We start from the raw sequence: 115,343 nt of genomic DNA, 5'->3' as shown, positions 1-115,343 counted from the left end.
TTGCTACAGGAAGTGAAGGGCGTGGGCGAAGCCGTGGCGCTTGATCTGAAGCTTGTCGCCTCCGTTTCCCAGCGCATGCTGAAAAGCGAAATCCGCAACAAGCAGGTTCTCGGCTCCTGGTCGTCGGTCATCGATTATTGCCATGCCGCCATGGCCCACGAGACGCGGGAACAATTCCGCATCCTCTTCCTCGACAAGCGCAACGTCCTGATCGCCGACGAGGTACAGGGTCAGGGAACCGTGGACCACACGCCGGTCTACCCGCGCGAAATCGTGCGGCGCGCGCTTGAACTATCCTCTACCGCCTTGATTTTAATCCATAATCACCCGAGTGGAGACCCCACCCCTTCGCGAGCGGATATCGAGATGACCAAAACCATCATCGATACGGCAAAGCCACTCGGCATCGCCGTTCACGACCATATCATCATCGGCAAGGATGGCCACGCCAGCTTCAAGGGCCTTCGGCTGATCTGAAGCAAACGCGAAAGTTTAACGCGAGCTGCAACCCATAGAGGCGGCATCAATACAAAATTAACACCTATAAATTAGCATTTCCGAAAATAATAAATCAAGGCATCGAACCTTGATGCCTGAAGGAACGGGGGTGCTTTATGTTTAATGGAGTGCGTTTCTTTCGCGATAGATCCGGCTCGTCTGCTGTCGAGTTCGCCATCGTCGCACCGATATTCTTTCTCGTCCTGCTCACGATGATCGCCTACGGCATTTATCTGATGGCCGCCTATTCGGTGCAGCAGATCGCCGCCGATGCGGCAAGAACGGCCGTTGCCGGACTGAACACCACCGAACGCCAGCAGCTTGCCCGCGATTTCGTCAGCAAAAGCGATCTCAGCTACGCCTTCATGGACAAGACGCGTTTCACCGTCAACGTCGCCACCGATCCCGCCAATGCCAACCAGTTCACGGTCAAGGTCGAATATGACGCCCGTAACCTGCCGATCTGGAGCCTCTACAGCTACACCCTGCCCGAGCCGGTCATCCGGCGTTTTTCCACCATCCGGATCGGAGGAGCATGACATGCGAGATATCCACTCCCTTCTCCCCCGCTTCCTTAGGGATAGAACGGGCAACATCGCCATCTCGGCGGGGCTCACCGCACCGCTCTTCATCGGCATATTGGCGCTCGGTGTCGATTACGGTTACCTGACATTGCAGAAACGGCAATTGCAGCAGACCGCCGACCTCGCAGCCATATCGGCGGCAGCCAAGGCCGCCGATGCCGAAAAAGCGGTTCAGCAATATTTTGCCCTCACCGGCAGGGATCTCGGCGTCAGGACGGCCCAGGGCATTTTGACCGCCAAGGGGCTCCAACCCTTCGATCCCCTGAATGAATTCGCCAGCAGCAAGGGTTATGCCGAAGTCATCAAGGGTCACTACGAGCCGGATGCGACGGTCCCTGTCGGCCAGCGTTTCGTCGATAACGCCCTGCCCACCAATGCGATAAAAGTGAACATCGTCGAACAGGGGCAGATATTCTTCGCCTCCGCCTTCACCAAGCCGCCCAAGGTTTCAGCCGTCGGAACGGCCTCATCCCAGAAGATCGCGGCATTTTCGGTCGGATCGCGGCTTGCCAGCCTCGATGAGGGAATTCTCAACAGCCTGCTCGGCGGCCTGCTTGGCACCACGGTGTCGTTGAAGCTGATGGATTATCAGGCGCTTCTCGCCGCCGATGTCAACGCATTGAAGATCGTCGAGGCGCTGGCCATCGATCTCACCCTCACCGCCGGCACCTACAAGGATGTTCTGAAGACCGAAATCAGCTACGGCAAATTCCTCGACGTGCTGACGAAAACCACGGGATTGCAGCCGGCGGTCGTCAACATTCTGAATACGCTGCAAAAAACCGTCAACAAGAGCAACATCAAGATCAAGCTCGAAGAAATCCTCAATCTCGGCCCGTTCTCGGACAAGCTGATCGGTACGGGTGAAAACCTCAAGGTCACCGCCGGTGTCTTCGATCTCATCAATGCCGCAGCGGTAGCCGGCAATGGCGGCAATCAGCTGGGCCTCAATCTCAACGCCAATCTTCTCGGTCTCGCCTCGGTCAAGGCAACGCTTGCCATCGGTGAACCGCCGGTCGAAACGCCGTCGCTTGCCGTCGGAGGTCAGGGCACCGTGGTGCGCACCGCACAGACCCGGCTTGCGGTCAATGTCGTGGTTGACGGGCTTCAGGCCATAGCAGGCCTCAAGGTCAATCTTCCGCTCTATGTGGAAGTCGCCCATGCCGAAGCGCGGCTTGCCGATATTCGCTGCACGGGCGGCGGACAGGGAACCGTCGATGTCGAGGTCGTTCCCGGCGTTGCGGAAATCGCTCTTGGCAATGTCGATACCACGGCCTTTGCCAATTTCGGCAAGGATCCGCGCGTCACCAAGGCGGCGATCGTGGATTCGGCGCTGCTCGCCATCAATGGCAGCGCCCTCATTAACGCCACCAATATGACCAAGACCAAGCTGACCTTCACGCAGTCCGATATCACCCAGGCCAAGATCAAGAGTGTCTCCACCAAGGACACCGTTACCACTCTCGTCAGTTCACTGCTGAAGAACCTCAATCTGGATATCAGGCTTCTCTTCCTCAACCTTGATCTGGGAGGCCTCGCAGGCATTCAGGCGGCGCTTGCCAACACGCTTGCGGTGGTCACAGCACCCGTCGATCAGCTGCTTTACAACGTGCTGCTGGTTCTCGGCGTCAAGATCGGCGAAGCCGATGTGCGGGTCACGGATGTCCGCTGCCAGCAACCCGCGCTGGTGCAATAGTTCAGCACCGCGCACGAAAAAGCCGCCGGAAGGTCTCCCGGCGGCTTTTTTGTTTATTTCGTTAGGTCAGGCGTTGGCAATCGCCAGACGCTTCTCATCGCGGCCGCTCTTCATGCGCTCGGACAGCAGGAACGCCAGCTCCAGCGCCTGATCGGCGTTGAGGCGCGGGTCGCAATGGGTGTGGTAACGGTCGGACAACGAATCCGCCGTCACGGCGCGCGCACCACCTGTGCATTCCGTCACATCCTTGCCGGTCATCTCGATATGGATGCCACCCGGATGCGTGCCTTCGGCGCGGTGGATCTGGAAGAAGCTTTCGACTTCCGACAGGATCCGCTCGAACGGACGCGTCTTGTAGTGGTTGAGCGTGATCGTGTTGCCATGCATCGGATCGCAGGACCAGACGACCTTGCGGCCTTCTTTTTCCACCGCACGGATGAGCTTCGGCAGGCTGTCCGCCACCTTGTCATGGCCGAAACGGCAAATCAGCGTCAGGCGGCCAGCCTCGTTCGCCGGGTTCAGCGCATCGATCAGCTCGATCAGGTTATCGGGCGTCAGCGACGGTCCGCATTTCAAACCGATCGGGTTCTTGATGCCGCGGAAATATTCCACATGCGCATGGTCGAGCTGACGCGTTCGGTCGCCGATCCAGATCATGTGGCCGGACGTGGCGTACCAGTCGCCGGAGGTGGAATCGACGCGGGTCAACGCCTCTTCGTAACCGAGCAGCAGCGCCTCGTGGCTGGTGAAGAAGTCGGTTTCACGCAGGCTCGGATTGCTGTCTGCCGAGATGCCGATCGCCTTCATGAAATCCATGGTTTCGGAGATGCGGTCGGCCAGCTTGCGGTAACGGTCCGCCTGCGGGCTGTCCTTGATGAAGCCGAGCATCCACTGGTGAACGTTTTCGAGGTTGGCATAACCACCCATCGCGAAAGCGCGCAGCAGGTTCAGCGTCGCGGCCGACTGGCGGTAGGCGTCGAGCTGACGCTCCGGGTTCGGAATACGCGAAGCCTCGTTGAATTCGATGCCGTTGATGATGTCGCCACGGTAGGACGGCAGGGAAACGCCATCCTGCACTTCCACGTTGGAAGAGCGCGGCTTGGCGAACTGGCCAGCAATGCGTCCTACCTTCACGACAGGCAGCTGCGCGCCATAGGTCAGCACGACGGCCATCTGCAGGAAAGCGCGGAAGAAGTCGCGGATATTGTCCGCGCCATGCTCAAGGAAGCTTTCAGCGCAATCGCCGCCCTGCAGCAGGAAGGCGTTGCCTTCAGCCACATTGGCAAGCTGCTTTTTCAGACGACGGGCTTCACCGGCAAAAACGAGCGGCGGATAGGTCGCAAGCGTGGCTTCCGTTGCCGCAAGCGCTGCCGCGTTAGGATATTCGGGAACCTGCTGGATTGGCTTTTGCCGCCAGCTGCCGGGGGTCCAATTCTGTGCCATGTTCTTACCCTTTTCTCGCCCGCGCGACTGCCGCGCGACCGCCTCGAAAAATTGAGCGGCTTATAGCTCCAAGCGCCGAGTTTGCATAGACACCCGCGCCCCCGCACCTCCCTTTCCGACCCTTTTGATGCCGTCCGACGAAGAAAAATCGTTTCAAACGATTAAAATATCACAAGATGGTGTCCGCCTGTTCCCAAGCAATCAAGAAATTCCCCATTTTGTGCGGATGTATTGGCGCAAGGAAAGAGGCAGATGGAAGAGAAAGACCGCCAGTCGGTCCATGGCAGAGGATGGCCAGGTCTCCCACTCATCATCGCCCCCGCCTTGCCTGCACAGTGCTTCAGTGCGTCTCATCTTTTCCATCAGGAACATGGTTTCCGGCAACATTTTTGTCTCCTTGGTGTGGAGAGACGAGTTAAGCGGACCCGGCGGGAGAGCATAGATGCACGTTTGAAAGACCCGTTTCATACAAAAACGGAGAAAGCGGCCCCTGATGCGCATAAGGTGCTGCGGTGATTTGGAGAAGATGCCGTGAAGGAAGTGGACTGGGACGATCTGAAGCTTTTCGACATTGTTGCGACAGAGGGAGGTTTGGCCGGTGCTGCAGGCAGAGCCGGGCTCAGCGCGCCGACGATTGGCCGAAAAATGCTCCTTTTGGAGCGCAAGATCGGACGAACGCTCTTCATTCGAAGCCAGAACGGATACAGGCTCGCCCCGGATGGCGAGGTCCTGCTCGAAAAGGTTCGGGCCATGCGGCAAAGCGCGGCAGAGATCGCGCAATGGCACGGTGAGGCCTTCTCGCTGCCGATTGTTTCGATATCGAGCGACATCTGGATTGCGGGCTTCATAGCGGCCAATACAGCAGCCATCCGGGGCCCATCCGACGCTTTTCGGCTGTGCTGCAAGCAATGCGAGAACGAAGACGAACTGACCTATCGGCGCGGCCTGATTTCGATAAGGCACGACAAGCCAGCCACCGGAAATTTTGCCGTGCGCAAATCGGTCGACGTCGCCTATTGCGCCTATCGCCCGCAGGACAGTTCGGGCGAAGAGTTCACGCAATGGATTTCAATTGGAACCGAGGTGGCGGCGTCCGACGCGGAGAAATGGGTATTCCGTCATCGGGAACCGCTTATCCACACCTGGACGAACGCGCCCTCACTTTTACCGGGCCTTATCCAGGGCGGCGCGGGAAAAGGCGTCCTGCCGTGTTTCGTTGGCGATGCCCTGCCCGGCCTTGTCCGCGATGGCGAGGCGATCGAAGAATTATCCCATCCGCTGTGGATCGTCGTCAACGATGACGACCGGCATGCCGCTGAAATGCGGCTCGCCATAGACCGTCTCGTTGCCCTTTTGAAGAGCAACGAGAGCCTGTTCAGCGGGCGTCGGTGATAATCGGGCGAAAATCAATGATGTGCCGAAGTGGAGGGTGACTAGACCTTTTCGCCGTTCACCACGCGGTAGCTCGGCGAATACATCGTCACCAGTTCCTCGGACGCTGTCGGATGCACCGCCATGGTGCGGTCGAAATCATCCTTGGTGCAGCCGGCTTTCAGCGTGATGCCGAGAAGCTGCGCCATCTCACCCGCCTCATGGCCGAGAATATGGACGCCGACAACCTTGCGGTCGGCAGCATTGACGATCAGCTTCATGATCGTCTTTTCCTGACGGCCGGATAAGGTCGCCTTCATCGGGCGGAACTGTGCGCGATAGACCTCCAGTTCCGGATATTTCCTGCCGGCTTCCTCTTCCGAAAGACCGACCGTGCCGATTTCGGGCTGCGAAAACACCGCCGTCGCGATCAGTTCGTGATCCGGCTTGGTCGGGTTGTTCTTGTATTCGGTTTCGATGAAGCACATGGCCTCGTGGATCGCCACCGGCGTCAGCTGTACCCGGTCGGTGACGTCACCCAGCGCGAAGATGTTCGGCACGTTCGTACGCGAGTAATCATCGACGATGATCGCGCCCCGCGCATCGAGTTTAACCCCGGCATTTTCGAGGCCAAGGCCCTTGGTGTTCGGATCGCGGCCAAGCGCCAGCATCACCAGGCCGACATGCAGCGAGCTGCCCTGCTTCGTGCGCGCCACGAAGCCACCGGCGCCATCCTTGCTGACGTCCTCGATGATGTCTTCCAGAATGATGCGGATGCCCTTGGCCTCCATCGCTTCATGCAGGCCCTTGCGCATGTCGTGATCGAACCGCGAGAGGATTTCCTTGCCGCGATAGATCAGCGTCGTTTCGACACCAAGCCCGTGGAAGATATTGGCAAATTCCACGGCGATGTAACCGCCGCCGGCGATCAGGATCGATTTCGGCAGTTCTTCCAGATCGAAAGCCTCGTTGGACGAAATCGTCAACTCGTGGCCAGGCAGCGCCTTGTGCTCGTTCGGCGTGCCGCCGACGGCGATCACGATACGCTCGGCCGTCAACGTCTGGCCGGTTTTCGTGAGCTTCACGGTGTGGGCGTCAACCAGTTCCGCCCGGCTGTCGAAAATGTCCGCCTTGGCGTTTTCAAGACCCTTGCGGTAGAGCCCTTCGAGACGGGTGATTTCCTTGTCCTTCGCCGCGATCAGCTTCTTCCAGTCGAAGCTGCGTTCGCCGACGCTCCAGCCAAATCCTTCCGAGTCCTCGAAATGTTCCGGGAATTGCGAGGCGTAGACGAACAGCTTCTTCGGCACGCAGCCGCGGATGACGCAGGTGCCGCCATAGCGGTATTCCTCGGCGATTGCCACGCGCTTGCCGAGCGAGGCCGCTACACGGCCGCTGCGCACGCCGCCAGAACCGCCACCGATGACGAAGAGATCGTAGTCATAAGCTGTCATAGTCAAAACCCCTGATCAAAACCGCCGTCCTCAGCCTCGAGACGGGTGGCGGCGCATTCACGGCACATATAGGTGCTGCGACGCACAAATGAAAAGCCCGGTCTTGCGACCGGGCTTTGAATATTTCTGAACCTGAGCTTTTTGGGCCCAATGCTCTATGTCACGCACTCAGGGCTTGTGAGCCGGAGCGCCGCCCGTATTGGTCTGATCTGCCGGAAGCGGCTTCAGATCGGCGCCAGCTACCTTCTGCAACTCAGCCATGCTGGAGGTGTTCAGATCGCGGTTGACGCCAGCGGCCCAGATGTCGGCGGCCTTCATCAGTTCGCGCGTGGCGATCGGGCCGTCCTTCAGGAGCTTCTTGCCCGCTTCGCTGCTGTAGAAGGTGGAAATGGCGTTCAGCTCTTCAACGGTGAAGGCGCGCGCGTAGGTTAGCGCGGCTTCGCGTTCCAGATCGGCGCGGCGCGGCGCAAGCTCGAGCGCCTTCGCGTCAACGGTCTCGGTGATCGCGTCCTGCACATTCGGCGAGGCCTGAATGAGTTCGGCTTTCAGACGCTCCGCCAGTCCAGGCAGGATGTCGTCGAAACGGTCGGTGACGCCAAGAGAGGTGATAGCCTGCCGTGCGGCAGCGATATGCGCTTCCGAAATTTCCTGAGCGCGTGCGGCAGTACCGAACACGATGCCGGAAATGAGGATCGAAGCAGCGGCAGCTTTGCCCAGTCCCGCTAGTTTGACCATGAAAATCTCGCTCCTGTTATACTGCCTGCATCACGCGGGCGCCTTCAGGACCCGCGATGATGGCAAGCGATGCCAAATTTATGAAAAGTCCGTGCTCGACGACACCGGGAATCGTGTTCAGCTCGCGTGCTAGCGCTTCTGCATCAGGAATACGGCCAAAAGATGCGTCAAGGATGAGGTGTCCACCGTCGGTCATGAAGGCGCCATCACCGGACGAGCGCATCGTCAACGCGCCCGAAAGGCCTGATCGCGCCGCCAGCTTCTCGATGGCGATGCGCGTTGCCACCTGGCCGAACGGGTTGATTTCGATGGGAAGCGGAAAGGCGCCAAGCGTCTCGACGACCTTGCTCTGGTCGGCGATGACGATTACGCGGGCGGATGCCGCAGCCACGATCTTTTCGCGCAGAAGCGCGCCGCCGCCGCCCTTGACGAGACGCAGCGCATGATCGACCTCGTCGGCGCCATCGATGGTCAGATCGAGTTCCGGCAATTCATCGAGGGATTTCAGCGGCACGCCAAGCTCGACGCACAGGCGCGCGGTGCGCTCGGATGTCGGCACGCCCTCGACCTTGAGACCGGCTGCGACCTTCTCGGCCAGAAGCCGGACAAATTCCTCGGCCGTCGAACCCGTGCCGATACCAAGCCGCATCCCGTCCTGCACGTGGGACAATGCGGCCTCGGCGGCCTTGATCTTCATCTGGCGGGCATCCATGTGCCTGAAACTCCGGTAGCTTTGTCGTCGCCGTGCTGTTTACACGGGTCGAAAGCCAAACGAAAGCCTTTTTCAAGGCAACGAACAGAACGTTGTGACGCGGTTGCAAAGACAGGCCCGTTTGCCTAGGCTTGGCGCAAATGAAAGCACCCATATCCCAGCATCCGCATTCTCCAAGAGGCCAGTTCCCGTGACAACCCGCACGCTCTCCCCGCTCGCCATTTTCGATCTCGACGGCACGCTGGTCGATACCGCCGCCGATCTCGTCTCGAGCCTTAACCACACCATCGCTGCAGCCGGGCTTGCCCCCGTTACCTATGACGACCTGACGCATCTCGTCGGCCAGGGCGCTCGGGTGATGATCAAGCGCGCCTTCGCACTGCGCGAGACGGAACTGCCGGAAGCCGAGATCGATCCGCTCTATGAGCGCTTCATCACCCATTACCGGGCCGAAATGCCCGGCGAAAGCCTTCCCTATCCGGGCATCGTCGCGGCTCTGGACGCGCTAAAGGCCGCCGGCATCACGCTTGCCGTCTGCACCAACAAGACCGAAATCCTCGCTGTGCCGCTACTCGAAAAACTCGGCCTCACGCCCTATTTCGCCGCCATCACCTGCGGCGATACCTTTGAGTACCGCAAACCCGATGCGCGCCACATCCTCGGCACCATCGAAAAGGCCGGCGGTGACCCGCAACGCACGGTGATGGTCGGCGACAGCATCAACGACATCCTCGCCGCAAAGAACGCTGGCGTGCCATCGATCGGCGTCACCTTCGGTTATACGGATGTGCCGATGGTGAAACTCGAGCCGGATGTCGTGATCGACGATTTCAATGAATTGACGCCGGCGCTGTTCGAAGAACTGGTTGCTAAGGGTGCCGCTGCGGCCTGAGAGGCTGTGGGCTAGGCGGAAAAAGCGAGGGAGCGGCACACTCAACCGCGTTGAGGGTTGCGCGCCCCTTCTTCCGTCATGCCGGACTTGATCCGGCATCCAGCCACGGCGCGTCTGCACCGTGAGAAGAGTCTCTCGCGATCAAAGACTTGATCGCGCTGGACCCCGGATCAAGTCCGGGGTGACAGAGTACGGTGTTGCAGTTAACGCCAAATGTAGCAGGCGGACCCTACCACCAAACAAATCGGGAAGGCCCTTCCTTCAAACAAAAAAGCGCCGTCTCCGGCGCTTTTTCTCTTGATGGTATGCTGATCAGATCGACGCGGCCCGCGCCTTCGTCGTTACGGCGAAGGCCTTCTGCACATAGCTGTCGCGATCATAGACATCGTCGAAGAATTGCACCTTGCCGTCCTTGTCCGGCCACGCGGTGAAATAGGCCACATAGACCGGAACCTTCTCCGGCACCTGCACGGCCCGGTTCTTGCCGGATGCGATCTGCTCGCCAACCTTGTCGACGCTGGTGCCGAGAACGGCCGCGGCCATGCGGCGCGGATCGACCAGGCGGATACAGCCATGGCTCAGCGCCCGCATGTCGCGGTTGAAGAAGCTCTTGGCCGGCGTGTCATGCATGTAGATGGCATGCGCATTGGGGAACAGGATCTTCAGGTCGCCCAGCGCATTGTCGCTGCTCGGCGGCTGACGAACGGAAATCGCGTTGGTCGAGCCGTACCAGTTGACGCTGGTGGAAGAAACGGCACGGCCGCCCACCTGCACTTCGTAACCCAGACGGTCGAGATAGGACGGATCACGACGCAGCTTCGGCAGCATCTCGTTGACGATGATCGACTGCGGCACGCCCCAATAGGGGTTGAACTCGACGGTCTGGATCTCATCCTGGAAGAAATAGGTCTGGTTGGCCTTCGAGCCGACCACCACCTTCATGCCGAACTGCTCGAGGCCGTCATTGTGGTAATAGGCCATGAAAGCGGGTTGGTTGATGAAGACGTAACGCTGGCCGAGATCGGCCGGCAGCCAGCGGACCTGCTCCATGGCCACCTGCACCTTGGCGATCTTGGCGTCATTGCTTTCGCCGACCATGGCGCGCACGGTCGCGCGGCCAATCACGCCATCCGGCTTCAGGCCGTTTTCGCTCTGGAACGCCTTCACCAGATCGACGAGATCAGGCGTATAATCCGGCGTCTGCTGATAGGCGGAAATGATCGCCGCATGCTCGGCCTTGAAGGCGGGCGAAGCACGATGTTCGATGGCCTTGACGACATTGGCCATATCCGCGCTGCTGTTGCCGGGCTTCAGCACCAGATCGGCGGGAACGCGGACGACATGCGCCGCGTCACCCTCGCCGCGCAGGCGGGCAAGGTCGGTCTTCAACGCAAGATATTCGGCGCTAGACGGTTCGCGGCTGCGCAGATAGGCGGCGATATCGGGGCTGAGGCCCGCAAGCTTCAGCACGGGTGCGAGGGTCACCGTCTTGCGCTTGAAATCATGGTAGCCAGAAAGCCGGTTCGGATCGACACGGCCACGGGGCGGATCCTGCACATAGGCAAGAACCTTGGCGGAGAGCGCCAGCTCGAACTGCATCTGCGCCCGCTGATAGGCGTCGGATACGGGTGCCGAGGCCGTTTCGACCGGCGTACCCGTTGCAGTCGTGCCTGCAGCATTGCTGCTGATGCTGGCGGTCACGTCCTTTGCCGGTGCGGAAATGCTGTAATCGGCCGGATCGAGGCCACTTTCGCCCACCGTCTCGAAAAAGGCGATGACGGCATTGGCACGCGCGGTAAGCTCACCTTCCGAAACCCACAGCGTCTTGCCGCCGGCGCCATAATAGGCTTCCAGCGCCTTGGCGATCTCAGGCGTGGCGCTGAACTTCAGATTGGCGAGACCTTCGCCGAAATTCGCGGTGTTTACGACACGGGCCGTATCCGCCTTGTAGTCGTAATAGCGCGGGCCGGAAACGCGCGGCAAAGGCTCGGGGTCGGAAGCGTCCGCACTCTGTCCTGCGCCCGGTCCAGAGGTCGAGGGCGAGGTGACGATGCCGGCCGGCGGCAATTCACCGCGATCACGCGCGATCTTGCCGGGGCCGCCGCGCAGGAGGTCCATCAGCGTTACCGCCCCGGCGCTGCCGGGAAGAGCGGTGGAAACGGAAAGACCGAGAGCCAGCACCAGCGCTGCCGATGATTTTCCAGATGTGACTTGCAATTTGATCCTCGTAGCACCCAGCACCGCCAGCAAAGGGCGGGCATCAGTTTCATGCCTGTCTAGCCGATCGCCGGCCCGTTGAAAAGAAAACGCCCAAAGCCCACAACCGTGCCGAAATGAACCTTATGATACAGCCAAAGCCATAAAAACGTAATTTCCAGAATTGGCGAGAATGGTTAAATTTCTATTTATTTCATTCACTTTACCCTGCCCCAACGGAGCGTCAGCGCACCCGGTAAAGCCCGGTTTTCCGGCCATTTCGCGTCGTAGTAAAAATGACACGCCGACGCCTTTTTCTCCGCGCACCACGCCACACGGTAAAATCGCTTTTGCACGGCGGGAAATATCTGCCTCCGCCCCATTGCAGCGCTTTCATTGCCGGCGCGATGATTCTATATATCGGCCGCGCAAGGCGGGCGAAGGCGCCGTTTTGGCGGAGGAACACGAGTAAAAAGGCAATACTGATGACAGCCACACGCACGGAAACCGATACATTTGGACCCATTGAAGTTCAGGCCGATCGCTATTGGGGCGCGCAGGCGCAGCGCTCGCTCGGCAACTTCAAGATCGGCTGGGAAAAGCAGCCCGCCTCTGTCGTTCGCGCGCTCGGCATCGTCAAGCAGGCAGCGGCCCGCGCCAACATGGCGCTTGCAGGCCTCGACCCCAAGGTCGGCGACGCCATCATCGCGGCCGCACAGGAAGTCATCGACGGCAAGCTGACCGAACATTTCCCGCTCGTCGTCTGGCAGACCGGTTCCGGCACGCAGTCGAACATGAACGCCAACGAGGTGATTTCGAACCGCGCAATCGAAATGCTCGGCGGCGAAATGGGCACCAAGAAGCCGGTTCACCCCAACGACCACGTCAATATGAGCCAGTCCTCGAACGACACCTACCCGACGGCGATGCACATCGCCTGCGTGGAAGAGATCGTTCACCACCTGCTGCCGGCCCTCAAGCACCTGCACAAGGCGCTGGAAGCCAAGGTCAAGCAGTTCGAGCACATCATCAAGATCGGCCGCACCCACACGCAGGATGCGACGCCGCTGACGCTCGGCCAGGAATTTTCCGGCTATGCCGCGCAGGTCGCCTCCGCCATTGCCAATATCGAACTCACCCTGCCCGCACTATCCAAGCTCGCCCAGGGCGGCACGGCTGTAGGCACGGGCCTCAACGCGCCAATCGGCTTCGCCGAGAAGGTCGCGGAAGAAATCTCCAAGATCACCGGCCTGCCCTTCGTCACTGCGCCAAACAAGTTCGAAGCGCTCGCTTCGCACGATTCCATGGTCTTCTCCCATGGCGCGATCAATGCGGCCGCTGCAGCACTGTTCAAGATCGCCAACGACATCCGCTTCCTCGGTTCCGGCCCGCGCGCCGGTCTCGGTGAATTGTCGCTGCCGGAAAACGAGCCCGGCTCATCGATCATGCCGGGCAAGGTGAACCCCACCCAGTCGGAAGCATTGACGCAGGTTTGCGCCCACATCTTCGGCAACAATGCAGCCCTCTCGTTTGCCGGTTCGCAGGGCCACTTCGAACTCAACGTCTATAACCCGATGATGGCCTACAACTTCTTGCAGTCGGTCCAGCTTCTGGGCGATGCAGCCGTCTCCTTCACCGACAATTGCGTCGTCGGCATCGAGGCGCGCGAAGACAACATCCGAAAGGGCGTCGAAAACTCGCTGATGCTGGTGACTGCGCTCAACAGCAAGCTCGGCTACGATATCTGCGCCAAGATCGCCAAGACCGCGCACAAGAACGGCACGACCCTGCGCGAAGAAACGGTCGGTGGCGGATACCTCACCAACGAGGAATTCGACCAGTTTGTACGCCCGGAAAACATGATCGGCCCGAAATAAGCCGGTCGGGATTTATCGCTGGAATTGGAACGGGCCTTCGGGCCCGTTTTTTATTGCGGATGGATAAGGACAGGCTCCAAGCTGGACAGGCTGCGATGGTCCGGTATTGACCTCGCCTGCCGTTTTGAAGATCGTCCTTGTGAGCCGGTCTCCGGCGCAAATGCCGAAACCCCAAGCGCGATGAGGATGACGCCATGATATGCCGCCGCAATCTCCTGCTGGGCGGCGCGCTTTTCGCGGCGGCCTTGAAAATCCCACATGCTTTGGCCCGGGACAGGCGGCTGCAAATACCTCTCTGGCCCGGCCCGCCTCCCGGCGGCGGCGGTCCGGGTGGCGCTCTGGAGATCAGCAGGAAAGGCGCGGTCAGCAATATCAGCCTGCCGAGCCTCGAAATATTCGCGCCCGATGAACCAAACGGTTCCGCCATCATTATCGCGGGTGGCGGGGGATATAAACGCATCGAAGAAGGCAAGGAATCCTATCCTGCAGCACGCTGGCTTGCCGCAAGGGGTATCCACGCCTTCGTCCTCACCTATCGCCTGCCGATCGAAGGCTGGGTCGCCGGTCCGCTTGCCCCGCTTCAGGATGCACAGCGTGCCATCAGGCTCATCCGCGCCCGCGCTTCGCAATGGCAGATAGATATGCACAAGATCGGCGCGCTTGGCTTTTCTGCGGGCGGCCACCTGATGGGCCTGACTGCGGCCCGCTCCGCCTTCTCATCTTACGATGCCCTCGATGATATCGACAGGCAATCAGCCCGGCCGGATATCGCAGCGCTGATCTACCCGGTCATCACGCTATCGGCTCCCTATGACGATACCTCGACCCGCAAATCGCTTGTCGGCAGACATCCGACGGATGCGGCAACGCGGCAATGGGCGGTGGAAAGCCATGTGGGCAAGGATTGCCCGCCGATTTTCCTGACGCAGGCCGATGACGATCGCATTTCCGATCCGGCCAACAGCCGTATCATGCAGCAGGCCTGCGAAAAGGCCGGCGCGGATGTCGAGTTTCATCCAATCGCGTCCGGCGGTCACGGCTTTGGCATGGGCAAGCCCGGAACGCTCACCGAAGCATGGCCGACATGGTACGAAGCGTGGCTTAAGAAACGCAGCTTTCTGACCTGATGCATGTGGCGCATCGCAGCGCACCGCGCGTCCCAAGCCCATTATCACCAAACAAAAAAGGGCCGCAAAAGCGGCCCTCTTCATCTTGTTCAAACCATCAAACCAGCCGGCTCTGCTCCACCGCCGCTTCGACGAAGCTGGCGAAAAGCGGATGCGGGTCAAGCGGACGGCTCTTCAGTTCCGGGTGGTACTGGACGCCGATGAACCACGGGTGGTCAGGATATTCCACCGTTTCCGGCAGGACGCCATCCGGAGACATGCCGGAGAACACGAGGCCGCAATTTTCCAGGCGGTCCTTGTAGTCCACGTTCACCTCGTAGCGGTGGCGGTGGCGCTCGGAAATATCCGTGGTGCCGTAGATTTCGGCGATCTTGGTATCTTTCTTCAGCGCCGCCTTGTAAGCGCCAAGACGCATCGTACCGCCGAGATCGCCCTTGGAGGAGCGCTTCTCCAGCTCGTTGCCCTTCACCCATTCGGTCATCAGGCCGACGACCGGCTCGGAAGTGGGACCGAATTCGGTTGAGGAGGCATTTTCGATGCCGGCCAGATGACGGGCCGCTTCCACGACCGCCATCTGCATGCCGAAGCAGATACCGAAATAGGGCACGTTGCGCTCACGCGCGAACTGCGCCGCCATGATCTTGCCTTCGGAACCACGCTCGCCGAAACCACCAGGCACGAGAATGCCGTTGACCTTTTCGAGATAGGGTGTGGGATCTTCCTTTTCGAAGACCTCGGACTCGATCCATTCCAGCTTGACCTTGACCCGGTTGGCGAAGCCACCGTGATGCAGCGCCTCGATCAGCGATTTATACGCGTCCTTGAGGCCGGTATATTTGCCGACGATCGCAATCGTTACCTCGCCTTCCGGTGTGCGGATGCGGTTGCAGACCTCTTCCCAAGGCTCCAGACGCGGCTTGGGCGCCGGCTCGATGCCGAAGGCGGCCAGCACTTCCGAATCGAGGCCTTCCTTGTGGTAGGCAATCGGAACGTCATAGATATTCGCCACATCCAGCGCCTGGATGACGGCGGAAGGACGCACGTTGCAGAACAGCGAAAGCTTGCGGCGTTCCGCTTCCGGGATTTCCCGGTCGGCGCGCACAAGCAGGATGTCGGGGTGAATGCCGAGCGCCTGCAGTTCCTTCACGGAATGCTGGGTCGGCTTTGTCTTCAACTCGCCGGCTGCCGGAATGTAAGGCATCAGCGTCAGGTGAAGATAGATCGCCGTGCCGCGCGGCAAGTCGTTGCCGAGCTGGCGGATCGCCTCCATGAACGGCATCGCCTCGATATCACCCACCGTGCCGCCGATTTCGCAGATGACGAAGTCGTAGTCGTCATTGCCTTCGATCACGAAATCCTTGATCTCGTTGGTGACATGCGGAATGACCTGAACGGTTGCGCCGAGATAGTCGCCGCGCCGTTCCTTGTCGATGATGTTCTTGTAGATGCGACCGGTCGTGATGTTGTCGGTCTTGGTGGCCGAACGCCCCGTGAAGCGCTCATAGTGGCCAAGGTCGAGGTCCGTCTCGGCACCGTCATCCGTCACGAACACTTCGCCGTGCTGTGTCGGGCTCATGGTGCCGGGATCAACGTTCAGATAGGGGTCGAGTTTGCGAAGCCGCACCCGATAACCACGGGATTGCAACAAAGCTCCGAGTGCTGCCGCGGCGATGCCCTTGCCTAGAGAGGAGACCACGCCGCCTGTGATGAATACATATCGCGCCATGGGATTCACCGGATACCTTTTTACCTCTGATTCCGCCAGCCCAAAATTAATGGTTTCGAAAATTCGCTGTTGACGAATCCGCGATGGGGCGAGCCGGAATGCGAACAAAAGAAAACCGGCAGGCTTTTGGCCTGCCGGAGCGTTAAATCAAAACCGGGCTTATTGACCGGTCGGAACTGCGTTCGGATCGGCGGGCTGCGCCGGTGCCGGAGCGGCCGTGCCGGAAGCGGCAGGGGCCGGTGTCGTCTGCGCCGGAGCGGCCGCACCATTATTTGTCGGAACGCCATTTTCAGCCGGAGCCGGGGCCGGCGTCGTTGCCGGACCGAGCGTGTCGAGAATGCCGTTGCCCTGACCCTGCGTGGCCGGAATACGGTTCAGGATGTCGGTCGGGCGCGATTCGTAGCGGGTCATAAGACCAAGGCCGAGCGACGTCAGGAAGAACAGCGCGGCGAGGATGCCGGTTGTGCGGGTCAACGCATTGGCCGTTCCGCGCGCGGACATGAAGCCCGAACCGCCGCCGATACCGAGGCCGCCGCCTTCGGAACGCTGAATCAGGACCACGCCGACAAGCGCCAGCACGATCATGAGGTGAATAACAATCAAAACGGTCTGCATGACAATCCATTCCATGCCCCGCGCGGAGCACCATAAAGAAGGTTTTGCGGCTCTTTACATGAGGCGACGGCTTATTCCAAGCCCCTTTCCCGCCACTCGTGCAGGAAAGCTTGGATCAAGCCGTCAGTTGCTCGTATGCCGCATAGATGGAAAGGAAGTCGAAAGCTTTCAAGCTCGCACCGCCAATCAGCGCACCATCGACGTTCTCGACGCCCATCAGTTCCAGCGCATTGGCCGGCTTTACCGAACCGCCATAGAGGATGCGCATGGTCTTGCCGGCATCGCCGAAGCGCTTGACGAGTTCGTCGCGCATGAAGGCATGGGCCTCGCGCACGTCTTCGACCGTCGGCGTCAGGCCCGTGCCGATTGCCCAGACAGGCTCATAGGCGATGACGGTATTTTCGGCCGTCGCCTCATCCGGCAGCGAGCCGGCAAGCTGGCGCTTGAGAATATCAAGCGTCTGGCCCGCCTTGCGCTCATCCGCCGTCTCGCCGATGCAGACGATGGCGATGAGGTCGGCCTGATGGGCGGCAGAGGTCTTGGCGCGGACCAGATGATCCGTCTCGGCATGGTCGGTGCGGCGCTCGGAATGGCCGACGATGACATGGGTGCCGAAGCAGTCGGCGATCATCTCGGCGGAAATATCGCCGGTATGAGCGCCGGATGCGTTCTGGTGGCAATCCTGCGCGCCGATCATCAGCGGGCTGTCATCACAGAGCGCTGTTGCGACATAGAGCAGTGTCGAGGGCGGGCAGATCAGCGCATCCACCTTTTCGGACAGCGCGCCCTTGACGCCTTCTGCCATGGCCTTGATCTGATCGAGCGAGGCACGGGTGCCGTTCATCTTCCAGTTTCCGGCAACAAGCGGTCGAACATTCGGCGTCATGCGTATCCATTCCCTTTGTCTCTGGCCCCACCTTTGGCGGCGCCCCATCCCTCAGCCGCAAGCGGCCCTTAATCACGACAGAAATACTGCCGGAAATCCCGGATATTCCTTTAACCGCAGAAGGCCGCAAATGGTACAAAAAAGCGGCCCTTAGGTTCAAAACGACGGCCGATTTCGCAAATTTCGCCGCCGCTGACCCAAATCGAGGCCTCAGCGGCTCAAAATCCAGTTCAAAACCGCCCGCCAGTCGGTCATGCGCACCGGCGTGCCGTGGCTGCCGGTCTCATACCGCGTGAACCGCGCCGGCTCACCGGCCTTCAGCAGGGAGCGGAAGATCGTCGCCTGCTGATCGGCCGAATAGACCTTGTCGGCGCTGCCATGGGTGAACCACACCGGCTTCCTGGCCTTGGCAAAGGCACTTTTCGGAAAATCGGGATCGACCGCGCCACCGAGGATCGCCATGCCATTGAGGTTGGCGACAGCAGCCTTGTCGCGGCTGATGCCATAGCAGATGAAGCTGCCCATCGAGGCACAGGTTAGTACGACCGGCTTGCCGCCCGATTTTTTGGCCGCATCGGCAATCAGCGCCGCGACATCTGCAACGCCGTTCTCATCAAAGGAACGCACGCTCGGCACATAATAGGTGCCGCGATTGGCGACGGCCAGGTTCTTCAGCCGGTTGAAGTTGCCGCCGAAGGTGTAGTCATTCATGCCGAGCCGCCGGTCACCGCCGCGCCCGTGGATGAAGATGACGGTGAAAGCCTGCCCGCTTGCCGGCCCGACGCGGCCGACCTCAAGCGCCCTGCCCTCAACGGATATGGTTTCGAGCGCCTGCGCGCTCTTCGGCGCCATATCCACATATTGTCGCTTCACCCGTCGCTCCGGCACCTCGTCGCGGCCGTTGATGTCGCGCATCTCCTGATAGTCGATGACCTCGGATGCGCCGCCATCACCGGTGGAAAGCACCGTCTGGCTGGAAAACAGCTCATCCTTGAAGGGGCGCAGCGGCCCGTCGGTGGCCGAAGCCGCAACCGGCATGGCCGCAACAGTCAGGCTGAAAAGAGTACAAAACGTGAAATGAGCTGTGGACATGCCTTGGCTAACCGTTCATTCGTGGCTGCGAGACTTGCCATTGCAAGGCCGGCAGCGCAATCCTCCTGTTGCGAAACCCTGACACAATCGTGGCATAGGATGCGCCGCGTTTGCCCGACGGACCCACTTCAATCGGACGGGAACCGCGTTTGGCGTTATGATTGACGCTACTGGCATAATGATTCGCATGGCGAAATTCTGACACACGCTTTTGAACTTTGGACATGATGGACGACAGCAACGATCTCTTCTCCGGTCTTCCGGCAGCACGAAACAGCGATACGGAAACGAACGAGGACGCCGCGAAGACGCCGGCGACCGCGGCCGCCAACGTGCCCGCCAACCTGAATGTGCAGCCGAAACCCGCAGCCGTTGCGGCCGTTACGCCGCCTGCCCCTCCGGCCCCCGTGTCTCCTTCCGGTGACGACTACGGTGCTTCGTCGATCCGCGTGCTCGAAGGGCTGGAACCGGTGCGCATGCGCCCCGGCATGTATATTGGCGGCACCGATGAAAAGGCGCTGCACCACCTCTTTGCCGAAGTCATCGACAACTCCATGGACGAGGCCGTCGCCGGCCACGCCAACTTCATCGAAGTCCATCTCGATACCGAAGGTTTCCTGACAGTCACCGATAACGGCCGTGGTATTCCCGTGGAAAACCCTCCGCAGGTTCCGGGCAAGTCGACGCTCGAAGTCATCATGCCCAAGCTGCATGCCGGCGGCAAGTTCGACGGCAAGGCCTATGAGACATCGGGCGGCCTGCACGGCGTCGGCGTGTCCGTGGTCAATGCGCTGTCCGATCTTCTGGAAGTGGAAGTGGCGCGTAATCGCAAGCTTTACCGCCAGCGTTTTTCGCGCGGCGCGCCGATCGGCGGGCTGGAGGAGCTGGGCGACGTGCACAACCGTCGCGGCACCCGCGTGCGTTTCCATCCGGACCCGCAAATCTTTGGCGATCACGCCAAGTTCGAACCGGCCCGCATCTTCCGCATGGCCCGCTCCAAGGCCTATCTCTTCGGCGGCGTCGAAATCCGCTGGAGTTGCGATCCCGGCATGGTGCCGGCCGGCGGCGAAATCCCTGAGAAGGCCGTGTTCCATTTCCCCGGCGGCCTCAAGGATTATCTTGCCGCCACGCTCGGCAAGGAATTCACCGTCACCCGCGAGATTTTCTCTGGCCGCACCGAAAAGACCGGCGGCCACGGCGCGCTGGAATGGGCCGTCACCTGGTATGGCGGAGATACGCAGATTCATTCCTATTGCAACACCATCCCGACGCCCGAAGGCGGCACGCATGAGGCGGGTTTCCGCATCGCGCTCACCAAGGGCCTCAAAAATTACGCTGATCTGACGCAGAACAAGCGCGCCAAGGACATCACCACCGACGACGTGATGATCTCTGCCGCCGGCATGCTCTCGGTCTTCATCCGCGAGCCTGAATTCGTCGGCCAGACCAAGGACAAGCTCGCCACCGTCGAGGCCCAGCGCATCGTTGAAAACGCGCTGCGCGATCCCTTCGACCACTATCTCGCCGGCAATCCGGGCGAAGCGGCGAAGCTGCTCGACTGGGTGATCGAGCGCGCCGAAGAGCGCCTGCGCCGCCGCAAGGAAAAAGAAGTCAACCGCAAGACCGCGGTGCGCAAGCTGCGCCTGCCCGGCAAGCTGGCGGACTGCGCCCAGAACACGGCGGAAAATGCGGAACTCTTCATCGTCGAGGGTGACTCGGCGGGCGGCTCCGCCAAGCAGGCCCGCAACCGCGCCAATCAGGCCATTCTGCCGCTGCGCGGCAAGATCCTCAACGTCGGCAGCGCCAGCCGCGAAAAGCTCTCCGCCAACCAGCAGATCGCCGATCTCATCCAGGCGCTCGGCTGCGGCACCCGCACCAAATACCGCGAAGAAGACCTCCGGTATGAACGCATCATCATCATGACCGATGCCGATGTTGACGGCGCCCATATCGCCTCGCTGCTCATCACCTTCTTCTATCAGGAAATGCCGGAACTCATTCGCGGCAATCACCTCTATCTGGCGGTGCCGCCGCTCTACGTCATCCGTCAGGGCGCCAAGAGCGCCTATGCCCGCGACGACGCCCACCGCGCCGAGCTGATGGAAACCATCTTCAAGGGCAAGAAAGTCGAAATCGGCCGCTTCAAAGGCCTTGGCGAAATGATGGCCCAGCAGCTGAAGGAAACCACCATGGATCCCGAAAAGCGCACCTTGCTGCGCGTCGAGATCGACGATGTGGATTTCGAAGGCACCCGCGAGGCCGTCGACAATCTGATGGGCACCAAGGCCGATGCCCGCTTCCGTTTCATTCAGGAACGAGCGGCCTTCGCGGATAATCTGGATATCTGATCATCCGGATGCACCCTTGAAAGGCAGCGCATGGCGCTGCCTTTTGTGTTGATGTGGAGGGAACCTCATGCGGATAGTGCTGACGGGCAGTTCCGGTCGGGTCGGCCGCGCGATTTTCAGCGCCCTAGCCGGCAGGCACGATGTTACCGGCATTGATCGCTCCCCCTTTTCCACCACTCACATTGTCGGCGATTTCGCGGACATAAAACTGCTGCATTCCGCTCTGGAGCGAGCGGATGCGGTGATCCATGCGGCAGCGCTCCACGCACCGCATGTCGGCATCGTTCCGGACGCAGAATTTCAGCGCATCAACGTCGACGGGACGCGCATGCTGGCGGAAGCGGCCATGGCGGCAGGCGTGCCACGGCTGGTTTTCACCAGCACCACGGCGCTTTACGGACACGCGGTATCTGCAGGGTCCTGCACATTTATCGATGAAGAGACGCCACCCCGGCCGAAAAGCATCTATCACCGCACCAAGCTCGAAGCCGAGCATGTGCTGGCGGAGATGGCCGGCCCGCATCTCGCCGTGCGCGTGCTGCGCATGTCCAGAAGTTTCCCGGAGCCCGCCGATGTGATGGCGGCCTACCGGCTGCATCGCGGCGTCGATATCCGCGATGTCGCCGATGCCCATGTGCAGGCGCTGAGCAATGCTGGAGACGATTTCCAACGCTACATCATATCGGCCGCCACCCCGTTTTCCGCTGATGACTGCGACATTCTCGCTCGGGATGCAGCCTTCATCCTGCGGCAGCGGACCCCGGCCCTCGCCGCCACTTTCGCGCAGATGGGGTGGGCGCTGCCGGTGACCATTGACCGGATCTATTCACCCGCACGCGCCGCAGAGGGGCTGGGCTGGACATCCCGCTTCGGTTTCGAGGAAGTAGTGGCTGAGCTTGCCCGGTGCAGCCTGGAAGTCCTGCCAGCAGGCGCCAATATCAGCCGGAAATCCGAGTAAGTCCGGCCCTATGCCGCCGCATCCTCGCGGACTTCCAGAATGCGGTCGATCAGGCCCCATTCCAGAGCCTCCTGCACCGTCATGAAGCGGTCGCGATCCATCGCCCTCTCGAAATCCTCGTAGCTGCGCCCGCAATGTTCGGCGTAAAGCCGCGTCATGCGGTGTTTTGTCTGCCTGATTTCCTCGGCGTGGATAAGCATGTCCGACGCCTGCCCCTGAAAACCGCCTGATGGCTGGTGAATGAGGATGCTGGCATTGGGCAGCGCCGCCCGCATGCCGGGTTCGCCCGCCATCAGCAGGAACGAGCCCATGGAACGGGCCGTCCCCATGCACAAGGTATGCACCGGCGCGCGAATGTAGCGCATGGTGTCATACATGGCGAAACCGCTGGTCACCATGCCACCCGGCGAATTGATGTAGAGATGGATCGGCTTCTTCGGGTTTTCCGCTTCAAGAAACAGCAATTGCGCGCAAACCAGCGCGGAAACCGTATCGTTCACCTCTCCGTTGAGGAAGATGATCCTCTCGCGCAACAGGCGGGAGTAGATGTCGAAAGACCTTTCTCCCCTTGACGACTGTTCGACTACCATAGGGACGAGTTGCATCGTTTCTCGCATCGGCGAACTCCTGTCGTTTAAGAATATCGGGAAACGTGCCGGATCAGGCTGCGAGCTTGATCGGCGAACCGTTGTGGTTTGCGGCGGCCTTCGTCATGCGGCCGGTATTTACGGGCAGGTCATGAATGATGCGCAGGCTGGTGCCGCCACGGTCATTCGCTGCGATCTGGAACGTGACGGTGCTTTCCAGAAATGGCGGATGATCCTCCCGCAGCCGGTAGCAGACCTCCTGCCCCGGCGTGGTTCTTATCGCCTTTGGTTCCGCCAGGGCTTGCCTCGGCAACCAGTGTTCGCGAAAAGCGGGAATGCTGATCGCACGCCACACTTTCTGCGGCGACTCGTCCAGATCATATTCAAGCTCCAGACCGTTTTTCGGTGCTTCCGGTATTTGCCTGTTCATTGATCCATATCCTTCAGCAGGAGCTTCAGAGCCTCGATGCGCTGCGGCCAATAGGCGCGATATTTGGCGAGCCATGCCGCAATGCGGGTCAATCCTCCCGGATCGACCTCATAATTGACGAAACGGCCCTGCCGTCTTTCAACCACCAGCCCCGCCCCGCGCAGGACAGAAAGATGCTGCGACATGGCCGGCTGGCTAATCTCGATGCCTTCGCGCAAGGCGGAAGCGTTCATGGCACCGTCCGCCAGTTTTTCGAAAATGGCGCGACGTGTCGGATCGGCCAGCGCACGGAAAATATCATTCTCAGTCATGACAACACATAAGCACACACTTATCTTATTCACAAGTCCCTTCGGCGGGCGGAAGGCAGCGTTTTTCATCCACAGCGTCCAATTCCGTGAACGCTTTCTCCCCTCGCGCGTTTTCACTGCGCCTGATACTCTTCGGGCCGGGAGCGATCAAAACAAGTGACTGCATTTACGGTCTTCATCATCATTCTTCTCCTGGTCATAGGACCGAGCCTGTTCGTCGTCATCGGCAAGCAGCGGGAAAAGGCCATTCCCAAGCGCCCTTCCACCGCCCTGCCCGTTGCAGAGGATGAAACGGCGCTGGACCGGCACTGGCAATCGATCCGAAACGGCTGGAACGAGAAGAACGCGCTCTGCCTCTTACATTCCAATCTCGATGCCTTTGCGGTGCGCGTGGCGGCGGCCCGGGCGGCGGGGCGCAGCCTCGATCTCATGTATTACATGTGGAATGCCGACCTGACCGGACGGCTGATGATGCGCGAAGTCATCGCCGCCGCCGATCGCGGTGTGCGCGTGCGTCTGCTCCTCGACGATCTCGGCGTTTCCATCTCAGACCGTATCTTCCACGCCATCGACAGCCACCCCAATATCGAACTCAGGCTGTTCAATCCCACCCGGGCACGGGAAAACATGCTGCATCGAGGCATCGAACTGGTGCTGCGTTTCCGAAGCGTCAACCGGCGCATGCATAACAAGGCGTGGATTGCCGATGGGCGGGCGGTGATCGTCGGCGGACGCAATATTGGCGACGCCTATTTCGATGCCGCCGAGCGCGCGAATTTCCATGATTTCGATATTCTCGGTTTCGGCAGCATCGTCGCCGACGCCACCGAGATCTTCGACGATTACTGGAACAGCGCCGTTTCCGTTCCCGTGCGTTCCCTGCTTTCACGCAGGCCAAACAAACTCGCCAAATTGCGCCGCGAACTGGATGCCCTGCCGAAAAGCGAGGCGGCCAAACCCTATCTGGAACGCGTCGAAAGCCAGTATGGCCGCGAGCATTTTCTGATGTCGGACCGCCTGCACTGGGTTGAGGCGGCGGATATCCTTGCCGATCCGCCGGAGAAAGCGGCGGGCAAACGCCGCAAGGGTCACAACTTCCTGATGGAAAGCCTGCTGCCGCTGATGCAGGCAGCAGGCGACAGTCTGCACATAACCTCCCCCTATTTCATTCCCGGCAAACAGGGGGTGGGGATATTCCTGCAACTCGCCGAAAACGGCGTGTCAGTCGCCATCCTCACCAATTCGCTGGCGGCGACCGATGTTGCCGCCGTTCACGCCGGTTATGCCCGCTATCGAAAACCGCTCCTCTCCGGCGGGGTGCAGCTGCATGAGCTGCGCGCGCAGGCGGATCAGTCGAACTTCACCCTGCGCGGTTCGGGACAGGCGAGCCTGCACACCAAGGCCTTCACCCGTGATGGCAAGACCGGCTATATCGGCTCGCTCAATTTCGATCCACGCTCCGCCTCGCTCAATACGGAAATGGGCGTCGTGTTCAACTCGGCCCCGCTGGTTGCCCGCATGGATGAGATATTCGCCGACGAAATCCGCCGCACCATGAGCTTCGAGCTGGAAATCGACAAAGGCAGGCATATTGTCTGGATGACGGAAGAACAGGGCCGGACGAAAACCTACCGGCGCGAACCCGACGCCGCCATCAGCCGCCGCATCGTCGCCGGTATCATGCGCTTCCTGCCGTTTGAATCGCAGCTTTGACAGGCCGTCACGCCGCTCCCCGTCAGGCCGCCGGCCTTACCCCCGCTTTCGCCAGCTGTATCTGAACCAGCGTATCGAGGTTCTGGTTGACGCGGCAATAGAACTCCTCGTCAATGAAGGGCCGCAGCATGAAATCATTGCCGCCCGCCTTGAGGAACCGTGCGGAAAGCAGCCGGTTGGTGGAGGACGACACGCCGATGATGCGCAGCTCATGCGACCCGCGCACGGTGCGGATGCGCCGCGTCAGTTCGAAGCCGTCAATATCGGGCATGTTATAGTCGGTCACCACGAGGCCGATATCGGAATTGGCCTTCAGGATTTCGAGCGCCTTGGCGCCGCTATCTGCCAGGCTGACACGGAAATTATAACGCTTGAGGCGGCTCGAAAGCAGCGCCCGCGCCGTCGGGCTGTCATCAACGATCAGCACATGGTGGCGGTGGTTGGTGAGAAAGCGGCAGACGGATTCCGTCAGCATATCCACGGCGAAAATATTGTCCTTCAGGATATAATCGACCACATCCTTGGCGATCAGCGTTTCGCGCGTCCCCTCGTGAAAGGTGCTGGTGAAAACGATGGTCGGGATCGAAAGATCGATCAGATATTCCAGCGCCTCGCCCTTTTCCGCCCCCGGCAGGTTGATGTTGGAAATCGCCAGCGTCACCGGTTCGGGAGAATGTTCGTAACAGGCCTGCAACTCCTCGAAATTGCGGCACACTTCCACGGTAACGCCCAGCAATTCATTCAGGCGCATGCTCACCATCTGGGTGAACACATTTGTATCTTCCGCCAGCAAGATGCGGCTGTTGGTAAAAGGCACGCCAGAATATTGCATGCCCGTAATGCCCAGGAAATTCATTCTGCCCCGATCCCCCATCGTATGTCAGGGAAAGATAGCAGGCTCATTTTTCAGAATGATTAATAACACTTTTGCGTGAAAGCCAGTTGAGCACATGCTTACTTAAAAGGAAATACGGCCCGCGAGGGGCCGTATTCCGACTTTGGGAGGGGATGTGGTCTTATACGCGCAGAAGCGCATTTTCGGTGTCGAACGGGCTCTCTTCAACCACTTCGGCATCATAGGACGTGCCGAGAATGCGGATCTTGAGCTTGGTGCCGACGGCCGCATAATCCGGCTTGAGCATGGCGAGCGCAATTGACTTGCCCATGCGCCAGCCGAAACCACCGCTTGTCACGCGGCCGGCAAGCACGCCGTTTTCGTCGACGATTGCTTCCGAACCGCGCGCATCGACATCCGTATTGCCAGACACGGTCAGCGTCGAGAACACCCATTTCGCGCCGGCTTCCTTGTAAGCCACCAGCGCATCGCGGCCGATGAAGGATTTTTCCGGGCGCACGAAGCGGTCGAGGCCGGATTCATAGGCGTTATATTCAACCGACAGTTCGCGGCCCATATTGCGGTAGGATTTTTCGAGCGACATGGACACCATGGCGCGAATACCGAAAGGCTTGATGCCGAATTCGGCGCCCGCTTCCATCAGCCGGTCGAAGATGTAATTCTGCATCTCGATCGGATGGTGCAGTTCCCAGCCCAGTTCGCCCACGAAGTTGACGCGCAGCGCATGCGCCGTCGCCACGCCGACGGAAATCTGCTTGCCGGTGAGCCAGGGGAAATCCTTGTTATCAAGGCTGGTGCGGGTGAGCTTCTTCAGGAGATCGCGCGACTTCGGACCGGCCAGAACCAGCACGCCGTATTTCTGCGTGATCGGCTGCAGCACCACGGACCCGTCGGTGGGCGCAAGACGGCGCAGCACGTCATGGTCATGCGTCTCGAGACCACCGGCCGAAACCATGTAGAAGCGGCCCGGCGCCCACTCATAGACGGTGAATTCCGCCTTCACGCCGCCAGTCGGCGTCAGAAGATGGGTGAGCGCGATACGGCCGCGCTTCTTCGGCACGATGTTGGCGAGAATGCTGTCGAGCCATGCCCGTGCACCGGGGCCGGAAACCTCCATCTTCGCGAAGGCCGACATATCAAGCACGCCGACATTCTGGTGAACGTTCTTCACCTCGTTGCCGACATGTTCGAAATAATTCGAGCGGCGGAAGGACCATTTTTCAACGATACGGCCATCATCCAGAGCCGGCGCATGATTGTGGCTGGTGATGACATCGGCACCGACGCCGAGATCTTCCTCGCGCAGCGAATAACCTTCCGGCGCATACCAGTTGGCACGTTCCCAGCCATAAACCGAGCCGAACACGCCGCCGAGCTTCTTCAGGCGGTCATAAACCGGCGTGGTCTTCAGCGGACGGGCGGCGGAACGCTCCTCATCCGGATAATGCATGGTGAAGACGTTGGCATAGGCTTCCTCGTTCTTGGCGATGAGGTAACCTTCCGTTGCGTAAGGCCCGAAGCGGCGCGGATCGACACCCATCAGGTCGAGCGTCGGCTCGCCGTCGACGATCCATTCAGCCAGCTGCCAGCCAGCGCCGCCGGCGGCGGTGATGCCGAAGGAATGGCCTTCGTTCAGCCAGAAATTCTTCAGGCCCGGTGCGGGACCGACAATCGGGTTGCCGTCGGGCGTATAGGCGATAGCACCGTTATAGACCTTCTTGATGCCCACTTCGCCGAAGGCCGGAACACGCACCATGGCGGTTTCGATATGCGGCATCAGGCGGTCGAGTTCCTCCTGGAACAGCTCATATTCGCTGTCATCGGAGGGACCGTCGACATAACAGACCGGCGCGCCGACTTCGTAAGGACCGAGGATCAGACCGCCCGCTTCCTCGCGCATATACCAGGCTGAGTCGGATTCGCGCAGGACGCCCATTTCCGGCAGGCCCTGGCGGCGACGTTCCTGAATGGCCGGGTGCGGCTCTGTAACGATATACTGATGTTCGACCGGAATGACCGGAATGTTGATGCCGACCATCTCGCCGGTCTTGCGGGCAAAGGAGCCCGTGCAGGAGATGATATGTTCGGCGATGATCTCGCCCTTGTCGGTTGTCACCTTCCAGTGACCATCTTCCAGCTGCTCGATGGCGGTGACGGTGGTGTTGCGATAGATGGTCGCGCCACGATCACGCGCACCCTTGGCCAGCGCCTGCGTCAGATCGGCAGGCTGGATATAACCGTCATCCGGATGCTGGATGGCGCCCAGCAGGCCGTCCGTCTCGCAGAGCGGCCAGATTTCCTTCACCTGCTCCGGCGTCAGCATGTTGACCCGCACACCGATGGTCTCGGCAATGCCGGCATAATACATATATTCGTCCCAGCGATCCTTGGTGCGGGCGAGACGGATGTTGGAGACCTTGGAGAAGCCGACATTCATGCCGGTCTCTTCCTGAAGCTCCTCATAGAACTTGACGGAATATTTGTGGATCTGGCCGACCGAATAGCTCATGTTGAACAGCGGCAGAAGCCCGGCGGCATGCCAGGTGGAACCCGAGGTGAGCTCCTTGCGCTCGATGAGAACGCTGTCGCTCCAGCCCTTCTTGGCAAGATGATAAAGCGTCGAAACGCCGACGACGCCGCCACCGATCACCACCGCCCGTGCATGTGTCTTCATTTACAGAACCCCTGAAAAGCGCCGGCCTTGCCTTATTCCGCCGACATTGGATGGGAGGAATATGAAGCGCTTGTCGACCGTTCAGCCGCCTGATTGCGACATGGCCATAGGGTGCTGCGACAGGGAAGAAATTGCCTCCACCGGGGTGGGCTTTCTTATTGCCGCCGCCTCTTGCAGAGACGGCAGCAAAGATATCGAGAAATATCCGGCCGAAACAGACCGGGATTGCGACCCGCGACCAAAAGGCAGGCCACGGGCCGGACTTGCCGACTATCGGTTCTGAAGCTGCATTTGCAGCCCCCGCACATCCGGGCCGTCCAGTTTCAAACCCTTGAGGACATCATTGCCCGGAACGATGATCGAGTCCTTGAAGACAGGACCACCTGGCAGATTGTGTATCCCACCGCCCCCACCGGGCGGAGGCGGTGGCGGTGGATAGCCACCGCCGCCACAAGGCGGAATGCGATAGATACAATCAGTGGTGAATTGCTCAAGCGGCCCTGCAGTCACAGACGGGCGAACGACATCCTGCGCACTTGCTAAAACCGGAAAAAACATACCGAAGAGAAAAATGACCCGTCTCAATTCGCAACCTCCTGCGAAGACGCACAAATCCTGGCGCTGTCTTTAACTTCCTTGCCGGCGGCCGCCTTTGCTGCGGCATCCAGCCAGGCAGGCGTGCTGTTGCGCATGCCTATGGAAACACTATTGAAGCCTATGACGAGCGGCCGCGCGAACTGGCGATCGGAAAACAGGCCAGAGCTGTTTGTGCTGTGAATGCTGTTGTCACTATCGGCCATATATTGGGTCCCGGGCTGCTTGCCCTGCGGCGCTGTGGTCGCAGCCACAGCGGCATCGGATATACTCTTTTCGGGGTCTCCCCTGTTACCCCCCGCATCCAGAAAAGCCGAGCGACCCCGTCCGTTGGTAACCTTGACGCCGCGCGTCAGAAACGCCTGGCGCACAACCAGCAGGCGGATATCGTAAATATAACGCGGACCACAATCCTCCGTATCCCCGGTTCTCAAAATGTCGCGGCTGAGAATATAGGACAGTTTCTCGCGAAGATATTCGTCCGCACAATAGACCTTGGTGTCTTTGTCATTGCAAAACGCCATCAGCGCATTTTGCGCATGGAAAGGGTTGATCGCGTAGGTCTGAACATTCTGAAGTTCGATTTCCTCGACATCCGCCCGTGCGCCACCGAAGGCGATATTGCGCAGAAGCCCCGCCATGCCTTCCTTGCGCTCTATCTTGATGACGGGAAAAAGCGCGTCCTTCACCTGCAGGCCCGAGGTGGTTCCGTCCGTTGCAATCTCCGCACGGGGTTGAGCAACCGAGAGCGTCTTCTTGTCCTCCAGCCAGGTGCTGTCGCCGAAATAGGGCGCCTCCGACTTCACGCCGAGATAACCCCGCAAATTTGGTATCTGGGTTATCTTGACGTAACGGCCGATGAAGGACTCACTTTCAAGATCGGGAGGTAAAGACTTGAATTTGTGCCCTGAATCGACAACTTCGACGATAATGTCTCCGACATAAATATCCTCCTGCGGAGGATAGACCGGCTCGATGCCCAACCGGCGGATGGATTCGTTCCAGCGTTTGGGCAGGTAATCGTCGGTCACATCCGCTTCGCCCATCAGGAAAAACAGACCCGCCGAGCCGATAACGACCCCAGCCGTCAGAAGGGACAGCCGGGTGGCATGGGGCTGCATCCACGCCCAAAAACCCTTCAGTCTTTCCCGAAGAGATGTTTTCGCAGAAACCGGGCCCGGAGGCTGGGCAGGCTGGGCAGGCTGGGCAGGCTGGGCAGGCTGGGCAGGCTGGGCAGGCTGGGCATTCTCATCGATTGGATCCGGCATTTGAACCCCGACAGAAAAGAAATAAACTAAATAATAACCACAATATATCAACTTACAGTTTACAAAACAATACAGTCATTACGGGTATTCTGATTATATTTTCATGACGGCGGTCGGGCATATCCGGCCTCCATCAAGTAAAAGCCGCCCCGGCGCGCCCATCATTCACCGCAAGACAGTCGGATGCGAGGCCTGCCCCGCACCCGTCCGGACTGATACCAGCCGCAGCCGCTCACTTGTCCTTTCCGACCGCTTTTGCCGCGGCTGGCTGTTCCGCAACAGTCTTGTCGCCCGCCTTGCCGGCATCCTTTTCCGGCGCATTGCCGGCAACGGGGGATGCCGCACCCGTATGGGCCACCACCGCCTTGTCGCCCTCTTCCGAAAGCAGCGCCGCCAGCATCTGCGGATTGGCGTCGCCTTCGACGTGGATATTGAGGTTGCGCTGCGGGAACGGGATGTCGATCCCCTCCTCCCGGAAGCGCTGGAGGATCGCGATGCGCAGCGCGTTTTTCACGCCAAGCCCGTTCGAGAGATCGGCGAGATGGAAACGCAGTTCGAAATCCAGCGAGAAATCGCCGAAGCGCAGGAATTCCACATGCGGCTCGGGATTGCGCAGCACCGGCGGCTGGGCGCGCACGAGTTCCAGCAGAATATCCATGACCTTCTGCGGATCGGAATCGTACGACACGGAAACCGGGATTTCGGCGCGCATGATGCGGTTGCGGTGTGTCCAGTTACCAACAGAGGAATTGATGAATTCCGAGTTCGGCACGATGATCGATTGTCCACGGAAAGTTTCGATCTCGGTGGCGCGCACGGAAAGCCGCTTGACGGTGCCCTCCGTCGTGCCTGTCACCACCCAGTCCCCCACCTTGAAGGGGCGCTCGACCAACAGGATGAGGCCGGAGACGAAATTCGAGACGATGTTCTGCAGGCCGAAACCGATACCGACCGAAAGGGCAGAAGCCACCAGCGCCAGGCTTGAAAGGTTGAGACCGGCGGAAGAGACACCGAAGATGGCCGCAACTGCGATACCGAGATAACCGATACCTGTCTTGACCGAGTTGCGCACGCCGGCATCCACCTGCCCGCGCGCCATGACGTTGTTGTCCAGCCACTTCTGGAACCAGCGGGTGATGATATAACCGATGGCGAAGACGAGAACACCGCCAAAGAGGCCGATCAGCGAAATCGAGGCATTGCCGACGGTGATGCCGGTCAGCAGGCGATAGGCCCAGCTTTCAATATCGCCCGGCTGGAAACCCCAGGAAAACAGGATGAGCGGCACGCCGAAGGCAAGTGCTACCGCATAGATGCCGAGCCCGGCGGCAAGACCGGCCTGATCGAGCGCTACCGGGCCGAGGCCGAACCGTCGCCCAAGATAACGGCCGGCAAGGGATTCCGAAAAGGCCCCCTGCCGTGAAATCGCCTTGCCGGAGAGAATGCCGATATACATCGTCGCCAGTACCGCGCCGGTGGCGACGATCTGCGTGGCGAGGAAGCGCGCAAGACCGACATAACCCGTCAGGCAGGCGCCGATGAGAACGAGACCGCCAACCCGCAGCAGAATGACGAGCCAGCGCGGCAGTCGCTGGTTGCCGGTCTCGTAATCCTGCCCTTCGCCGATGACCGGCCGCAGGAACGACACGGTGAGCAGGATAAGGCCGATAATGATCGAGGCGACGAAACTCTTGGCAACGGTGACGATCAGCGGCGAATACAGCGTCTCGCTGATCGTGCCGAACAGATAATCGAGCCCGTTAACGAGCGCCATCAGCAGCACGGCCGACGACAGCGTGTGTGCGCCGCGATTGGAAACCTGCAGCAGACGCCATTCCGACTGCGTCGGCGCAAAGATCGCATAGCTCAGCCGCGACACGAAATAAACGAAGCCCGTGACCGCCATCGCCCCGAACAGGATCGGCGCGATATCAGACCGCAGCAGGTTGAAATTATCGAGGAAAAACGCCGAGGTGACGAGAAACAGGAAAAGCGACAGCGACTGCACCATGGTGGACCAGAAGGCCACCGAAAGCCGTCTCAGGTAGGAAGGCTCGCCCGTAAACGCCCGCCGGTCCATGCGGCTGCCGAAAAAGCGGTAACCACCCACCAGAAACAGGAGCGCCGCCATGATCGACAGCGTCACGGCCCCGAACATCGGCAGGCGCTTGTAATTCCAGACGAAACTCGCCCAACCGCTGAAAGCGTTGTTCAGGTTGGTCAGCTCGGTCAGAAAGGCGGAGGACGCATCGCCCAGCGTCTGTGCCGAAACTTCCGTGCGCTTGAACAGCGTGGCGGCGAAAAGCGCCCGGCGAACGGCGGTGATATTGTTGGAGATCTGCGCGGCATTGGTGGCCGTGCTCTCCACCTCGCCGGCAATCGCATTCACCTCGGCCCGTTCCGCCGTCAGCCGGTTTCGCTCTTCCGTCACCATGCTGGCTTCCGGCGGCTGGTCGTCCGCAGGCGCCGCACCCAGCGCATCCAGCCGGGTCTTGATCTGGTCGAGACGGGTGCGCAGTTTGGTGTTGGCGGCGGCCGCATCGGCGGCAATGGTATCGGCCCGTCCCTTGAGGTCCACAAGCTGCACGTCGTCGCTGCCGCCCGCTTCCACCTGCCGGGCGATTGCCGCGACATCGGCCTTCCATTTCTCCAGCTCCGCCCTCGCCTGTTCGACGGTCGAAGCCTGGATAGCCACTGGGGCGGGCGATGTCGTTCCCTCCTGCGCCGAGGCGGGCATTGCCGACAAAAGACCGCCGACCAGGAACAGCACCATGGCCATTATCGCCGCTATTGCGGTCCTTTGCCGCCGATCCCGCGTCAAGCCGTCGAACACCCGTTTGCCGTCCATCAATCCGCCCAACATCAACCGCACATCCATGCCTTTCGTCTCTTTGCGCCGCATCAGGCTATTTAGCGCCTGCCGTGCGGAAAACCACCCGCATAAAGCGAGGTTTTCAGGAGTTTGCCTTGCTTTTCACCACGGGAATCATCACCTTTGATGATGCAGCAACATGGGAGGAAATCATGGAATCTGCTGGCATTGGCTGGATCGCAGCCATCATCATCGGTGGTGTCGCCGGGTGGCTCGCCGAACAATTCATGAAAAGTAATATGGGTGTTTTCATGAACATCCTTCTTGGAATCGTCGGCGCGATCGTCGCCAACGCCATCCTTTCGCTATTTGGAATCGTTCTGCAAGGTTGGCTCGGTTATCTCATCGCCGGCTTCATCGGCGCCTGCATCCTCATCCTTATCGGCCGGGCTTTCAGACGCGGATGAATAAAAGGAAAAATCCGTAAAACCCCGGATTTCCAGGCTTTTCCAGCGCGACTGAAATTTTTTCGTCACAAAAATCGAAGAAATTTCATTTCCGCGCTGGACAAGCCCAAACTTCCCCTTTATACGCCCCCTCACACCGCCACACGGTGCCGGTCGGGTGATTAGCTCAGTTGGTAGAGCAGCTGACTCTTAATCAGCGGGTCGTAGGTTCGAGCCCTACATCACCCACCATTAACTCCTTGATTTATCATAAAATTAACGGACGCAGCCAGCGTCGGCCATACGGGCCGATGATGCCCCGGGGCAAGTTGCGAGCCTTAGACGCCGTCCGTTAAAAAGGCGGCTTGCGCCGCCTCTGTCAGCATTTCCAAAGCGCATTGTTCACGCGGAGCAAAAAGCCTGTCAGCGGCATTGCCCCGCCAGCTCGATACCTTCCTTGATCAACCCTTCATTGACCGCAAAACCGGTCTCCCGCCGGAATTTGCTTCCGAGAACGGCAACCAGATTGCCGACATTCGGTGAGCCGTCAGCACCAAAAAGCGCAAGATTGTCATTGATCCCGACGTTCACGCTGGCCGCCATGCCCCGCGCAACGCCATCGGGGCAATTGCAGCTTCCGCACTGGCCGGCCGCCGGAGTGCCGTTTGCGGGTTTTGCGCAGAGAGGACCTTTGAAGCCTGTGGGCGGCTGCGGACCACCAGCGCATGATCTGCCCCAGCCGTTTCGAACCCCGACGGTGCCGAGCGTATCGCACCAGGGTGAATAGGTCTCGGCAATCTGCATTGCAGATCGCAATCCCCTGCGGTTCTTCGAGCAATAATCCCGGACAACTGCGCGTACCGACCATTTCGGATGCTGGAAGATGGCATGACCGGCCTTGTCATTGCCGGCTGCCCCTTGCCAGCTTCTCCCCATAACGCATCCGTAATTATTCATTTTAACGCAACGCAAGCGGTTCTGGTGACGCTGCAGGTCTGCCGCGTCGAACGTCAGGGCCTGACCATTATAGGTCAAATATTCGGAACCAAATTTTTTCCAGTCAGGAGCTGTATCCTGAGCAACAGACGGCGATATGGCGAAGAGAAAAAATGCGAGCCTAATAAAAACGACCCTGATCATCTGAAAATCCCCATTTATAACCCCGAAGTAATAAAACCAGAATTCCCGTAAAACGCGAGTCATATTTAAAATTCGACTTAATGTTTTCGTCAATTCGTTGCGGCTGGAAAAGATCTTCATTCCTTCTCAATGCTGCCGAAACGGTGAATATAGGTCTCGCCGTGACGCCGTTTCCCCAAAGCTGTCTCAATCATCCCTATGATCGGGGTCATGAGATTGTTCATCAACATATTGCTTTTCATTCTCGGCGCAGTCGGGAGCGGGATATGTGCGTTTTTATTGTCGGCAGCGCTTGCCGATTCCGGATTTCTCGGCTCCTGTTTTGAGGGAAACTGCGCTTATGCGGCGCTTTTCATGGTGCTGCCCGTCACATGGTTCGTGCTTTTTGCGCTTTACGTGATGGCGCTGCTGATCTGGCGGCGAAAGCCTTTCCGGAGCGGAAGGCTCTGAAAACGAGCATGGCGACATCCCCTGCCACCCCACGCTCGTTGACAGCGATCAAGACTTACCGTTAACGTCCGCCTGCTGGGGGATTCGCTGCCAGTGATATGCGGGCCTCATGACCATACCCGATATCACCGGCCTCTGAATGTGCATGTTCCGATTTGCGTCTTGCGTATGATGGCATGCCGGAAAACAGGGAGACCAAAGGATGCGGGCCGCAATCAATTCCCCGTCGCTTTCGATCGACACCATGGACTATCAGGCAGAGTGCCAGTTCGCGCTGGAGCCTTCCATTCAAGGGCTGATCGAAAAAGCGGAACATGCCGGCTGGAACCGCCAGCAGGCCGCCCTTGCCATCGTCGCGCTCGCCAGCGAGCATCTCACCGATCTCTTGACCGCCGGCGGCCTTCCCGCGCCGGATCAACGTCCCCTCTCCTGATCCCCTCCTGAAACCGGGCGGATCAGCCCCGCGCCTTCGAAACATCATCGTGAAAATCGACGTAGCTGGCCCGGAGTGTCCCTCTAGACACTGCCGGAACAGATCTGTGCCGTGAAGGTCAGCGCGTGGAGCAAAGCCGATCCCATGCGGCGACGCTTCCCACGCGGCCTTTCGCACCGCCGTGCCCAGCGTGGCGGGACGTATCGATTACCTGCCCGCAACCCTGCCATAGTGTTGACACAAGCCACCAATAATGAGAACATAAAGTGAACATTATGGAGGTCAGCGATGAACACAGCAGACGCAACCATAGAAAATGCCCTTTCCGTCGTCGCCCGCTCCCGCGACATGCGCGAGCGCGCGCTCGAACGACGCCGCGAACTGCAACGGCGAACGGAAGTCATCATCACTCGGCCGCTTTACGTGCTGAAAAAGAACGAAGGGCCGAAACAGCTGTCGCTGAAACTCGACAGCTAGTCGCCCTGGAAATGCCGGAGAAGGCTCGCGAAGCAGGCCTTTACCGTTAGCATTCCTGCCTCCTCTCGTCTTCAAAAAGCAAAATCCCGTGCGGATCACCTCACGCACGGGATTTCTGAATGAAGAGGTTATTGTTCTGTCTATTGCATGCGCTGCATTGCGGCTTCGGGCTCACCGGTCGTCGCAACCGCAGCCGGAAGGCGGTCGGTCTTTTTCAGGATGACGACAGGCTTCTCGACCGGGTCCGTCGGCGGAACGATGCTTGCAGTTTTGAATTCACGGTCTACGGCAGGAACGGAAGCGTTGATCTGTTGATGACCTGCGCATTCCGCAAGCGCTGCACTGGCGGAAAAACCAAAGACAGCGGCGATAATGAGAACTGATTTCATGTCATTCTCCCTTCGCTCTTGTGGCGATCTCCAGTCTAAGTGGAGACGGGCCGGATTGAAAATCACACTTTAGAGACATCTAAAGCTCTCGATCATTTCGGCAGTCGTCGTCATCAATGTGCGGGGCCAAGTAACAGGCAGATTCCCCTGCCCTTATTTCTTCCGCACATCCAGCGGATTTCGGCAAAGCGGTCTGCGAAATATCATCGCCACATAGCTTCCCTTGAGGGAAATGAGGCTTGGCGTGTAAGTCGAAACCTTCGCCGTGTTGGCGGCCTTGATCGTTCTTCCTTCAGAGGAATTCTGCTGCATGGCACGCCTCCTTCCATAAGCGATAACGAAAATGCGCCGGTCTTGTTCCGATCACGGTTTCGTTGGTGCGCGCGAGAGAAACGAACGCGTTGCCGCGCGTTTTCTTCTCCCCGCCCGGGAGAGGAAACAGGCGGAACACTCCCAGCCCCCCAAATGCGCAGCGCTTGAAAATTCCGCCCAAAGGTTCTATATGACCCAGCGCGAGGACGACCTCGGCCATATCGGCGACAGCATGCGGGACGGCCCGGTCACATACCGGAGAATGAAATGCGTTCCCTGCAAGATCGTATCCGCCACGCCCTGAGTTTCGAAATCATCGGCCTTCTGCTCGTCATTCCCTTGGGCGCACTGCTCTTTGGCATGCCTATGGAAGATATCGGCATTGTCGGCCTCGTCAGCGCCACGCTGGCGACGGTCTGGAACTATGTCTATAATCTCGGCTTCGACCACGCCATGCAGCGGCTGAAAGGCACGACGCTGAAAACGCCCGCTCTTCGGGTCGCCCACGCCGTGCTGTTCGAACTGGGCCTCCTGATCGTGCTGATGCCCCTCATTGCCTGGTATCTGAATATCAGCCTTGCGCACGCCCTGGTGATGGATATCTCGTTTGCGCTGTTTTACGTGGTCTATGCTTTTGTCTTCAACTGGAGCTACGATCGGGTTTTTCCCCTTCCGGAATGGAAGTCGCAGCAGGACGCCGTCTGATCGACGGCTTCCACTGCCACGCTAGGAAAGCGCCTCAGCGCAGCGATGCCTTGAAGAAGCTGACGACATCGGCGTTGAAGCCGCGATGGAACTCCACCCGGTCGAAGCCCGCGGCATCGCTGCAAATCTGGGGCACGGCCTTTTCCATCTCGGCGGGGCAAGGGGCGATAAACGAAAAGTGCCCCGCCCCTTTCACCATCCGATAGTCCGGTTTCGCCGGCAGATCGCCGCGCAGCCGCAAAACATCCTGCGGCGCGACACCGTCACCACCGCGTTCCGAACTCCAGAGCTGGACCGGGATCGTGATATTCTTCAGGTCACCCGCGCCGGGAAAAGCATTCAACGGGTCGGCAGCAACCACAGCCTTCACACGCGCATCCTGACCGCCGTGCTGCGGTAATGTCGTCTTCTGTCGCATCTGCGCGCAAATCGGCGCCTGCGGATCCGGACAGGGCAGCACGGCATTGGCAAAGTCGGGAGTGCCGCCGGCAAGCACCAGCGCGGTATAACCGCCACGCGAAAATCCGAAAACGCCGATCCGTCCGGCATCGATGGAACCGGCTTCGCTAAAACCTTCAAGCAGATGATCCAGCAAGCGGGCAATCTCCGCCGGCCGGCCCGTCAGCGCGGAAAGTTCACCCGCCTTCTGCATTTCAAGCGCATTGTCTCCGGGGTGATTGATCGCCGCGACAATGAAGCCGGCATCCGCCAGCGCCGCCGCCGTGTCCCGATGGCTGAAATAGGTGCCGCCAAAACCATGAGAGATGACGACGAGCGGATATTTCCCTTCGGGCACAGGGCAATCCCTGACAGCGGGTAAAAGGAAGGGGCCAATCCTGACCTCCACCGGCGCGGCCGCGCAGGGCGACCACACCGCAGCCTTCATGGCAGCTTTGCCATTCGCGGCTGGAACCTCGATCAGCCGGAGACCGGCCGCCATGGCGGCACCGGCTCCAGACAGGGTGGAAAGCACAAGGCAAAGCAGCAGCAGAAATCGCATCACGAACTCACGGATCGGCAATATTGCATATGGACCGATCGGCAACCGGTCTGACGCAAACATAAAGCGATTTCTTCTGACGGCAATGACCGCTGAAACGCCTAGAGCGATTTCAGCGTCCAGGCCACGATCTCCCGCGTGGCGGCAGCGAAAGCCTGATCCAGCGCCTTCACGAAATTGGCGTTGCCGGAGCCGCTGACACGGGCGCTGGCGCGGAACACTTCCTGCGCCTTCACCGTGCCATTGCGGTCATTCAGCAGCTTCACCGAGATTTCGATATTGGCGAGGTTCTTTGCCGTATCGATTTCGAAAGCGCGAATATCGGTCACGACCTGATAGTCGATTGCCAGCCCCTGCCCCGGCCGGCCGACGCCGCCGAGCTTGCCGGTATCCTCGAAGGCTTCCACGAGCTTGGATTGCACCATGCGCGGCAGGCGGTCGCTCCATTGCGAATTGCCGAGATACTGCACCTCCGAGCCGGAAAGGCGCACCACGATGTTTTCGCTGTCCAGCGCCTTTAACGCCGTCGGATCGGCGATCAGCAGCTGCCGGCTCCTGAGCGAAGGCCCCTGCGTCACCGTCGCCGAAGACACGGAGAGATCGAAAGTATCGTTCTTCGGCGCACCCGCACAGCCAGCCATCATCGCGGCAAGCAGCGGAGCCAGAACGAGGGCGCGGCGCTTTTGGCCGTTCATCGATAGTCTCATTGGCCCATACCCCTCTTAGCGCCTTGTTCTGCCGTCATATTGTTTCACGGTTTCGCCGCCGAATATCAACCGCTGCGGATCGCGGTCGATATTGGTGATGGCGTTGTTGAGATTGTCGACCGTCTGCCGTGTGCTGCCGATGAGCGCCTGGAAATCTTTCAGGCCCGAGCTGGAGAAGCGTGTGAGATTGTCGGCAATCGGCCCGATACGGGCATTGAGATTGTCGGCCACCGCCTTGAAGGAAGTGAGCGTCTCGCGGGCCTTGGCAAACAGCGAATTGGCGTCATCCGTGCCGAGCATGCCGTCCACCTTGGCGAGAATGCCATCAACGCGGCTGGAGGCGAGGTTCAGCTTGCGGCCCATTTCGGTGAAATCGGAACCCGCCTGGTCGATATCGGCGCGGCGCGCGCCGACATCGTCGGCGATCCGCTTGAAGTTCGCCACCGCGTCGCGCGCATCGGCCGTGGCAGCCGAGACGTCGTTGACGACGGTGCCCACCTTGGCGGGATCAACCGAGGCGAGAAGCTCATCCGCGCGCTTCACGACCGTCTGCACTTCCGTGCTCGCCGCCTCGAAATTGCGCGCCGTGCTCTGCACCGTCTCCATGATGCCCTGGATATCGCTCGAAGCCGAGGCCACATCCTTCGTCACCTTGTCGACATTCGACAGGATGGAATCGATCTTGCCGGCATCCACAGCCTTCACCAGATCTTCGATCGCGGTCAGCGTGCCATCGAGACGCACCGAGACCGACTGCACGGTGGTCGAAAGCGAGCTGAGGCTTGCAATGAAGTTTTTGATGCCGTCGGAATTGGCCGCCAGCGCATCGGAGAATTTCTCGGCGTTGCGCACCGTCTGCGTCAGCGGGCCGCGCGCATCCTGCACGAAGCCCTGCAGCTCGCCGATCGCTCCGTCCGCACGTTTCAGGATCTTGTCTGCGGTGGCAAGCAGGTTGGTGACACTGGAAAGATCGGCCGTCAGCTCGGCGGGAACGCCGCTTTCGACGGCTTTCTGCAGAATACGCTCGCCATCCTTGTTGCCGCCGGAAAGCTCGATATAGGCAGCGCCCGTCAGGCCCTGGATTTCAAGCACGGCGCGCGTGGACGGGAAAACCGGGGCATCGGCCTGCACTTCAGTAAAGGCTATGGAATAGGCCGGGTCGTCGCGGTCGATGGCAAGGCCGCGCACGGTGCCGACAGGAATACCGTTGAAGCGCACGGGAGAACCGACGGACAAGCCGTTGGCCGAACCGGGAATACGCACGACAAGCTGCGCCGTCGGGCCGCCACGGCCGAATTCCGCCATCCAGTAAACGAAGCCGAATGCGGCGGCGATCACGATCAGCGTGAAAATTCCGACTATGGTGTAGTTCGCCTTGGTTTCCATGCTTCTTGTTACTCCACCGGATTTTCATGTTTGCCGTCCGGAAGAACGACAGAGCGCGCCCGTTTGCCGCGGAAATAGGACTGCACCCAAGGGTCGTCGCAGGCGAACATGTCCTGCAATGTCCCTTCCACCAGCACCTTCTTCTGGCCGAGCACCGCAATGCGGTCGCAGACGGAGAACAGGCTGTCGAGGTCGTGTGTAACCATATAGACGGTCAGGCCGAGCGAATCGCGCAAGCGCGCAATCAGCATATCAAATTCCGCCGCCCCGATGGGATCGAGGCCGGAAGTCGGCTCGTCGAGGAAAACGAGGTCGGGATCGAGCGACAGCGCCCGGGCAAGGGCTGCGCGCTTGATCATGCCGCCTGACAGTTCGGACGGATATTTGTCGCCCGCATCGGGCTTCAGCCCCACCATCTCGATCTTGAGATAGGCAAGCTCGTCCATCAGCTTTTTCGGCAGATCAAGATATTCGCGCATCGGCAGCTGGATGTTTTCCTTCACCGTCAGGCCGGAAAACAGCGCCCCCTGCTGGAACAGCACGCCAAGACGCTGGTCGAGCATCATGCGGTCGTCTTCGCTCGCCTTGTCGTAATCGGTGCCGAGAATGCGGATCGCACCCGCCTGCCGCGGCAGGAGCCGCAAGATCGCGCGCATCAACACGGATTTGCCAGCGCCGGAGGGGCCGATAAAGCCTAGGATTTCACCGCGATAGACATCGAGGTCGAGATTTTCGAGCACGTTCCGGCCGTTGAAACCGACGGTCACGCCCTCGACGGAAAGCACCACCTCGCGGCCGTCTTTTCCGGTTCTGGTCTCGTGCGGTTTCTGGTCCAGTTTCTCCAACGCGCCCTCCCTTAAAAATCGATGGCTGCGTAGAAGATGGCGAAAAGACCATCCACCAGAATGACGACGAAGATCGACTTCACCTCCGAGGAGGTGACGTGCTGGCCAAGCGATTCCGCCGAACCGCCCACCTTCATGCCCTCAACCGCCGCGACAATGCCGATGATGAGCGCCATGAACGGCGCCTTGATCATGCCCGCTGCAATGGTCGATTCCTCGACAGCGCCATGCAGGCGCGACAGGAACACCTCGAACGTGATGCCGGAATAAAGCAGCGCCACGATGGCAGCGCCGAAAAGCGCTGCAAAATTGGCGAGAATGGTCAAAAGCGGCAGTGCGATGGTGAGCGCCACCAGCCGCGGAAACACCAGCACGCCGACGGGATTGAGACCGATCACCTTCAGCGCGTCGATTTCCTCGCGCATCTTCATCGAGCCGATTTCCGCGGTGATGGCGCTGCCTGAACGGCCGGCGATCATGATCGCGGTCAGAAGCACACCGATTTCACGCAATTGCAGAATGCCGACGAGATCGACAACGAAGACTTCCGCACCGAAATATCTGAGCTGGAACGCACCCTGCTGGGCAATGATCGCGCCGATCAGGAACGACATCAACATGATGATCGGCACGGCGCGCACGCCCATATGGTCGATCTGGTTGACGATCGCCGCCGGTGAGACGCCACGCCCGCGCCCGAGCTTCATCTGCGCGCCGCGCACGGCGGAGCCGAGAATATACATGCCCGCCAGAAAATCCGCGCCGTTCTGGATCACGGCCTTGCCGATGGGCGCAAAAATACGCTCGGCAAGCCCCTCCTTCGGACCGGCTTCGCCCTCCATCTCCACCTTTTCGGGCAACTGGCCGATGACCTCTTCAATATGGTCATTACCCGTCACGGTGACGGTGGCGCCGTTGACCTCAAGGTCCTTGCGCAGACGCTGGATGATCCACGCGCCCGTGGTATCGATGGCCTCGACGGCAGAAAGATCGATTTCCACCGCGCCGGCGGATCTGCTTTTTTCGATCTTTTCGAGACTGGGGAAAACACCGGAGAGATTGCTGTTGCGCCAGGAGCCGCTCATGACAAAACGCAAGCCGCCGCCGGAGACGCTATCGTCTTCGGTGATGGCGGCCGGGTTCGCCTGTTGCCGTGTGTCCTGTTCTTGCATAATGCTCCGAGCGAGTGCAGCCGTCACGAGATTCTTAAAGGTTTCATAACGGTTTGGCCTTCGGCAAGCCACAGTGACCGCCGACAATTCGTGATAAATTTGGCGTCATGTGTCTTTTGCCGCCCAATCGGAAGTGAAAAAACATGCCCCGTTACCTGCAAGCCACAACAGAACGTTTTCCCGTTGCCGGCAGCTTCACCATTTCACGCGGCACCCGCACGCATGCGGATGTCGTAACGTGCACCATCCTCGATGGTTCCTTCGCCGGCAGAGGTGAATGTGTGCCCTATCCGCGTTATGGCGAAAGCATCGAAGGCGTCATCGCCGATATCGAGACGATGGCAGAGCGGATCGCCGACGGCCTGACCCGACAGGAATTGCAGCAGGCGATGCAACCCGGCGCCGCCCGCAATGCGGTCGATTGCGCGCTGTGGGATCTCGAAGCCAAGATGAGCGGTAAAAGCGCCGCCGAAAGCATTCTCGGACAGGCGGCAAAACCGCTCGTCACCGCCTATACGATTTCACTCGCCGACCCCGAGACCATGGCCGCGAAAACGGCGAAAAACGCAGGCCGCCCGCTGCTGAAGATCAAGACCGGAACCGCCGATGACGAGGCACGCCTGCGCGCCGTGCGCGCCGCAGCACCGGAGGCGCGCATCATCATCGACGCCAATGAGGGCTGGAACGATTATAATATCGAATATTATCTGAGACTTGCGGCGGAACTGAAGATATCGCTGATCGAGCAGCCGCTGCCCGCCGGCAAGGACGCCATTCTCTCCCGTATCGACCATCCGGTGCTGATCTGCGCCGATGAAAGCGTGCATTCCACCAAGGACCTCGCCGACCTGCGCGACCGCTACGACGCGATCAACATCAAGCTCGACAAGACCGGCGGGTTGACGGAAGCGCTTGTCATGAAGGCGGAAGCGGAGCGGCTCGGTTTCACCATCATGGTCGGCTGCATGCTCGGCACCTCGCTCGGCATGGCCCCCGCCATACTCGCCGCCCAGGGAGCAGCCTTTTCCGATCTCGACGGGCCGCTGCTGCTGGCCGAGGATCGCGAGCCGGGGCTGGTTTATGAGGGTTCACTGGTTTATCCGGCGCGGCCGGAATTGTGGGGGTAAGCCATAGATATTGAAGGCAGAGAAACAAGATAAAGGCACGACCTCACCGCTTGTTTCTTCTCCCCGCCGGGGAGAAGATGGCCCGGAGGATCAGATGAGCGGGCAAGCTCTCCTGATATCTCTAGCCTCGCCCCCTCATCCCGCTGCCGCGACCTTCTCCCCCCTCGGGGAGAAAGACACAAGCGGCACGCGCTCGCCTCACATGAAGGAGCTGGGGCATATCTCTAAAGGGTCGCTGATTTATCCGGCCTGCTGGAAATAGGAGGGCGCCGCTCTCGCGCGGACTAAGAATGACGCGACTGCGTGCCGTAATTCCGTCCGCGCCGGCCTTCACCAAAAGCAAACGGCAATCTAAACCTCTCCACTGTCATCCTCGGGCTTGACCCGAGGATCCATCGCTCCGGTTTGTGGATCCTCGGGTCAAGCCCGAGGATGACATAAGCAAGCTATATCAGAGTATGTCGGCACCACCAGCGAGGTCACACCATCGCCTTCATACACATTAGCCAACCTGCCCCAGCGCATCCCCAACGAAACGCGTCGTCGCGAAAGCTGGCATACCTCAATCAGGCCGCGTGTTTCCCGATCAGCCCCGGAATATCCACCGGCTCCATCTCATCCGATGCCTGTTCGACGATAACGTCGCTCGTCTGCATCCAGGTGATCAGCTCGAAGCTGCCATCGGCATTTTCGGCGATTGCCGTGCAGCTTTCCACCCAGTCGCCGGTGTTGATGTAACGAATGCCGTCCATGTCTTCCATGACAGCATGGTGAATGTGTCCACAGATGACGCCGTCGACATTGTTGCGGCGTGCCTCGTCTGCCACCACGCGCTGGAATTCGCCGATGAAGTTGACGGCGTGCTTGACCTGCAGCTTGGCCCAGGCCGAGAACGACCAGTAAGGCAGGCCGATGCGGCGGCGCACGGCGGCGATGACGATGTTGAGCGCGATCGCAGCGTCATAGGCCCAGTCGCCGAGATAAGCGAGCAGGCGGGCGTTGCGAACCACCACGTCGAACTCGTCGCCATGGATGATGAGATATTTCTTGCCGTCGGCCGCCTCGTGGATCATGCGCTCGGCCACTTCGATGCCGCCGAAATGCATGCCCGGAAATTCCCGCAGGAATTCATCGTGATTGCCGGGAATATAGACGATGCGGGTTCCCTTGCGGGCCTTGCGCAGAAGCTTCTGCACCACGTCGTTGCAGCCCTGCGGCCAGTACCAGCTGCGGCGCAGGCGCCAGCCGTCGACGATGTCGCCGACCAGAATGATCGTCTCGGCCTCGTGATATTTCAGGAAGTCGAGCAGATAATCCGTCTTGGCCGCCTTGGAGCCGAGATGAACATCCGAAATGAAAAGCGTTCTGAACTGTCTGGTTTCGATTTGACCGGCCACGGATTTCATCCCCCTGTTCGGTTGCGTCCCTGCGGCTTTCTTACCTCTCAGAACCAGACTCGTGTTGCAGCAACATGACAAACGCCGGTTTTTATAGGGAATATGACGAAGACCATCACGAAAACGCGAATAAGCCATGGCCGCATTTGCATAAGGGGGCGGTAAATAACGGCTGTACCATGGGAAAGTTTGTTGTATTCAGGGGGCCGGAATTGAACCAGACATGACGGTGGAAGAATGACCTCTCACGATAAGAACAACACGCCCGCCAACACGGCAAAGGCCGACATCGAGGAACAGGCGCTCTTTTTCCACCGCTACCCGCGCCCCGGCAAGCTGGAAATCCAGGCCACCAAGCCGCTCGGCAACCAGCGCGATCTGGCGCTCGCCTATTCGCCCGGCGTCGCCGCCCCCTGCCTCGCCATCCATGAAAATCCGGAAATGGCAGCGGAATATACCGCCCGCGCCAACCTCGTCGCGGTCATTTCCAACGGCACGGCGGTTCTCGGACTTGGCAATATCGGCCCGCTCGCCTCCAAGCCCGTGATGGAAGGCAAGGCCGTTCTCTTCAAGAAATTCGCCGGTATCGACGTCTTCGACATCGAAATCGATGCGCCCGGCATCAACGACATGGTTTCCACCATCGCAGCGCTGGAGCCCACCTTCGGCGGCATCAACCTTGAAGACATCAAGGCGCCGGAATGTTTCGAGGTGGAACGCCAGCTGCGCGAAAAGATGAATATCCCGGTTTTCCATGATGACCAGCATGGCACCGCGATCATCGTCGCCGCCGCTGTCACCAACGCTCTGGAACTGGCCGGAAAGTCACTCTCAAGCGTCAAGATCGTCGCGTCAGGCGCGGGTGCTGCGGCGCTTGCCTGCCTCAACCTGCTGGTCGCCATGGGCGCGAAGAAGGAAAACATCTGGGTCCACGACATCGAAGGCCTCGTTTATGACGGCCGCAACGAGCTGATGGACGAGTGGAAGGAAGTTTACGCCCAGAAGACCGACAAGCGTGTGCTGGCCGAAACCATCGACGGCGCCGACGTCTTCCTCGGCCTTTCGGCCGCCGGTGTTCTGAAGCCGGAACTGCTGGAGCGCATGGCGGAAAACCCGCTGATCCTGGCGCTTGCCAACCCCAATCCGGAAATCATGCCGGAAGCGGCGCGTGCGGCCCGCCCGGATGCGATGATCTGCACCGGCCGTTCGGACTTCCCGAACCAGGTCAACAACGTATTGTGCTTCCCCTATATCTTCCGCGGCGCGCTGGATTGCGGCGCAACCACGATCAACGAGGAAATGAAGATGGCCGCCGTGCAGGCCATCGCCGAGCTAGCGCGTGAGGAAGTCTCGGAAGTCGCGGCAAAAGCCTATAGCGGTGAAACACCGGTCTTCGGCCCGAACTATCTCATTCCCTCGCCTTTCGATCCGCGTCTCATCCTGCGCATCGCGCCGGCTGTCGCCCGTGCAGCGGCCGCAAGCGGCGTCGCCGCCCGGCCGATCACCGATTTCGAAGCCTATTTCGACCAGCTGAACCGTTTCGTCTGGCGCTCCGGCTTCATCATGAAGCCGGTCTTCAATGCCGCGAAAGCCGCCGAAAAGAAGCGCATCATCTTTGCCGAAGGCGAAGATGAGCGCGTGCTGCGCGCCGCCCAGGTGCTCTTGGAAGAAGGCACCGGCATCCCGATCCTCATCGGCCGTCCGCAGATCATCGAAACGCGCCTCAAGCGCTTCGGCCTGCGCATCCGTCCGCATACGGATTTCGCCGTGGTCAACCCGGAAGACGATCCGCGTTACCGCGACTATGTCGATGATTATTTCGCCCTTGTCGGCCGCGCCGGCATCAACCCGGAAGCGGCGCGTACCATCGTGCGTACCAACACGACCGTCATCGGCGCGCTTTCGGTGAAGCGTGGCGAGGCGGATGCGCTGATCTGCGGTCTCGAAGGCCGTTATGACCGGCACCTGCGCGACGTGAACCAGATCATCGGCAAGCAGGAAGGCGTGCGTTCCTTTGCGGGTCTCAGCCTGCTCATCACCCAGCAGGGTGCGCTGTTCCTCACCGACACCTTCGTCAACAACGACCCGACGTCAGAGGAAGTGGCTGAGATGGCCATTCTCGCGGCCAAGGAAATCCGCCGCTTCGGCATCACGCCGAAGATCGCACTCGCCAGCCATTCCAATTTCGGCTCGCGCGATTCCGAAAGCGCCCGCAAGCAGCGCCGCGCCCTGAAGATCGTGCAGGCGGCAGCACCGGAACTGGAAGTGGACGGCGAAATGCAGGGCGGCTCCGCACTTTCGGAAGCGCTGCGCAAGCGCGCGATGCCGAACAGCGTGCTGACGGGCGAGGCGAACCTTCTGGTTTTCCCGAACCTCGATGCCGCCAACATCACGCTCGGTGTCACCCGCACGCTGACGGAAGGTCTGCATGTCGGCCCGATCCTGCTCGGCAGCGCCCTGCCCGCCCATATCCTGTCGCCCAGCGTCACCTCGCGCGGCGTGGTCAACATGGCGGCGTTTGCCGTGGTGCAGGCATCGCATCCTTCGGTGTGATGCGGGCCGCATTAACGCAATTTTGAACATGCTGTTGCCGCATTGCGGCAACAGCTTATGTTATCTTCCTGAAACACGGATTTCGTGAAGTATAACGCCCCTGCCACCGGCCGGGGACATCGAACGGATCGAACAATTGACCCGGCGCCAAAGCCGCATCATCGGCCTCCTGCTTCCCCTCGTCTTCATCGCTCCGGCCGCCGCTTTCGCGGATCAGGTCTGCGATACGCTTTATGCGCAGTTGCGCGAGCCGCCACGCGTCATCGGCAATACGGCCGAGGTGCGGCGTTACGCCAATGCGCTCGCCCGCCAGAACATCGTCATTCGCAAGATCAGGAACGACCTGCGCGGCTATGGCTGCTCGTCTGGCAGCGTCATCGTCTACGGCAATCCCAATGCCGGTGTCTGCGCCGAGATCGGCGATGCGCTGGCGGAAGCGGAAAGCGAACGCGACGCCATCATCCGTGATCGCGACGATGCCATGGCGGCCGCGCGTGACAACGATGGCGATATCAGGCGCCAGCGTATCCTCGCCGCCCTCGATGCCAATGGCTGCAGCACCGCGCCGCAGACGGAAGCACAGTTGCCGCCGCCTTCCGATGTGACGCGTTACCCCGACGCCTTCCGGCAGAATGGCGGTGAGCCGGGACAGGCGGGGCTTTCCCCCTACCCCAACGCCGCCGCTGAAGGCGGGCTTCGCACACTGTGCGTGCGCCCCTGCGACGGCTCGTTCTTCCCCATCGCTTCCAATGCCTCGCCGCTCGATTTCCGCGCCCAGGCCGAGCAATGCCAGAAAATGTGTCCGGGGACGGAGACGGAACTTTATTTCCACTCCATGACGGATCAGGAAACCGCCGACATGGTGTCTGCGGAAACCGGAAAACCCTACAGGGACCTGCCGACCGCCTTCGCCTACAGGAACGCCCCGGCAAAAGCGCCGGGCTGCGTGTGCAACATGGCCGCCTATCACGAAGAAATGCAGAAGCAGGAAGAAGCCGCCCGGCCGGAATCCGAAACACCCTATTCCGGCATCACGAAAATCCCCTCACCGCAAGGTGACAAGGCAGCCCCCAAACCCGCCGAGCAGCAGCAGGCCGCCAAGCCGCCGGAACAGCCCGTTCCCGAACGCGACTATGACCCGAACGATACGAAAGTTCGCGTCATCGGCCCCAAATTTCTGCCGGACCAGACAGGTCGGATCGACCTGAAGAACCCGGCATTGAAAGGTATACAGCCGCAGCAGTGAAGCCGTCGTGGAGCGAGCGGACGCCGCTTGTTTCTTCAGTCCGCGGCAGCGGGATAAGAGGGCTACGGTAGAGATATGCTGAGAGCTTGCCCCCTCATCTGGCCCTTCGGGCCATCTTCTCCCCACCGGGGAGAAGAACAAGCAGCAACGCCCCGCTTCCCTCGCAGAACTTTTATCTGCCTTACACCCCGCCCCAGCGGTTGCGGAACACAAGCTCCTCCAACGGCACGCGCTGCCGCCAGCCTTTCACCGCCAGTTCCGGCTCGGTATAGAGCGCATCGACACGGCCGACGCAGAGCCAGGCGACGATTTCGATGTGGTCGGGAATACCGAGAATGGTGCGAATGTCGCTATCGTGGAAAATGCTGACCCAGCCGACGCCGATGCCTTCGGCGCGGGCTGCGAGCCAGAGATTCTGGATGGCGCAGACGGTGGAATAGACATCCGTGCGCGGATTATGGGTGCGGCCCAGCACCACCTTGCCGCCGCGCGTGGGATCGCAGGTGACGCAGATGCTGAGCGGGGCCTTGCGGATGCCTTCAAGCTTGAGACTGCGGTAGAGAGCCCGCTGCTCGCCCTCGAACATCGCCGCCGCCTCCTCATTGGCGCGGCTGAAGGCCACAAAGGCCGCCTGACGGATCGCGCCATCGGTGATGAGGGTAAAATTCCACGGCTGCATGAAACCGACCGAGGGTGCGGAATGGGCCGCCTTCAGGAGACGCTCCACCAGATCATCCGGCAGCGGATCGGACAGGAACTGATCGCGCACGTCACGACGGGTTTCAATGGCGCGGTAAATCGCCTCGCGCTCCTCACCGGAAAACGGGCGGGCGGGTGACAGCGCATGATCGAAAGAACTGGCGCCGGGCGGATTGCTCACGGACGGATCGGCTGGCATCGTTTATCCCCAACAATGCGAAGGCCGGGCGCAAACATACACCCCACCTCGACAACAACCTGCCGCCGTCCGCGCGGTTCGGTCTATCCCGTCAGGCCGGTCTTCTGACTTGGCTTCATCCGCCCTTTTCGCCTTCCCGAATTGCTTCAGTGGCTTCTAAAAAAGAGCGTCCGCCTCACAGCGCTGGGCACGTTCCGGTCTTTCACCGGATTCCCGATTCTCCCGTCGCAAGGGCGGGCACCTGACAAAGGAAGCTATGGGCAAAAAAGTTTGCGAATGCAAGTATTCTGCCGGTGGTGCGGCAATGTGGCCTGCCTCCCCCATTACGCCGGGAAATACCTGACATAGGCGAACTCGTCCCCCTCAGGTGACCAGTTGGGCGAGTTCATCGTTCCCTGCCCGCCGAAAAGCTCAAACAGCGTCTCGGCATTACCGCCATCCATATCCATCAGCCGCACCCGCACATCAAGATCGCGCGGATGGTCGAAAACGTCGCCGTCATAGGAGACGAACACCACCTTGTCTCCCTTCGGAGACGGGTGCGGAAACCAGTCGCCATAGGGGCTGTCGGTGATGCGCTCGACGGCGGAGCCATCCACCCGTACGCGCCAAATCTGCATCCGCCCGGTGCGGCTGGAATTGAAATAGATCCACGCACCGTCAGGCGAATAATCCGGCCCGTCATTGCGACCTTCGCCATGGGTCAACCGCGTCTCGACGCCGCTTTCTATATCCATGGCGTAGATATCGAAGACCTGATCGCGAATGCCGCAATAGGCGAAGCTCTTCCCGTCCGGCGACCAGCCATGCCAGTAGGAAGGAAGGTTCTTCGTCATCAGCCGTGGCGCGCCGCCCGCGGAGGCCATGAGATAGATGGCGCTCTTGCCGAATTCCACCTTGTCGGAAATGGCGTAGAGCGAACCATCGGGCGAAATGCCGTGATCGTTATTGCAGAGCGTGGCGAAGCCGGTATCGACCTTCTCCGGCGCAACATCACCGGTCAGAGACAGGCGATAAAGCAGGCCTTCGCTGTTCAACAGCAGATATTTCCCATCCGGCGACCAGTTCGGCGCTTCAAAGAGATCAGGCGTCTGCCACACCACACGCATCTGCCGGGTGCGGATGTTGAAGATTTCGATGGAGCTGCGCATTCTGCCTCCCGGGCGTGTCCGTGTTCTCGTTCAAAGCGCTGGGCAATGCAGACATTCCGTTTGCATCCGCCATCGCCGTGATTATGATCCTAGGGCGGCAGGCACCGTCCTGCAAATTCAAACCGGAAAAAACGCCAGCGCTCCGGCACCGTCCGCGCCGCTTCCCGTTTCTCCCAGATCCGAGGTTCCGCGATGAATACCATCGCCGATCACGGCATCCGCTTCGGCCGGATCGCCGCAATGCTTCCTGTCAAAAATATCGAAACGGCCCATGATTTTTACGTTGGCGTGCTGGGCTTTGAAAAGACCTTCGAAAACGGCAACCCCGTCGGCTTCATGATCCTGAAACAGGGCAATGCCGAGCTGCATCTGACATTGCAGCCCACGCACAAGGCAGCGCCCTTCAACGTGGCGCATATGATGGTGAGCGATGTCGATGCGCTGCACGCGCTCTGCAAGAGCCAGGGCTTGCGCATCATCAAGGGCCTGCAGGACAAGGATTACGGCCTGCGCGCCTTCGTCTTTGAAGACCCCGATGGCAACCGTATCGATGTGGGGCAGGTTATTTGAGATGAGCGAGCGGCGCGGGGTGTTCTCCGCGCCGTTTATGCGTTGTCAAAAAGCTCCTCACACGCGACGTCATCCTCGGGCTTGACCCGAGGACCCACAATCTCAACCGCGCATGGATCCTCGCCTCAAGGGCGAGGATGACGGAGAAAGTCAGTAACTCACCCGCCAGAAATCAATGGCGCGCGCCCTCAATCACCGATCCCGGAACCGGTTGGTGATCGGATAACGCCGGTCACGGCCGAAGTTCTTCTTGGTGATCTTAACACCCGGAGCCGATTGCCGGCGCTTGTATTCGGCGAGATAAAGCAGATGCTCCACCCGGTGCACGGTGGCCACATCATGGCCGCGTGCGAGAATCTCCTCGACCGACATTTCCTTCTCGACAAGGCATTCCAGAATATCGTCGAGTACCGGATAGGGCGGCAGCGAATCCTGGTCGGTCTGGTTGGGACGCAATTCGGCCGACGGGGCCTTGGAAATGATATTGGCGGGGATCACCTCGCCGGAAGGGCCGAGAGCACCCGGCGGAACATGGGCGTTGCGCCAGCTGGAAATGGCATAGACCTGCATCTTGTAGAGGTCCTTGATGGGGTTGAAACCGCCATTCATGTCGCCGTAGAGCGTGGCGTAACCCACTGACATCTCAGACTTGTTGCCCGTCGTCACCACCATCGAGCCGAACTTGTTCGAGACGGCCATCAGGATGGTGCCGCGCGTGCGGCTCTGCAGGTTTTCCTCGGTAATGCCCTCTTCCGTGCCCTCGAAGAGATCGGACAGCGCCGAGAGGAACCCTTCCACCGGTTCCACGATCGGCACGATATCGTAGCGGCAGCCCAGCGCCCTGGCGCAATCGGCCGCGTCCTTCAGCGATTCTTCCGAGGTATAACGGTAAGGCAGCATGATGCAGCGCACCCGCTCCTCGCCCAGCGCATCGACGGCAAGGGCGGCACAGATCGCCGAATCGATACCGCCGGAAAGGCCGAGAACCACGCTCTTGAAGCCGTTCTTGTTGACGTAATCACGGAAGCCCAGCATGCAGGCGCGGTAATCCGCTTCCTCACCTTCGGGAATCTTCGAGAAAGGCCCGCTTTCGCAGCGCCAGCCATCTGCCGTGCGTTTCCAGTCGGTGACGGCAAGTGTGGCCTCGAACTGGCTCATCTGGAAGGCAAGCGTCTTGTCGGCATTGAAACCGAAGCTTGCGCCATCGAATACCAGCTCGTCCTGCCCGCCCAGCTGGTTGGCGAAAACGAGCGGCAGGGCGCTTTCGATCACCTGCCTGAGCGCCACCTGATGGCGCACATCCAGCTTGCCGCGATAATAGGGCGAACCGTTCGGCACCAGCAGGATTTCCGCCCCGCTTTCGGAGAGCGTCTCGCAGACACCCATATCGTTCCAGATTTCCTCGCAGATCGGAATACCGATCCTGACCCCACGGAAATTATAGGGACCGGAAATCGAACCCTCGGAGAAAACACGTTTTTCGTCGAATTCACCGTAATTCGGCAGGTCTATCTTGTCGCGCAGCGCGATGATCTTGCCGCCATCCAGAAGCGCCACGGAATTGTGTCGTCCCGTCTCGCCCTGTCGCGGAAAACCGATAACGACGCCCGGTCCGCCATCGGCGGTCTCCGCCGCCAGTTCTTCCACCGCTTTCAGGCATGCTTTCAGGAAAGCCGGCTTCAGCACCAGATCCTCAGGCGGATAGCCTGAAATGAAGAGTTCGGTCAGAAGCAGAAGGTCTGCGCCCTGCGTTGCCGCATCGGCCCTAGCCTCGCGCGCCTTGGCGAGATTGCCCGCCACGTCGCCAACAGTGGGATTGAACTGCCCGACGGCAATCCGGAGATGGTTCTGGATATCGTGTCTGTCGCTCATGGCTTTTCAATACCGCGCCCGTGCCCGCTCCGCAACGCGGCAATTGCATGGCGGCGCCCGTTACGCATCGGGCGCGCGCGTTCACGCTAAGGTTATCGCCGCACCGGCCAGGCTGCGCAAAGTTCATGTCGCGTTCATCGCGCTTATGTGACAGTTACATGACACTTTTGCGACACCCGATTCACCTCCCCGGATCGGCCGTGCCGCCTGAAATACCGGAGTATGGGTTTGAGACATTCGGCGCCAAAAACAACGGCTTCCGAAAAGGCTGGTTTTGTCTTTTCGCCTGCAGGGATTAGGAGCCTTTCGAAGCTTTCGGGCACGGCCTATACGCTTGCCAATCTGACGGTCGCATCCGTTGTGCTCGTTGTGGTGCTGGAGTGGATCGCCCGCGGTTCGCTCACGGATGTCGGTGCTTTCCTCACCTCATCCGCACGCCCCGGCATGACCACCATTGCCGCCGTGCTCGCCCTTCTCGTGGCGCTGGATGCCATCCTTGGCCGGCGTTACCTGTCGCTGATCGCCATTGCACCGCTCTGCGCGATGACCGGGCTGATCTCCGCGCAGAAACAGACCTATCTTTCCGATCCGCTTTACCCCTCCGACCTGCTGTTCGGCCGGCAGATCCTCGAGCTTCTGCCGACCATGCTGAAGGCACAGCCCTTGACGGCCGTGCTGCTCGGGCTTGGCATCTGCGCCGCCATTGCGGCACTTGTGGCGCTATGGCTGCTCGCGCGCCGCCATTCGCCCGTCCTGCGATGGCGTGAGCGCGCGGCTGGTCTCGCGCTGGCGCTGCCGCTTCTTGCCAGTCTTGCCTCGCTGATGGACTATTCGCACTATTCCTGGGCACGTGACCGTCTCAACATCATACCCATGATGTGGGATCAGCAGGAAAACTACCGCCACAACGGCTTCCTGATGGCCTTCGCCTTCAATATTCCGATGGCCAATGTCTCGGCGCCACAGGGTTACGGTGAAAACAGCATCGCCGACCTGACGTCCGAACCCGCCGCCTTCGCCGCCAACAAGGGCGACTACCCTGACGTCATCATGCTGATGAGCGAATCGCTCTGGGACCCGGCTCGGCTCGAAAACGTGAAGCTTTCGGCCGATCCGATGCCGACCATCCGCGCCAAACAGTCGGGCAACGTCTTTTCGCCCGAGTTCGGCGGCATGACGGCGAATGTGGAATTCGAGGCGCTGACCGGCTTTTCCAACGCCTTCCTGCCCTATGGCAGCATTCCCTACCAGCAATATATTCGCCGCCCGGTGCCCTCGCTCGCCAGTTTCTTCCGCGGTGAAGGCTATTCGGCCATCGCCATGCACCCGTTCCAGGAATGGTTCTGGAACCGCAAGCAGGTCTACAGGAATTTCGGCTTCGAGGAATTCCGCTCGGAAGAGACGCTGCCAGCCATGGAAAAACGCGGCAACTTCGCCTCCGACGATGCGCTGATGGACGAGATCATAGCGACGGCGGACCGGACGCAGAACCCGCTTTTCCTCTTCGCCGTCACCCTGCAGGGACACGGTCCTTACGAGGCCACCCGTTACGCCGAAAACACCATCGGCGTCGAAGGTGATCTCTCCGCCTCCGCCTCGCAGGCGCTTGCCACCTATTCGCAAGGGGTGGCGGAAGCCGATGAAGCGCTGCTGAAACTGATGCGCTGGGCAAAAAAACGCGACCGTGAAACCATCATCGTCCTCTTCGGCGATCACCTGCCGCCGCTCGGCCAGACCTTCGTGGAAAGCGGTTACATGCCGGGCATGGTGGCAAGCCGCCGTGCGCAGCTGGAGGTGATGAAGAAGGAACACGAGACACCGCTCGTCGTCTGGTCCTCCAGGAAGGGCGTGCGCAAGAATATCGGCACCATCAGCCCGGCGCTTTTGCCTTACCATGTGCTGAAGACGGCCGGCTTCTCCGATCCCTTCTATACCGGCACACTGGGCGAGGTGCAGAAGGCCTTCTCCGTCATCGACCGGCATATGCTGGTGGCGACCGACGGCAAGGCCCTGCCCGACTGGTCGATTGCGCCCAATGCCATTCCCGACGTGGTGCGCGATTACCGCCTGCTGCAGTTCGACATGATGTTCGGCCAGCAATATGGCCGCGAGCGCTTCTTCCCCGGTTTCAACTGGCTGCATGAGGGCGCGCCGTCGGTCTGATGGTTTTCGGCGGGGACGCCTGAACCCATGGCCGTGGAAATCGTTTGAATTCCACCGCCATGCGGGTTTATCTCGGGAAACATCCTCATCGCCCCATCAGAACCGGAGAAACACCGTGTCAGATATCTCCGACTATATCGTTTCGCACTTCAAGCGCTCCTCCCGCGAAATCGGCGAGGTGGAGCAGCGTATTCTCGAACTCTCGCACCAGAAAAAGCTGGTTTCGAGCGACATCAACGCGGAATTTTCCGCCGGCGCCAGCCTCGGCGACAGGCTGGCCGACAATATCGCCAAGGTCGGCGGCTCCTGGGGTTTCATCCTCAGCTTCTGCTTTTTCCTGGTGGTCTGGGCCATCGTCAACACCATCGTGCTGACGACGCGCGCCTTCGACCCCTATCCCTTCATCTTCCTCAACCTGCTGCTCTCCATGCTGGCCGCCATTCAGGCGCCGATCATCATGATGTCGCAGAACCGTCAGGCCGCCCGTGACCGTTTTGAGGCCGCCAAGGATTATGAGGTGAACCTGAAGGCCGAGCTCGAGGTTCTTTCACTGCATGAAAAGATCGATGTGAAAGTGCTGGCCGAACTGGCGGCGCTCCGCCAGGACCTTGCCGCGCTCCACCGCCACGTTACCCGCAAGGAAGACTGACGCCGGAAAAATTCGTCCCCGCTTTTCCCCGCTCCGCGGCGCGCTGTTAGAGTGAACGCAGTCCTGCCGGGTGGCTGCCAGACGTGGCGGAAACCAAGGGACGGTCCTGTGGTGGGAACGCTGGCAACGTTCGTGGAAAGGACCATTTCGCAACAGGCGGTGCACGGCCCTTTGCGAAATACGGCATGGTGAAAGACCCGGCTGCGCAACGCATCCGACCCACACCAACCCCAACCAAAGCGCGGCCGGGCAATCGCCCGACGCCCAAACCATCCCCGCCCGGTAGCGCCGTGCGGGATGAAGCTGTTGGGTTTTTGGGGCATTTTCAGGAGTGAACGGAGGAGCGTGAACACCACTTCATTCGCAAATATTGAGATGGGCGAAACCTGCCCGCGAGTCGATCTCCCCCCTTGAGGGGGAGATGCCCGGCAGGGCAGAGGGGGGTAAGCTCCACGCACCTCCGCGCCACTAAGAATCGCACAACCTCCTGAAACCTCACCCCCCAGTTACGAATCCGTCAGATTCTTACGCTACAGATTGACGCAGGCGTTTGTTGCATTGCACTCTTGCGGGCAAGGCTGAAGGGGGAATCACTCCCCATCATCAAAATGGCATCACGACCATTTCGCGGCGACGCCATGCCGGATGCGACATCCGGTCATTGCAATAATTCTGTTCCGGGGTTTTTCATGCACCAGTTCGATCTGATTGTTGTCGGCAGCGGTCCGGCGGGAAGACGGGCCGCCATTCAGGCCGCCAAGCTCGAAAAGAAGGTTCTGGTCATCGAGAAGGGCAGCCGCGTCGGCGGCGTTTCGGTGCACACCGGCACCATCCCTTCGAAGACCCTGCGCGAAACGGCGCTCAACCTCACCGGCTGGCGCGAGCGCGGTTTTTACGGGCGCGCCTATCGTGTCAAGCAGGAGATCGACGCCGAAGACCTGCGCCGCCGCCTGCTCATCACGCTGGATCACGAAGTGGAAGTGCTGGAGCACCAGTTCGCCCGCAACCGCGTCCAGCACATTCGCGGCACGGCAAGCTTCATCGACGCGAACACCATGAAGGTGGTGAAAAGCGATGGTGAGATCATGACCGTTACCGCGACCTCGATCCTGCTGACCATTGGCACCCGCCCCTACCGGCCGCCGCACATTCCCTTCGATGGCGAAGCGGTGCTCGATTCGGACGAGATTCTCGAGATCAAGGAGCTGCCGCGCTCGATGATCGTTGTCGGCGCCGGCGTCATCGGCATCGAATACGCCACGATCTTCAGCGCGCTCGACACGCAGGTGACGGTGGTGGAGCCGCGCGAAACGATGCTGGAATTCATCGACAAGGAAATCGTCGAGGATTTCGCCTATCAGCTGCGCGACCGCAACATGAAGCTGATCTTCGGCCAGAAGGCGGAAAAGGTGGAGCGTGACGACGGCGGCAAATGCCTCGTCTCGCTCGGCAATGGTCGCGTCCTCAAGGCCGAGACGGTGCTGTTTGCCGCCGGCCGCGTCGGCGCTACCGATACGCTCAACCTTTCGGCCTGCGGGCTGGAGGCCGACAGCCGCGGCCGCCTGAAGGTCGATCCCGAGACCTTCCAGACCTCGGTGCCGAACATCTATGCCGCCGGCGACATCATCGGTTTCCCGAGCCTTGCATCCACGTCCATGGAACAGGGCCGCATCGCCCCCCGCCAGGCCGTCGGTCCCCCGGCCGGCGACCCGCCGCAATTCTTCCCCTACGGCATCTATGCCGTGCCTGAAATCTCCACCTGCGGCCTGACGGAAGAAGAAGTCATCGAACGCGCCATTCCCTATGAATGCGGCATCGCCCATTTCCGCGAAACCTCCCGCGGCCACATCATGGGTCTCGACAGCGGGCTCTTGAAGATGATCTTCTCGCTGAAAACCCGCCGCCTGCTCGGCGTCCACATCGTCGGCGAAGGCGCAACGGAACTGGTGCATATCGGCCAGGCGGTGCTGAATCTCAAAGGCACGGTGGAGTATTTCGTGGAGAATACGTTCAATTACCCCACGCTCGCGGAAGCCTACAAGATTGCCGGGCTGGATGCGTGGAACCGCATGGGTGAGATCAAGAAGGATTGAGCGGCGGATTTTCAAAGGGGTGCGAAGCTACCGAGAGGCATGGCAAGTTGCCTTGCGCGCTTGTGGCAAGGTCGTAGCATCCCCACTCCGTCACCCCGGACTTGATCCGGGGTCCAGCCAACCCAAGTCCTTGGGCTGAGAGACTCATCCCACAGCCACGATGCCGCCTCCGTCATCCTCGGGCTTGACCCGAGGATCCATGGTACGCGCGGGTTGTGGATCCTCGGGTCAAGCCCGAGGATGACGGAGAGGTTTCAGCAATTCCGCCGCAGACGGAACCACGCTCACCATCTAATGCTATACCGCGCACTCACCCCCGGCCGGAAATGATCCGCAAAACCCTGGTCAAGCGTTCCGCGCACCGTCAGATTATCGCCGATCTTCTGCTCCACCGCCACGCCGCTGCTGAACTCGTTGAAGCTGTTGCGGCTCGCCCCCGTCAACACGAAGGCCGTGCCGGTTTCCGAGCGGGACAGGCGCAACGACTGCGACACATCAAGACCGTTCCATTGCTGCGCCGTGCCGTCGTAACGCACGGTGAAATTGCGGTTCGCCTCGATATCCAGTTCCGGCGTGACGATGCGCTTCTGCTGCGATGTCATGGAGAGGCTGCTCGACCCCGTTAATGCATTGACTATGACACCGACGTCGCGTGCAAGCGAGACACCGGGCAGCTGTTCCGCCAGCAGCGTGACATTACCCCACAGCCGAACCGGCGTATCCACCACCTGCCCCGTCCTCGAGGCATTCATGCCCATTTCCAGCCCCGCCCGGATCGGCGTATCGACCGGCAGCTTGGCGCCGATGCGCGCCGTGTAGGAACGATCGGAATTCTTGACCGGTTTCCAGATCAGCCCGGCCTCATCCGCATGAGCGGCCGTGGCGGCGGTGAAGAGCGACAATGCAAGGGCAGAACCCGTTCGGAGCGACATATTTGTCCCCTGGCAGATTAAGGGCGCGCCGGAAGACCCGGCAGGCACGGTAAAAGCTCAAGGCCAATGGTTTGGCAGCGATGAGGCCGCATAAAAGCGGCGCACAGTACCCGAGCGGCCGCGTTCAGCGACCGGGGCAAATCATGCTGCGCAGGGTGACAGATGAACGGGAGATGAACAAGAGCAGATGCAGCAAAAAATCATGCTGCACTGCATTGTGATCAAAACGAAAAATCCCCGTGCTGCTCATTTCCTGAGGTCGGTCCAACGCAGCGGGTCAGGATGTCATCAATCACCACGTCTAAAGGCCTCGATGAATCAATGACCGTTGCATTGGCGGGAAGGTCTTCTTTCGTCGCATGGAGTTGCAAGACAAATTCGCGTTCGGCCGCCTTTCCGCCGAACTCGTCCTCAGGCCTCTCCATCAACCGTCTTCGCAAGATCGCGACGTCGATATCCAGAACGAAGACCTGATCGAAGCGGTCTATAAAACGCCCAAAGTTCCTTGAGCCGCCGCAGAAGAACGTGATCGCGTGACGTCGATCAGTCACCAGCGCCTGCACTTTTTTGACATCCCAAATATGATGCCGATGACGGTAGATAATATCCCCATCCCCTTGAAACAGCGAGAGATCGACCGGTTCGCCTGTTTCAGGATCACCTTTGTAGGCAAGGTCACGGTCGCCGTGGATGACATGATAGCCACGTCGCTGGAGTTCGGTTGCCACCGAGGTTTTACCGGTGCCGGAAACACCCTCGATCAAATAGTTTCTGACACCCATAACACGACCCTTCAACATTCCCCGGCGTCGTGGCGATGGTGCCTATATTTCCGGTTCGGCGGCCACGGTCTCTAACGATAATGATTCAGAATGACGCAACGATGTCAAAAGCCCGAAACCGGGCGGGCAATACTGCCAGAAAACCGGCGCCCAAACAAAAAGGCCGCAGCTTTCGCCGCGGCCCTTTGTTCAATCAGCTTGCACCGAAGAAGATTATTCGGCGTCGCCTTCGGCGGCCTTTTTCTTGGCCGGAGCCTTCTTCTTCGGAGCGGCTTCTTCGCCTTCAGCGGCGGCGTCAGCCTTGGCAGCAGCCTTTTTCTTGGCCGGAGCCTTCTTCTTGGTTTCCGTTTCTTCTTCGCCGTCGTCAGCCAGCAGCTCTTCCTTGGAAACGGTCTTGTCCGTTACCGAGATTTCGGAGAGCAGCTTGTCAATGACCTTCTCTTCGAAGATCGGAGCGCGCAGCGAAGCGGAAGCGCCGGGGGTGTTGCGGAAGAAATCGAGGATTTCCTTCTGCTGGCCGGGGAACTGCTGCAGCTGCTGGAACAGCGCGCGCTGCATTTCTTCTTCGGTCACTTCAACGCCGGCCTTTTCGCCGATTTCGGAGAGAACGAGGCCGAGACGAACGCGACGCTCAGCAAGCTTGCGATATTCTTCGCGGGCTTCTTCTTCGGTCGTGTCTTCGTCAGCGAAGGTCTTGCCGGACTGGGCGAGATCGGTGTTGATCTGGCGCCAGATGTTGTCGAACTCGGCGTCGACGAGGCCAGCCGGCGTGTCGAACTTGTACATCTCGTCCAGCTGGTCGAGAATCTGACGCTTGACCTTCTGGCGGGTGACGTTGCCGTACTGGCTTTCGATCTGGCCCTTGACGATTTCCTTCAGCTTTTCAGCCGATTCGAGACCGAGCTTGGTGGCCAGTTCGTCGTTGATTTCAACAGCAGCGGCAGCAGCAACTTCCTTGACGGTGATGTCGAAGTTGGCTTCCTTGCCCGCGAGGTTCGCAGCCGGGTAGTCGGCCGGGAAGGTCACGGTGATGGTCTTTTCGTCGCCGGCCTTGACGCCAACGAGCTGGTCTTCGAAGCCGGGGATGAAGCGGCCAGAACCGAGGACCAGTTCAGCGTCTTCAGCAGCGCCGCCGTCGAAGGCAACGCCGTCAACCTTGCCGAGATAGTTCATGGTGACGCGGTCGCCGTCGGCGGCCTTGCCCTTCTTGGCCTCGTAGGTGCGGGCGCTTTCAGCGATCTTGAGGATCTGCTCGTTGATTTCGTCTTCGGAGACTTCAACAACTTCGCGGGTAACCTTGATGCCGTCATTGGCCTTCAGTTCGATGGCCGGAATGATTTCGTAGGCGACGGTGAATTCGAAATCGGATTCAGCCGACAGAATCTTTTCGGCTTCCTGCTCGTCTTCGGTCATGGAGATGGCCGGTTGGGTAGCAGACTTCTCGCCGCGGCTGGAGAGGATTTCGGAAGGCTTTTCACGAACCAGCTCGTTGACGAGGTCGGCCATGATGGACTTGCCATACATCTTCTTCAGGTGACCCATCGGCACCTTGCCGGGACGGAAACCGTTGATGCGAACCTTGTCCTTGGCGTCAACCAGGCGCTCGTCCAGACGGGCCTTCATGTCGGCAGCCGGGATAACGATCTTGAGTTCGCGCTTCAGCCCTTCAGCGAGCGTTTCAATAACCTGCATTTTCTCAAACCTTCACATCATGGCGGCGGTGCTCAGACAGCCGTTGGTTTACTTTCGAGCACTGCGCCGGAAACTTCGTTCCCCGGCCGTGGCTTCCCTTATTTCTTTACACAAGCGCCTGCCGCACACCTTTGCGCCTGCACCGGAGACCAAAGACCAAAGGGGAGAAAAGAACCCCGAAGCTCCCCGCATCTTATAAAGATGCACTCTGGCGCAAGCGTGGCACAGCCATGCCTTGCTTGTGGTGCGGGTAGAGAGACTCGAACTCCCACGCCGAAGCGTTGGTACCTAAAACCAATGCGTCTACCAATTCCGCCATACCCGCACGTTGGGCGGCGGTATGTCACAATGTTCTGAAAGGGTCAAGCACGCCGTTCCCCCGCCTTTCGTTTCCTCCGGACTTTTCTTGTTGCCCGCGCCGGCGGGGAGAGGCAGCCGCCCCCTAAGCTTATTTGCCGCCGCCGCCAGGGGATGAGGCGCAAGGACCGGACTGGGGCGATTCTGGGCTGGAAACGGGAAACCGCGGGGCATCCGCCCCCTCTCCTTGCCGGCCCGCCCCAAGCGGCACATCCGCATGGAAGCAGGCGGGGAAGCCGGCAATATTTATGCGGCTACATTGACATTATATATAGCCTCTCCCGCAACCGACATTGCCGGATTGCCGCCCCCCGCTTCATATCTGCAATTCAAGGCTTCTGCGCCGCGCCCACCCCGTATCCGGCCATGCCTCCCGGATTCGCAACGCCCAACCCCATTCGATCACCAAAAGCACACAAATTGGTCACAAATTATGCACGGATCGCCGCAATCGGGTCGATTTCTCCACTTGCCTTGCGTTTAATGCATAGGTGACATCTTGCTTTGTCTGTTTTTGTTTTGATTAAACCGATTATATTCATGGTCATACAGAGATCGAGTTCAGCCCCGGACCAAAGCCTCCCAAGACTGGCCGTAGAGACTGAACAGCACGAAGAGGAAGATGAAAATGAACATCACACGCTCGCTGACCAACTGGCGCAAGTATCGTCAGACCGTAACCGAACTCGGCCGCATGACCGACCGCGAACTGAATGACCTCGGCATCGGCCGTCAGGACATCCGTCGCGTCGCCCGCACCGCCGTCGGCATCTAATTATACGCCCCGCCGCTCCTTGCGGCGGATGCGAGACGACCTACCCAAAAAGGCCTGAGGCTTCCGCCTCCGGCCTTTTTTCGTTTTGGGCGACTGCACAGCCACTCGCCGTATCGGCAGATGAAAAATGCATCGATCGGCCGACCAATTGCACAGGCCTGGATCGCGCTAGAGCCTCTTCATGGCTGCTTTTCACACCGGAAAGCCTCTCCTACGCCGCCAAAAGCTGCCAAATCAGTCAAAACCGCCTGAAACACAGGCATTTCCGCTCATATTTTGCCCAACCGATACTCAAAGCCGCAAATTTAGCCGACATAGTGCACAAATGCATGGCAGTAGCCTAAATTCTGCACTGCACAACATGGCTCAATGTCTATATATAAACCTCAACAGCCGAGAGCACAGAGAAACACTGAGCCGGCAGACGAAATCAACAGAGATAGATTGAGGAAACGACCATGAACCCCATCCGCATCGCAAAGAACTGGATCTCCTACCGCCGCACGATCAACGAACTTGGCAGCCTGTCCAACCAGGCTCTGAGCGACATCGGCCTGACCCGTTACGACATCCGTAACGTAGCAGCCCGTTCGTTCCGCTAAGGCGTAAACGATCGTCCCGCTGCCCGACCTCCAGGGCGCGACGATCGAGCGACAGGTTAAAAAAAGCGGCGCCTCTGGCGCCGTTTTTGATTCTGGCGGAATATGCGGGAAATTCTCGCCAGTCGGCCGTTGAAGAACATCAGCACCGCACATCACGCCATGCGGTGTCGCCCCCTCCTTGTCGGTTGCTCTTCCGCTACACTCCTCTCCCGCCATGCCGGACTTGATCCGGCATCCAGTAACGGCGCGTCTGCGCCGTGGGAAGAGTCCTTTCAGCCCAAAGACTTGGGCTGGCTGGATTCCGGCTCAAGGCCGGAATGACGGAGGAAGATGGCCCCCTACAAAAAAACGCTGCCAACCATCACAGCAAATTACACATCCAGACGAAGACGAGGTCACCAATCACATTGGGCGACCTGCTAGCATAAAGACCACATCCCCTCCGTCGTAATCCTCACCCCAAAAACATTTGGCTGCCCCGGCCATGCATGCTAGTGCATCCGCAAACAATGCAGCGTCCTTCGGGACCCGCGCGGAACAATCACTCGAAAGACAGCCGCCGGACGGGAGCCTTTGCCCCGCGGCCGCCTATGGACACCGAAATGCAAGACAAGACCACTTCTCCCATTCATGTCGTGGGCGGCGGACTGGCCGGTTCGGAAGCCGCATGGCAGATCGCGCAAAGCGGCGTCCCCGTCATCCTGCACGAAATGCGCGGCGTGCGCGGCACGGATGCGCATAAGGGCGATACGCTGGCGGAACTGGTCTGTTCCAACTCCTTCCGCTCCGACGATGCAACGGCGAACGCAGTCGGCGTCATCCATGCGGAAATGCGGCTCGCCGGCTCACTGATCATGGCCTGCGCCGACAGACACCAGGTGCCGGCCGGCGGTGCACTCGCCGTCGACCGAGACGGGTTTTCTGAAGCCGTGACGAAAGAGCTGGAAAGTCACCCCCTGGTGACGATCGTGCGCGAAGAGGTGAACGGCCTGCCGCCGAGGGAATGGGGCAACTCGATCATCGCCACCGGCCCGCTCACCTCGCCGGATCTCGCCGCCGCCATTCAGGCCGAGACGGGTGAGGATGCGCTCGCCTTTTTCGACGCCATCGCCCCCATCGTGCACCGCGACAGCATCAACATGGATATCTGCTGGTATCAGTCGCGTTACGACAAGGTCGGCCCCGGCGGCACCGGCAAGGATTACATCAACTGCCCGCTGAACGAGGAACAGTATAACGCCTTCATCGATGCGCTGATCGCCGGCGATACCGTCGGTTTCAAGGAATGGGAAGGTACGCCCTATTTCGACGGCTGCCTGCCGATCGAGATCATGGCCGAACGCGGCCGCGAGACACTTCGCCACGGCCCGATGAAACCGATGGGCCTGACCAACGCCCATAACCCCACCGTCAAGGCCTATGCCGTCGTCCAGCTGCGGCAGGACAATGCGCTCGGCACGCTCTACAACATGGTCGGTTTCCAGACCAAGCTGAAATATGGCGTTCAGGCGGATGTGTTCCGCATGATACCGGGCCTCGAAAATGCGGAATTCGCGCGCCTCGGCGGCCTGCACCGCAATACCTATATCGATTCCCCCATCCTGCTCGACCGCTCGCTGAAGCTGAAATCCCGGCCGGACCTGCGTTTCGCCGGCCAGATCACCGGCTGCGAAGGTTACGTGGAAAGCGCCTCCGTCGGCCTTCTCGCCGGCCGCTTCGCCGCCGCCGAGCAGAAGGGCGAGACCCCGAGCCTGCCGCCGGCCACCACCGCGCTCGGCTCGCTTCTCAACCACATCACCGGCGGCCACCTCTCCTCCGATGATGAGCCGGGCAAACGTTCCTTCCAGCCGATGAACATCAATTTCGGCCTCTTCCCGGAACTGACGCCGGGCTCGATCGTCAAGCCTGAAGGCGTGAAGCGTTTTCGCGGCAAGGACAAGACGATCATGAAACGCCAGCTGATTGCAGCGCGGGCGTTGAGGGATTGCGCGGAATGGCTCGACCTTTCAAAGGCTTCCGTCGCCACATCCTGAATTTGAGACCACCCGCGCTCCACGCAATGGCGGGGCGCGGTCATGGCTTACATGACATTCCATTTATTGAAATCGGATTTGCCGGACTGATAGGGGTAGTGCCGCGAAAAGAATGGATTGATCGCCGTTACATATTCGAAGTCTATGGTGGTATCGGCCAGAAAGGCAAATAGCGGTCGATAGCTGTAACGCCCTGAAACCACGATAATCGCTTCATTTGGCCCGAAATTGCCGTCCTTAATCGCCTTGTCCCATTCTACGCCTTCGGCTGAACCGAAGAAATTATACGGCTGAAATTGCAGCTCGGGAACATTGCCCACCAGCTTTGCGCTTCTCAAAGTGAGGTTAAGCTTTTCGGTCTGAAGAAGACCGTTTCCGGACATGAGCACGAACGTTTTGACGCCCGTTCTCACCCGGGTCTCGAACTCCGGAAACCGTGCCGACCAACGGGCCGTATTGTCCACGGCCGTCACAAAGCGATCGTAGCTCAGCCATCCGCGTCCGATTTCAAGAACAACGGCCAGAACAAGGATGAGCAGTGGCGCCAGAAGAGCCATCTCGACGGCAGCGGCGCCGGAGCGGCAAAGCCCCATGGAATACAGACGGGATATAGGTCGCATGATGCTCATTCGGTCACCCGCACAGCCGTTATCGCCAGCGACACATTTTGGAGCTGACGGACAGTCCCTGAGCTTGGAACGAGCAGGTGCGTCGTCGGCATGACGAAGTTCCACCTGTACCCCACCGCCAGAATATATTGTCCTGCCGCGGCGGTCGGCGACTGAAAGCTGTTCTCTATCGGAAATGCGACGGGGGCCGCGGCAATGTCGTCATCAAGTATTGGCGTGAGTGAAATCTTCAAATTATCCGCATTAGTCGCGGTGATGAACCCGGACGAAATCGCCTGCCGCAATGCCCTCTCCGTCACCTGCTGACGATGCATCGCAGCTCGGCGCAAATATTCAACGCCGGCACTCGAAGCGGTTGAGAGATAAAGATGGTAGAGCAGCAGCAGCCCGATTTCGAGGATTCCGAAAATCAAAATCAGAAAAACGGGCAACAGCAGGCCCACTTCAACGGCGGCGGCAGCCTGCCTGTCGGCAAGAATCCTCAGGTAAAGCCGCCTGAAAAGCCGGTGCCGTGAACCGTCATGCGATTGCTTGCCGCCATGAGCCGCAGGTGCGATTTCAGGAACGCTCATCGCCGTACCGTCCGATATATCGCAACTCAAAGCCGGTAATGATGCCGCCGAAGCTATCACTTAACCCCGAAGCCGCAATGGTCAGCCTGTATATGGAATAAGTGTCGACCGTGATCTGCTCCCGGTACTGCCGCCATCTGATGACCTGATCGATGGCGTTTTTCATCCCCGGGCCTTGTTTCATCTGGAAGATGGTTTTCACCGCCCCGGATTGCGGCAGCAGCGGTTGCAGAGATATATCGATACCATTGGTCAGTTCGGCACTTTTCACGTTGTTAAAACTGCTCTTTCGGCCATTGTACCAAACCGAAATCTCGTATTTTCCCGGGTGAAGTTCGACGTCTTTGTAGATCGAGCTGTTTGCATCAGTGCGCTTCTTGCCCTGTATTGATGTCCCCCAGTCACTATCCAGTTCAATAACATAGCGAGTGGGCAGGGACGCAAGACTGCTATTGGCACCCTCCTCAAACAGCGGCCTGTCACTTGACTGCACTGCCTTTTCATTTCCTTTTAACTTGCAAGCCTTGTCATTTGCGGTTTCGTCTCCCTTTTCAGCCTCTTTTTCGAAACCTTCCGGATATCCCTCCCATGCATGGATCTTACGGCAGCAAGGGCTACTCCAGTCCTGCAATTCGATACCGGGTCCCGTTCCGCCGTGCCATTTCAACTCCGTGTAAGGATACACACCCCAGCAGCCGCTGGGCGTCTGGGTCGTTATGCCGTTCTTCAGAATACGCTCCCGGCCGAGAGTATTGTTTTCAAAATTATTATCGACGAGTACTTCACCGTCATATGGATAGGGCGGGATACCCTCGCAGGAATAGGCAAGGCGATATTTCATCTCATCGACATCGAACATATCCGCAAACAAGAGCCGATAGCTGAATTCGGCTTTGATATCAGTCCGCAGCCAGTTGATGGTGACATCACGTTCCAGCACCTTTTGTTTTGTCGACTGGATCATCGCATCGAAGGTTGTCAGCACATTTTCACGGCGTGTCGAATCCGCACCCACATCGGTACGCGTCGGTTTGGTCGAGCGCTCACCGGCAAGCGCCATAACGCGCTTGGACTGAAGAAAATAACTCAGGCCTCTACCGCCCTCAAAAAGCAGTCCCATCAGGATGATAAAAACCGGCAGAAGCAGCGCCGTCATGATCGCAAAGGCGGCCGTGCGGTCGCCTATGAAAAGCGAAAACAGCCCTTCACGAACAGCTTTTTTTCTTGTCCACTCAAACATCCTGAAAACACCGTCTCATGTCGCTCATCGCGGCGGGAAAGGCGCACTGTGAAAAGCGGTGCGCCCGGCTTTCTGCCACGCTAAAAAATATCCGGCCTGCCACCGGGTGCTGAAAATTGCCTGTCGATTGGCGAACGCTTTTTCGGGAGCAGTTCTCGCCGACCTCTTAAAATCCACGGGGTCATTAGCACGGAAACCGTAAACCAAAGGCCAACAAAAACCGGAAAATATTCTGTAAATTCATATGCTTAATTCATTTATTAATAAATTAGAACGTATGAATTGTGGCCATCATGCCGTGCATGACGGGGCCGATTTCGGCAATGCAGTTTTCTTCGGGGCGACAAACCGGGGTTTGCCCCTTGTCCCTCCAGCCAAGCTCGGGCAAAACAGCCCTGTTCAATCACAAGACAATGCCAGGAGATAAGATATGGACGTTCGCGCCGCAGTTGCCATTCAGGCCGGAAAACCGCTTGAGGTCATGACCGTTCAACTCGAAGGCCCCCGCGCCGGCGAAGTGCTGGTTGAGGTCAAGGCGACCGGCATCTGCCATACAGACGATTTCACCCTGTCGGGTGCGGATCCGGAAGGCCTGTTCCCGGCCATTCTCGGCCATGAAGGCGCGGGCATCGTGGTGGATGTCGGACCGGGCGTCACCTCGGTCAAGAAGGGCGACCATGTCATTCCGCTCTACACGCCGGAATGCCGCGAGTGCTATTCCTGCACCTCGCGCAAGACCAATCTCTGCACCTCAATCCGCGCCACCCAGGGCCAGGGCGTGATGCCTGACGGCACCTCGCGCTTCTCGATCGGCAAGGACAAGATCCATCACTACATGGGCTGCTCGACCTTCTCGAACTATACGGTCCTGCCGGAGATCGCGCTGGCCAAGATCAACCCGGACGCGCCCTTCGACAAGGTCTGCTACATCGGCTGCGGCGTCACCACCGGCATCGGTGCGGTCATCAACACCGCCAAGGTCGAGATCGGCTCCACGGCGATCGTCTTCGGTCTCGGCGGCATTGGCCTCAACGTGCTGCAGGGCCTGCGTCTTGCCGGCGCGGACATGATCATCGGCGTCGACATCAACCCCGACCGCAAGGCCTGGGGCGAGAAGTTCGGCATGACCCATTTCGTCAACCCGAAGGAAGTCGGCGAGGACATCGTGCCCTATCTCGTCAACATGACGAAGCGTAATGGCGACCTGATCGGCGGCGCGGATTACACGTTCGACTGCACCGGCAATACCAAGGTCATGCGCCAGGCGCTGGAAGCCTCGCATCGCGGCTGGGGCAAGTCGGTCATCATCGGCGTTGCCGGCGCCGGCCAGGAAATCTCCACGCGTCCGTTCCAGCTCGTCACCGGCCGCAACTGGATGGGCACCGCTTTTGGCGGTGCGCGCGGCCGCACGGATGTGCCGAAGATCGTCGATTGGTACATGGAAGGCAAGATCCAGATCGACCCGATGATCACCCACACCATGCCGCTCGAAGACATCAACAAGGGCTTCGACCTGATGCATAAGGGCGAAAGCATCCGCGGCGTCGTGGTTTATTGATTGGATAAGACAGAGGCGGGCGCGCGTAACCGCGCGCGCCCGCCTTTCATGCAAATGTGATCGCCTCCAACCGCCTGCAGCCATTGCGATTAACTGGACGGTAAATCTATCGTCGTAAGCCGATACTGCGCGGTGGAGTTGAAAATCCCTCCCCGCCCAGAACGGCGCCAGACCAGCGGAGAGCGACCCTGAAAATCGTACCGATCGACAACGGAAACCGCGTCGCCGCCGTCGCTCTTCTGGCGAAAGGCTTCCCGGAAAAAAGCGAGGCCTTCTGGTCGCGCGGGTTGTCGCTCATCAGCGAGCATCACGAGCGGCGCGAACTGGGTCCGATCGGGCAATTACTGATCAAGGGCGACGATGCCGCAGGTGTGCTGCTGACGATCAAAAGCCGCCTGCCCGGTACCGGCACGATCATCGTCAACCTGTCCAGCTGGTATGTGGAGCCTTCCTGCCGCTGGTTCGCACCGCGCATGCTGCAGATGGCCTCATCCAATGAGGACGAAATCTTCACCGATCTCACCCCCTCTCCCGAAGCCTGCAGGCTGAATGAGAGGCTGGGCTTTGCGACGGTGACCGATTGCACGCTTTTTTATCCGCTGCCCTTTGCTGCACTTCGCCCGGCAAGTGCGCGGCTCCGCCCGCTTGCGGACATAAAACCGGAAATACTGTCCGCCGAAACGCGCGGCATGCTGGAAGACCACGCCCGCCTCGGCTGCATCGTGGCCTTGATGGAGGCGGAGAACCGCCACCACCCGCTGGTCTTCCTGAAAACCACAACCAGAAGACTGCCATCCGCGCGCCTCATCCATTGCGACGACCGGCAGGTTGCGCAAAGGCACATATCCGCAATTGCCCGCCACCTTCTTGGCCACGGCCGGGTTGCGCTGACCATGGCGGCGCTTGAGGGAGAGCGAAAGGCCGGCGGCCTTGCCGCACATAAATCTGCACCCATACAAGTAAAAGGCGTATGGAACCCACAATTTATTAACGAAACATACTCAGAGTTGGTGTTATTGCCACCGTAGGTATTTTAGTGATTCTTGCGCGACTCGACGGAATCTTGGCCTTTACAGACAAAGCGCCGTTCCGGGCAGTCTTCTGGGGAACACGAGGGAAATCGGAGAACGAGCATGCTTGCAGCGCAAAAGAGTGAAATCGACGTTGCTGATACCATCTATTCCTACCTCTCCAATCGTTTTCCCGCCTATGCCCCCTTTTCCGCCGACACGCTGCTTCTCGAAGGCGGTGTGATCGATTCGCTCGGGTTTCTTGAGTTGATGATCTTCCTCGGGGAGGGTTTCGGCATCATTCTCGATGACGAGCATTTCACCCCCGACAATCTCGGCACGCCGGCCGATCTCATCGCCTTCGTCCTCAGGGAACGGAGGAGATGACACCCCATTTCCTGCTGCACCATCTTCTTACCGCGCGCGCGGCGAGCGACGATCCGGCCGTCGTCCACAAGGACCGATCGCTGAACTATCGCGAATTCGCCGAGGCAGCAGCCCGTTGTGCAGCGGCATTGCAGGAAGCCGGAACACAACGCGGTGACCGCGTCGTCATCTATCTGCCGCGCGGCATCGAGGAATGCTGGTCGATCTTCGGCGTGAGCATGGCGGCCGGCGTCTTCGTGCCTGTCAACGCATTGCTGAAGGCGCAGCAGATTCGCCATATCATCAGGGATTGCGGCGCAAAGATCGTCATCAGCGACGCTGCGATGATAAATGAGCTGAATGCAGCATTGGCAGACCTTCCCGATGTCACGATCCTGCTGGCGGAGGAGATTGGGACCCGCACCGGCGCACCCGCCCGGCCTTCGGCGGCGATCGGCGAAGACCTGGCCGCAATTCTTTATACCTCCGGCTCCACCGGCTCGCCCAAGGGCGTGATGCTGTCGCACCGCAATCTTCTGGCCGGCGCGCGCATCGTGCGCACCTATCTGGACATCACCGGCAGGGACCGCATTCTTTCCCTCCTGCCTTTCAGCTTCGATTATGGCCTGAACCAGCTGCTGACAGCGGTGGAACAGGGCGCGGCCACTGTCATCTCCACCTTCCGGCTGGGCGATGAGATCGTCCGCGATCTGCGCGACCACGCCATCACGGGTCTGGCCGGCGTGCCGACGATCTGGGCGATCCTGACGAAAGCGGCCCCGTCGCTCACAAAGACACCGCTGCCGCATCTGCGCTACATCACCAATTCCGGCGGACGCGTGCCGCAGGAAACCGTAAAAGCGCTGCGCGAGAAGCTGCCGGACACGAAAATCTACCTGATGTATGGCCTCACCGAGGCCTTCCGCTCCACCTTCCTGCCGCCTGATGAAATCGACCGCCGCCCGACCTCCATCGGCAAGGCCATTCCCGAATGCGAAATCTTCATCGTCACCGCTGAGGGACAGAGGGCAAAACCGGGTGAACCCGGCATTCTCGTGCATCGCGGCCCGACCGTCTCGCTGGGTTACTGGAACCGGCCGGAGGACACGGCCAAGGTGCTGCGTCCTCACCCCTTCATTCCGGCGGCACTGGGCGGCGAAACCGTGTGTTATTCCGGCGATCTCGCGGTGGAAGACGAGGACGGTTTCTTCAGTTTCGTTGCCCGCAACGATGCGATGATCAAATCTTCAGGCTATCGCATCAGCCCGACCGAGGTCGAGGAGAGCCTGATGTCGACAGGGCTTTTCCAGCAGGTCGCCGTTATCGGCCTGCCCGACCCCTTTGCGGGCGAAAAGGTGCATGCCGTGGCAACCGCCGCCAACCAGAATATCGATGTTTCGGCCGCGCTTAAAAAAGCCGCCGAAATGCTCGCCCCCTTCATGATCCCGCGCGCCATCGAACTGGTGGAACGACTGCCGACAACGGCCAATGGCAAGGTGGATTACCGCGCGCTGGTGCGCGAACGGACGGACAATGGCGCCAACGGATAAACCCCAGAGCCACGGCCCGGCCTTTGCAGCCGCGTTATTCGGCATAAGCGAAAACGATCTGATGATCGGTGGACTTCCCGTGCGCGATATTGTCGCCGGAACCGGAACACCATGCTTTCTCTATGACGCCAGCGCCATGCGCCGCGCCTATCGCAATCTCGAAACGGCGCTCAGTGGCTTTGCCGACATCTATTATTCGGTGAAGGCCAATCCCCTGCCCGCCATCATCTCGCTTTTCCGCCAGGAAGGCGCCGGTGCGGAAATTGCCTCCGTCGGCGAATACCGCGCCGCCATCAAGGCCGGTGTCGCACCGGAAAAAATCATCTTCGCCGGCCCCGGCAAAAGCAAAGCCGAATTGCGCGAAGTGATCGAGGGCGGCATCGGCGAAATCCACATCGAAAGCGCCGAGGAAATTGGCCGCATCGAGGCGATCGGCAAGCCGGTCAAAGCCTCGATCCGCATCAATCCGGTGCCGGATGCACAAGCCGGCGCGATGCGCATGGGCGGCAAGGCCACGGCCTTCGGTTTCGATGAGGAAGAGCTGGAAAATGTCCTGCCGCTCTTCAAGGACGCCCGATATATCGATCTCGTCGGCGTTCATATTTACGGCGGCACGCAGATCCTCGATGCCGACATGCTTGTCTCCCAATGGAGACACTCCATTTTGCTTGCCGCGCGCATGGCCGGGATGCTCGGTAAGCCGCTCGAAACCATCGATCTCGGCGGCGGTCTCGGCATCCCCTATTTCGCAGGCGAAACGCCGCTCGATCTTGCAGCGGTCAGTGCCGCCATTCCCGACCTCAAGGCGCTCGTAAAGGCGCATCCGCTGATAACCGACGCCCATGTCATCGTCGAACCCGGCCGTTTCCTCGCCGGTTCCGGCGGCGTCTATGTGGCGGAGGTGAATTCGGTAAAGACCTCGCGCGGCACTACCTTCGTGGTGATGGATGGCGGCATGCACCACCACCTCGCCGCCTCCGGCAATCTCGGCCAGATCGTCAAGCGCAACTACCCCATCGTCGCACCGGCCATGATGCAGGCAGACTATGAGGAAACGGCAACCATCGTCGGCCCGCTCTGCACACCGCTCGACACCCTGGCCCGCAATGCGGCCCTGCCGAAGCTGAAGGCTGGTGATCTCCTGGCAATCCTGCAATCGGGCGCCTATGGCGCCACCGCTAGCCCTTCGGGTTTTCTCAGCCATCCGGCGGCGAAGGAAGTGCTGATCGAGGATGGTGACATCGCCATTGTCACGTCGGCTCGAGATAGGGCTGGAGACAATATTGCTACCCTCACATCCGAAAATCCCCATCAAACACTAAGAATTTATGACATTCGCGAGGGCGTAATTGCAGCCGATCTTTACGATCTCCTTCATCTCCTCGCACCGGCCTCTCAAACGGCAACTTGGGTCGTTTCCACGGTCAAGTCTCTGCAATCCGCCGATGAATGGTTTGAGGTGGTGGGTGAATCGCGAGATGACCTCGAGATGTTGGCCCAGAAAGATGCGCGTATTTCAGGCGCCGTTCTGGCCGACCTCGCGAAGAAGGCGAAACAAGTGATATGGGGGCAGTTTACTGCGTTGTCGCCAGCCTTGGATCAGGAATGGGTGACCATTCGGGCAATCGACAGTAGCTTCTATGAAGTAACGACGCCTGACGCGAATGTGCAGGATAAGATTAAATCGTTCTTTCGGGATGTCCGCCCTACAGATTCGCAATACCGGTAAACTGAGACGCAACGCACGGGATAATCACCCCCGTAACAGTCTGTCCCCAACCGCAAATTTGGATTTCAGCAGACACTCATCATATTCCGCCTCGGCATCGGAATCGAACACAATACCGCCGCCAACATTGAAGACCGCGCGACCGTCATCGAACAGCGTCATCGTGCGGATCGCCACGGAGAACCTCATCTCCCCACCAGGCGATATGGCGCCGATCGCGCCGCAATAGGCGTCGCGCGGCGTCTGTTCCAGTTCGCGCAGGATCTTCATCGCCCACATTTTCGGCGCGCCGGTCACCGAACCGCAGGGAAAAAGCGCCGCGAAAATATCCTCCACCGTCACATCAGGCAAAAGCTTCGCGCGCACATGGCTGACCATCTGGTGCACGGTGGGATAGGTCTCGATATCGAACAGTCGCGGCACATGGAGGCTGCCGACCTCGGTGATGCGGGAAATATCGTTGCGCAGGAGATCGACGATCATGCGGTTTTCGGCAAGCGTCTTTTCATCCTCAAGCATCGCCGCGATGATCGTCCGGTCCTCTTGCGCATTCGCACCGCGCGGCGTCGTTCCCTTCATCGGATGGGTTTCAATGAAACCTTCCCCGTCCACCGAGAAAAACAGTTCCGGTGAGCGCGACAGGATCACCGGTCCACCGAGATCGACCAGCGCGCCATATTTGACCGGCTGGCGCGCGACCAGCGACCAGAAGGCCGTGAGCGGATCGCCGCTCCAGCGAGCATGAACGGGCATCGTCAGATTGCCCTGATAACAGTCGCCGCGACGCAGATGCCCGTGCAACCGCTCGAAGCGCTGGCAATAATCTTCAAGGCTCCATGCGGGCGCGGGATCGGACAGGAACGCATCGGCATCCGGCAGACTTTCGGGCCGCGCAAATCGCCCCTCATCCGGCTGTGGGCCGGAAAAGACGCCGAAGCGAAGGAACGGCACGTTGCGAGGCTCGGCAGCAAAGTCCACAAGTTTCGGCTCGAACAGGAAACCCGCCTCGTAGGACATATAGCCGGCAAGGTATTTCCCGGCGCGGCGCAGCTGCTCCATGCGCGTCAGGGCGGCAAAAAACGCTTCCGGCTCGTCCGCGACGATGATCTCTTCCGGCTCGGTGAAGGCAGTCACCGTGCCGGTCGTATCATCCCGGAAAAGAACGTAAGGCGCATGTGCCAATGAAAGCGTCCGAAACAGGAGAAAGGGTCGGGAAACGTCAGACCGGGTCTATATCGCCCCGCGCCCACATCTCGATGGTTTCCGCATAAAAATCGGCGAAACGGCCTTCCTCGATCGACTTGCGGATACCCTGCATCAGCTCCTGATAATAGGCAAGATTGTGCCAGGAGAGCAGCATGCCGCCCAGCGCCTCGTTGGAGCGCGTAAGATGATGCAGATAGGCGCGGGAGTAATCACGCGAGGCCGGGCAGTTTGACTGCTCATCGAGCGGCCGCATATCCTCCGCATGGCGGGCATTGCGGATATTGACCCTGCCGCGACGGGTGAAGGCAAGCCCGTGACGACCGGAACGGGTCGGCATCACGCAGTCGAACATGTCGATGCCGCGCGCGACGGATTTCAGAATATCGTCAGGCGTACCGACGCCCATCAGATAACGCGGCTTTTCAGTGGGCAGCACCGGCAGCGTGATGTCGAGCATGCCCAGCATCACATCCTGCGGCTCGCCGACGGCAAGGCCGCCGACCGCGTAACCCTTGAGATCAAGCTCCTTCAGCCCTTCGGCGGAACGAATGCGCAGATCCGGCTGGTCGCCACCCTGCACGATGCCGAACATGGCCTTGCCAGGCTGTTCGCCAAAGGCAACGCGGCAGCGTTCCGCCCAGCGCAGCGACATTTCCATGGCGCGCTCGATTTCCTTGCGCTCGGCTGGCAGCGCGATGCATTCATCAAGCTGCATCTGGATGTCCGAATCAAGCATGCCCTGAATTTCGATCGAGCGTTCCGGCGACATATGGTGCAACGAACCGTCCACATGGCTCTTGAAGGTCACACCCTGCTCGTCCAGCTTGCGCAGGCCGGAAAGCGACATAACCTGAAAGCCGCCGCTGTCGGTGAGGATCGGGTGCGGCCAGCGGATCAGCTCATGCAGGCCGCCGAGCCTTGCCACGCGCTCCGGGCCGGGCCGCAGCATCAGGTGATAGGTATTGCCGAGAATGATATCGGCCCCGAGCTCGCGCACCTGGTCGAGATACATGGCCTTGACAGTACCGACAGTGCCAACAGGCATGAAGGCGGGCGTGCGGATGACGCCGCGCGGCATGGCGACTTCGCCGAGGCGTGCGCCGCCACTCGTGGCTTTCAGGGTGAAGGTGAATTTCTCGTGCATCAGTTTTTCCGGAACAACAGGCTGGAATCGCCATAGGAATAGAAGCGGTATCCGGTTTCGATGGCGTGCTTATAAGCGTCACGCATCGTTTCGAGACCGCAGAAAGCCGAAACGAGCATGAACAGCGTCGATTTCGGCAGGTGGAAATTGGTCATCAGAATATCGACCGCGCGGAAGCGATATCCGGGCGTGATGAAGATGCCTGTGGGGCCTGACCATGGGTGAATGACGCCGTCTTCGGAGGCAGCGCTTTCGATCAACCGCAGCGAGGTGGTGCCGACGCAGACGATGCGCCCGCCGCGCGCCTTCACGGCATTCAGTCTGTCGGCGGTTTCCTGCGACACATGGCCGATCTCGAAATGCATCTTGTGATCGTCGGTATCGTCGGACTTCACCGGAAGGAAGGTGCCTGCCCCAACGTGAAGTGTCACGAAATGCCGCTCGATACCCCCCTTATCAAGAGCTTCGAACAGATCGGGCGTGAAATGCAGTCCGGCGGTGGGGGCGGCGACGGCGCCCTTCTCGCGGGCATAGATGGTCTGGTAATCGGTCTGGTCCTGCGCATCTTCCGGCCGCTTGGCGGCAATATAGGGCGGCAAGGGAATATGGCCGACGGAGGCGATCGCCTCATCCAGAACAGGGCCGGAAACGTCGAAAAGCAGCGTGATTTCGCCCTCTTCGCCCTTTTCCTCGACGGTGGCCTCGATATGGGCAAGGCCGCAGGCATTGTCGCGCTCATAACCGAAACGGATGCGGTCACCCTCTTTGATGCGCTTGCCGGGGCGCGCGAAAGCCTTCCAGCGCGACTGGTCGGCGCGCATGTGCAGCGTGGCCGAAACAGCCGTCTCCGGCGCGCCTTCGCGCAGGCGAACGCCCTCAAGCTGGGCGGGAATGACGCGGGTATCGTTGAAGACAAGCGCATCGCCGGGCTTCAGGAAAGACGGCAGGTCAAAGACGCGGTGGTCTTCCATGCGGTTTTCATTCGGATCGACCACCAGCAGGCGCGCGCTGTCGCGCGGGTTCGCCGGGCGAAGGGCGATATTCTCCTCGGGCAAATCGAAATCGAACAGGTCTACACGCATTGCAAGGGTCTTCCAGACATCAAAACTTTACACGGCACGGTGAATTTCGGTCCGCCGCATCCCGCCCACTCCCCTCATTCCTGTGCTTGTCACAGGAATCCAGTCGACACGCGTCTGCCTGGCGAGGGTGGCTTTCCAGCCCAAAGACTTGGGCTGGCTGGATTCCTGTGACAAGCACGGGAATGAGGGAAAAAGGAAACGGCGCAAAGAACAGCAATCGTCAAATCTGCCGCACCGTCCTCCAGATCAAGCACCGTCAATAAACATCAAAACCCGCCCCGCATAAACTGCGGGACGGGTCAAACTGCAACTTCCGAAAATCAGGCCGCCGAAGCGAGCTTGATGGAAACGATCGAATCGGGATCCTTCACCGGCTCGCCGCGCTTGACCTTATCGATGGCTTCCATGCCTTCGATGACCTGGCCCCAGACGGTGTACTGCTTGTTGAGCCACGGAGAATCCGTGAAGCAGATGAAGAACTGCGAATTGGCGGAGTTCGGGCTCTGCGAACGGGCCATGGAGCAGGTGCCGCGCACATGCGGGATGGCGGAGAATTCAGCCTTCAGGTCCGGCTTGTCGGAACCGCCCATGCCGGCGCGGGCCGGGTTGAAGCTGTCGGAACCCTTCTTGCCGAACTGCACGTCGCCGGTCTGGGCCATGAAGTCTTCGATGACGCGGTGGAACACGACGCCGTCATAAGCGCCTTCCGATACGAGTTCCTTGATGCGGGCAACGTGGCCCGGAGCAACTTCCGGCAGCAGCTGGATCACGACCTTGCCGGTCGTCGTTTCCATGATGATGGTGTTTTCCGGATCCTTGATCTCGGCCATGGTTATTCTCCTCTGTTCGGGCTCTATTGCCCTACCTTACTTTTTGCCGACGGTGACCTTGATCATCCGGTCGGGGTTGGAAACTTCGCCGTTGCCGCCGGCGCCGCGCTTGATCTTGTCAACGGCTTCCATGCCGGACACGACCTTGCCGACCACGGTATATTGCCCGTTCAGGAACGGACCATCGGCAAACATGATGAAGAACTGCGAATTGGCGGAATTCGGGTCCTGCGAGCGGGCCATGCCGACCACACCACGCGTGAACGGAACCTTGGAGAATTCGGCCGGAATATCCGGCAGGTCGGAACCGCCGGTGCCGGCGCGCTGGGCGCTGAAGCCCTTCTCCATGTTGCCATACTGCACGTCGCCGGTCTGCGCCATGAAGCCGTCGATGACGCGGTGGAAGGCGACGTTGTCATAAGCGCCCTTCTTGGCCAGCGCCTCGATCTGCGCCACGTGCTTCGGCGCAACATCGGGCATCAGCTCGATGACAACGGGACCATCCTTCAGCTGGACGGTGAGAAGTTCGGCGGCCGAAGCGAGGGTGCTGACGGCAAGCGCACCTGCAAACATGGCGCCAGCAAAGGCAAATCGAACGAGTTTCATCGGATTGGCTCCAGAATGTGAGGCTGAAGTCAGCGCTTCAGCTTGGCGTTGAGGGCTTCAAGCACGGCCTTGGGCACGAAGGCGTCGACATTGCCGCCCATGGCGGCGATCTGCCGGACCAATGTGGCTGTAATGGGTCGCGACGACGTGCCGGCGGGCAGGAACACGGTCTGAATATCAGGCGCCATCTGGCGGTTCATGCCGGCCATCTGCATTTCATAATCGAGATCTGTGCCGTCACGCAGGCCGCGCAGCAGGAGATGCGCGCCGTGCTGGCGCGCGGCGTCGACGACCAGATTATCGAAAGAAACGACTTCCATGCGCGCCGCCTGATCGGGCAGCTGTTCGGCAAGCGCCTGCTTTATCAGCGCCGCCCGCTCTTCGAAGCTGAACAGCGGCGCTTTTCCGGGATGGATGCCGACGGCAACGATGACTTTCGACGCCACATTCAGCGCCTGGATAAGCACATCCAGATGTCCGTTGGTCATCGGATCGAAAGATCCTGGATAAAAGGCAATCGTCATATCGCTCTCAGGTGGTGGGCGCGCTTCGATGCTGGGTATCATGTGCCCGCCTTTTGTCATGGAGAGGCACGCGGCGCAAGACTTTATAACCATCCCTCACAAGCCCGGCTGCGGCGTGAACCCGGGATGAATGGGCCGTTCAGTGCGGTTTCACAGCTATTTTGTTTAAATGCACAACATCGGGAAACCGAAACGCCCCTCACTCGTTAAGCATCCGGAGAATTGAAAATGCTGGCCTTCATGATCGTCCTTTCGATCATCGCATCATTCGCTGCCGAGTATCTTTTTCTCGAATGACGGCCTTAGCCAGTTTCCTGAACGCCAGATGAACGAGCCATTCAAGGAAGTTTCACAGGCGCGATGCTAATCGATTTTTACGGTTGACGCGGAACATGTTGAGACATGGCGCGTTAAGAAAGAACCAAAGGAACGGACAGATGTTTGTAAGAGAAAAACAGTCTACTTCGGCGAAAATCAGCGTCATCAGCACCGCCTGGACAGTACTGGTTATCGCAATGGTAGCAACGACGTTTAGCCTTTATGAGCAGAAGCCTGAAACCCAGGGACCGGACTACCCGCAGCTGACCGCCCGTTACCAGTATATGAATTATTACTGAGGAACGGGGAGAATTTCCCCATAACTCCCGGAGACGATATCAATGTTCACATTTCTGACGATGCTTCTGGCCCTGATCAGCGTAATGTTCGTGACATCGATGATATCAGTCGTCGCCGAGATGCGGCGGGAGGATGAGGAATTCAAGGCGACGATCCGGCGCGACCGCGCCTTCTGAGCGCGGCGAACCGACCCGACGGCCCCTTAGAAATGATTCTTTTTCAACCGCCTGGACCTTCCGGGCGGTTTTGTTTTGCCAAGCCGCCAGCCTCTCCTTCCCTCATTCCTGTGCTTGTCACGGGAAACCGGCCGATGTGGCTCTCATGCAGTGGGAGGAGTCCTTTCAGCCCAAGGACTTGAGCTGGCTTAATTCCTGTGACAAGCACAGGAATGAGGTAAGGAGAGGCAGCCGATATCGGACCATCGCCTCCATTTCGGCGCCTCCAATCACACAACCGTTTTCAAAACCCCGTTTTTCAAAGGCAAATTCCCTTCAATTTCCGTTTGGATTGATTTAAGGAACGCCGATACGTTGCGGGCCGGACAGCCGGCGACCGCGATGACGTTCCTGTGAGGTTTGCATAACGATGCTCGATTCCCTGAGAAATGCTTCTCGAACCATGGCAGCCAAGCTGCTGCTTCTCCTGCTTGTTGTTTCGTTTGGCGTCTGGGGCGTCTCCGCATCGCTTGTCACCGCCAATTCCCACGCCGTCATGACGGTGGGCGACCAGACGGTCAGCCCTGAGGAGTTCCGCCTCGCCTATCAGCGCCAGATTTCCGATCTCAGCCGCCAGTTCGGCACCCGGCTGACGACCGAACAGGCCAAGGCCTTCGGCATCGACCGTCAGGTCTTCAGCCAGCTTGCGGCCGGTGCAGCCCTTGACGAGCTGGCCTCGAAGATGAATCTCGGCCTTTCGGAAAACCGCCTCGCCAACCTCATCGCCGAAGACCCGGCCTTCAAGTCAGTCAACGGCCAGTTCGACCGTAATCTCTTCAGCGAGCGCCTGCGCAATTCCGGCTTCCGCGAGGACGACTATATCAAGGAACGCAGCAAGGTTGCCGTCCGAAGCCAGATCGTTGAAGCCGTCTCCGATGGTTTTGCCGCACCGCAGGTGCTGGTGGATGCGCTGAAGCAATATCGTAATGAACAGCGCTCGGTCGATTACGTCATTCTTTCGAACGCCGTCATTCCGCCGGTCAAGGCGCCGGGCGACGATGTGCTCACACCCTGGTTCGAAACCAACAAGACGAAATACCGCGCGCCCGAGTCCCGCAAGTTCCCCTATGTGAAGCTGGAACCGTCGGACATGGCCGACCAGGCCCCCGTCCCCGACGCCCAGATCGCTGATTATTCCACCAGCCACAAGGCCAGCTTCCGCACCGCCGGCCGCCGCACGGTGGAGCAGCTGACCTTCCCTGAAAAGGAAATGGCCGAAGCAGCCGCCGAACAGATCCGCCTCGGCAATACCACCTATGACCAGGTGGTGAAGGATCAGGGCAAGGCCGCGTCGGACGTCACGCTCGGCGAATTCACCAAGGATACCATCCCCGACCAGTCGATTGCCGATGCCGCTTTCGCCATCCAGAAGGATGGCGGCGTATCGCCGGTGGTCGAAGGTTCCTTCGGCCCGGTGCTCCTGCGCGTCACCGGCATCAAGCCGGAAACCACCCGCACGCTGGAAGAGGCGAAGGAGGATATCCGCAAGGACCTCGCCACCGCCGCCGCTGCGGAAGAAATCACCAATGTTCATGACCGTTACGAGGACCTGCGCGCCGGCGGCTCTTCGCTCGCGGATGCGGCAACGCAGCTGAACCTGAAGGCCGTCACCATCGCCGCCATCGACGCTTCCGGCCTCGATGAGAAGGGCGATGCGATTCAGGGCCTGCCCTCCCCGCAGCTCGCGCAGGAGGTCTTCAAGACCGAACCCGGCACGGAAGCCCTGCCGATCAATCTCGGCCGTGAAGGCTACATCTGGTTCGATGTCGACCAGATCATCGCCGCCCGCGACCGTACGCTTGCCGAAGTCCGCGACGATGTCGTGGCCGACTGGACGGCGGAACAGCAGCGCAACGCGCTTGCCGCCAAGGCCGAGGAACTGAAGGCGCGCGTCGAAAAGGGCGACACGCGGGAGGCCGTGGCCGGTGAGCTGAGCCTTGCCGTCGAGCAGAAATCCGGCCTGCGCCGCCCCAGCGAGGACGCGATTTTCGGCCGGCAGACCATCGCCGCCGTCTTCTCGGGCGCCGAAGGCGTGGTCGGCACTGCCGCCGATGCCGAGGGTTCCAGCCGCATCCTCTTCAAGGTCACCTCCGTCGACACCAATGCGCCTGCAGACGCGCTTGCCAATGACGACCAGCAGTTTGCCGCCATTGCCCGCGCGGCCGGCGACGACATGCTGGACCAGATGGTCAACCGCCTGCAGAATGACTATGGTGTCACCATCAATCAGGCCCTCGCCGATCAGGCGATGGTCGGCTTCTAACCCGGGGGGCGACAAGATGGCCGAACTGAAGCCGCTGATCGCCAAGGTCGCAAATGGAGAGAGCCTGAACCGCGAGGAATCGCGGGCGGCTTTCGACGTTTTGATGTCGGGCGAAGCCACGCCGTCGCAGATTGGCGGCTTCCTGATGGCGCTGCGCGTGCGCGGCGAAACGGTGGACGAAATCGTCGGCGCCGTCTCCTCCATGCGCGCCCGCATGCTGCCGGTTTCGGCTCCCGCCAATGCCATCGATATCGTCGGAACCGGCGGTGACGGCATCGGCACCTATAATATCTCGACACTCGCCTCGATCATCGTCGCCGGAACGGGCCTGCCCGTTGCCAAGCATGGCAACCGGGCGCTGAGCTCCAAATCCGGCACGGCAGACGCACTCTCCGCGCTTGGCGTGAAGCTCGATATCGGTCCTGAGCTCATCGCCCGCTGCATCAGCGAGGCGGGTCTCGGCTTCATGTTCGCGCAGCTGCACCATTCGGCCATGCGCCATGTCGGCCCCAGCCGCGTCGAACTCGGCACGCGGACGATCTTCAACCTGCTTGGCCCCCTTTCCAATCCGGCAGGCGCAAAACGCCAACTGCTCGGCGTCTTCTCGCCGCGCTGGCTGGTGCCGCTTGCCGAAGTGCTGCGCGATCTCGGTTCTGAAAGCATCTGGGTCGTGCATGGCGACGGCATGGACGAGGTGACGACCACGGGCGTTACCCATGTGGCGGCGCTGGAAGGCGGCAAGATCCGCACTTTCGACCTGACGCCGAAGGATTTCGGCGTCGAGCCCGCTTCCATGGAAGACCTGAAGGGCGGCGACGGCATTGCCAATGCAGCAGCACTGCGCGAGGTCCTGTCCGGCAAACGCAACGCCTATCGTGACGTGTCGCTGTGCAACGCGGCCGCAGCGCTGGTCATTGCCGGCAAGGCGGAAACGCTCACTGAGGCGATGGCGATCGTCAGCGAGGCGCTGGACAGCGGCAAGGCCGCAGCCGCGCTCGACCGTCTGGTTGCCGTGTCCAACGAAGAATGAGAGCGAGATCATGAGCGACATTCTCAAAAAGATCGAGACTTACAAGCGCGAGGAAATCGCCGCCGCCAAGGCGAAGGTTTCGCTGGCCGATCTGAAGGCCATGGCCGCAGACCAGAGCGCGCCCCGCGGCTTTTATAAAGCGCTGAGGGCAAAGCAGGCCGAAGGCAAGTTCGGGCTGATCGCCGAAATCAAGAAGGCGAGCCCCTCCAAGGGCCTGATCCGTCCGGATTTCGATCCGCCGGCGCTGGCCGCCGCCTATGAAGCCGGTGGCGCCGCTTGTCTGTCGGTTTTGACGGATACGCCGAGCTTTCAGGGCGCACCGGAATTCCTGACCGCCGCCCGCAATGCCTGCGCTTTGCCGGCGCTGCGCAAGGATTTCATGTTCGATACTTACCAGGTGCATGAAGCCCGTGCCTGGGGCGCGGACTGCATTCTCCTCATCATGGCGTCGCTCTCCGATGACGAGGCGAAACGCCTTGAAGACGAGGCTTTTGCGCTTGGCATGGATGTGCTGGTCGAGGTGCATGACGCCGAAGAAACCGAACGGGCGCTGAAACTCGCCTCGCCGCTTCTCGGCATCAACAACCGCAACCTGCGCACCTTCGAAGTCAGCGTCGAAACCAGCGAGAAGCTGGCGGGCCTCGTGCCGGCTGACCGGCTGCTGGTGGGCGAAAGCGGCATCTTCACCTTCGAGGACTGCCAGCGTCTGGAAAAGAGCGGCATCAGCACCTTCCTCGTCGGCGAAAGCCTGATGCGCAAGGACGATGTGACGGCGGCGACCAAAGCGCTGCTGACAGGCCAATCCGGCATTCTGGCAGCGGAATAAAGCCCCGATGAGCGAGGCAAACAGGCTCACCCATATCGATGCGAGCGGCGAAGCGCATATGGTCGATGTCGGCGACAAGGCCGAGACCATCCGCGTCGCCGTGGCCGAAGGCTTTGTGAAGATGAAGCCGGAAACGCTGGCGCTCATCCGCGACGGCAATGCCAAGAAGGGCGATGTCATCGGCACTGCCCGTCTGGCGGGCATCATGGCCGCCAAGCAGACGGCAAACCTCATTCCGCTCTGCCATCCGCTGATGCTGACCAAGGTTGCGGTCGATATTACCGAAGATACCGCCCTGCCCGGCCTGAGAGTCGAGGCCACGGTGAAACTGTCTGGCAAAACGGGCGTGGAGATGGAAGCGCTGACCGCCGTCTCCATTGCCTGCCTGACGATCTATGACATGGCGAAAGCCGCCGACAAGGCGATGGAAATCGTCAATATCCGCCTTCTCGAAAAGAGCGGCGGCAAATCCGGCGATTTCCGGCGACAGGAGACCTGAATGAAACCGCTGCTGCCCGTGGCTGAGGCCATAACACGCCTTCTGGAGGCAGCGGTTCCGGTGACCGAAAGCGAGACCCTGCCGCTTGCCGAATGTGATGGTCGCGTTCTCTCGGCCGACCTTACGGCGCGTCTCACCCAGCCGCCCTTTGATGCTTCGGCCATGGATGGCTATGCGCTGCGAAGTGCCGATGCGCTCTGTATCGGCTCGGTTCTCACCGTCATCGGCCAGGCCGCCGCCGGCCATGCTTTTACCGGCACTGTTGGTGAAGGCCAGGCCGTACGCATCTTCACCGGCGCGCCGGTGCCGCAGGGTGCGGATACGGTCCTCATTCAGGAAGATGCCGAAGTGCTGGAGAGCGGAAAGATCCGCACCGCCTTCGACGTCACCGCCGGGCGACATATCCGCCCGCGCGGGCAGGATTTTACCGAAGGCGAAACGGCGCTGAAGGCCGGGCGTGAACTTGGCTTCACCGACCTGACACTGGCGGCGGCGATGAACCATGCCGCGCTGACCGTCTATCGCAAGCCGCGCATCGCCATCCTCGCCACCGGCGATGAGTTGCTGCCGCCGGGAAGCGCCCCGCAGCCCGCCCAGATCATCGCCTCCAACACCTTCGGTGTTGCAGCCCTTGCCCGGCAGGCCGGCGCAGAGGTTCTCGACCTCGGCATCATTGCCGATGACGAGGGGTTGATCCGCGCGGCCATCGGCAAGGCCGTCGCGGCGAAGGTCGATGTGCTGGTGACGCTCGGCGGCGCCTCCGTTGGCGACCACGACCTCGTGCAGGCCGCGTTGAAGGCGGAAGGCATGCAGCTCGATTTCTGGCGCATCGCCATGCGTCCGGGGAAACCGCTGATGGTCGGCGCCATTGGCGCCATGCAGGTTCTGGGCCTGCCTGGAAACCCGGTTGCGACCCTCCTCTGCGGCCTGCTGTTCCTCGACCCCCTGGCCCGCAGCACCGCCCGCCGCGCCCCCCTGCAACGCGAAGCTACAGCCCGCACCGCCACACCGCTGAAGGCGAATGACCAACGGCAGGACTATCTGCGCGCCCGTTTCAGCACGGACGAAAACAGCATGCTGGTGGCGGAAGCCTACGCGAAGCAGGATTCATCGATGATGAAGATATTGGCCCATTCCGATGGCCTGATCGTGCGCCCGCCACATGCGCCGGCGGCAACCGCCGGGGCGGAATGCCCGGTCATAAGGCTGAAATCCTGACACGCAGTCGGTGCGGCCGAAGCTGCGGCCGGAAGCATAATTGATCCCTTCGCAAAATTTGCCGAATGGTTGCGGCGCCGTCACAAAATGGCACTGCCGCATCCCGCATGGCATGGAGCCGCAAATAAAACTGTAACGTTACTGTATCCCGACACGGATGACAGAAAACGCCGCCTATAGGCGGTGTCTCTCCCAACTCAAAAAACCTCATCTCTTTTCATCCCGGCAATATCTTTCCTTATTGTTGTGCCAAAATAAATCACACCAACCCCGTTATTGGGATTGACAGAATAAATGCGATGCTGTCACCAAGACGAATAGTAGAGATAAAAAGCTCCGGAATTCTTCAAAATGAAAATTACTTATATTTATCAATTAACTAAAATAAAAATTGGCGAAAAACGAGTTTCTGGAAACAAAAATTAGTTTCCCGTAAATTAAGCTTTCCAAAACTAGCTTCATAATAATAATCATAGTCGATAAGCAGACTCACTGGAGTTTCTTGATGAACACGGCATCCACGCCCAAAACCACGGGGCCCGACATTGCCGGGCAGATTGCCTATGCCATGCGGAGCATGGGTGTTTCGCCGATCCCGCGTAACTACAGCCTGTTTTACGAAGCCTATATCGGTTCGAACCCTGCCCTGACGAAGGATCTGGCCGCGCTCGGCAACCGGGTGACGCAGGAAGATCTGGACGAGCTGTCCTCACGCTACGGCGAAGGTAATCCCGCACGGTCGATCGACGATGCGCATGACAAGCTGCGGCGTGAACTGGAGGGTCTGCTGGGAACGCTGAGGCGCGAACAATCCTCCATCGAAAACTACAACAGGATTCTCGGCGAAACGCGCCAGCGCATCGACGACAAGAACGCCGCCAGCAGCAATATTCTGAGGAATGCAATCTCATTGCTGGCCGAAGCCACCGGCTCGAAAATCATCGACGGCGAAAAGGCGTTCAATGACGTCAATCGCCATGCCGAGGAAATGCATCAGGTGCGCCTCGAACTGGACGAATACAAGCGCATCGCCAATACCGACTCGCTGACGCGCCTCTCCAACCGGCGCGCCTTCGACGACCGGCTGGCATCGGTTTATGACAGCTCCATCGGCCTGCAATATACCACGCTGGTTCTGCTCGATATCGATCACTTCAAGCGGGTCAACGACACATTCGGCCATCCGGTCGGCGACAAGATTCTCGCCACCGTCGCCTCGGTCATCCGCGCCAATGTCCGCAAGGATGGTTTTGTCGCCAGAAGCGGCGGCGAGGAATTCGCCATCATTCTGGATGGCAACACGCCCGAAGAGGTGATGGTGACGTGCGAGCGCATCCGCCTGTCGCTGGAAAGCACGCCGTTCCGCAATTCGAGATCGGGCGCCGACTATGGCACGGTGACAATTTCCATCGGCTTCGCCTCCGCCGCACAGGCCACCAATCCGAGCGAGCTTTACGGCCATGCCGATACGGCGCTCTACCATGCCAAGGAAACCGGCCGGAACCGCTCCGTCTATTATGAGGACGGCATGCAGAAGAACTATGTCGGGAAGAACTGGCTGATTTATCGGACTTGAGGATGTTGGCGTACGCGCCACTATCTCCCCCGTCATGCCGGACTTGATCCGGCATCCAGTCACGGCGCGTCTGCGCCGTGAAAAGAGTCTCTGGCGATCAAGGACTTGATCGCGCTAGACCCCGGACCAGTCCGGGGTGACGGAGTGAGACACTCCGCTTTCGCCAATGGCGTAAGCCTTGCGAGGCTTGCCTCAGCGGCCCGACGGTCGCGTCTTTATTGCGCCTCACCACATGGTCTTCGCCGCCCGCGCCGCCCATTCGCGGTCATAGGTTTCCTGATCGAACTCCGCCTTCGCCGCCTTGAGCAGAAGACCGGGTGTCGGGAGCGCCGCCGGATCGACGAAATTATCGGGGTTCCACAGCTCGGAGCGCATCAGCGCCCGGGCGCACTGGAAATAGACTTCGTCGATCGTCACCACGATAACCGTGCGCGGATGTTTGCCATCCATCTCGAAGCTCTCCAGCAGATCGGGAGCGACGGAGACCACGGCGCGGCCGTTGATGCGCATCGTCGTGTTCGAGCCGGGGATCAGGAACATCAGCGCCACGCGCGGATCGCGCACGATGTTCAAAAGCGAATCCACGCGGTTATTGCCGCGCCAGTCCGGCAGAAGCACCGTCCTGTCATCAGCCACCCTGACCACGCCGCCCTTGTCGCCGCGCGGTGAACAGTCCATGCCCTCCGGCCCGACCGTCGCCAGCGCGAGGAACGGCGAAGTCTCGATCATCAGCCTGTATTCGGCCGTCAGCGTGGCTGTCACCTTGGCGATCGATGCCTCGCTCGTGCCGTCATAGATGGCCCTCAATTCCTCAACCGTGCGAATGATCGTCATATCCGTTCCTATCCATACGAATTCCCTTTGCCGACATCGAAAGATCGGCGCGTCCTATTCCTCTGCTGCTTCCGCCTTTTCCCGCTCGGCCCGCTCGCGCGCCGTGCGGGCGGCAACCAGATCGGCCGGCTGGGCGTTGCCGCGGATCAGCGACCGGCCGGCATAGATGCCGCCGACGACTTCCATGGCGAAACGTTCCTCGTCGCGGTCGCGGAATTCCTCCACCAGACGGGCGGCGTCTTCCCGCTCCTCGCCCATGGCGCCAAGCACTTCCTCGCTGAAATTCAGCGCCGATTCCAGCGTCCCGCGGATCTGGTAATCGACACCCGCCTTGAGCAGATCAATGGCATGGCCACGGTCGTAAGCACGGGCAAGGACCGGCACCAGCGGGAATTCGTGCTTGACGATCTCCGCGATCCTGACCGCGGCCTCCTTGTCGTCGACGCAGATGAGAACCGCGCGCGCCGTGCTGGCGCCGGCCGCATGCAGGATTTCCGCCCGCGAACCATCACCATAATAGACCTTGAAGCCGAATTCCGCCGCATCGCGCACGAACTCGGCATCCTTGTCGATGAGCGACAGCGTATAGCCCCGCGCCAGAAGCGGCTGGCTGACGATCTGGCCGAAACGCCCGAAGCCGATCAGGAGAATGCTGCCCTCGACATTCTCGGGCACGTCGAGATCGTCGGTATTGGGAACCGCCGCCGGCACCAGCCGGTCATGCAGGATGACCATCAGCGGCGTCAGCACCATGGAGATGATGATGGTCGCCGTCAGGATGGCGTTCGCCTCCCGGTCGAGAATACCAGCGCTGACGGCGGCCGAATAAAGCACGAAGGCGAATTCGCCGCCCTGCGCCATCAGTACCGCCCGTTCCAGGCTTTCGCGCCTGGTAGTGCCAAGCGCCCGCGCCACGCCATAGATCAGGAAGGCCTTGAGCAGCATGTAGGCGACGACGCTAACCAGCACGAGCTGCCAGTTGGAGGCAATGACGGCAAGATCGATGGCCATGCCGACGCCGAGGAAGAACAGCCCGAGCAGAATGCCGCGAAACGGCTCGATATCTGCCTCGAGCTGGTGACGGAAAGAGGATTCCGACAGAAGCACGCCGGCAAGGAAAGCGCCCATGGCCATCGAAAGACCGCTGACCTGCATCAGAAGCGCCGAACCGAGCACCACCAGCAGCGCCGCGGCCGTCATCACCTCACGCGCGCCGGAAGCAGCCAGCAGGCGGAAAAACGGGTTGAGAAGATAACGCCCGGCCAGGATGAGCGCGCCGACGGCGGCAAGCGCGATGCCGACGGAGACCCAGCGCTCCGACGCCGTCACATGTTCGCCGCCCGCACCGAGGAAGGCGACAAGCGCAAGCAGCGGCACGATGGCCAGATCCTCGAACAGCAGGATGGCGATGATGCGCTGGCCTTTAAGGCTCGACATGCTGTTGCGTTCCTGCAGCATCTGCATGACGATCGCCGTCGAGGTCAGCACGAAACCGGTGCCGGCGACAAAGGACATGATGACGGGAAAACCGAGGCTGACGCCCACCAGCGTCAGACCCGCCATACAGACCAGCACCTGCAAAGCACCCAGCCCGAAAATATCCTGCCGCATCGACCACAGCCGCGAGGGCTGCATTTCAAGGCCGATGATGAACAGGAACATCACCACGCCGAGTTCCGCTATATGCAGAATGGCCTGCGAATCGGAAAAGAAACCGAGACCATAAGGCCCGATCACAAGGCCGGCGGCCAGATAACCGAGCACCGAGCCGAGGCCGATGCGCTTGAAGATCGGCGCGGCGACAACGCCTGCCGCCAACAATACGACCACCTGGGCCAGATCATTTCCGTTCGCTTCTACAGCCACACGCCACCCCGCTGAAAATCAATAAGACGAGGGTGTTCCCTCCCTCACTTCCTAGCGCATCGACGGGAAAAGCGAAAACGATTTTACTGACGGACGGCGCGCAGATTCAACGGGTTATTTGCTGCCGGAACATGGTGCTTCAGATGTCCTTTGCTCCCACCCTCATTCCTGTGCTTGTCACCGGAATGAGGGAAGTAAGCGCCTACCGGAATCGCGGTTCCCTGCTCAAGCCCTCTTCGGCGAGCTGCCGTTCGTAATCGGCAAACAGCGCATCCCCTGTCTCACCCAATTCCTTCAGATATTTCCAAGTGTAGATGCCGCTATCGTGGCCATCGTCGAAAACGATGCGAACCGCATAATTGCCGGTCGCTACCATGGAACGGATGGCGACATTGCGTTTGCCGGGCACCGTGACCTTTTGTCCCGGCCCGTGGCCCTGCACTTCCGCCGAGGGCGAAAGCACGCGCAGCATCTCGGCGCCAAGCCGGTAAACGCTTCCATCATCAAAGGAAACAGTCAATTCGCGCCGGTCTTTCGACACAAGCAGCTCGGTCGGCCAGGCATCACTCATTTTTCACTTCCGCAAGCTCGTCACATGCGTCAGAATTACGGACTTGCCTCACGATAGGCAAGCCACTACATCACCTAATAGAGCACACATCAGGCGTGTGTGCCCGGCGCAAGGCGCAATGAGGATGGAGACGTGAACAGTTTCCCCGGCTCGCTTGAAAAAGCGAAAACCCTGACGGAAAACAGCACACCGATGGTGGACCCTTTCGGCCGCGCCATCACCTATCTACGCGTTTCCGTGACCGACCGCTGTGATTTCCGCTGCACCTATTGCATGTCCGAGCACATGACCTTCCTGCCGAAGAAGGACCTTCTGACGCTCGAAGAACTCGACCGCCTCTGTTCCGTCTTCATCGCGCGCGGCGTGCGCAAGCTGAGGCTGACTGGCGGCGAGCCGCTGGTGCGCAAGAACATCATGTCGCTGGTGAGGAACCTCGGCCGACATGTGCAAACAGGCGCGCTCGACGAACTGACGCTGACCACCAACGGCTCGCAGCTTGCGAAATTCGCCGCCGAACTCGCCGATTGCGGCGTGCGCCGCATCAATGTCTCGCTCGATACGCTCGACCGCGATAAATTCCGCCATATCACCCGCTGGGGCGATATCGACCGGGTGATGGAAGGGTTGGATGCGGCCCAGGCCGCGGGCATCAAGGTCAAGCTCAACGCCGTGGCGCTTAAGGACTTCAACGACGCCGAGATTCCCGATCTGATGCGTTTCGCCCATGGCCGCGGCATGGACCTGACTGTCATCGAAACCATGCCGATGGGCGAGATCGAGGAAGATCGCACTGACCGCTACCTGCCGCTTTCGCAGCTGCGCGCCGATCTCGAAAAGAGCTTCACGCTCATCGACAGCGATTACCAGACCGGCGGCCCCGCCCGTTACGTGACGGTGAAGGAAACTGGCGGCCGGATGGGCTTCATCACCCCGATGACGCATAATTTCTGCGAAAGCTGCAATCGCGTGCGCCTCACCTGCACCGGCACGCTTTATATGTGTCTCGGCCAGGACGACGCCGCCGATCTGCGCACGGCGCTGCGCGCCTCCGACAGCGACGTCTATCTCTCGAGCGCTATCGATGAAGCCCTGCTGCGCAAGCCGAAGGGGCATGATTTCATCATCGACCGGACCCATAACCGGCCCGCCGTCTCCCGCCACATGAGCGTGACCGGCGGCTGAGCCTCTTTCTCGTCCACCCGCCCATATAAGCGGTTGAAATACCGGCTGTGCCGTGCCACGTCTCTTTGCATGGAGGAATGCGTGGTTGCGCCGGAACGGCGGCTCCAGATCGCCCGCAAGGGCGGACGGAGTAAACCGCGCATGGTCTGGGATATTTGGGAATGGCATTGACGGACAATACGCGCGGCGCACTTTTCATGGCGCTCGCAATGGCAAGCTTCACGGCCAATGATGCGCTGACGAAGTCCGTCACTCCCTATATCAACACCGGCCAGATCATGTTCGTGCGCGGCATCATGACCGTGGTGCTGATCTATATCGCCGCACGCCATTTCGGCGCGCTCCGGCCGCTCAAAACCCTGCTGCGGCCCATCATCATCCTGCGCTGTCTCTGCGAGGTGACAGCCGCCGTGCTTTATCTGACGGCGCTCGGCCTCATCGAATTCTCCAACGCCTCGGCCATATTGCAATCCCTGCCGCTGGTGGTGACGCTGGGGGCTGCCCTTTTCCTGCGCGAACCCGTGGGCTGGCGGCGCTGGGCGGCCATCATCACCGGTTTCATCGGCGTGCTGATCATCATTCGCCCGGGCCCTGAAGGCTTCACGCCGGGGGCGCTGCTCGTCGTCGCATCGCTTGCGGTCACCGCCGCGCGTGACCTGCTGACCCGGAAGATGTATGCGGATGTGCCCTCACTCGCCATCACTGTCATCACCGCTTTCGTCAACATGGCCGTGGGCGGCCTGTTGATCGTGCCCTTCGGCGGCTGGCAGCCGATGAATTTCATGATTCTCTCGCATCTCGCCGGTTCCGCCATCCTGGTGCTGGTGGGCTATCAGGCGATCATTCTCGCGATGAGATCAGGCGAAATCTCCTTTGTCGCGCCATTCCGTTACACCAGCCTGCTCTGGGGTTTCATGATCGGCGTGTTCTTCTTCAACGAGAAAATCGACAGCTACACCATCGCAGGCGCCATGATCGTCATCGGTTCGGGCCTCTATACCTTCTATCGCGAAAGCCTGCGCAAGCGTTCGCAGATGGCCAAGCGCTCGGCTGCGACACCCACCGCCGCAACCACGGTGCGGCCGGCTTCCGTTACGAAAACTACCGTAACGGAAGAAGCGGGAGAATGAGATGAACAGCGGCCGTTTTCTCGACAGGACCACCCCGCCCCACATCATCACGCTAGTCGTCATCGCCGGCGTCGCAGCGCTTTGCATGAACGTGTTCCTGCCCTCGCTTGCGGCCATGGCGCTTTATTTCGAGACCGATTATGCCGTGATGCAATTTGCCGTTTCGGGCTATCTTGCCGCCACCGCCTGCCTGCAGCTCGTCATCGGCCCGCTCTCCGATCTCTTCGGACGCCGGCCGGTGATGCTCGTCAGCATCGCCATCATGATCGTCGCAACGCTCGTCTGCATGCTCGCACCCAACATCACCGTTTTCATGATCGGGCGCGTCGCGCAGGCGGCCGTCGTTTCCGGCTTCGTGCTGGCGCGCGCCATCGTGCGTGACATGGTGCCAATGGAACAGGCGGCCTCGATGATCGGCTACGTGACCATGGGCATGTCCGTGGTGCCGATGGTGGGGCCGACGGTTGGCGGGCTGCTCAACGACATCTCCGGCTGGCAGTCGAGCTTCGCCCTCCTCTGCCTGCTCGGCATCTGCATTCTGGTGCTCGCCTGGTTCGATCTCGGAGAAACCAACCACAACAAATCGGCGAGTTTTTCCCAGCAGTTTCACGCCTGGCCGGAGCTGCTGCGCTCGCCGCTCTTCTGGGGTTATGCGCTGACCTCGACCTTCTCATCGGGCATGTTCTTTTCCTTCCTCGGCGGCGCGCCCTTCGTCGGCAGCGTGCTTTACGGGCTTGCGCCGGCCATGCTCGGCCTGCAATTCTTCTTCATGGCCAGCGGCTATATGCTCGGCAACTTCATTTCCGGCCGTTATGCCAGCGAAATCGGCATCACCCGCATGATGCTGTCGGGCAATGTCATCGCCATTGCGGGCATCGTCACGACCATGGTGCTGATCTCGGCCGGGGCGGAAAGCGCCTATGCGTTTTTCGTGCCGCTTGCCCTGATCGGCGTCGGCAACGGCGTGACGCTGCCGAGCGCCAATGCCGGCATGGTCAGCGTCCAGCCGCATCTGGCAGGCTCCGCCTCCGGTCTCGGCGGCGCCATGACCATCGGCGGCGGCGCGGCATTGTCGGTGCTCGCCTCCTCGGTCCTGTCCAAAGAGGATGGAACCTGGCCGCTTCTTCTCGTGATGCTGGCGACCGGCCTTGTCGCCCTCCTCACCACCTATATCGTAAGGCTGCAGGAAAAGCGGGAATGACGGCCCCTTTTGAAATACCCGGTCTCGTGCTCGCCGGCGGGCTTTCGCGGCGCATGGGCAGCAACAAGGCGATGGTGCAGCTGGGCGATCGCCCCCTCATTTCTCATGTCATCAGCCGCATCACGCCGCAGGTCTCGGATGTCACCATTAATGCCGCCATCAGCGGCAATAACGGCTGGGCGGAGAGTTTAGGCCTGCCGATGCTGCCTGATACGCTGAACGGCCATGCCGGCCCTCTCGCGGGCGTTCTGGCAGGCATGCGCCACTTCCGCAATCGCGAGACCGCCGGCAGTCATTTTCTTACCGCGCCGGCCGACAGCCCATTTTTTCCTGACGACCTTGTGGCGCGCCTTTGCGAGCACGTGTCAGATCATGCGATCGTCATCGCCGCCTCCAGCGGCCAGCTTCACCCGGTTTTTGCGCTGTGGCCGGTGGCCCTCGCCGATGATCTCGAGGCGTGGCTGAAGAACGATGCGAACCGGCGCATCCGCGCCTATCTTGCCCGGCATGTCACCATCGGCGTGGCTTTCCCGCCGCTGGAAACGGCAAAGGGCAGCCTCGATCCGTTCTTCAACATCAACACGCCGGATGAACTGGCGCTGGCGCGAAGCTATCTGGAGAGCATGGAACCATGACGGTACAAAAGGTCTTTGGCATCGCCGGCTGGAAGAACTCGGGAAAAACCGGCCTTGCGGTGCGCATCGTCACCGAACTGACGGCGCGCGGCTACCGCGTCTCCACCATCAAGCACGCCCATCATGATTTCGATATCGACAAGGTCGGCGCGGATAGCTGGCGTCACCGGCAGGCTGGCGCGCACGAGGTTACCATCGTTTCCGGCACCCGTTTCGCCATCATGCATGAACTGCGCGGCGAACCGGAACCCTCCTTCGAGGATATTCTCTCCCGCCTCGCCCCCTGCGATCTGGTGCTGATCGAAGGTTACAAATATGAGCCGGTGCCGAAGATCGAGGCGCGCCGGCTGGAGGCCGCCAAGACCGAACCGCTTGCGCCGCTCGATCCGCATATCGTCGCGATTGCCGCCGATCATGAGGTGGCAGACGCCACCCTTCCCGTCTTCGATCTCGACGATACCGCCACGCTCGCAGACTTCCTCGGGAAGACGGTTGGGCTGGTCAGGGGCTAGACACGTAGCGGATCGACGTGACTTGGGCTGCATCCCCACATCCGTCATACCGGCCTTGAGCCGGTATCCAGCCAGCTCAAGTCCTTGGGCTGAGGAGACTCATTCCACCGCGCAGACGCGCGTCGACTGGATGCCGGATCAGGTCCGGCATGACGGAGGAGAAAACCGCGAGGAAACCAACACCCACTAAACCCGTGGCACCCATTCCAGCACCTTCTCCGCACGCACCACCCCAAAAATGAAAAAGCCGGGTTCTTCACCCGGCTTCATCATTCCTTGAGACGCAATACCTATTCAAGGAAACTGGAGGGGTTCACCGGCGTCGCATCCTTGCGGACTTCGAAGTGAACCTGCGGACGCTTGGCGCTGCCGGTCATGCCTGAGGTGGCGATGGTCTGGCCGCGCTGGACCTTCTGGCCACGCTGTACGTCGAGATTGGCGGCATTGCCGTAAACCGTGACCTTGCCATCGTCGTGACGGACGAGAACCGTGTTGCCGAGCTGCTTCAGGCCGTTGCCCGCATAGATGACCACGCCGTTTTCGGCGGCCTTGATCGGCGTTCCCTCGGGAACGGAGATGTTGATGCCATCGTTGCGGCTGCCTTCGACATTGTCGCCGAAATTGTTGATGACCGCACCGCGGACCGGCCAGCGATATTTGCCGATACCGGTGGATTCCGGTGCGATGGAGGCCATGTCGGCCTTCTTCTCGATATCGCTGACACTTGCCGTGGCTGGTGTAGCAGGCGCAGTCGGAGCGGCGGCGGCAGCGGGAGCCTTGTAGGGCTCAGGCTTGACGGATGCGGTTTCGACCGCCTTCGCCGCTTCCTTGGCAGGAACGGAAGCTGTCTTGATGGCATCCGTCGAAGCGCCCGGCATGTTGAGCGTCTGGCCGACGCGGATGCTTTCGTTGCCGAGACCGTTCGCGGCCTTCAAGGCAGCAACCGACACGCCGTTTTCGCGGGCGATCTTCGCCAGGCTATCGCCCGGCTGAACCTTGTAACCACCGGTCGGCGGCAACGGCTTACCGCCCGGAGGCGTCAGCTTGCCGGCTTCGGAGGAAACCTTGTCACGGACGGCGGTCTGCGACGGCAGCACGGCTACGTTCCCCTCGGGGCCGCGCAGCGGGGTCGGCTGGTCGCCATTGCGGTTGAGAGCGATATTGCCGGCGGCATCCTTGGCGGCATTGCGGGCCTGGCCGAATTTCGGAATGAGGATCGACTGGCCGGCCTGCGCCGAGGATGCGGTCTTCAGACCGTTGACGCGCAGCAGTTCCTTTTCCGGAACGCCGTAACGGTTGGAGAGTGTCGCGATGCTTTCGCCGGGACGCAGGGTCACGGAGGAAGCGCCATCGGTGTGCCAGCCATTCTTGTCGGAACGTACGGTCGCGGTGGTCAGGTTGTCGGCGACGGGGGCGGCAGCCTGCTGGGCGGGCGCTGCAAGAGACGGCGCGGCCTTGGGCTGAGCGGACGGGAAAGGCTGGGCCATGGCTTCGTTGCGGGTCGACGGATCGCGGCTTGCCACGGCGGTCGGCGCCGAAAGCCGGAACCCTGCCCCGGCGAGGCCGACGCGCGGGCCGTGGAAGGCTGAACCCCGCCATACCCACCGGACTGCGGATGGGAGTTGCCGGCCATGTTCTGGTTGGCGTAACCACCCTGCGGCGCGGCAGAGGCGTAACCGCCATTCATGTCGCCCTGCGGGACCGGGACCTGCCCGTAAGCACCGCCGCCCTGACGGGCAGGAATTGACGCCGTTGTCATCCGATCCGGTCCACTGGAAAAGAGGCCACTGAACCGCGTTGCATCCGAGCTACAGCCCGTTGCGACGCTTGCCAGCAATGCCGCTGCGAACATTTTTGCGACTGATTTTCCGATTTTAGACGAATGTCTCATACGCATGACTCGATCTACACTGACGCCAACCCGCCGCATCTAGATGCGATCCGGCACAAATTTCACTTCTTGCAAGGCCCATTTCCCGAGGTGGGGAAAACCATGCGTCGATGTTTATGATTAAAGCGCGTTAGTGTTACCACGCCGTTAAAACGTTAAGCCGCTCAGTGCTTTTTTGACACTTCGATAACCATGACGGAAACCAGATGCGTCATGTTGAGACAATAATGATATTAAAAATCAGATAGTTGCGAAAATTCAGAACATTAGGAGACAAAAATAGAATGTCTCCAAAATTTTCAATTTGTCACAAATGACGCGCAATATGGGTGCTGAGCGGCAGATAAGGCGCCTCGAACAGCTCTTCCTTCTCGAAGCGGCTACCGGTCTTGGAGAAACGCGTCATCACGCAACGGTCGCCTTCAAGAATGATCGGCGCGATCATCATGCCGCCCGAAACGATCTGCTCGGCAAAGAAGCGGGGCATGGTGGTAAAGGCGGCGGGGGAGACGATACGATCGAAGGGTCCCTCGCCCACCAGACCATTGCTGCCATCCGCCTGACGGATGACGACATTGCGGATGGAGAGATCGTCGAGACAGTTCTGCGCCTGCTGCACCAGCGTCTTGTAGCGCTCCAGCGAAAAGACGCGCTCCACCCGGCGCGCAATGATCGCGGTCATGAAACCGCTGCCCGTGCCGATTTCCAGCACGCGCTGGCCGGGTTTCAGCTGCAGGCGGGCAAGGATCTTCACCGCCATGTCAGCGCCTTCCATGAAGGCGCCGCAGTCGATCGGGATGGTGCGGCTGGAATAGGCGTCGGCGGCAAATTGCGGCGGCACGAATTTGGACCGCGGCGTCTGCTCGACCGCCGTCAAAAGGTCAAGATCGGAAATCCCCTCGCCCCTTAAGCGGAGAACGAGAGCGGCAAAACCTTCCTTTTCGACCATTGCGGATTTCAATCGGCGACTCCGAATCCAAGTGCTTGCGCAACCCGATCCTTCACCGTGTAGTCCGTCAGGTCAAGCTTAAGCGGTGTGACCGAAATCTTGCCGTGCTTCAGGGCGTGAATATCCGTGCCCTCGCGGAAGGTGCCGAGGCGCTCGCCGAAGCGCAGCCAATAATAAGGAAGACCGCGACCATCCTGCCGCTCCTCCACCGTCAGGCCGAAATCGAGCTTGCCCTGCCCGGTGACGGACACGCCCTGCACATCCTTTGGCGCACAATTGGGGAAATTGAGGTTGAGGAAGGTGCCGTCAGGCAGATCGACATCAATGAGCTTGCGAATGAGATCGGGCGCATAGGTTTCAGCGACTTCCCACGGCACGACGCGGCCTTCGCCATGGCTGAACGCCTGGCTGAGCGCAAAGGAACGCACGCCCTGCAGCGTGCCTTCGATGGCGCCGGCAATGGTGCCGGAATAGGTGACATCATCGGCCATGTTGGCGCCGGCATTGACGCCTGACAGAACGAGATCGGGTTTTTCCGGCAGAACCTCGCGAATGCCCATGATGACGCAATCGGTGGGCGTGCCGCGCAGCGCGAAATGTTTGTCGGAAACCTTACGCAGACGCAGCGGTTCGGAAAGCGTCAGCGAATGGGCAAGCCCGCTTTGGTCGGTCTCCGGCGCGACGATCCAGACATCGTCGGACAGCGTGCGGGCGATACGCTCCAGCACGGCCAGACCTTCGGCGTGAATACCGTCGTCATTCGTCAGCAAAATCCGCATGTTTTCCTCCGCTGCTGTATCCCGCTATGAGGACACAATGATTTCTCTCACAGAAGCCCCCCTACCCGTCATTCCGGCCTTGAGCCGGAATCCAGTCGACGCGCATCCGCGCGGCGGGAAGCGTCTCTCCAGCCCAAGGACTTGGGCTGGCTGGATACCGGCGCAAGGCGGCATGACAGCCGCTTAACAGACGGACAATCAGGCCGCCTTCTCGATCCGCGTCAGCCCGCCCATATAGGGCAGCAGCACGTCCGGAATTGTGACGGAACCATCGTCGTTCAGATAATTCTCGAGAACGGCGATCAGGCAGCGGCCGACGGCGGTGCCGGAACCGTTCAGCGTGTGCACGAACTTCGTCGCCTTGTCGTCCTTGCCGCGATAACGCGTATTCATACGCCGCGCCTGGAAATCGCCGCAGACCGAGCAGGACGAAATTTCGCGATAGGTATTCTGGCCGGGCAGCCACACTTCCAGATCGTAGGTCTTGCGGGCGCTGAAACCCATGTCGCCCGTGCAGAGCGTCATGGTGCGGAAATGCAGGCCAAGGCGCTTCAGAACTTCTTCGGCGCAGGCCGTCATGCGCTCATGCTCGGCAACGGCGCTTTCCGCATCGGTGATGGAGACGAGCTCACATTTCCAGAACTGATGCTGGCGCAGCATGCCGCGCGTGTCGCGACCGGCCGAGCCCGCTTCCGAACGGAAGGACGGCGTCAGCGCGGTGAAGCGCAGCGGCAGCTTCTCCTGATCGAGAATTTCGCCGGACACGAGGTTGGTCAGCGTCACCTCCGCCGTCGGGATCAGCCAGCGGCCGTCCGTGGTCTTGAACAGGTCCTCGGAGAATTTAGGCAATTGCCCGGTGCCGAACATCGCCTCGTCGCGCACCATCAGCGGCGAGGAGACTTCGGTATAGCCATGTTCGCTGGTGTGCAGGTCGATCATGAACTGGCCGAGCGCTCGCTCCAGACGCGCCAGCTGGCTGGTCAGCACGGTGAAACGTGCGCCGGAAAGCTTGGCGGCACGCTCGAAATCCATATAGCCGAGCGCTTCGCCAATCTCGAAGTGCTCCTTTGCCTCATGGTTCCAGCCGGGCTTCTGGCCGACCACACGGGCGACCACATTGTCATGCTCGTCCTTGCCGTCGGGCACATCGTCGAAAGGCATGTTGGGCAGGCGCGACAGCGCGTCGTTCAGCTCGGCGGTGACCTGACGGTCCTCCTCCTCGGCGCGCGGCATGTTGTCCTTGAGGTCGGCGACTTCGGCCTTGAGCTTGTCAGCAAGCTCCATGTTCTTCTGCGCCATGGCGGCGCCGATCTCCTTGGAGGCGGCATTGCGGCGCGACTGCATGTCCTGCAGGGACTGGATGACGGAACGGCGCTTTTCATCGAGCGCGATCAGGCCGCTGGCGGCAGGCTCCGCGCCGCGGCGCGCAAGCGCCGCATCAAAGGCTTCGGGGTTTTCGCGTATCCATTTAATGTCGTGCATCGTCGTTCCAGACCGTTGTTGCATTGCCCGTGTTTTACAGCAAAACGCCGGGCATGAACCCGGCGCGAGGAGATTTTCAGAGCGGCGAGACCTTCAGGAAAATCAGGTCTCCTCCAGCTCCGTGCTTGCGGATTCCGCAGCGCGCTTCCTCTCCACGAGTCGAGCCATGTAGATGGAAATCTCGTAGAGAATGATCGCAGGCAGTGCAAGACCGATCTGGGACATGGGATCCGGCGGCGTCAGCACGGCGGCAACCACAAAGGCCATGACGATGGCGAACTTGCGCTTTTCCCTGAGCCAGTCGCTGGTCAGAAGACCGACGCGCGCCAGAAGCGTGGTGACGACGGGCAGCTGGAACACCAGACCGAAGGACAGCACCAGCGTCATGATGAGGCTCAGATATTCCGACACCTTCGGCATCAGTGAAATCGCGACTTCGCCATCTTCCGGCAATTGCTGCATGGCGAGGAAGAACCACATGACCATAGGCGTGAAGAAGAAATAGACGAGCGCCGCACCGATAAGGAACAGGATCGGGGAAGCGATGAGGAATGGCAGGAAGGCGGCGCGCTCGTTCTTGTAGAGACCGGGCGCCACGAATTTGTAAAGCTGCGAGGCGATCACCGGGAAGGAGATCACCATGGCGCCGAACATCGCAACCTTGATCTGCGTGAAGAAGAATTCCTGCGGCGCAGTATAGATCAGTGACGATTTCGTCACATCCAGCCCCGCCCAGAGCACTGCCCACTTATAGGGAATGACAAGCAGGTTGAAGAGATGTTTGGCAACGGCGAAGCAGCCGATGAAGGCAATGAAGAACGCGCCGAGCGCCCAGATCAGCCGCGTGCGCAACTCCATGAGATGCTCAATAAGCGGCTGCGGCTTATCCTCGATATCCCCGCTCATGCTTCATCCTTTGTGGGCTTTGCAGCCTTGGTTTTTGCCGTCTTCGCCGGCTTGGCATCGGCCACCGCCGCCTTGTCTGCGGAAGACTTCCGGACGGCCGCCTTTTTGGCGACGGTCTTCACGGCGGGCTTCGAGGCGGCGGGCTCACTGGTTTTCGCGGTGACGGCGGCTTCGGGCGCTGCGGCAACCTTGCTCCGGGCTGCACGTTTCGGCTTGGCGGCAACCGCTTCGGCCTCAACAGTAGCAATAGATTTCGCCCGCGCGCGCTTCGGCTTCTCCTCCGCAGCGACGGCCGCGGCAACCGGCGCAGCGGGTGCGGCTACAACAGGCGGCGCATCCGGCAGCTTCATTTCAGGCTCAGGCACGCTGACCAGCGGCGCGACCGGCTCGCTTGTCGCCGGCGCCGGCGTGGACGAAAGGCCATCCGGCGCAGCCGTCGCCTTCTGGAGATCGGACTTGATCTCGTTGCCGAGCTGGCGAAGCGGGTTCATCGCATCGCGCAGCGAGTTGGTGGGGTTGAGATTGCGGACATCGGAGATCGTCTGGCGCACATCGTCCATGTCGGCCTCTTTGAGCGCCTCATCGAACTGCGTGCGGAAGTCCCCCGCCATCTTGCGAAGGCCGGCCATCGTTTTGCCGAAGGCGCGGATCATGGGCGGCAAGTCTTTCGGTCCGACGACCACGATCAAAACGACCGCAATCACCAGAAGCTCGCTCCAGCCGATATCAAACATCAATATGCTCCCGAGACCCTAACGCCCGTCAGTCTCACACCAAGCGGCAAAGCCGCTTACTTGATCTCGTCAGCCTTGTGGTCGACGGTCTTCGTGTTGGCATCGGCCGGCGGCGGCGTCTGGTCTTCGTCAGCCATGCCCTTCTTGAAGCTCTTGATGCCCTTTGCAACATCACCCATCAATTCCGGGATCTTGCCGCGTCCGAAGAGGACGAGAACGATCACCAGCACGATGAGCCAATGCCACACACTAAAAGAACCCATAACTGAAACTCCTGAATTTCGCTTTCAGACGATGTAAGACGTTTGAAAGGCTTTTTCAAACGACAAATCGTCGCTTCAACAGCGAGTGCGCATAAAGTTTTCGTGGCCGCGCCAACAGGATGGCGATATCAATCGTCGCCATCGCCGCCGCCAGGCGCAAGCAGGCCCAGTTCCTCAAGATCAAGCTGCGTGATCGAGTCTTCGTCCTCACGCAATTCGTCGCTCATCATCGGCAGAGGCACGCCGAAATTGGAGGGGATGCGGCCTGAAAGCAGCCCCGCGCCCTTCAATTCCTCAAGGCCCGGCAGATCGCGCAGTTCCTCAAGGCCGAAATGGTCGAGAAACTCCACCGTGGTGCCGATCGTCACGGGCCGGCCGGGTGTACGCCTGCGGCCACGGAACCTGACCCAGCCCGCCTCCATCAGCACATCAAGCGTGCCGCGCGAGGTCTGAACACCGCGGATTTCCTCGATTTCGGCGCGTGTCACCGGTTGATGATATGCGATAATCGCAAGAACTTCCAGCGCCGCGCGCGACAGCTTCTTCGGCTCCTTCTCCTCGGCGCGGATGACGAAGGAAAGATCGCCGGCGGTGCGAAAAGCCCATTGCCCGCCCACCTGCACGAGATTGACGCCCCGCTCCGCATAGAGAACCTTGAGACGCTGCAGAATGGCGACGACATCCATGCCGCGCGGCAGGCGCTCGGCGATGAAACCGACGGAAACCGGCTCGGACGAGGCGAAGACCAAAGCCTCGGCGATCCGCTCGGCCTCCTTCACCTGCCGTTCGGAAAATACCGTCTGTTCGGGCTCGGCCCCATCTGCCGCGATGGTGGCCTCGGCGGTCTCATCGTCATTCATCATTATCAGTCCTTTCGGCATTCACGGCACGGTCGTCCCTTGCGCCGCGGCGCATATAGATGGGCTGGAAAGCACCGTCCTGCCGGATTTGCAGCGAGCCCTCGCGCACCAGCTCCAGCGAAGCGGCAAAGGCGCTGGCAATCGCCGTCACGCGCATGGCCGGATCGGGCACATATTGCAGCAGATATTGATCGAGCAAGGTCCATTCCCCGACATCGCCAAGGAGGTGGGTCAGAAGCTCGCGCGCCTCGACAAGCGACCAGACCTGCCGTTTTTCAATCGTGACCTGGGTAATCGCCTGACGCTGCCGCAGATTGGCATAGGCGCTGAGCAGATCGTAAAGATTGGCCTCATAGGCCGAGCGGTTGATATGCGGAATATGCTCCGGCGCGCCACGGGCAAAAACATCGCGGCCGAGCTGGGCGCGGTTGACGAGGCGTTCGGCCGCCTCGCGCATCGCCTCCAGACGTTTCAGCCGGAAGGCCAGCGTCGCGGCCATTTCCTCGCCCGAGGGGCCGTCATCTTTGGATTGCTGCGGAATGAGGAGCTTGGATTTAAGGAAGGCGAGCCACGCCGCCATCACGAGATAATCGGCCGCAAGCTCGATGCGCACGCGACGCGCACTTTCCACGAATTGCAGATATTGTTCGGCGAGCGCCAGCACCGAAATGCGCGACAGATCGACCTTCTGCGTGCGCGCAAGATGCAGGAGAAGATCGAGCGGGCCTTCGAAACCCGCGACATCGATGACCAGCCCGGCCTCACCCGTCAACCGCTCCGGCGTCACATCCTGCCAGAGCTTGTCCATCGGCGTTGAATTGCGAGACTTGTCTGCGGCCATTGTTCCATCCGCCGGGCGTCCGGCCTTGATCCCGAGTGAGCGGCCGCCCCCAAGATCGTCAGGAAACGGCCCGCATGGCGTTGAATTCGGCTCTCAGTTCCGCTTCGTCGGACGGGTCCGCAGTCGGGAAACCCGCTTCAACTGCCCGCACCCGCTCCAGCGAGCGGCCGGAAAGAACGGGAACCTCCTTCACGACTTCAAGCATTTCACCCATCACGCCATTGCAATGCAAGACTATATCGCAGCCACCCGCAACAATATTCGCAGCCCGCTCGCCCAGCGTACCCTTCAACGCGTTCATGGAACTGTCGTCGGACATCAGCAGGCCATCAAAGCCGATGCGGCCGCGAATGATCTCCTCGATGACCTTCGGCGAGGTCGTCGCCGGCCGTTCGCGGTCGACGGCATTGAATACCAGATGCGCGCTCATCGCCATCAATTCGTGGTTCAGCGCCCGGAACGGCACAAAATCATGGGCGTCCAGCTCATCGAGCGGTACGTCGACAACAGGCAGTTCATGATGCGAATCCACCATGCCGCGACCGTGACCCGGCATATGTTTCATGACAGGCAGCATGCCGCCCGCCTTCAGGCCATCGGCGGCCGCCTGCCCCATCTCGGCCACCATGGTCGGCGTGTAGCCATAGGCGCGGTTGCCGATGACGTTGCTGGCGCCTTCCACCGGCACGTCAAGCACCGGCAGGCAATCGACATTGATACCGAATTTCATGAGGTCGAAGGCATGCAGGCGCGACATCAGCCAGGCGGCACGCAGACCCGCCCCCCGGTCGCGCTCATAGATTTCACCGAGAATGCGGGCATTCGGATAGGCCTGCAGGATCGGTGGCTTGATGCGCTGAACACGCCCACCCTCCTGATCGATCAGAACCGGCGCGTCTGGCCGCCCGACGGCGTCGCGCATGGCGGCGACGAGATCGGTGATCTGCTGCGGCTCGCCGATATTGCGCCCGAACAGGATGAAGCCCCAGGGCTGTTCATCGCGGTAAAGGGCAATCTCGTCGGCGGTCAGCGAAAGCCCGCTGCATCCGAGGATCATAGCTTTGCAATCAGTCATGATGTCACGCTCTCAGGGAAGATAGGGGTAAGGGTAAGGAGACTGCGCCATCGGGACTGCGAAAATCGTCCGATAACCTCTCCGCCGTCATCCTCGGGCTTGATCCGAGGATTCATCGCTCCGGGTTGTGGTTCCTCGGGACAAGCCCGAGGATGATGCAGAGTGTGATGGAAGGTCCAAATACTCTAAGGGCTGCCTCATGCGGCAGCCCCAATCTTTCTACGCCGGATCAGCCTCTATCAGCGCGCTACCAGGCAGCTGCCGCCGGCTGAGCGGAACTTTTCGCACAGCGCCACGGCTTCGTTCTTGTCACCCGCCGGGATGCGGACGCGGTAGAACGTGCCCTTGCCGGCGATTTCGGCGGCCTTGATGTCGACGCCACGTCCACCGATGACCGAGCCGAACTTGGCCGACATGTTCTGGTAGGACTTCTGGGCTTCCGCCTGGCTCGGCAGCGAGGCGATCTGGATGTAGTAGCCACCGGCAGAAGGCGTGCTGGTCGCTGCCGGGGTCGCGGCTGCCGTCTGCTGCTGCGCGGCCTGCGGCTGTGCCGGAGCGGTCGCGGGGCGCACGTTGCCCTGGTTGGTCACCGTTGCCACTACATTGGCAGGCTGCGAGGACGGACGTGCCGCTGGAAGCGGTGCTGCCGACTGCGCTGCCGGCTTGGCGGCGGCGGCAGGTGTGTTGGCCTGCGGCTGAGCCTGCTCCGGCGCGACCGGAACCCGCGATGCGGCGATGACGGCGGGAGCGCCCTCACCGGGCTTCGCGGTCTGCGGCGCTGCAAGCTCCTCGACCTTGTCGGCCTTCGGCGGCTGGGCTGCAGGTACCTCGACCTCCTGGGCAACCAGCGTGCCATCAGGCTTGACGATCATGGTGCGGACCTTGCGCGGCGAAACGCCGGTTGCAGCCGAACCTTCGTTCTGTGCGGCCTTTTCTTCCGGCGAAAGCAGACGCGGATCCTCGGTCTCGCCAACCGGCGTGCCGGCGGCTTCCATATCCGCGTCGTTTTCGCCTTCGAGCGGCAATTGTTCGGGGATCAGCGTGCGCTGAACCACATCCACCGGCTGCTCGTTGCTGGAAATCAGCGCCGGCTGCTTCGGATCGGCAGCGCTGCCGCCAGCCACGCGGTCATAAACCGCCTTGTCCTGATTTGGCACGACGCGACCGCCCGGATTTTCCGGCACGACCTTCATCGGGTCATTGTCGGCGGAGATGATGACAGGTGCGCCATTGGAGCCCGTGCTGGACGAACCGCCGGAAACCAGCGCGTAAACGCCGCCACCGATCAGCACCAGACCGATTGCGGCTGCAACCGGCATGATCCAGCGGCGACCGCCGCGTTCATCCTCGTCACGATAAGCCGCCGGATGCTCCACATAGGTATTCTCGGCGTCGCGGGACGCGTTGCCACGGGAAGCCGCAGCCTCCTGCATGGAACGACGGAAATCCTCTTCCAGCGCCCGTTCGAATTCATCGGCCTCTTCCGGAGCCTGAACAGGACGCGCCTGGGCGGCGCCGCGATTTTCCGCATGTTTGTGACGGTCGAGACCACCGGCGACAGCAGGCGCAAACAGCGTCGCAAGCTCGGTATCGATATCGAGATCTTCCTCGTGACGGCGCGCGGCCGGCTTGGGTTCAAAAACCCCGACCGGCAGTTCCGGCACATCCATTTCGACGATGGTTTCCGGATGTTCTTCCGTCTCGCCGATCTGCGAAGGATCGAAAGGCAGGCTTTCCAGCGTCTGCGGTGCGGCCGGCTGCGGTGCTGCAGCAGCGGGACGCGGCTGAACAGCAGCAGCAGCGACCGGTGCGGCAACGGCAACGGGAGCCGGGCGCGGCTGCGGCGCGGGCTGTTCTCTCACGGGCTGCGGCGCGACGTCAGCAACGGCAACCGGAGCAACCGGCTGCTGGCGAACGGGTTGCGGCGCGGGCGCAGGTGCAACTTCCGCCTCGGCGATTTCAGACAAATCCAGATCAAGATCGAGATCGTCGAGCGCGAGCTCGAAATCATCATCGTTGAAGCCGGCGAAATCCGTGAAATCCAGCTCTTCGACGGGGGCTGCGGGCGCAGCAGCGACAATCGGCGCTGCCTTCACCGGCGCGGCGGCGACCACGGGCGGCTCCACTTCCGCAGCCTGCGCAGCGGGAACGTCCTGCACGAGCGGTGTTTCACCGCGACCGGGAATGGAATATTTCGCGACGTCGTAAATCAGCGCGTCCATCGGCGAGAGATGTTTCGATGCCGGCTTCTCGGCAACCTCAAACGCCAGAGGCTCTGCGGCAGGCGTGAAGGTCTCGGCAACCGGCGGTGCAAAGGACGGAGCGGTGTCTTCCGCCTGAACGAAGGCAGGTGCGGGAGCGACTTCAACCTGCGGCTCGATACGGGCTGCAGCAGGCTGCTGCTCGGAACGCGGCTCAACCCGCTTCGGATCGACAGCCGAAACATCCCGGCGCGCGCCGAAATTGGCAAGCGGCAGCCGCAGGCTGGAGAATTCCAGCGAAGACCGGCCGCCATGCGACGGCGGACGCACGGAAATCGGTGCGGGCGCTTCCTCGGCGACAGCTATTTCCACCTCATCGGCGAGATCGAAAGCCTGCGGCTCCGGCGCATAGGTCTGAACATTGCTCGAAACATCGGCCGGGAGCTCCGGCATGGCGTGCCATTCGGGTTGCACGGGCTCAGCGGCCTGCGGCTCTTCCCATGCCACCTGCTGGGCGGCCGGCTGATAAACCATCGGCTCGGCGGGACGCGACTGGCGCGAATGCACATCGAAAACTTCGGCCACGGCGCCGGCATCATCACGGAAATCCGCGCGAATATCCTGGGTGGTCGTTTCGACGTAGTTGTGAATATAGGCCTGATCGATTTCCGGAAGCGGCTCTTCCCTCACCTCTGGCGCAGATGCGGCCACGGGCGCTGGTTCAGCCACCGGCGCAAGCTCCGGCTCACGGCGGGCGAAAACGGATTCGACACGCTGCATGAAATCGTTGGGGTGGATGCCCGCACGAACATCGTTTGCCGGATCAAGAACGACCGGATCGGCGTGCGGCGCATCGTAAACCTCGAACTCCCGAAGCAGTTCGTCCTCGAGGTTGAATTCGGGTTCGCGGCGGGTTGCCGGTGAGGCAGCGCGTGGCGCAGCTTCGGAACCCGCATGCGAAGGACGATCTTCGAAGCCGACGATACGTGCCAGCTCTGCCAGAGGATCGTTGTCAGCGAAGCCTTCGGACCGGGTGTCCCGGTTATACGCGACATTTTTTTCGACCATTACGTGTTCCACCATCTACGCATTGCAGCTCTTGCCAGCGTATTGTGAGCAAATAATGGTGATATGTTATCGCATTTCAGCAGGTGCGTCCGCTCCTAAAAGCGTAAGGCCGGACCTCAAAACATTTGCGACAGCATTCACCAGCCCAAGTCTGGCAATGCTCAATTCTCGGTTTTTATCGTTAATAAAACGTAATTCCGACTGGTCTTTACCCTTGTTCCAGTGTCCATGGAAGGAACTGGCGAGATCATAGAGGTAAAAAGCAAGCCGGTGCGGCTCATGCGAAAGGGCCGCCGATTCGATCAGGCGCGGATATTCGGCGAGCTTTGCAACCAACTGCAACTCATTGATATCACTGATCAAAGCAACAGATGCCGCCATCTCTTCCGCAGAGGGAGCAAGCCCCGGAAACGCTTCCTGCGCCTGCCGGAAGATCGACATGGAGCGGGCGTGCGCATATTGCACGTAAAAAACCGGATTATCCTTCGATTGTTCGGTCACTTTAGCGAAATCGAAGTCCAGCGGCTCGGAATTCTTCCGATAAAGCATCATGAATCGCACGGGATCGCGACCCACTTCATCGACAACATCGCGCAGAGTGACGAAGTCGCCGGAGCGTTTCGACATCTTCACCGGCTCGCCGTCACGGAACAGCTTGACGAGCTGGCACAGAAGAACCGTCAGCTTCGACTTGCCCTCGGAGACGGCGCGCGCAACGGCTTCAAGACGCTTGACGTAACCGCCATGGTCAGCGCCGAGCACATAGATCATCTCGGAGAAACCGCGATCGAACTTGTTCTTGAAATAGGCAACGTCGGCGGCAAAATAGGTGTAGGAACCGTCCGACTTCATCAGCGCGCGGTCCATATCGTCGCCCACTTCCGTGGAGCGGAACAGCGTCTGTTCGCGGTCTTCCCAGTCCTCAGGCAATTCGCCCTTCGGCGGCGGCAGGGTGCCCTTGTAGACATGGCCCTTGAAGGTGAGGTCGTTGATGGCCGAGAGGATCGGACCGCCATTGCCCTCATGCAGCGTGCGCTCCGAGAAGAACACATCGTGCCTGACGTTGAGCAGGGCCAGATCCTCGCGGATCATCACCATCATCGCGTCGATCGCCTTGTCCTTTACGATCGGCAGCCATTTTTCCTCGGGCATGGCGCGCAGCTTGATGCCATATTCATCCGCCAGCGCCTGGCCAACGGGAACGAGATAGTCACCGGGGTAGAGACCGGACGGAATGGTGCCGATATCTTCACCAAGCGCCTCGCGGTAACGCAGGAACACCGAACGGGCCAGCACATCGATCTGCGAGCCGGCATCGTTGATGTAATATTCCTTGGTAACGCCGTAACCCGCAAAAGCGAGCAGGTTCGCCAGCGTGTCGCCGACAACGGCGCCACGGCAATGGCCGACATGCATCGGGCCGGTCGGGTTGGCGGAGACATATTCGACGTTGATCTTCTGGCCAGCACCGACGGTGGAGCGGCCGAAATCGATGCCCTGACTGATCATATCGGCCAGAAGACGCTGCCAGTAACCGACCGAAACCTTGAGATTGATGAAGCCCGGACCGGCGACATTGACGCTGTCGACATCGCCATCCGCCTGAAGTGCGGGCACGATGAGTTCGGCAAGCGCGCGCGGATTGGTGCCGAGCGGCTTCGCCAGCACCATGGCGGCATTGGTTGCTACATCGCCGTGGCTCAGATCACGCGGGGATTCGACCGTAACTCGACTGAAATCGACCTTTTCGCGGTTCTCTTTCACGAGATCGAGGGTCTCGAGCGCGTTTTTGATCCTGGTATCGAAATCAGCAAAAATGTTCATCGTTCCAACCTGCGCGAAGGGCTTCTGTTTATGTCCGGCCATCATAACCGGGTCGGCTCCGCGATTGCCCGCTGCCCTATCTCAAATCGGGGGTGTGGTCAAACAGACGCTGGTGGGCGCGCAGTGCATAACTGTCGGTCATCCCGGCCAGATAGTCGCCCACATGCCGGGCTTTTGCGGCCACGCTCATGCCGGAAATGCTGTCCACCCAGTAGTGGCTCTGCATTTCCGCCGGCGTTTCCATATAACGGTGGAAAAGATCGGTAACGATCTGTGTCGCGCCGGCGCGGATGCGCATGATTTCCGGATGCCGGTAGATATGGCCAAACAGCAGCTTCTTGATCTGCCGGTCGGTCTCGGCCATCTCAGGCGAGAAGGTCGCAACGGTGAAATCGGCGGCGCGGATATCGGCGGCGCTTCGCGGTTTCAGGCGGGCAAGATTCTGCTGCGCCACACCGATCACATCCTCGACCATATGGGTGATCTGCCGGCGCATGATCTCATTGGCGAAACGCTCCTTGTCGAGTACGGGATATTTCGCCCGCACCTGCGCCATCAGTCCACTGAGGAAAGGCACCTCCTCCAGCATCTCGAAGGTGAGATAACCGGCGCGCAGGCCGTCATCGATGTCGTGGGTATTATAGGCGATGTCATCGGCAATCGCCGCGACCTGCGCCTCGAGGCTCGCATAGCTGCCGATTTCCAGATCCTGCAGCTCGCAATATTCGAGGATGGGCAGCGGAACCGGTCCCTTGATCCCCTCGCCCTTGGCATTGACCAGCGGGCCATTGTGCTTGACGAGCCCTTCGAGCGTCTCCCATGTGAGGTTGATACCGTCATATTCGGCATAACGGCGTTCCAGCTTGGTGACGATGCGCAGCGATTGCGCATTGTGGTCGAAACCGCCATAGGGCAACAGCACGGCATCCAGCGCGTCTTCGCCGGTATGACCGAAAGGCGTGTGGCCGAAATCATGCACCAGCGCCACGCCCTCAGCCAGATCCTCGTCCAGCTTCAGCGCGCGGGCAAGCGCTCGCGCAATCTGCGCGACTTCGATGGTGTGGGTGAGACGCGTGCGATAATGGTCGCCGTCAGGGCTGATGAAGACCTGCGTCTTGTGCTTCAGGCGGCGAAAAGCTGTCGTGTGGACGATGCGGTCACGGTCGCGCTGGAATTCGGAACGCGTCAGGCTTCCCTCTTCCGGAAAAAGACGTCCGCGCGTGGTCCATGGATCAGAGGCGAAAACCGCCCTCTCGCCACTTCCGAAACCCAATGCGCGCTGGTCTATGATCATGCATCCACCTGTTGTCTTCTCTGGCCGGCACTTCCTTTGGTCTCGGCCATTGACCTTTTCATTCACCCTTCATACCTATCGCAGAGGTCAGCGCAAAGCATCATCGCCGCGCTGACCGCCTTCACAGAGGCTATAGACCGGTAATTTGACCGGTTTATAATGGTGACAACGAGATTATTGCTCTCCGGTTCTTGACCCCGGCAGGAGAAACGACATGGAAAACAGCGACATTACCCTTTCGGAAGCAGCGGCGAAGCGAATCGCCCAGATCGTCGCGGCCGACGCCGGCAAACAGGCGCTGCGCGTTTCGGTGGAAGGCGGCGGCTGCTCGGGCTTCTCCTACAAGTTCGATCTGGCCGAAGACAAAGCCGATGACGACATCGTGATTGCGCGCGGCGACGCCAAGGTGCTGATCGACAGCCTGTCGGTTGTCTATATGGCCGGCTCCGAAATCGACTTTGTGGATAATCTGCTCGGCCAATCCTTCCAGATCAAGAACCCCAATGCCGTGGCAAGCTGCGGCTGTGGCACAAGCTTCTCGATTTGAGTTGGAAATACCGGCGCGCAATCCGCATGCCAGCCACCAAGCTTTGAAGTAACTCGCCTCTCTCCTCCCCTCATTCCTGTGCCTGTCACAGGAATCCAGTCGACGCGCGTCTGCGCGGCGGGAAGGACTCCTTTCAGCCCAAGGACTTGGGCTGGCTGGATTCCTGTGACAAGCACAGCAATGAGGGAGGAGAAACGCAACGATCCCGCCCGCCCGGCGTCTTTCCACCACATCCGCACCACCAATTTCCAAAAACGGTGGCAATCGGTTTTGCATCGGGTAAAAGTACCCTCACAAAAGGGAAACTCCGATGAAGATTGCCACCTGGAACATCAATGGCGTCAAGGCGCGTATCGAAAACCTCTGCCAGTGGCTGAAGGATTCATCGCCTGACATCGTCTGCCTTCAGGAAATCAAATCGGTCGATGAGGGTTTTCCCCGGCTGGAGTTGGAAGCGCTCGGCTATCACGTCGAGACTCACGGCCAGAAGGGCTTCAATGGCGTCGCGCTGCTCTCGAAGGTAAAGCCCGACGAGGTCAATCGCGGCCTGCCGGGTGACGATGCCGATGAACAGGCGCGTTTCATCGAAGGCGTGTTTTCCGTGGAAGGCGGCGCGATCCGCGTCTGCTCGCTTTACCTGCCGAACGGCAATCCGCCTGACGATCCGGTCAAATATCCCTACAAGCTTGCCTGGATGGAGCGGCTGCGGCGTTTTGCCGAAGATCGCCTCGCGCTCGAGGAACCTCTCATTCTGGCCGGCGACTACAACGTCATTCCCGAGCCCTTCGATTGCCACGACCCACGCGTGTGGGAAGGCGACGCATTGTTCCTGCCAAAGACCCGCGCAGCCTTCCGCAAGCTGGAGAATCTGGGCTTCACCGATGCCGCGCGGGCGACGACGGATGAAGCAGGACTTTATTCCTTCTGGGATTATCAGGCCGGCGCATGGCCGAAAAACAACGGCATCCGCATCGATCATCTGATGTTATCGGCCGAAGCTGCCGACAGGCTGCAATCCGTCAACATCGAAAAACACGTGCGGGCCTGGGAAAAACCGTCCGACCATGTGCCGGTCTGCGGTTATTTTGCGTTCAGTCCTGCCGGCTGACGACCGGCCCTCTTCAGGCGGAAGAAGCCGCCCTGATCGCCATTCTCAATCCGGATCGTTGAACTGCATGTTCTGCGCCATGGCGATTGCCGCGCGGCGATCATTCTCGCCGGCGAGCGAAAAAGCCTGCTCCTGCAGGTTCTGTATCCAGGTGCAGTCCGCCGCCGTGCATTTGTCGAGCGCGGCCGTCATGAAGGCCAGCCCCTGCGTCGTCTGGCCTTCCTGGAAGATCAGGTTGCCGAAGATCGACATGGCGCCGGCATGGCCGTGCTTGCGGGCCTGGTTGAGCCACTTCTTGGCCTGCTGCACATCAGCGCGGCCGCCCTCGCCGGCGAGAATCATCTCCGCCAGACGGAACTGCGCTTCAGCAACACCAAAGGTGGAGGCCACCTGGAAATAAAGCTGTCGGGCCTGCGAAAGGTCCATTTTGACAGGGCTGCCGGGAATGCCGTGACGGTAATAATCGGCGAGAGAAAGCAGCGCATTGACGAAGAAGCCGGTATCTTCCGAACCCGGCTCGACGCCCTGATTGGCGATTTCGCTGTAGATCTTGAAAGCTTCGAAGTCGTTCTTGGCGACGCCGTCGCCATAGGCGTACATATTGGCCAGCGCCCAGCGCGAGCCGGTATGACCCTTTTCAGCCGCGTAGCGATAGGCCTCGACGGCTTCACCCTTGTTACCGTTCTTGTAGGCTTTGAAGCCGAACTTGAACAGGTCGAAGGGGCCGGATTCCTTGGTCACGCCCGCATTGATGTCAAAAGCCGCAGCAGGCATTGCGAGCGACGCAAGCAACATGCCCATGAGGAGCGGCTTTAAAACGTTGGCTTCACATTTCAGCATTTCAGCGAACTTCTCTCACTCTTCCCGGCATATAGCCAATACTTGCGGAATACGAACTCCGCCGGGTCGCGATTTTTCGAACACACTGCGTCTTTCCGGCAGCACTTTCCAGCGCACCACCGGTGGTCATCTGCGGCAATTGCCCTCATTTTCCAGTGAGACAGATATAGGCATAATTTCCGGCAATATAACGGCATTTCACCGTCCACCGGTCAGCGCCAAACAAGAAAGCCGGACCAAATTCCCGTATTACTTGCTTAAACCCTGAATCCAAACCCGTTTTCACTTTCCGGCCTTGCGCACCACCACATCAAACGCCTGCATGTTCTTTCATTCCCGCGTCCCTAAACATAAGCCAAGCACCCTGTTTGTGGCGGGAAATGGACAGATATGCTCACATTCCAACGCGACCACACGCTTGCAGAAAAGTGTTGCCAAATCGTCACAAAACTTTCGGGCTAGAAAATTTTATCGAGCAGGAATCATAGTCGCGCATAAAAAAACGTATGGCCCGCCCGTCTGCAAGAGGATTATACGGTGTTCTGATCAGTCTGCGTCAACGTATACGGTCTCATGGGTAACTCCCATGGCCAAGATGGACATCCGCACGTTCAGAGCCCCATAAGTCCGTCGGCACCACGTGCCATTTTTTT

At 60.1% G+C, this 115,343-nt stretch carries 103 protein-coding genes, 2 tRNA genes, 2 pseudogenes and 1 riboswitch (1 of these 108 running past the window's edge); of the genes and pseudogenes, 48 read left to right on the top strand and 59 right to left on the bottom strand.

The window, feature by feature from the left end:
* The 3 genes from radC to ASB65_RS25425 all read left to right on the top strand — a co-directional run.
* Window positions 1-477: the 3' portion of a RadC family protein gene (radC, locus tag ASB65_RS25435; RefSeq protein ID WP_060725781.1), read on the top strand. Its footprint begins 366 nt before the window's first position; only the last 477 of its 843 coding nucleotides appear in the window; the start codon falls outside the window, past its left edge; its stop codon occupies window positions 475-477.
* Window positions 478-614: 137 nt separating this feature from the next.
* The gene (locus tag ASB65_RS25430) at window positions 615-1,037 is read left to right on the top strand and encodes a TadE/TadG family type IV pilus assembly protein (RefSeq protein ID WP_020012601.1); all 423 of its coding nucleotides are present in this window, start codon (window positions 615-617) and stop codon (window positions 1,035-1,037) included.
* Between the two features lies 1 nt (window position 1,038).
* On the top strand, window positions 1,039-2,778 hold the full coding sequence (locus ASB65_RS25425) for a TadG family pilus assembly protein (RefSeq protein ID WP_060725780.1): 1,740 nt from the start codon (window positions 1,039-1,041) through the stop codon (window positions 2,776-2,778).
* Window positions 2,779-2,844: 66 nt separating this feature from the next.
* Here ASB65_RS25425 and ASB65_RS25420 read toward each other — a convergent pair whose 3' ends face one another.
* Window positions 2,845-4,221: a class II 3-deoxy-7-phosphoheptulonate synthase gene (locus tag ASB65_RS25420; RefSeq protein WP_003502915.1), complete on the bottom strand. Its 1,377-nt coding sequence runs from the start codon at window positions 4,219-4,221 to the stop codon at window positions 2,845-2,847.
* 201 nt (window positions 4,222-4,422) lie between these two features.
* Window positions 4,423-4,608: a hypothetical protein gene (locus tag ASB65_RS25415; RefSeq protein WP_060725839.1), complete on the bottom strand. Its 186-nt coding sequence runs from the start codon at window positions 4,606-4,608 to the stop codon at window positions 4,423-4,425.
* A gap of 144 nt (window positions 4,609-4,752) precedes the next feature.
* Between ASB65_RS25415 and ASB65_RS25410 the strand changes: the two genes are divergently transcribed.
* Window positions 4,753-5,613 (top strand): LysR family transcriptional regulator, encoded by an 861-nt coding sequence (locus ASB65_RS25410; protein ID WP_060725779.1) that lies wholly within the window; start codon window positions 4,753-4,755, stop codon window positions 5,611-5,613.
* A 41-nt stretch (window positions 5,614-5,654) separates the two neighbouring features.
* On the opposite strand, the gene gor is transcribed toward ASB65_RS25410, so the two are convergent.
* From gor to rpiA, 3 genes are all read right to left on the bottom strand, one after another.
* Window positions 5,655-7,043, bottom strand: a complete 1,389-nt coding sequence (gor, locus tag ASB65_RS25405) for a glutathione-disulfide reductase (RefSeq protein WP_060725778.1) — start codon at window positions 7,041-7,043, stop codon at window positions 5,655-5,657.
* Between the two features lie 168 nt (window positions 7,044-7,211).
* On the bottom strand, window positions 7,212-7,778 hold the full coding sequence (locus ASB65_RS25400; RefSeq protein WP_003502923.1) for a DUF2059 domain-containing protein: 567 nt from the start codon (window positions 7,776-7,778) through the stop codon (window positions 7,212-7,214).
* Between the two features lie 16 nt (window positions 7,779-7,794).
* A complete protein-coding gene (gene rpiA / locus ASB65_RS25395; protein ID WP_003502924.1) occupies window positions 7,795-8,490 on the bottom strand; it encodes a ribose-5-phosphate isomerase RpiA in 696 nt (231 codons plus the stop codon).
* A 190-nt stretch (window positions 8,491-8,680) separates the two neighbouring features.
* Here rpiA and gph point away from each other — a divergent pair, with 190 nt between their 5' ends.
* Window positions 8,681-9,382 carry a phosphoglycolate phosphatase gene (gene gph / locus ASB65_RS25390; RefSeq protein ID WP_003502925.1) on the top strand — a complete coding sequence of 234 codons (702 nt, stop codon included), beginning with the start codon at window positions 8,681-8,683 and terminating at the stop codon, window positions 9,380-9,382.
* A 312-nt stretch (window positions 9,383-9,694) separates the two neighbouring features.
* Here gph and ASB65_RS25385 read toward each other — a convergent pair whose 3' ends face one another.
* A complete protein-coding gene (locus tag ASB65_RS25385; RefSeq protein ID WP_060725777.1) occupies window positions 9,695-11,563 on the bottom strand; it encodes a L,D-transpeptidase family protein in 1,869 nt (622 codons plus the stop codon).
* Between the two features lie 422 nt (window positions 11,564-11,985).
* On the opposite strand from ASB65_RS25385, the gene fumC reads away from it, so the two are divergent.
* Complete coding sequence (fumC, locus tag ASB65_RS25380) at window positions 11,986-13,455, top strand: class II fumarate hydratase (RefSeq protein ID WP_376904342.1); 1,470 nt, start codon at window positions 11,986-11,988, stop codon at window positions 13,453-13,455.
* 194 nt (window positions 13,456-13,649) lie between these two features.
* On the top strand, window positions 13,650-14,582 hold the full coding sequence (locus ASB65_RS25375; RefSeq protein ID WP_060725775.1) for an alpha/beta hydrolase: 933 nt from the start codon (window positions 13,650-13,652) through the stop codon (window positions 14,580-14,582).
* A gap of 97 nt (window positions 14,583-14,679) precedes the next feature.
* Here ASB65_RS25375 and ASB65_RS25370 read toward each other — a convergent pair whose 3' ends face one another.
* From ASB65_RS25370 to ASB65_RS25355, 4 genes are all read right to left on the bottom strand, one after another.
* Window positions 14,680-16,308, bottom strand: a complete 1,629-nt coding sequence (locus ASB65_RS25370) for a CTP synthase (RefSeq protein ID WP_003502929.1) — start codon at window positions 16,306-16,308, stop codon at window positions 14,680-14,682.
* A gap of 159 nt (window positions 16,309-16,467) precedes the next feature.
* Window positions 16,468-16,923 carry a preprotein translocase subunit SecG gene (secG, locus tag ASB65_RS25365; protein ID WP_003502931.1) on the bottom strand — a complete coding sequence of 152 codons (456 nt, stop codon included), beginning with the start codon at window positions 16,921-16,923 and terminating at the stop codon, window positions 16,468-16,470.
* A 115-nt stretch (window positions 16,924-17,038) separates the two neighbouring features.
* Window positions 17,039-17,809, bottom strand: a complete 771-nt coding sequence (gene tpiA / locus ASB65_RS25360) for a triose-phosphate isomerase (RefSeq protein ID WP_060725774.1) — start codon at window positions 17,807-17,809, stop codon at window positions 17,039-17,041.
* Window positions 17,810-18,019: 210 nt separating this feature from the next.
* Window positions 18,020-18,901 (bottom strand): alpha/beta fold hydrolase, encoded by an 882-nt coding sequence (locus ASB65_RS25355; protein WP_060725773.1) that lies wholly within the window; start codon window positions 18,899-18,901, stop codon window positions 18,020-18,022.
* A 224-nt stretch (window positions 18,902-19,125) separates the two neighbouring features.
* On the opposite strand from ASB65_RS25355, the gene parE reads away from it, so the two are divergent.
* A complete protein-coding gene (gene parE / locus ASB65_RS25350) occupies window positions 19,126-21,249 on the top strand; it encodes a DNA topoisomerase IV subunit B (RefSeq protein ID WP_060725772.1) in 2,124 nt (707 codons plus the stop codon).
* A gap of 67 nt (window positions 21,250-21,316) precedes the next feature.
* Window positions 21,317-22,207 (top strand): NAD-dependent epimerase/dehydratase family protein, encoded by an 891-nt coding sequence (locus ASB65_RS25345; protein WP_060725771.1) that lies wholly within the window; start codon window positions 21,317-21,319, stop codon window positions 22,205-22,207.
* 8 nt (window positions 22,208-22,215) lie between these two features.
* Here the strand turns inward: ASB65_RS25345 and ASB65_RS25340 are convergent, their stop codons facing one another.
* Genes ASB65_RS25340 through ASB65_RS25330 form a run of 3 tightly spaced genes read right to left on the bottom strand, consistent with a single transcriptional unit; the run spans window position 22,216 to window position 23,535 of the window.
* Window positions 22,216-22,824 (bottom strand): ATP-dependent Clp protease proteolytic subunit, encoded by a 609-nt coding sequence (locus ASB65_RS25340; protein ID WP_060725770.1) that lies wholly within the window; start codon window positions 22,822-22,824, stop codon window positions 22,216-22,218.
* Between the two features lie 43 nt (window positions 22,825-22,867).
* Complete coding sequence (locus tag ASB65_RS25335; RefSeq protein WP_060725769.1) at window positions 22,868-23,224, bottom strand: SRPBCC family protein; 357 nt, start codon at window positions 23,222-23,224, stop codon at window positions 22,868-22,870.
* Window positions 23,221-23,535, bottom strand: a complete 315-nt coding sequence (locus ASB65_RS25330; protein ID WP_003502944.1) for an ArsR/SmtB family transcription factor — start codon at window positions 23,533-23,535, stop codon at window positions 23,221-23,223. Before ASB65_RS25330 ends, ASB65_RS25335 begins: the two co-directional genes overlap by 4 nt.
* A gap of 156 nt (window positions 23,536-23,691) precedes the next feature.
* Here ASB65_RS25330 and ASB65_RS25325 point away from each other — a divergent pair, with 156 nt between their 5' ends.
* A complete protein-coding gene (locus ASB65_RS25325; RefSeq protein ID WP_060725768.1) occupies window positions 23,692-25,248 on the top strand; it encodes a phospholipase D family protein in 1,557 nt (518 codons plus the stop codon).
* A gap of 22 nt (window positions 25,249-25,270) precedes the next feature.
* On the opposite strand, the gene ASB65_RS25320 is transcribed toward ASB65_RS25325, so the two are convergent.
* Together ASB65_RS25320 and ASB65_RS25315 are read right to left on the bottom strand one after the other, a co-directional pair.
* Window positions 25,271-26,104, bottom strand: a complete 834-nt coding sequence (locus ASB65_RS25320; protein ID WP_060725838.1) for a response regulator — start codon at window positions 26,102-26,104, stop codon at window positions 25,271-25,273.
* Between the two features lie 160 nt (window positions 26,105-26,264).
* A complete protein-coding gene (locus tag ASB65_RS25315; protein WP_003502951.1) occupies window positions 26,265-28,778 on the bottom strand; it encodes a GcvT family protein in 2,514 nt (837 codons plus the stop codon).
* Between the two features lie 61 nt (window positions 28,779-28,839).
* Between ASB65_RS25315 and ASB65_RS25310 the strand changes: the two genes are divergently transcribed.
* Window positions 28,840-29,061, top strand: a complete 222-nt coding sequence (locus tag ASB65_RS25310) for a hypothetical protein (protein WP_060725767.1) — start codon at window positions 28,840-28,842, stop codon at window positions 29,059-29,061.
* A gap of 298 nt (window positions 29,062-29,359) precedes the next feature.
* On the opposite strand, the gene ASB65_RS25300 is transcribed toward ASB65_RS25310, so the two are convergent.
* Both ASB65_RS25300 and ASB65_RS25295 read right to left on the bottom strand, forming a co-directional pair.
* On the bottom strand, window positions 29,360-30,640 hold the full coding sequence (locus ASB65_RS25300; RefSeq protein WP_236766218.1) for a hypothetical protein: 1,281 nt from the start codon (window positions 30,638-30,640) through the stop codon (window positions 29,360-29,362).
* Between the two features lie 232 nt (window positions 30,641-30,872).
* Window positions 30,873-33,542, bottom strand: a complete 2,670-nt coding sequence (locus tag ASB65_RS25295; protein WP_060725764.1) for a mechanosensitive ion channel family protein — start codon at window positions 33,540-33,542, stop codon at window positions 30,873-30,875.
* Between the two features lie 122 nt (window positions 33,543-33,664).
* Here ASB65_RS25295 and ASB65_RS25290 point away from each other — a divergent pair, with 122 nt between their 5' ends.
* Both ASB65_RS25290 and ASB65_RS25285 read left to right on the top strand, forming a co-directional pair.
* Window positions 33,665-33,919: a GlsB/YeaQ/YmgE family stress response membrane protein gene (locus ASB65_RS25290; protein ID WP_060725837.1), complete on the top strand. Its 255-nt coding sequence runs from the start codon at window positions 33,665-33,667 to the stop codon at window positions 33,917-33,919.
* 155 nt (window positions 33,920-34,074) lie between these two features.
* A tRNA-Lys gene (locus ASB65_RS25285) sits at window positions 34,075-34,150 on the top strand.
* Window positions 34,151-34,321: 171 nt separating this feature from the next.
* On the opposite strand, the gene ASB65_RS29045 is transcribed toward ASB65_RS25285, so the two are convergent.
* Window positions 34,322-35,158 (bottom strand): hypothetical protein, encoded by an 837-nt coding sequence (locus ASB65_RS29045; protein ID WP_233282991.1) that lies wholly within the window; start codon window positions 35,156-35,158, stop codon window positions 34,322-34,324.
* A gap of 78 nt (window positions 35,159-35,236) precedes the next feature.
* Here ASB65_RS29045 and ASB65_RS25270 point away from each other — a divergent pair, with 78 nt between their 5' ends.
* The 3 genes from ASB65_RS25270 to ASB65_RS28625 all read left to right on the top strand — a co-directional run bounded on the left by ASB65_RS25270 (window position 35,237) and on the right by ASB65_RS28625 (window position 36,398).
* Entirely contained in the window at window positions 35,237-35,488 is a 252-nt protein-coding gene (locus ASB65_RS25270; RefSeq protein WP_020812120.1) for a hypothetical protein, read from the top strand.
* A 202-nt stretch (window positions 35,489-35,690) separates the two neighbouring features.
* Window positions 35,691-35,921 carry a hypothetical protein gene (locus ASB65_RS25265; RefSeq protein WP_003502959.1) on the top strand — a complete coding sequence of 77 codons (231 nt, stop codon included), beginning with the start codon at window positions 35,691-35,693 and terminating at the stop codon, window positions 35,919-35,921.
* Between the two features lie 288 nt (window positions 35,922-36,209).
* Window positions 36,210-36,398 (top strand): hypothetical protein, encoded by a 189-nt coding sequence (locus ASB65_RS28625; RefSeq protein ID WP_020012681.1) that lies wholly within the window; start codon window positions 36,210-36,212, stop codon window positions 36,396-36,398.
* A 140-nt stretch (window positions 36,399-36,538) separates the two neighbouring features.
* On the opposite strand, the gene ASB65_RS25255 is transcribed toward ASB65_RS28625, so the two are convergent.
* Entirely contained in the window at window positions 36,539-36,787 is a 249-nt protein-coding gene (locus ASB65_RS25255; protein ID WP_003502962.1) for a hypothetical protein, read from the bottom strand.
* Window positions 36,788-37,079: 292 nt separating this feature from the next.
* Window positions 37,080-37,319, bottom strand: a complete 240-nt coding sequence (locus ASB65_RS27855; RefSeq protein WP_080868429.1) for a hypothetical protein — start codon at window positions 37,317-37,319, stop codon at window positions 37,080-37,082.
* 47 nt (window positions 37,320-37,366) lie between these two features.
* Between ASB65_RS27855 and ASB65_RS25250 the strand changes: the two genes are divergently transcribed.
* Entirely contained in the window at window positions 37,367-37,804 is a 438-nt protein-coding gene (locus ASB65_RS25250; RefSeq protein ID WP_060725761.1) for a PACE efflux transporter, read from the top strand.
* Between the two features lie 34 nt (window positions 37,805-37,838).
* Here ASB65_RS25250 and ASB65_RS25245 read toward each other — a convergent pair whose 3' ends face one another.
* The 5 genes from ASB65_RS25245 to ASB65_RS25225 form a co-directional block, all read right to left on the bottom strand.
* Window positions 37,839-38,804 carry an alpha/beta hydrolase family protein gene (locus ASB65_RS25245; protein ID WP_060725836.1) on the bottom strand — a complete coding sequence of 322 codons (966 nt, stop codon included), beginning with the start codon at window positions 38,802-38,804 and terminating at the stop codon, window positions 37,839-37,841.
* Between the two features lie 101 nt (window positions 38,805-38,905).
* The gene (locus tag ASB65_RS25240) at window positions 38,906-39,511 is read right to left on the bottom strand and encodes an ABC-type transport auxiliary lipoprotein family protein (RefSeq protein WP_060725760.1); all 606 of its coding nucleotides are present in this window, start codon (window positions 39,509-39,511) and stop codon (window positions 38,906-38,908) included.
* A gap of 15 nt (window positions 39,512-39,526) precedes the next feature.
* Window positions 39,527-40,897, bottom strand: coding sequence for an MlaD family protein (locus ASB65_RS25235; protein ID WP_060725759.1), 1,371 nt, complete (start codon window positions 40,895-40,897; stop codon window positions 39,527-39,529).
* Between the two features lie 8 nt (window positions 40,898-40,905).
* The gene (locus tag ASB65_RS25230) at window positions 40,906-41,742 is read right to left on the bottom strand and encodes an ABC transporter ATP-binding protein (protein WP_003502972.1); all 837 of its coding nucleotides are present in this window, start codon (window positions 41,740-41,742) and stop codon (window positions 40,906-40,908) included.
* Window positions 41,743-41,753: 11 nt separating this feature from the next.
* Entirely contained in the window at window positions 41,754-42,914 is a 1,161-nt protein-coding gene (locus ASB65_RS25225) for an ABC transporter permease (protein WP_060725758.1), read from the bottom strand.
* Window positions 42,915-43,057: 143 nt separating this feature from the next.
* Between ASB65_RS25225 and dgcA the strand changes: the two genes are divergently transcribed.
* A complete protein-coding gene (gene dgcA, locus ASB65_RS25220; RefSeq protein WP_060725757.1) occupies window positions 43,058-44,041 on the top strand; it encodes an N-acetyl-D-Glu racemase DgcA in 984 nt (327 codons plus the stop codon).
* 566 nt (window positions 44,042-44,607) lie between these two features.
* Here dgcA and ASB65_RS25215 read toward each other — a convergent pair.
* Window positions 44,608-45,447 (bottom strand): UDP-2,3-diacylglucosamine diphosphatase, encoded by an 840-nt coding sequence (locus tag ASB65_RS25215; RefSeq protein ID WP_060725756.1) that lies wholly within the window; start codon window positions 45,445-45,447, stop codon window positions 44,608-44,610.
* A 228-nt stretch (window positions 45,448-45,675) separates the two neighbouring features.
* Here ASB65_RS25215 and ASB65_RS25210 point away from each other — a divergent pair, with 228 nt between their 5' ends.
* A complete protein-coding gene (locus ASB65_RS25210) occupies window positions 45,676-47,991 on the top strand; it encodes an NADP-dependent malic enzyme (protein WP_060725755.1) in 2,316 nt (771 codons plus the stop codon).
* Between the two features lie 136 nt (window positions 47,992-48,127).
* Window positions 48,128-49,237, top strand: a complete 1,110-nt coding sequence (locus ASB65_RS25205) for a DUF2865 domain-containing protein (protein WP_060725754.1) — start codon at window positions 48,128-48,130, stop codon at window positions 49,235-49,237.
* A gap of 181 nt (window positions 49,238-49,418) precedes the next feature.
* On the opposite strand, the gene bluB is transcribed toward ASB65_RS25205, so the two are convergent.
* Window positions 49,419-50,135: a 5,6-dimethylbenzimidazole synthase gene (gene bluB, locus ASB65_RS25200; protein WP_060725753.1), complete on the bottom strand. Its 717-nt coding sequence runs from the start codon at window positions 50,133-50,135 to the stop codon at window positions 49,419-49,421.
* A gap of 76 nt (window positions 50,136-50,211) precedes the next feature.
* A riboswitch (cobalamin riboswitch) is annotated at window positions 50,212-50,395 on the bottom strand.
* Window positions 50,396-50,458: 63 nt separating this feature from the next.
* Window positions 50,459-51,286 carry a TolB family protein gene (locus tag ASB65_RS25195; protein ID WP_060725752.1) on the bottom strand — a complete coding sequence of 276 codons (828 nt, stop codon included), beginning with the start codon at window positions 51,284-51,286 and terminating at the stop codon, window positions 50,459-50,461.
* A 192-nt stretch (window positions 51,287-51,478) separates the two neighbouring features.
* Here ASB65_RS25195 and ASB65_RS25190 point away from each other — a divergent pair, with 192 nt between their 5' ends.
* Window positions 51,479-51,856, top strand: a complete 378-nt coding sequence (locus ASB65_RS25190; RefSeq protein ID WP_020012695.1) for a glyoxalase superfamily protein — start codon at window positions 51,479-51,481, stop codon at window positions 51,854-51,856.
* A gap of 192 nt (window positions 51,857-52,048) precedes the next feature.
* Here the strand turns inward: ASB65_RS25190 and ASB65_RS25185 are convergent, their stop codons facing one another.
* A complete protein-coding gene (locus ASB65_RS25185; protein WP_060725751.1) occupies window positions 52,049-53,728 on the bottom strand; it encodes an NAD+ synthase in 1,680 nt (559 codons plus the stop codon).
* 222 nt (window positions 53,729-53,950) lie between these two features.
* Between ASB65_RS25185 and ASB65_RS25180 the strand changes: the two genes are divergently transcribed.
* The 3 genes from ASB65_RS25180 (at window position 53,951) to sthA (ending at window position 58,633) form a co-directional block, all read left to right on the top strand.
* The gene (locus tag ASB65_RS25180; RefSeq protein ID WP_060725750.1) at window positions 53,951-55,891 is read left to right on the top strand and encodes an LTA synthase family protein; all 1,941 of its coding nucleotides are present in this window, start codon (window positions 53,951-53,953) and stop codon (window positions 55,889-55,891) included.
* Window positions 55,892-56,006: 115 nt separating this feature from the next.
* On the top strand, window positions 56,007-56,540 hold the full coding sequence (locus ASB65_RS25175; RefSeq protein ID WP_003502984.1) for a DUF1003 domain-containing protein: 534 nt from the start codon (window positions 56,007-56,009) through the stop codon (window positions 56,538-56,540).
* Between the two features lie 689 nt (window positions 56,541-57,229).
* The gene (sthA, locus tag ASB65_RS25170) at window positions 57,230-58,633 is read left to right on the top strand and encodes a Si-specific NAD(P)(+) transhydrogenase (protein ID WP_060725835.1); all 1,404 of its coding nucleotides are present in this window, start codon (window positions 57,230-57,232) and stop codon (window positions 58,631-58,633) included.
* A gap of 284 nt (window positions 58,634-58,917) precedes the next feature.
* On the opposite strand, the gene ASB65_RS25165 is transcribed toward sthA, so the two are convergent.
* The 4 genes from ASB65_RS25165 to ASB65_RS25150 all read right to left on the bottom strand — a co-directional run bounded on the left by ASB65_RS25165 (window position 58,918) and on the right by ASB65_RS25150 (window position 62,364).
* Complete coding sequence (locus ASB65_RS25165; RefSeq protein ID WP_003502986.1) at window positions 58,918-59,565, bottom strand: hypothetical protein; 648 nt, start codon at window positions 59,563-59,565, stop codon at window positions 58,918-58,920.
* Between the two features lie 221 nt (window positions 59,566-59,786).
* Window positions 59,787-60,347 carry an AAA family ATPase gene (locus tag ASB65_RS25160; protein WP_060725749.1) on the bottom strand — a complete coding sequence of 187 codons (561 nt, stop codon included), beginning with the start codon at window positions 60,345-60,347 and terminating at the stop codon, window positions 59,787-59,789.
* Window positions 60,348-60,560: 213 nt separating this feature from the next.
* The gene (gene tig / locus ASB65_RS25155; protein WP_060725748.1) at window positions 60,561-62,039 is read right to left on the bottom strand and encodes a trigger factor; all 1,479 of its coding nucleotides are present in this window, start codon (window positions 62,037-62,039) and stop codon (window positions 60,561-60,563) included.
* A 242-nt stretch (window positions 62,040-62,281) separates the two neighbouring features.
* Window positions 62,282-62,364, bottom strand: a tRNA-Leu gene (locus tag ASB65_RS25150).
* Between the two features lie 660 nt (window positions 62,365-63,024).
* Between ASB65_RS25150 and ASB65_RS27850 the strand changes: the two genes are divergently transcribed.
* From ASB65_RS27850 to trmFO, 3 genes are all read left to right on the top strand, one after another.
* Entirely contained in the window at window positions 63,025-63,171 is a 147-nt protein-coding gene (locus ASB65_RS27850; protein WP_003502992.1) for a DUF1127 domain-containing protein, read from the top strand.
* 458 nt (window positions 63,172-63,629) lie between these two features.
* Window positions 63,630-63,773, top strand: coding sequence for a DUF1127 domain-containing protein (locus ASB65_RS27845; protein ID WP_003495735.1), 144 nt, complete (start codon window positions 63,630-63,632; stop codon window positions 63,771-63,773).
* Between the two features lie 590 nt (window positions 63,774-64,363).
* Entirely contained in the window at window positions 64,364-65,806 is a 1,443-nt protein-coding gene (trmFO, locus tag ASB65_RS25145) for a methylenetetrahydrofolate--tRNA-(uracil(54)-C(5))-methyltransferase (FADH(2)-oxidizing) TrmFO (protein WP_003502995.1), read from the top strand.
* 47 nt (window positions 65,807-65,853) lie between these two features.
* Here trmFO and ASB65_RS25140 read toward each other — a convergent pair whose 3' ends face one another.
* A complete protein-coding gene (locus ASB65_RS25140) occupies window positions 65,854-66,435 on the bottom strand; it encodes a TadE/TadG family type IV pilus assembly protein (protein ID WP_003502998.1) in 582 nt (193 codons plus the stop codon).
* The gene (locus ASB65_RS25135; RefSeq protein ID WP_245301401.1) at window positions 66,432-66,848 is read right to left on the bottom strand and encodes a pilus assembly protein TadE; all 417 of its coding nucleotides are present in this window, start codon (window positions 66,846-66,848) and stop codon (window positions 66,432-66,434) included. Before ASB65_RS25135 ends, ASB65_RS25140 begins: the two co-directional genes overlap by 4 nt.
* Here ASB65_RS25135 and ASB65_RS29040 point away from each other — a divergent pair.
* A complete protein-coding gene (locus ASB65_RS29040) occupies window positions 66,804-66,950 on the top strand; it encodes a hypothetical protein (protein WP_223564881.1) in 147 nt (48 codons plus the stop codon). The two genes, ASB65_RS25135 and ASB65_RS29040, sit on opposite strands and share 45 nt — an antisense overlap.
* A gap of 43 nt (window positions 66,951-66,993) precedes the next feature.
* Here ASB65_RS29040 and ASB65_RS25130 read toward each other — a convergent pair whose 3' ends face one another.
* Window positions 66,994-68,247: a TadE/TadG family type IV pilus assembly protein gene (locus tag ASB65_RS25130; RefSeq protein ID WP_060725747.1), complete on the bottom strand. Its 1,254-nt coding sequence runs from the start codon at window positions 68,245-68,247 to the stop codon at window positions 66,994-66,996.
* 430 nt (window positions 68,248-68,677) lie between these two features.
* Here ASB65_RS25130 and ASB65_RS25125 point away from each other — a divergent pair, with 430 nt between their 5' ends.
* From ASB65_RS25125 to ASB65_RS25105, 5 genes and pseudogenes are all read left to right on the top strand, one after another.
* Window positions 68,678-69,805 (top strand): S-(hydroxymethyl)glutathione dehydrogenase/class III alcohol dehydrogenase, encoded by a 1,128-nt coding sequence (locus tag ASB65_RS25125; protein WP_003503003.1) that lies wholly within the window; start codon window positions 68,678-68,680, stop codon window positions 69,803-69,805.
* Between the two features lie 287 nt (window positions 69,806-70,092).
* Complete coding sequence (locus ASB65_RS25120; protein ID WP_060725746.1) at window positions 70,093-70,833, top strand: hypothetical protein; 741 nt, start codon at window positions 70,093-70,095, stop codon at window positions 70,831-70,833.
* 105 nt (window positions 70,834-70,938) lie between these two features.
* Complete coding sequence (locus tag ASB65_RS25115; protein WP_003503006.1) at window positions 70,939-71,202, top strand: acyl carrier protein; 264 nt, start codon at window positions 70,939-70,941, stop codon at window positions 71,200-71,202.
* Window positions 71,199-72,731, top strand: coding sequence for an AMP-binding protein (locus ASB65_RS25110; protein ID WP_060725745.1), 1,533 nt, complete (start codon window positions 71,199-71,201; stop codon window positions 72,729-72,731). The genes ASB65_RS25115 and ASB65_RS25110 overlap by 4 nt, the downstream gene beginning before the upstream one ends.
* Window positions 72,715-73,983: pseudogene (locus ASB65_RS25105) on the top strand (type III PLP-dependent enzyme); the annotation flags it as partial. The gene ASB65_RS25110 and the pseudogene ASB65_RS25105, both read left to right, overlap by 17 nt.
* Before the next feature lie 501 nt (window positions 73,984-74,484).
* Here the strand turns inward: ASB65_RS25105 and ASB65_RS25100 are convergent.
* The 6 genes from ASB65_RS25100 to coaD form a co-directional block, all read right to left on the bottom strand.
* Window positions 74,485-75,642 (bottom strand): aminodeoxychorismate synthase component I, encoded by a 1,158-nt coding sequence (locus ASB65_RS25100; RefSeq protein WP_060725744.1) that lies wholly within the window; start codon window positions 75,640-75,642, stop codon window positions 74,485-74,487.
* Between the two features lie 37 nt (window positions 75,643-75,679).
* Entirely contained in the window at window positions 75,680-76,810 is a 1,131-nt protein-coding gene (gene tgt, locus ASB65_RS25095) for a tRNA guanosine(34) transglycosylase Tgt (RefSeq protein WP_060725743.1), read from the bottom strand.
* Window positions 76,810-77,892: a tRNA preQ1(34) S-adenosylmethionine ribosyltransferase-isomerase QueA gene (gene queA, locus ASB65_RS25090; RefSeq protein WP_060725742.1), complete on the bottom strand. Its 1,083-nt coding sequence runs from the start codon at window positions 77,890-77,892 to the stop codon at window positions 76,810-76,812. The genes tgt and queA overlap by 1 nt, the downstream gene beginning before the upstream one ends.
* A gap of 320 nt (window positions 77,893-78,212) precedes the next feature.
* A complete protein-coding gene (locus tag ASB65_RS25085) occupies window positions 78,213-78,722 on the bottom strand; it encodes a peptidylprolyl isomerase (protein WP_003503025.1) in 510 nt (169 codons plus the stop codon).
* 36 nt (window positions 78,723-78,758) lie between these two features.
* A complete protein-coding gene (locus ASB65_RS25080) occupies window positions 78,759-79,328 on the bottom strand; it encodes a peptidylprolyl isomerase (protein WP_060725741.1) in 570 nt (189 codons plus the stop codon).
* Between the two features lie 29 nt (window positions 79,329-79,357).
* The gene (coaD, locus tag ASB65_RS25075) at window positions 79,358-79,852 is read right to left on the bottom strand and encodes a pantetheine-phosphate adenylyltransferase (protein ID WP_060725740.1); all 495 of its coding nucleotides are present in this window, start codon (window positions 79,850-79,852) and stop codon (window positions 79,358-79,360) included.
* Between the two features lie 437 nt (window positions 79,853-80,289).
* Here coaD and ASB65_RS25070 point away from each other — a divergent pair, with 437 nt between their 5' ends.
* The 8 genes from ASB65_RS25070 (at window position 80,290) to ASB65_RS25040 (ending at window position 88,097) form a co-directional block, all read left to right on the top strand.
* Window positions 80,290-80,469, top strand: coding sequence for a hypothetical protein (locus ASB65_RS25070; RefSeq protein WP_003503030.1), 180 nt, complete (start codon window positions 80,290-80,292; stop codon window positions 80,467-80,469).
* A gap of 42 nt (window positions 80,470-80,511) precedes the next feature.
* A complete protein-coding gene (locus ASB65_RS29135) occupies window positions 80,512-80,646 on the top strand; it encodes a hypothetical protein (protein ID WP_003503032.1) in 135 nt (44 codons plus the stop codon).
* Window positions 80,647-81,055: 409 nt separating this feature from the next.
* On the top strand, window positions 81,056-82,948 hold the full coding sequence (locus tag ASB65_RS25065) for a peptidylprolyl isomerase (protein ID WP_081088471.1): 1,893 nt from the start codon (window positions 81,056-81,058) through the stop codon (window positions 82,946-82,948).
* A 16-nt stretch (window positions 82,949-82,964) separates the two neighbouring features.
* Entirely contained in the window at window positions 82,965-83,978 is a 1,014-nt protein-coding gene (gene trpD / locus ASB65_RS25060; RefSeq protein ID WP_003503036.1) for an anthranilate phosphoribosyltransferase, read from the top strand.
* 10 nt (window positions 83,979-83,988) lie between these two features.
* Window positions 83,989-84,804 carry an indole-3-glycerol phosphate synthase TrpC gene (gene trpC, locus ASB65_RS25055; RefSeq protein ID WP_060725738.1) on the top strand — a complete coding sequence of 272 codons (816 nt, stop codon included), beginning with the start codon at window positions 83,989-83,991 and terminating at the stop codon, window positions 84,802-84,804.
* A 7-nt stretch (window positions 84,805-84,811) separates the two neighbouring features.
* Window positions 84,812-85,303 (top strand): cyclic pyranopterin monophosphate synthase MoaC, encoded by a 492-nt coding sequence (gene moaC / locus ASB65_RS25050; RefSeq protein ID WP_060725737.1) that lies wholly within the window; start codon window positions 84,812-84,814, stop codon window positions 85,301-85,303.
* The gene (glp, locus tag ASB65_RS25045) at window positions 85,304-86,521 is read left to right on the top strand and encodes a gephyrin-like molybdotransferase Glp (protein WP_060725736.1); all 1,218 of its coding nucleotides are present in this window, start codon (window positions 85,304-85,306) and stop codon (window positions 86,519-86,521) included. It abuts the gene before it with no gap.
* 505 nt (window positions 86,522-87,026) lie between these two features.
* Entirely contained in the window at window positions 87,027-88,097 is a 1,071-nt protein-coding gene (locus tag ASB65_RS25040) for a GGDEF domain-containing protein (protein ID WP_003509694.1), read from the top strand.
* A gap of 225 nt (window positions 88,098-88,322) precedes the next feature.
* On the opposite strand, the gene ASB65_RS25035 is transcribed toward ASB65_RS25040, so the two are convergent.
* From ASB65_RS25035 to ASB65_RS25025, 3 genes are all read right to left on the bottom strand, one after another.
* Window positions 88,323-88,931 carry a pyridoxamine 5'-phosphate oxidase family protein gene (locus ASB65_RS25035; RefSeq protein WP_060725735.1) on the bottom strand — a complete coding sequence of 203 codons (609 nt, stop codon included), beginning with the start codon at window positions 88,929-88,931 and terminating at the stop codon, window positions 88,323-88,325.
* Window positions 88,932-88,985: 54 nt separating this feature from the next.
* On the bottom strand, window positions 88,986-90,797 hold the full coding sequence (locus tag ASB65_RS25030) for a monovalent cation:proton antiporter-2 (CPA2) family protein (RefSeq protein ID WP_060725734.1): 1,812 nt from the start codon (window positions 90,795-90,797) through the stop codon (window positions 88,986-88,988).
* 202 nt (window positions 90,798-90,999) lie between these two features.
* Window positions 91,000-91,368 carry a gamma-butyrobetaine hydroxylase-like domain-containing protein gene (locus tag ASB65_RS25025; protein WP_060725733.1) on the bottom strand — a complete coding sequence of 123 codons (369 nt, stop codon included), beginning with the start codon at window positions 91,366-91,368 and terminating at the stop codon, window positions 91,000-91,002.
* Between the two features lie 132 nt (window positions 91,369-91,500).
* Between ASB65_RS25025 and moaA the strand changes: the two genes are divergently transcribed.
* The 5 genes from moaA to mobB all read left to right on the top strand — a co-directional run bounded on the left by moaA (window position 91,501) and on the right by mobB (window position 96,028).
* On the top strand, window positions 91,501-92,550 hold the full coding sequence (gene moaA, locus ASB65_RS25020) for a GTP 3',8-cyclase MoaA (protein ID WP_060725732.1): 1,050 nt from the start codon (window positions 91,501-91,503) through the stop codon (window positions 92,548-92,550).
* A gap of 161 nt (window positions 92,551-92,711) precedes the next feature.
* Complete coding sequence (locus ASB65_RS25015) at window positions 92,712-93,680, top strand: DMT family transporter (RefSeq protein WP_060725731.1); 969 nt, start codon at window positions 92,712-92,714, stop codon at window positions 93,678-93,680.
* Between the two features lies 1 nt (window position 93,681).
* Window positions 93,682-94,881 carry a multidrug effflux MFS transporter gene (locus tag ASB65_RS25010; RefSeq protein ID WP_060725730.1) on the top strand — a complete coding sequence of 400 codons (1,200 nt, stop codon included), beginning with the start codon at window positions 93,682-93,684 and terminating at the stop codon, window positions 94,879-94,881.
* Window positions 94,878-95,516: a molybdenum cofactor guanylyltransferase MobA gene (gene mobA / locus ASB65_RS25005; RefSeq protein ID WP_060725729.1), complete on the top strand. Its 639-nt coding sequence runs from the start codon at window positions 94,878-94,880 to the stop codon at window positions 95,514-95,516. Before ASB65_RS25010 ends, mobA begins: the two co-directional genes overlap by 4 nt.
* Window positions 95,513-96,028 carry a molybdopterin-guanine dinucleotide biosynthesis protein B gene (gene mobB / locus ASB65_RS25000; RefSeq protein ID WP_060725728.1) on the top strand — a complete coding sequence of 172 codons (516 nt, stop codon included), beginning with the start codon at window positions 95,513-95,515 and terminating at the stop codon, window positions 96,026-96,028. The genes mobA and mobB overlap by 4 nt, the downstream gene beginning before the upstream one ends.
* A 290-nt stretch (window positions 96,029-96,318) precedes the next feature.
* Here mobB and ASB65_RS24995 read toward each other — a convergent pair.
* The 13 genes and pseudogenes from ASB65_RS24995 to ASB65_RS24935 form a co-directional block, all read right to left on the bottom strand.
* A pseudogene (locus ASB65_RS24995) lies at window positions 96,319-97,880 on the bottom strand (peptidoglycan DD-metalloendopeptidase family protein).
* Window positions 97,881-98,226: 346 nt separating this feature from the next.
* Window positions 98,227-98,868 (bottom strand): protein-L-isoaspartate(D-aspartate) O-methyltransferase, encoded by a 642-nt coding sequence (locus ASB65_RS24990; RefSeq protein ID WP_081088470.1) that lies wholly within the window; start codon window positions 98,866-98,868, stop codon window positions 98,227-98,229.
* 8 nt (window positions 98,869-98,876) lie between these two features.
* A complete protein-coding gene (gene surE / locus ASB65_RS24985) occupies window positions 98,877-99,647 on the bottom strand; it encodes a 5'/3'-nucleotidase SurE (RefSeq protein ID WP_020012736.1) in 771 nt (256 codons plus the stop codon).
* A 198-nt stretch (window positions 99,648-99,845) separates the two neighbouring features.
* Window positions 99,846-101,129, bottom strand: a complete 1,284-nt coding sequence (gene serS, locus ASB65_RS24980; RefSeq protein ID WP_060725726.1) for a serine--tRNA ligase — start codon at window positions 101,127-101,129, stop codon at window positions 99,846-99,848.
* 102 nt (window positions 101,130-101,231) lie between these two features.
* Complete coding sequence (tatC, locus tag ASB65_RS24975; RefSeq protein WP_003509720.1) at window positions 101,232-102,035, bottom strand: twin-arginine translocase subunit TatC; 804 nt, start codon at window positions 102,033-102,035, stop codon at window positions 101,232-101,234.
* On the bottom strand, window positions 102,032-102,769 hold the full coding sequence (gene tatB, locus ASB65_RS24970) for a Sec-independent protein translocase protein TatB (protein WP_060725725.1): 738 nt from the start codon (window positions 102,767-102,769) through the stop codon (window positions 102,032-102,034). The genes tatC and tatB overlap by 4 nt, the downstream gene beginning before the upstream one ends.
* Before the next feature lie 56 nt (window positions 102,770-102,825).
* Complete coding sequence (locus ASB65_RS24965; RefSeq protein WP_003509722.1) at window positions 102,826-103,032, bottom strand: twin-arginine translocase TatA/TatE family subunit; 207 nt, start codon at window positions 103,030-103,032, stop codon at window positions 102,826-102,828.
* Between the two features lie 128 nt (window positions 103,033-103,160).
* The gene (gene scpB / locus ASB65_RS24960) at window positions 103,161-103,895 is read right to left on the bottom strand and encodes an SMC-Scp complex subunit ScpB (RefSeq protein WP_060725724.1); all 735 of its coding nucleotides are present in this window, start codon (window positions 103,893-103,895) and stop codon (window positions 103,161-103,163) included.
* Window positions 103,885-104,733: a segregation and condensation protein A gene (locus tag ASB65_RS24955; RefSeq protein WP_060725723.1), complete on the bottom strand. Its 849-nt coding sequence runs from the start codon at window positions 104,731-104,733 to the stop codon at window positions 103,885-103,887. The genes scpB and ASB65_RS24955 overlap by 11 nt, the downstream gene beginning before the upstream one ends.
* Before the next feature lie 58 nt (window positions 104,734-104,791).
* Window positions 104,792-105,808, bottom strand: coding sequence for a beta-N-acetylhexosaminidase (nagZ, locus tag ASB65_RS24950; protein WP_060725722.1), 1,017 nt, complete (start codon window positions 105,806-105,808; stop codon window positions 104,792-104,794).
* 239 nt (window positions 105,809-106,047) lie between these two features.
* Window positions 106,048-109,077, bottom strand: a complete 3,030-nt coding sequence (locus ASB65_RS24945; RefSeq protein ID WP_060725721.1) for an SPOR domain-containing protein — start codon at window positions 109,075-109,077, stop codon at window positions 106,048-106,050.
* Between the two features lie 66 nt (window positions 109,078-109,143).
* Complete coding sequence (gene argS / locus ASB65_RS24940) at window positions 109,144-110,901, bottom strand: arginine--tRNA ligase (protein ID WP_060725833.1); 1,758 nt, start codon at window positions 110,899-110,901, stop codon at window positions 109,144-109,146.
* A gap of 76 nt (window positions 110,902-110,977) precedes the next feature.
* Window positions 110,978-112,195 (bottom strand): deoxyguanosinetriphosphate triphosphohydrolase, encoded by a 1,218-nt coding sequence (locus tag ASB65_RS24935; protein ID WP_003509728.1) that lies wholly within the window; start codon window positions 112,193-112,195, stop codon window positions 110,978-110,980.
* 214 nt (window positions 112,196-112,409) lie between these two features.
* Here ASB65_RS24935 and erpA point away from each other — a divergent pair, with 214 nt between their 5' ends.
* Window positions 112,410-112,742, top strand: a complete 333-nt coding sequence (gene erpA / locus ASB65_RS24930) for an iron-sulfur cluster insertion protein ErpA (RefSeq protein ID WP_003509729.1) — start codon at window positions 112,410-112,412, stop codon at window positions 112,740-112,742.
* Window positions 112,743-113,052: 310 nt separating this feature from the next.
* Window positions 113,053-113,850 (top strand): exodeoxyribonuclease III, encoded by a 798-nt coding sequence (gene xth, locus ASB65_RS24925; protein ID WP_060725720.1) that lies wholly within the window; start codon window positions 113,053-113,055, stop codon window positions 113,848-113,850.
* A gap of 45 nt (window positions 113,851-113,895) precedes the next feature.
* Here the strand turns inward: xth and exoR are convergent, their stop codons facing one another.
* Window positions 113,896-114,690 (bottom strand): exopolysaccharide production regulator ExoR, encoded by a 795-nt coding sequence (gene exoR / locus ASB65_RS24920; RefSeq protein WP_003509731.1) that lies wholly within the window; start codon window positions 114,688-114,690, stop codon window positions 113,896-113,898.
* Window positions 114,691-115,343: the final 653 nt, after the last annotated feature.

Source organism: Agrobacterium tumefaciens str. B6, assembly GCF_001541315.1.
GTDB classification, from domain to species: domain Bacteria; phylum Pseudomonadota; class Alphaproteobacteria; order Rhizobiales; family Rhizobiaceae; genus Agrobacterium; species Agrobacterium radiobacter.
The sequence above is the reverse complement of the archived record's forward strand: the minus strand, read 5'-3'. Positions and strand labels throughout refer to the sequence as shown.

Coding starts and splice junctions, on each gene's coding strand:
- ASB65_RS25430 (WP_020012601.1), top strand. CDS start 615: ATGTTTAATGGAGTGCGTTTCTTTCGCGATAGATCCGGCTCGTCTGCT.
- ASB65_RS25425 (WP_060725780.1), top strand. CDS start 1,039: ATGCGAGATATCCACTCCCTTCTCCCCCGCTTCCTTAGGGATAGAACG.
- ASB65_RS25420 (WP_003502915.1), bottom strand. CDS start 4,221: ATGGCACAGAATTGGACCCCCGGCAGCTGGCGGCAAAAGCCAATCCAG.
- ASB65_RS25415 (WP_060725839.1), bottom strand. CDS start 4,608: ATGTTGCCGGAAACCATGTTCCTGATGGAAAAGATGAGACGCACTGAA.
- gor (WP_060725778.1), bottom strand. CDS start 7,043: ATGACAGCTTATGACTACGATCTCTTCGTCATCGGTGGCGGTTCTGGC.
- ASB65_RS25400 (WP_003502923.1), bottom strand. CDS start 7,778: ATGGTCAAACTAGCGGGACTGGGCAAAGCTGCCGCTGCTTCGATCCTC.
- rpiA (WP_003502924.1), bottom strand. CDS start 8,490: ATGGATGCCCGCCAGATGAAGATCAAGGCCGCCGAGGCCGCATTGTCC.
- fumC (WP_376904342.1), top strand. CDS start 11,986: ATGATTCTATATATCGGCCGCGCAAGGCGGGCGAAGGCGCCGTTTTGG.
- ASB65_RS25375 (WP_060725775.1), top strand. CDS start 13,650: ATGATATGCCGCCGCAATCTCCTGCTGGGCGGCGCGCTTTTCGCGGCG.
- ASB65_RS25370 (WP_003502929.1), bottom strand. CDS start 16,308: ATGGCGCGATATGTATTCATCACAGGCGGCGTGGTCTCCTCTCTAGGC.
- secG (WP_003502931.1), bottom strand. CDS start 16,923: ATGCAGACCGTTTTGATTGTTATTCACCTCATGATCGTGCTGGCGCTT.
- tpiA (WP_060725774.1), bottom strand. CDS start 17,809: ATGACGCCGAATGTTCGACCGCTTGTTGCCGGAAACTGGAAGATGAAC.
- ASB65_RS25355 (WP_060725773.1), bottom strand. CDS start 18,901: ATGTCCACAGCTCATTTCACGTTTTGTACTCTTTTCAGCCTGACTGTT.
- parE (WP_060725772.1), top strand. CDS start 19,126: ATGATGGACGACAGCAACGATCTCTTCTCCGGTCTTCCGGCAGCACGA.
- ASB65_RS25345 (WP_060725771.1), top strand. CDS start 21,317: ATGCGGATAGTGCTGACGGGCAGTTCCGGTCGGGTCGGCCGCGCGATT.
- ASB65_RS25340 (WP_060725770.1), bottom strand. CDS start 22,824: ATGCGAGAAACGATGCAACTCGTCCCTATGGTAGTCGAACAGTCGTCA.
- ASB65_RS25335 (WP_060725769.1), bottom strand. CDS start 23,224: ATGAACAGGCAAATACCGGAAGCACCGAAAAACGGTCTGGAGCTTGAA.
- ASB65_RS25330 (WP_003502944.1), bottom strand. CDS start 23,535: ATGACTGAGAATGATATTTTCCGTGCGCTGGCCGATCCGACACGTCGC.
- ASB65_RS25320 (WP_060725838.1), bottom strand. CDS start 26,104: ATGAATTTCCTGGGCATTACGGGCATGCAATATTCTGGCGTGCCTTTT.
- ASB65_RS25315 (WP_003502951.1), bottom strand. CDS start 28,778: ATGAAGACACATGCACGGGCGGTGGTGATCGGTGGCGGCGTCGTCGGC.
- ASB65_RS25310 (WP_060725767.1), top strand. CDS start 28,840: ATGAAGCGCTTGTCGACCGTTCAGCCGCCTGATTGCGACATGGCCATA.
- ASB65_RS25300 (WP_236766218.1), bottom strand. CDS start 30,640: ATGCCGGATCCAATCGATGAGAATGCCCAGCCTGCCCAGCCTGCCCAG.
- ASB65_RS25295 (WP_060725764.1), bottom strand. CDS start 33,542: ATGCGGCGCAAAGAGACGAAAGGCATGGATGTGCGGTTGATGTTGGGC.
- ASB65_RS25290 (WP_060725837.1), top strand. CDS start 33,665: ATGGAATCTGCTGGCATTGGCTGGATCGCAGCCATCATCATCGGTGGT.
- ASB65_RS29045 (WP_233282991.1), bottom strand. CDS start 35,158: ATGAAGATCTTTTCCAGCCGCAACGAATTGACGAAAACATTAAGTCGA.
- ASB65_RS25270 (WP_020812120.1), top strand. CDS start 35,237: ATGATCGGGGTCATGAGATTGTTCATCAACATATTGCTTTTCATTCTC.
- ASB65_RS25265 (WP_003502959.1), top strand. CDS start 35,691: ATGCGGGCCGCAATCAATTCCCCGTCGCTTTCGATCGACACCATGGAC.
- ASB65_RS28625 (WP_020012681.1), top strand. CDS start 36,210: ATGAACACAGCAGACGCAACCATAGAAAATGCCCTTTCCGTCGTCGCC.
- ASB65_RS25255 (WP_003502962.1), bottom strand. CDS start 36,787: ATGAAATCAGTTCTCATTATCGCCGCTGTCTTTGGTTTTTCCGCCAGT.
- ASB65_RS27855 (WP_080868429.1), bottom strand. CDS start 37,319: ATGGCCGAGGTCGTCCTCGCGCTGGGTCATATAGAACCTTTGGGCGGA.
- ASB65_RS25250 (WP_060725761.1), top strand. CDS start 37,367: ATGCGTTCCCTGCAAGATCGTATCCGCCACGCCCTGAGTTTCGAAATC.
- ASB65_RS25245 (WP_060725836.1), bottom strand. CDS start 38,804: ATGCGATTTCTGCTGCTGCTTTGCCTTGTGCTTTCCACCCTGTCTGGA.
- ASB65_RS25240 (WP_060725760.1), bottom strand. CDS start 39,511: ATGAGACTATCGATGAACGGCCAAAAGCGCCGCGCCCTCGTTCTGGCT.
- ASB65_RS25235 (WP_060725759.1), bottom strand. CDS start 40,897: ATGGAAACCAAGGCGAACTACACCATAGTCGGAATTTTCACGCTGATC.
- ASB65_RS25225 (WP_060725758.1), bottom strand. CDS start 42,914: ATGCAAGAACAGGACACACGGCAACAGGCGAACCCGGCCGCCATCACC.
- dgcA (WP_060725757.1), top strand. CDS start 43,058: ATGCCCCGTTACCTGCAAGCCACAACAGAACGTTTTCCCGTTGCCGGC.
- ASB65_RS25215 (WP_060725756.1), bottom strand. CDS start 45,447: ATGAAATCCGTGGCCGGTCAAATCGAAACCAGACAGTTCAGAACGCTT.
- ASB65_RS25210 (WP_060725755.1), top strand. CDS start 45,676: ATGACCTCTCACGATAAGAACAACACGCCCGCCAACACGGCAAAGGCC.
- bluB (WP_060725753.1), bottom strand. CDS start 50,135: ATGCCAGCCGATCCGTCCGTGAGCAATCCGCCCGGCGCCAGTTCTTTC.
- ASB65_RS25195 (WP_060725752.1), bottom strand. CDS start 51,286: ATGCGCAGCTCCATCGAAATCTTCAACATCCGCACCCGGCAGATGCGT.
- ASB65_RS25190 (WP_020012695.1), top strand. CDS start 51,479: ATGAATACCATCGCCGATCACGGCATCCGCTTCGGCCGGATCGCCGCA.
- ASB65_RS25185 (WP_060725751.1), bottom strand. CDS start 53,728: ATGAGCGACAGACACGATATCCAGAACCATCTCCGGATTGCCGTCGGG.
- ASB65_RS25180 (WP_060725750.1), top strand. CDS start 53,951: ATGGGTTTGAGACATTCGGCGCCAAAAACAACGGCTTCCGAAAAGGCT.
- sthA (WP_060725835.1), top strand. CDS start 57,230: ATGCACCAGTTCGATCTGATTGTTGTCGGCAGCGGTCCGGCGGGAAGA.
- ASB65_RS25165 (WP_003502986.1), bottom strand. CDS start 59,565: ATGTCGCTCCGAACGGGTTCTGCCCTTGCATTGTCGCTCTTCACCGCC.
- ASB65_RS25160 (WP_060725749.1), bottom strand. CDS start 60,347: ATGGGTGTCAGAAACTATTTGATCGAGGGTGTTTCCGGCACCGGTAAA.
- tig (WP_060725748.1), bottom strand. CDS start 62,039: ATGCAGGTTATTGAAACGCTCGCTGAAGGGCTGAAGCGCGAACTCAAG.
- ASB65_RS27850 (WP_003502992.1), top strand. CDS start 63,025: ATGAACATCACACGCTCGCTGACCAACTGGCGCAAGTATCGTCAGACC.
- ASB65_RS27845 (WP_003495735.1), top strand. CDS start 63,630: ATGAACCCCATCCGCATCGCAAAGAACTGGATCTCCTACCGCCGCACG.
- trmFO (WP_003502995.1), top strand. CDS start 64,364: ATGGACACCGAAATGCAAGACAAGACCACTTCTCCCATTCATGTCGTG.
- ASB65_RS25140 (WP_003502998.1), bottom strand. CDS start 66,435: ATGAGCATCATGCGACCTATATCCCGTCTGTATTCCATGGGGCTTTGC.
- ASB65_RS29040 (WP_223564881.1), top strand. CDS start 66,804: ATGGTAGAGCAGCAGCAGCCCGATTTCGAGGATTCCGAAAATCAAAAT.
- ASB65_RS25130 (WP_060725747.1), bottom strand. CDS start 68,247: ATGTTTGAGTGGACAAGAAAAAAAGCTGTTCGTGAAGGGCTGTTTTCG.
- ASB65_RS25125 (WP_003503003.1), top strand. CDS start 68,678: ATGGACGTTCGCGCCGCAGTTGCCATTCAGGCCGGAAAACCGCTTGAG.
- ASB65_RS25115 (WP_003503006.1), top strand. CDS start 70,939: ATGCTTGCAGCGCAAAAGAGTGAAATCGACGTTGCTGATACCATCTAT.
- ASB65_RS25110 (WP_060725745.1), top strand. CDS start 71,199: ATGACACCCCATTTCCTGCTGCACCATCTTCTTACCGCGCGCGCGGCG.
- tgt (WP_060725743.1), bottom strand. CDS start 76,810: ATGCACGAGAAATTCACCTTCACCCTGAAAGCCACGAGTGGCGGCGCA.
- queA (WP_060725742.1), bottom strand. CDS start 77,892: ATGCGTGTAGACCTGTTCGATTTCGATTTGCCCGAGGAGAATATCGCC.
- ASB65_RS25085 (WP_003503025.1), bottom strand. CDS start 78,722: ATGGCCGAGATCAAGGATCCGGAAAACACCATCATCATGGAAACGACG.
- ASB65_RS25080 (WP_060725741.1), bottom strand. CDS start 79,328: ATGAAACTCGTTCGATTTGCCTTTGCTGGCGCCATGTTTGCAGGTGCG.
- coaD (WP_060725740.1), bottom strand. CDS start 79,852: ATGACGATTGCCTTTTATCCAGGATCTTTCGATCCGATGACCAACGGA.
- ASB65_RS25070 (WP_003503030.1), top strand. CDS start 80,290: ATGTTTGTAAGAGAAAAACAGTCTACTTCGGCGAAAATCAGCGTCATC.
- ASB65_RS29135 (WP_003503032.1), top strand. CDS start 80,512: ATGTTCACATTTCTGACGATGCTTCTGGCCCTGATCAGCGTAATGTTC.
- ASB65_RS25065 (WP_081088471.1), top strand. CDS start 81,056: ATGCTCGATTCCCTGAGAAATGCTTCTCGAACCATGGCAGCCAAGCTG.
- trpD (WP_003503036.1), top strand. CDS start 82,965: ATGGCCGAACTGAAGCCGCTGATCGCCAAGGTCGCAAATGGAGAGAGC.
- trpC (WP_060725738.1), top strand. CDS start 83,989: ATGAGCGACATTCTCAAAAAGATCGAGACTTACAAGCGCGAGGAAATC.
- moaC (WP_060725737.1), top strand. CDS start 84,812: ATGAGCGAGGCAAACAGGCTCACCCATATCGATGCGAGCGGCGAAGCG.
- glp (WP_060725736.1), top strand. CDS start 85,304: ATGAAACCGCTGCTGCCCGTGGCTGAGGCCATAACACGCCTTCTGGAG.
- ASB65_RS25040 (WP_003509694.1), top strand. CDS start 87,027: ATGAACACGGCATCCACGCCCAAAACCACGGGGCCCGACATTGCCGGG.
- ASB65_RS25035 (WP_060725735.1), bottom strand. CDS start 88,931: ATGACGATCATTCGCACGGTTGAGGAATTGAGGGCCATCTATGACGGC.
- ASB65_RS25025 (WP_060725733.1), bottom strand. CDS start 91,368: ATGAGTGATGCCTGGCCGACCGAGCTGCTTGTGTCGAAAGACCGGCGC.
- ASB65_RS25015 (WP_060725731.1), top strand. CDS start 92,712: ATGGCATTGACGGACAATACGCGCGGCGCACTTTTCATGGCGCTCGCA.
- ASB65_RS25010 (WP_060725730.1), top strand. CDS start 93,682: ATGAACAGCGGCCGTTTTCTCGACAGGACCACCCCGCCCCACATCATC.
- mobA (WP_060725729.1), top strand. CDS start 94,878: ATGACGGCCCCTTTTGAAATACCCGGTCTCGTGCTCGCCGGCGGGCTT.
- mobB (WP_060725728.1), top strand. CDS start 95,513: ATGACGGTACAAAAGGTCTTTGGCATCGCCGGCTGGAAGAACTCGGGA.
- ASB65_RS24990 (WP_081088470.1), bottom strand. CDS start 98,868: ATGGTCGAAAAGGAAGGTTTTGCCGCTCTCGTTCTCCGCTTAAGGGGC.
- surE (WP_020012736.1), bottom strand. CDS start 99,647: ATGCGGATTTTGCTGACGAATGACGACGGTATTCACGCCGAAGGTCTG.
- serS (WP_060725726.1), bottom strand. CDS start 101,129: ATGCACGACATTAAATGGATACGCGAAAACCCCGAAGCCTTTGATGCG.
- tatC (WP_003509720.1), bottom strand. CDS start 102,035: ATGAGCGGGGATATCGAGGATAAGCCGCAGCCGCTTATTGAGCATCTC.
- tatB (WP_060725725.1), bottom strand. CDS start 102,769: ATGTTTGATATCGGCTGGAGCGAGCTTCTGGTGATTGCGGTCGTTTTG.
- ASB65_RS24965 (WP_003509722.1), bottom strand. CDS start 103,032: ATGGGTTCTTTTAGTGTGTGGCATTGGCTCATCGTGCTGGTGATCGTT.
- scpB (WP_060725724.1), bottom strand. CDS start 103,895: ATGATGAATGACGATGAGACCGCCGAGGCCACCATCGCGGCAGATGGG.
- ASB65_RS24955 (WP_060725723.1), bottom strand. CDS start 104,733: ATGGCCGCAGACAAGTCTCGCAATTCAACGCCGATGGACAAGCTCTGG.
- nagZ (WP_060725722.1), bottom strand. CDS start 105,808: ATGACTGATTGCAAAGCTATGATCCTCGGATGCAGCGGGCTTTCGCTG.
- ASB65_RS24945 (WP_060725721.1), bottom strand. CDS start 109,077: ATGGTCGAAAAAAATGTCGCGTATAACCGGGACACCCGGTCCGAAGGC.
- argS (WP_060725833.1), bottom strand. CDS start 110,901: ATGAACATTTTTGCTGATTTCGATACCAGGATCAAAAACGCGCTCGAG.
- ASB65_RS24935 (WP_003509728.1), bottom strand. CDS start 112,195: ATGATCATAGACCAGCGCGCATTGGGTTTCGGAAGTGGCGAGAGGGCG.
- erpA (WP_003509729.1), top strand. CDS start 112,410: ATGGAAAACAGCGACATTACCCTTTCGGAAGCAGCGGCGAAGCGAATC.
- xth (WP_060725720.1), top strand. CDS start 113,053: ATGAAGATTGCCACCTGGAACATCAATGGCGTCAAGGCGCGTATCGAA.
- exoR (WP_003509731.1), bottom strand. CDS start 114,690: ATGCTGAAATGTGAAGCCAACGTTTTAAAGCCGCTCCTCATGGGCATG.